This window comes from Rheinheimera texasensis (genome assembly GCF_964031785.1).
Classification (GTDB): Bacteria; Pseudomonadota; Gammaproteobacteria; order Enterobacterales; family Alteromonadaceae; genus Pararheinheimera; species Pararheinheimera texasensis_A.
In genome coordinates, this window is sequence record NZ_CAXIRE010000022.1 from 115343 (window position 1) to 230685 (window position 115343).

Annotated in this window: 87 protein-coding genes, 1 other RNA gene and 1 pseudogene (2 of these 89 running past the window's edge); 61 read left to right on the forward strand and 28 right to left on the reverse strand. The window is 53.5% G+C overall.

Going from position 1 to position 115343, the window contains the following annotated elements; translation table 11 throughout:
• The 6 genes from ABNT34_RS17410 to ABNT34_RS17435 all read left to right on the forward strand — a co-directional run.
• A protein-coding gene (locus ABNT34_RS17410; RefSeq protein WP_348733904.1) for a cytochrome c peroxidase crosses the window boundary here: on the forward strand, nucleotides 1-409 show its end. The gene continues 824 nt to the left of window position 1, outside the view; only the last 409 of its 1233 coding nucleotides appear in the window; its start codon lies off the left edge, out of view; the stop codon is at nucleotides 407-409.
• A 2-nt stretch (nucleotides 410-411) separates the two neighbouring features.
• Nucleotides 412-1899: a parallel beta-helix domain-containing protein gene (locus ABNT34_RS17415; protein WP_348733906.1), complete on the forward strand. Its 1488-nt coding sequence runs from the start codon at nucleotides 412-414 to the stop codon at nucleotides 1897-1899.
• A gap of 507 nt (nucleotides 1900-2406) precedes the next feature.
• Nucleotides 2407-2811 carry a hypothetical protein gene (locus tag ABNT34_RS17420; protein ID WP_348733908.1) on the forward strand — a complete coding sequence of 135 codons (405 nt, stop codon included), beginning with the start codon at nucleotides 2407-2409 and terminating at the stop codon, nucleotides 2809-2811.
• A gap of 137 nt (nucleotides 2812-2948) precedes the next feature.
• Nucleotides 2949-3347 (forward strand): hypothetical protein, encoded by a 399-nt coding sequence (locus ABNT34_RS17425; protein ID WP_348733910.1) that lies wholly within the window; start codon nucleotides 2949-2951, stop codon nucleotides 3345-3347.
• Between the two features lie 85 nt (nucleotides 3348-3432).
• On the forward strand, nucleotides 3433-3651 hold the full coding sequence (locus ABNT34_RS17430; RefSeq protein WP_348733912.1) for a hypothetical protein: 219 nt from the start codon (nucleotides 3433-3435) through the stop codon (nucleotides 3649-3651).
• A 117-nt stretch (nucleotides 3652-3768) separates the two neighbouring features.
• Nucleotides 3769-4035, forward strand: coding sequence for a hypothetical protein (locus ABNT34_RS17435; RefSeq protein WP_348733913.1), 267 nt, complete (start codon nucleotides 3769-3771; stop codon nucleotides 4033-4035).
• A gap of 100 nt (nucleotides 4036-4135) precedes the next feature.
• On the opposite strand, the gene ABNT34_RS17440 is transcribed toward ABNT34_RS17435, so the two are convergent.
• The 5 genes from ABNT34_RS17440 to ABNT34_RS17460 all read right to left on the reverse strand — a co-directional run bounded on the left by ABNT34_RS17440 (nucleotide 4136) and on the right by ABNT34_RS17460 (nucleotide 8779).
• The gene (locus tag ABNT34_RS17440; protein ID WP_348733915.1) at nucleotides 4136-4639 is read right to left on the reverse strand and encodes a MarR family transcriptional regulator; all 504 of its coding nucleotides are present in this window, start codon (nucleotides 4637-4639) and stop codon (nucleotides 4136-4138) included.
• An 82-nt stretch (nucleotides 4640-4721) separates the two neighbouring features.
• A complete protein-coding gene (locus ABNT34_RS17445) occupies nucleotides 4722-5753 on the reverse strand; it encodes an alpha/beta hydrolase (RefSeq protein WP_348733917.1) in 1032 nt (343 codons plus the stop codon).
• A gap of 118 nt (nucleotides 5754-5871) precedes the next feature.
• A complete protein-coding gene (locus ABNT34_RS17450; protein ID WP_031568946.1) occupies nucleotides 5872-6288 on the reverse strand; it encodes an organic hydroperoxide resistance protein in 417 nt (138 codons plus the stop codon).
• A gap of 325 nt (nucleotides 6289-6613) precedes the next feature.
• On the reverse strand, nucleotides 6614-8431 hold the full coding sequence (locus ABNT34_RS17455; protein WP_348733919.1) for a ferrous iron transporter B: 1818 nt from the start codon (nucleotides 8429-8431) through the stop codon (nucleotides 6614-6616).
• A 75-nt stretch (nucleotides 8432-8506) separates the two neighbouring features.
• Nucleotides 8507-8779: a FeoA family protein gene (locus ABNT34_RS17460; protein WP_348733921.1), complete on the reverse strand. Its 273-nt coding sequence runs from the start codon at nucleotides 8777-8779 to the stop codon at nucleotides 8507-8509.
• Nucleotides 8780-9108: 329 nt separating this feature from the next.
• Here ABNT34_RS17460 and ABNT34_RS17465 point away from each other — a divergent pair, with 329 nt between their 5' ends.
• The 3 genes from ABNT34_RS17465 (at nucleotide 9109) to ABNT34_RS17475 (ending at nucleotide 12653) form a co-directional block, all read left to right on the forward strand.
• Complete coding sequence (locus tag ABNT34_RS17465) at nucleotides 9109-9816, forward strand: TorF family putative porin (RefSeq protein ID WP_348733923.1); 708 nt, start codon at nucleotides 9109-9111, stop codon at nucleotides 9814-9816.
• Between the two features lie 27 nt (nucleotides 9817-9843).
• Entirely contained in the window at nucleotides 9844-11958 is a 2115-nt protein-coding gene (locus ABNT34_RS17470; protein ID WP_348733925.1) for a methyl-accepting chemotaxis protein, read from the forward strand.
• A gap of 62 nt (nucleotides 11959-12020) precedes the next feature.
• Complete coding sequence (locus ABNT34_RS17475; protein WP_348733927.1) at nucleotides 12021-12653, forward strand: ABC transporter C-terminal domain-containing protein; 633 nt, start codon at nucleotides 12021-12023, stop codon at nucleotides 12651-12653.
• 78 nt (nucleotides 12654-12731) lie between these two features.
• Here the strand turns inward: ABNT34_RS17475 and ABNT34_RS17480 are convergent, their stop codons facing one another.
• Both ABNT34_RS17480 and ABNT34_RS17485 read right to left on the reverse strand, forming a co-directional pair.
• Entirely contained in the window at nucleotides 12732-13328 is a 597-nt protein-coding gene (locus ABNT34_RS17480) for a hypothetical protein (protein ID WP_348733929.1), read from the reverse strand.
• 27 nt (nucleotides 13329-13355) lie between these two features.
• On the reverse strand, nucleotides 13356-15773 hold the full coding sequence (locus ABNT34_RS17485) for a collagenase (RefSeq protein ID WP_348733931.1): 2418 nt from the start codon (nucleotides 15771-15773) through the stop codon (nucleotides 13356-13358).
• 501 nt (nucleotides 15774-16274) lie between these two features.
• Here ABNT34_RS17485 and ABNT34_RS17490 point away from each other — a divergent pair.
• The 6 genes and pseudogenes from ABNT34_RS17490 to ABNT34_RS17515 all read left to right on the forward strand — a co-directional run bounded on the left by ABNT34_RS17490 (nucleotide 16275) and on the right by ABNT34_RS17515 (nucleotide 19945).
• The gene (locus tag ABNT34_RS17490) at nucleotides 16275-16682 is read left to right on the forward strand and encodes a hypothetical protein (protein WP_348733933.1); all 408 of its coding nucleotides are present in this window, start codon (nucleotides 16275-16277) and stop codon (nucleotides 16680-16682) included.
• A 127-nt stretch (nucleotides 16683-16809) separates the two neighbouring features.
• Nucleotides 16810-17516 (forward strand): annotated as a pseudogene (locus ABNT34_RS17495) (DUF4184 family protein).
• Between the two features lie 26 nt (nucleotides 17517-17542).
• Nucleotides 17543-18019 carry an ASCH domain-containing protein gene (locus ABNT34_RS17500; RefSeq protein WP_348733935.1) on the forward strand — a complete coding sequence of 159 codons (477 nt, stop codon included), beginning with the start codon at nucleotides 17543-17545 and terminating at the stop codon, nucleotides 18017-18019.
• Nucleotides 18020-18140: 121 nt separating this feature from the next.
• Entirely contained in the window at nucleotides 18141-18596 is a 456-nt protein-coding gene (locus ABNT34_RS17505; protein WP_348733937.1) for a hypothetical protein, read from the forward strand.
• 42 nt (nucleotides 18597-18638) lie between these two features.
• The gene (locus ABNT34_RS17510; RefSeq protein WP_348733939.1) at nucleotides 18639-19091 is read left to right on the forward strand and encodes an SRPBCC domain-containing protein; all 453 of its coding nucleotides are present in this window, start codon (nucleotides 18639-18641) and stop codon (nucleotides 19089-19091) included.
• A gap of 110 nt (nucleotides 19092-19201) precedes the next feature.
• The gene (locus ABNT34_RS17515; protein ID WP_348733941.1) at nucleotides 19202-19945 is read left to right on the forward strand and encodes a hypothetical protein; all 744 of its coding nucleotides are present in this window, start codon (nucleotides 19202-19204) and stop codon (nucleotides 19943-19945) included.
• 105 nt (nucleotides 19946-20050) lie between these two features.
• On the opposite strand, the gene ABNT34_RS17520 is transcribed toward ABNT34_RS17515, so the two are convergent.
• Together ABNT34_RS17520 and ABNT34_RS17525 are read right to left on the reverse strand one after the other, a co-directional pair.
• On the reverse strand, nucleotides 20051-27964 hold the full coding sequence (locus ABNT34_RS17520) for an Ig-like domain-containing protein (protein WP_348733943.1): 7914 nt from the start codon (nucleotides 27962-27964) through the stop codon (nucleotides 20051-20053).
• A gap of 34 nt (nucleotides 27965-27998) precedes the next feature.
• Nucleotides 27999-28820 carry a sulfotransferase gene (locus ABNT34_RS17525; protein ID WP_348733945.1) on the reverse strand — a complete coding sequence of 274 codons (822 nt, stop codon included), beginning with the start codon at nucleotides 28818-28820 and terminating at the stop codon, nucleotides 27999-28001.
• A 409-nt stretch (nucleotides 28821-29229) separates the two neighbouring features.
• Between ABNT34_RS17525 and ABNT34_RS17530 the strand changes: the two genes are divergently transcribed.
• The 5 genes from ABNT34_RS17530 to ABNT34_RS17550 all read left to right on the forward strand — a co-directional run bounded on the left by ABNT34_RS17530 (nucleotide 29230) and on the right by ABNT34_RS17550 (nucleotide 32604).
• Nucleotides 29230-29526, forward strand: a complete 297-nt coding sequence (locus ABNT34_RS17530) for a DUF6172 family protein (RefSeq protein ID WP_348733947.1) — start codon at nucleotides 29230-29232, stop codon at nucleotides 29524-29526.
• A 102-nt stretch (nucleotides 29527-29628) separates the two neighbouring features.
• Nucleotides 29629-30963 (forward strand): DEAD/DEAH box helicase, encoded by a 1335-nt coding sequence (locus ABNT34_RS17535; RefSeq protein WP_348733949.1) that lies wholly within the window; start codon nucleotides 29629-29631, stop codon nucleotides 30961-30963.
• A 160-nt stretch (nucleotides 30964-31123) separates the two neighbouring features.
• Nucleotides 31124-31849, forward strand: a complete 726-nt coding sequence (locus ABNT34_RS17540; protein ID WP_348733951.1) for an SIMPL domain-containing protein — start codon at nucleotides 31124-31126, stop codon at nucleotides 31847-31849.
• A gap of 73 nt (nucleotides 31850-31922) precedes the next feature.
• A complete protein-coding gene (locus ABNT34_RS17545; protein WP_348733953.1) occupies nucleotides 31923-32129 on the forward strand; it encodes a DUF4287 domain-containing protein in 207 nt (68 codons plus the stop codon).
• A gap of 52 nt (nucleotides 32130-32181) precedes the next feature.
• Entirely contained in the window at nucleotides 32182-32604 is a 423-nt protein-coding gene (locus tag ABNT34_RS17550; RefSeq protein WP_348733954.1) for a DUF1801 domain-containing protein, read from the forward strand.
• A 114-nt stretch (nucleotides 32605-32718) separates the two neighbouring features.
• Here the strand turns inward: ABNT34_RS17550 and ABNT34_RS17555 are convergent, their stop codons facing one another.
• The 5 genes from ABNT34_RS17555 to ABNT34_RS17575 are packed head-to-tail and all read right to left on the reverse strand — an operon-like array spanning nucleotide 32719 to nucleotide 42413.
• Nucleotides 32719-35025, reverse strand: coding sequence for a GH92 family glycosyl hydrolase (locus ABNT34_RS17555; protein ID WP_348733956.1), 2307 nt, complete (start codon nucleotides 35023-35025; stop codon nucleotides 32719-32721).
• Nucleotides 35026-35075: 50 nt separating this feature from the next.
• Entirely contained in the window at nucleotides 35076-37511 is a 2436-nt protein-coding gene (locus tag ABNT34_RS17560; protein WP_348733958.1) for a GH92 family glycosyl hydrolase, read from the reverse strand.
• A 1-nt stretch (nucleotide 37512) separates the two neighbouring features.
• Nucleotides 37513-38724, reverse strand: coding sequence for an AGE family epimerase/isomerase (locus ABNT34_RS17565; protein ID WP_348733960.1), 1212 nt, complete (start codon nucleotides 38722-38724; stop codon nucleotides 37513-37515).
• 24 nt (nucleotides 38725-38748) lie between these two features.
• The gene (locus tag ABNT34_RS17570) at nucleotides 38749-39981 is read right to left on the reverse strand and encodes a sugar MFS transporter (protein ID WP_348733962.1); all 1233 of its coding nucleotides are present in this window, start codon (nucleotides 39979-39981) and stop codon (nucleotides 38749-38751) included.
• Nucleotides 39981-42413, reverse strand: coding sequence for a GH92 family glycosyl hydrolase (locus ABNT34_RS17575; protein WP_348733964.1), 2433 nt, complete (start codon nucleotides 42411-42413; stop codon nucleotides 39981-39983). Before ABNT34_RS17575 ends, ABNT34_RS17570 begins: the two co-directional genes overlap by 1 nt.
• Nucleotides 42414-42859: 446 nt before the next feature.
• Between ABNT34_RS17575 and ABNT34_RS17580 the strand changes: the two genes are divergently transcribed.
• From ABNT34_RS17580 to ABNT34_RS17640, 13 genes are all read left to right on the forward strand, one after another.
• A complete protein-coding gene (locus ABNT34_RS17580; RefSeq protein ID WP_348733966.1) occupies nucleotides 42860-43867 on the forward strand; it encodes a LacI family DNA-binding transcriptional regulator in 1008 nt (335 codons plus the stop codon).
• 567 nt (nucleotides 43868-44434) lie between these two features.
• Nucleotides 44435-47401: a TonB-dependent receptor gene (locus ABNT34_RS17585; RefSeq protein WP_348733968.1), complete on the forward strand. Its 2967-nt coding sequence runs from the start codon at nucleotides 44435-44437 to the stop codon at nucleotides 47399-47401.
• Between the two features lie 47 nt (nucleotides 47402-47448).
• Nucleotides 47449-50280: a discoidin domain-containing protein gene (locus ABNT34_RS17590; RefSeq protein WP_348733970.1), complete on the forward strand. Its 2832-nt coding sequence runs from the start codon at nucleotides 47449-47451 to the stop codon at nucleotides 50278-50280.
• A gap of 152 nt (nucleotides 50281-50432) precedes the next feature.
• Entirely contained in the window at nucleotides 50433-51347 is a 915-nt protein-coding gene (locus tag ABNT34_RS17595) for a BadF/BadG/BcrA/BcrD ATPase family protein (RefSeq protein ID WP_348733972.1), read from the forward strand.
• Nucleotides 51344-52438, forward strand: coding sequence for a N(4)-(beta-N-acetylglucosaminyl)-L-asparaginase (locus ABNT34_RS17600; protein WP_348733974.1), 1095 nt, complete (start codon nucleotides 51344-51346; stop codon nucleotides 52436-52438). The genes ABNT34_RS17595 and ABNT34_RS17600 overlap by 4 nt, the downstream gene beginning before the upstream one ends.
• Nucleotides 52435-54324, forward strand: a complete 1890-nt coding sequence (locus ABNT34_RS17605; RefSeq protein WP_348733976.1) for an endo-beta-N-acetylglucosaminidase — start codon at nucleotides 52435-52437, stop codon at nucleotides 54322-54324. Before ABNT34_RS17600 ends, ABNT34_RS17605 begins: the two co-directional genes overlap by 4 nt.
• Nucleotides 54321-55028, forward strand: coding sequence for a copper homeostasis protein CutC (locus ABNT34_RS17610; RefSeq protein ID WP_348733978.1), 708 nt, complete (start codon nucleotides 54321-54323; stop codon nucleotides 55026-55028). The genes ABNT34_RS17605 and ABNT34_RS17610 overlap by 4 nt, the downstream gene beginning before the upstream one ends.
• A gap of 84 nt (nucleotides 55029-55112) precedes the next feature.
• A complete protein-coding gene (locus ABNT34_RS17615) occupies nucleotides 55113-57752 on the forward strand; it encodes a glycoside hydrolase family 2 protein (RefSeq protein ID WP_348733980.1) in 2640 nt (879 codons plus the stop codon).
• On the forward strand, nucleotides 57752-59563 hold the full coding sequence (locus ABNT34_RS17620) for a sodium:solute symporter family protein (RefSeq protein WP_348733982.1): 1812 nt from the start codon (nucleotides 57752-57754) through the stop codon (nucleotides 59561-59563). The genes ABNT34_RS17615 and ABNT34_RS17620 overlap by 1 nt, the downstream gene beginning before the upstream one ends.
• Nucleotides 59564-59568: 5 nt before the next feature.
• Nucleotides 59569-61788: a GH92 family glycosyl hydrolase gene (locus tag ABNT34_RS17625; RefSeq protein ID WP_348733984.1), complete on the forward strand. Its 2220-nt coding sequence runs from the start codon at nucleotides 59569-59571 to the stop codon at nucleotides 61786-61788.
• Nucleotides 61789-61840: 52 nt separating this feature from the next.
• The gene (locus ABNT34_RS17630; RefSeq protein ID WP_348733986.1) at nucleotides 61841-62755 is read left to right on the forward strand and encodes an endonuclease/exonuclease/phosphatase family protein; all 915 of its coding nucleotides are present in this window, start codon (nucleotides 61841-61843) and stop codon (nucleotides 62753-62755) included.
• A 944-nt stretch (nucleotides 62756-63699) separates the two neighbouring features.
• Nucleotides 63700-64095, forward strand: a complete 396-nt coding sequence (locus tag ABNT34_RS17635) for a GreA/GreB family elongation factor (protein WP_348733988.1) — start codon at nucleotides 63700-63702, stop codon at nucleotides 64093-64095.
• Nucleotides 64096-64156: 61 nt separating this feature from the next.
• Nucleotides 64157-64627: a GreA/GreB family elongation factor gene (locus ABNT34_RS17640; RefSeq protein WP_348733990.1), complete on the forward strand. Its 471-nt coding sequence runs from the start codon at nucleotides 64157-64159 to the stop codon at nucleotides 64625-64627.
• Between the two features lie 84 nt (nucleotides 64628-64711).
• On the opposite strand, the gene ABNT34_RS17645 is transcribed toward ABNT34_RS17640, so the two are convergent.
• Nucleotides 64712-65782, reverse strand: a complete 1071-nt coding sequence (locus tag ABNT34_RS17645) for a zinc-binding alcohol dehydrogenase family protein (RefSeq protein WP_348733992.1) — start codon at nucleotides 65780-65782, stop codon at nucleotides 64712-64714.
• A 144-nt stretch (nucleotides 65783-65926) separates the two neighbouring features.
• Here ABNT34_RS17645 and ABNT34_RS17650 point away from each other — a divergent pair, with 144 nt between their 5' ends.
• Nucleotides 65927-66835 carry a LysR family transcriptional regulator gene (locus ABNT34_RS17650; protein ID WP_348733994.1) on the forward strand — a complete coding sequence of 303 codons (909 nt, stop codon included), beginning with the start codon at nucleotides 65927-65929 and terminating at the stop codon, nucleotides 66833-66835.
• 14 nt (nucleotides 66836-66849) lie between these two features.
• Here the strand turns inward: ABNT34_RS17650 and ABNT34_RS17655 are convergent, their stop codons facing one another.
• Nucleotides 66850-68832: a tetratricopeptide repeat protein gene (locus ABNT34_RS17655; protein WP_348733996.1), complete on the reverse strand. Its 1983-nt coding sequence runs from the start codon at nucleotides 68830-68832 to the stop codon at nucleotides 66850-66852.
• A gap of 74 nt (nucleotides 68833-68906) precedes the next feature.
• Complete coding sequence (pyrC, locus tag ABNT34_RS17660) at nucleotides 68907-69944, reverse strand: dihydroorotase (protein ID WP_348733998.1); 1038 nt, start codon at nucleotides 69942-69944, stop codon at nucleotides 68907-68909.
• A gap of 134 nt (nucleotides 69945-70078) precedes the next feature.
• On the opposite strand from pyrC, the gene ABNT34_RS17665 reads away from it, so the two are divergent.
• From ABNT34_RS17665 to ABNT34_RS17675, 3 genes are all read left to right on the forward strand, one after another.
• Complete coding sequence (locus ABNT34_RS17665; RefSeq protein ID WP_348734000.1) at nucleotides 70079-72019, forward strand: ATP-binding protein; 1941 nt, start codon at nucleotides 70079-70081, stop codon at nucleotides 72017-72019.
• Complete coding sequence (locus ABNT34_RS17670; RefSeq protein WP_348734002.1) at nucleotides 72016-72705, forward strand: DUF599 domain-containing protein; 690 nt, start codon at nucleotides 72016-72018, stop codon at nucleotides 72703-72705. Before ABNT34_RS17665 ends, ABNT34_RS17670 begins: the two co-directional genes overlap by 4 nt.
• Nucleotides 72706-72775: 70 nt before the next feature.
• Complete coding sequence (locus tag ABNT34_RS17675) at nucleotides 72776-73747, forward strand: DUF4382 domain-containing protein (RefSeq protein ID WP_348734004.1); 972 nt, start codon at nucleotides 72776-72778, stop codon at nucleotides 73745-73747.
• Nucleotides 73748-73829: 82 nt separating this feature from the next.
• On the opposite strand, the gene ABNT34_RS17680 is transcribed toward ABNT34_RS17675, so the two are convergent.
• Genes ABNT34_RS17680 through ABNT34_RS17695 form a run of 4 tightly spaced genes read right to left on the reverse strand, consistent with a single transcriptional unit; the run spans nucleotide 73830 to nucleotide 77214 of the window.
• Nucleotides 73830-74378, reverse strand: coding sequence for a BON domain-containing protein (locus ABNT34_RS17680; protein ID WP_348734006.1), 549 nt, complete (start codon nucleotides 74376-74378; stop codon nucleotides 73830-73832).
• Nucleotides 74379-74389: 11 nt separating this feature from the next.
• Nucleotides 74390-74980 carry an SIS domain-containing protein gene (locus ABNT34_RS17685; RefSeq protein ID WP_031568875.1) on the reverse strand — a complete coding sequence of 197 codons (591 nt, stop codon included), beginning with the start codon at nucleotides 74978-74980 and terminating at the stop codon, nucleotides 74390-74392.
• Nucleotides 74981-74992: 12 nt separating this feature from the next.
• The gene (locus tag ABNT34_RS17690; RefSeq protein ID WP_348734008.1) at nucleotides 74993-75334 is read right to left on the reverse strand and encodes a YraN family protein; all 342 of its coding nucleotides are present in this window, start codon (nucleotides 75332-75334) and stop codon (nucleotides 74993-74995) included.
• Complete coding sequence (locus tag ABNT34_RS17695; RefSeq protein ID WP_348734010.1) at nucleotides 75331-77214, reverse strand: penicillin-binding protein activator; 1884 nt, start codon at nucleotides 77212-77214, stop codon at nucleotides 75331-75333. Before ABNT34_RS17695 ends, ABNT34_RS17690 begins: the two co-directional genes overlap by 4 nt.
• Before the next feature lie 154 nt (nucleotides 77215-77368).
• Between ABNT34_RS17695 and rsmI the strand changes: the two genes are divergently transcribed.
• The 21 genes from rsmI to lpxC all read left to right on the forward strand — a co-directional run bounded on the left by rsmI (nucleotide 77369) and on the right by lpxC (nucleotide 106412).
• Nucleotides 77369-78211 carry a 16S rRNA (cytidine(1402)-2'-O)-methyltransferase gene (gene rsmI, locus ABNT34_RS17700; RefSeq protein ID WP_348734012.1) on the forward strand — a complete coding sequence of 281 codons (843 nt, stop codon included), beginning with the start codon at nucleotides 77369-77371 and terminating at the stop codon, nucleotides 78209-78211.
• 472 nt (nucleotides 78212-78683) lie between these two features.
• Nucleotides 78684-83330 carry a tetratricopeptide repeat protein gene (locus tag ABNT34_RS17705; protein ID WP_348734283.1) on the forward strand — a complete coding sequence of 1549 codons (4647 nt, stop codon included), beginning with the start codon at nucleotides 78684-78686 and terminating at the stop codon, nucleotides 83328-83330.
• A gap of 62 nt (nucleotides 83331-83392) precedes the next feature.
• Nucleotides 83393-83761: RNase P RNA component class A (gene rnpB, locus ABNT34_RS17710), an RNA gene on the forward strand.
• A 261-nt stretch (nucleotides 83762-84022) separates the two neighbouring features.
• A complete protein-coding gene (locus ABNT34_RS17715; RefSeq protein WP_348734014.1) occupies nucleotides 84023-87109 on the forward strand; it encodes an efflux RND transporter permease subunit in 3087 nt (1028 codons plus the stop codon).
• Nucleotides 87096-88202 (forward strand): efflux RND transporter periplasmic adaptor subunit, encoded by a 1107-nt coding sequence (locus ABNT34_RS17720; RefSeq protein ID WP_348734016.1) that lies wholly within the window; start codon nucleotides 87096-87098, stop codon nucleotides 88200-88202. Before ABNT34_RS17715 ends, ABNT34_RS17720 begins: the two co-directional genes overlap by 14 nt.
• Before the next feature lie 468 nt (nucleotides 88203-88670).
• Nucleotides 88671-89141 carry a division/cell wall cluster transcriptional repressor MraZ gene (mraZ, locus tag ABNT34_RS17725; RefSeq protein WP_031568854.1) on the forward strand — a complete coding sequence of 157 codons (471 nt, stop codon included), beginning with the start codon at nucleotides 88671-88673 and terminating at the stop codon, nucleotides 89139-89141.
• Nucleotides 89138-90106, forward strand: coding sequence for a 16S rRNA (cytosine(1402)-N(4))-methyltransferase RsmH (rsmH, locus tag ABNT34_RS17730; protein WP_348734018.1), 969 nt, complete (start codon nucleotides 89138-89140; stop codon nucleotides 90104-90106). Before mraZ ends, rsmH begins: the two co-directional genes overlap by 4 nt.
• Complete coding sequence (gene ftsL / locus ABNT34_RS17735; protein ID WP_348734020.1) at nucleotides 90103-90411, forward strand: cell division protein FtsL; 309 nt, start codon at nucleotides 90103-90105, stop codon at nucleotides 90409-90411. Before rsmH ends, ftsL begins: the two co-directional genes overlap by 4 nt.
• Nucleotides 90408-92153 carry a penicillin-binding transpeptidase domain-containing protein gene (locus ABNT34_RS17740; RefSeq protein WP_348734022.1) on the forward strand — a complete coding sequence of 582 codons (1746 nt, stop codon included), beginning with the start codon at nucleotides 90408-90410 and terminating at the stop codon, nucleotides 92151-92153. Before ftsL ends, ABNT34_RS17740 begins: the two co-directional genes overlap by 4 nt.
• Entirely contained in the window at nucleotides 92143-93654 is a 1512-nt protein-coding gene (locus ABNT34_RS17745; RefSeq protein WP_348734023.1) for a UDP-N-acetylmuramoyl-L-alanyl-D-glutamate--2,6-diaminopimelate ligase, read from the forward strand. Before ABNT34_RS17740 ends, ABNT34_RS17745 begins: the two co-directional genes overlap by 11 nt.
• Entirely contained in the window at nucleotides 93654-95030 is a 1377-nt protein-coding gene (gene murF, locus ABNT34_RS17750) for a UDP-N-acetylmuramoyl-tripeptide--D-alanyl-D-alanine ligase (RefSeq protein WP_348734025.1), read from the forward strand. Before ABNT34_RS17745 ends, murF begins: the two co-directional genes overlap by 1 nt.
• A complete protein-coding gene (gene mraY / locus ABNT34_RS17755) occupies nucleotides 95024-96106 on the forward strand; it encodes a phospho-N-acetylmuramoyl-pentapeptide-transferase (protein WP_348734027.1) in 1083 nt (360 codons plus the stop codon). The genes murF and mraY overlap by 7 nt, the downstream gene beginning before the upstream one ends.
• 19 nt (nucleotides 96107-96125) lie before the next feature.
• Nucleotides 96126-97460: a UDP-N-acetylmuramoyl-L-alanine--D-glutamate ligase gene (gene murD / locus ABNT34_RS17760; protein ID WP_348734029.1), complete on the forward strand. Its 1335-nt coding sequence runs from the start codon at nucleotides 96126-96128 to the stop codon at nucleotides 97458-97460.
• Entirely contained in the window at nucleotides 97457-98656 is a 1200-nt protein-coding gene (gene ftsW / locus ABNT34_RS17765; protein ID WP_348734031.1) for a putative lipid II flippase FtsW, read from the forward strand. Before murD ends, ftsW begins: the two co-directional genes overlap by 4 nt.
• On the forward strand, nucleotides 98649-99758 hold the full coding sequence (murG, locus tag ABNT34_RS17770; protein WP_348734033.1) for an undecaprenyldiphospho-muramoylpentapeptide beta-N-acetylglucosaminyltransferase: 1110 nt from the start codon (nucleotides 98649-98651) through the stop codon (nucleotides 99756-99758). The genes ftsW and murG overlap by 8 nt, the downstream gene beginning before the upstream one ends.
• A 37-nt stretch (nucleotides 99759-99795) precedes the next feature.
• Entirely contained in the window at nucleotides 99796-101217 is a 1422-nt protein-coding gene (murC, locus tag ABNT34_RS17775) for a UDP-N-acetylmuramate--L-alanine ligase (protein WP_348734035.1), read from the forward strand.
• The gene (locus tag ABNT34_RS17780) at nucleotides 101214-102128 is read left to right on the forward strand and encodes a D-alanine--D-alanine ligase (RefSeq protein WP_348734037.1); all 915 of its coding nucleotides are present in this window, start codon (nucleotides 101214-101216) and stop codon (nucleotides 102126-102128) included. Before murC ends, ABNT34_RS17780 begins: the two co-directional genes overlap by 4 nt.
• Entirely contained in the window at nucleotides 102125-102886 is a 762-nt protein-coding gene (locus ABNT34_RS17785) for a cell division protein FtsQ/DivIB (RefSeq protein WP_348734039.1), read from the forward strand. The genes ABNT34_RS17780 and ABNT34_RS17785 overlap by 4 nt, the downstream gene beginning before the upstream one ends.
• Entirely contained in the window at nucleotides 102883-104118 is a 1236-nt protein-coding gene (gene ftsA / locus ABNT34_RS17790; RefSeq protein WP_031568830.1) for a cell division protein FtsA, read from the forward strand. Before ABNT34_RS17785 ends, ftsA begins: the two co-directional genes overlap by 4 nt.
• Before the next feature lie 25 nt (nucleotides 104119-104143).
• Nucleotides 104144-105358 carry a cell division protein FtsZ gene (ftsZ, locus tag ABNT34_RS17795; RefSeq protein ID WP_348734041.1) on the forward strand — a complete coding sequence of 405 codons (1215 nt, stop codon included), beginning with the start codon at nucleotides 104144-104146 and terminating at the stop codon, nucleotides 105356-105358.
• 142 nt (nucleotides 105359-105500) lie between these two features.
• Nucleotides 105501-106412, forward strand: a complete 912-nt coding sequence (gene lpxC / locus ABNT34_RS17800) for a UDP-3-O-acyl-N-acetylglucosamine deacetylase (RefSeq protein WP_348734043.1) — start codon at nucleotides 105501-105503, stop codon at nucleotides 106410-106412.
• Between the two features lie 65 nt (nucleotides 106413-106477).
• On the opposite strand, the gene ABNT34_RS17805 is transcribed toward lpxC, so the two are convergent.
• Nucleotides 106478-106957, reverse strand: a complete 480-nt coding sequence (locus tag ABNT34_RS17805) for a DciA family protein (protein WP_348734045.1) — start codon at nucleotides 106955-106957, stop codon at nucleotides 106478-106480.
• Between the two features lie 26 nt (nucleotides 106958-106983).
• On the opposite strand from ABNT34_RS17805, the gene ABNT34_RS17810 reads away from it, so the two are divergent.
• From ABNT34_RS17810 to mutT, 3 genes are all read left to right on the forward strand, one after another.
• Nucleotides 106984-107937 carry a M23 family metallopeptidase gene (locus ABNT34_RS17810; RefSeq protein ID WP_348734047.1) on the forward strand — a complete coding sequence of 318 codons (954 nt, stop codon included), beginning with the start codon at nucleotides 106984-106986 and terminating at the stop codon, nucleotides 107935-107937.
• Between the two features lie 18 nt (nucleotides 107938-107955).
• The gene (secA, locus tag ABNT34_RS17815; protein WP_348734049.1) at nucleotides 107956-110667 is read left to right on the forward strand and encodes a preprotein translocase subunit SecA; all 2712 of its coding nucleotides are present in this window, start codon (nucleotides 107956-107958) and stop codon (nucleotides 110665-110667) included.
• An 81-nt stretch (nucleotides 110668-110748) separates the two neighbouring features.
• Nucleotides 110749-111153 (forward strand): 8-oxo-dGTP diphosphatase MutT, encoded by a 405-nt coding sequence (mutT, locus tag ABNT34_RS17820; protein WP_348734050.1) that lies wholly within the window; start codon nucleotides 110749-110751, stop codon nucleotides 111151-111153.
• Here mutT and yacG read toward each other — a convergent pair.
• The 6 genes in view from yacG to pilB are tightly spaced (at most 43 nt apart) and all read right to left on the reverse strand, a layout consistent with a single transcriptional unit that may run on beyond the window.
• On the reverse strand, nucleotides 111150-111386 hold the full coding sequence (gene yacG, locus ABNT34_RS17825) for a DNA gyrase inhibitor YacG (RefSeq protein ID WP_031568814.1): 237 nt from the start codon (nucleotides 111384-111386) through the stop codon (nucleotides 111150-111152). The genes mutT and yacG overlap by 4 nt on opposite strands.
• 43 nt (nucleotides 111387-111429) lie before the next feature.
• Entirely contained in the window at nucleotides 111430-112191 is a 762-nt protein-coding gene (zapD, locus tag ABNT34_RS17830; RefSeq protein ID WP_348734052.1) for a cell division protein ZapD, read from the reverse strand.
• A gap of 36 nt (nucleotides 112192-112227) precedes the next feature.
• Complete coding sequence (coaE, locus tag ABNT34_RS17835; RefSeq protein ID WP_348734054.1) at nucleotides 112228-112869, reverse strand: dephospho-CoA kinase; 642 nt, start codon at nucleotides 112867-112869, stop codon at nucleotides 112228-112230.
• On the reverse strand, nucleotides 112870-113757 hold the full coding sequence (locus ABNT34_RS17840) for an A24 family peptidase (protein ID WP_348734285.1): 888 nt from the start codon (nucleotides 113755-113757) through the stop codon (nucleotides 112870-112872).
• 5 nt (nucleotides 113758-113762) lie between these two features.
• The gene (locus ABNT34_RS17845; RefSeq protein ID WP_348734056.1) at nucleotides 113763-114989 is read right to left on the reverse strand and encodes a type II secretion system F family protein; all 1227 of its coding nucleotides are present in this window, start codon (nucleotides 114987-114989) and stop codon (nucleotides 113763-113765) included.
• 25 nt (nucleotides 114990-115014) lie between these two features.
• On the reverse strand, nucleotides 115015-115343 hold the 3' end of the coding sequence (gene pilB, locus ABNT34_RS17850; RefSeq protein WP_348734058.1) for a type IV-A pilus assembly ATPase PilB. The gene runs 1366 nt beyond the window's last position; only the last 329 of its 1695 coding nucleotides appear in the window; its start codon lies beyond the right edge, outside the window — the gene reads right to left on this strand; it ends in the stop codon at nucleotides 115015-115017.

Here is a 115343-nt window from a genome sequence, read left to right on the forward strand (position 1 = left end):
AGCAGGCACTACCGCGGAAACGGCGAAATTACGTGGTGGTTTTAAAGTGCCGACGCTGCGCAACGTTGCGCTGACCGCGCCTTATATGCACTCCGGTCGTTTTGCCACTTTAGAAGAAGCGGCAGAGTTCTACAGTAAAGGCCGTGGTCATGCCGTGCAGAAAGGCGAGAACCTGCTGATCCACTGGCATATTTGGGAGCCGAAACTCACTGCGGAAGAAAATCAGCAAATTGCGGCTTTTTTACAGACCTTAACCGATCAAAGCCTGAGCCCGCAGTTGCCACAGCAGTTGCCATCTGGTTTGCCACTGCCTGCTGAAGTCAGATCCGAAGCGAGCGAAGCGAGGACATCCACAACAAACAACAATATCAGCCAGGCCTCGGCATTGGCGGCGAACGCGGAGAAATAACAATGAAAACAACCTGGATAGTGGCGGCCTTGGTGCCGGTAGCTTTAGCCGGTGGTTACCTGTGGGGGCAAAAACCGCAGGCACCTGCCGCTGTGGTGCAAGAAGCCAGCCTGCAGGTCGCGGGCGCTAATACCAATGCGAAAAAATCGGTGCTACCAGACACAGCGCCTGGCAAAGTGCATCAGGTCAAACCCGGCATGCTGATTATGGATGCTGTGAAAGCAGCCAATCCGGGCGATGTGATCCAGGTCTGGCCCGGCGATTATGTCGAAACTGTGTATATCGATAAAGACGGCATTCGCTTAAGCGGCGTCATTATCGACGGTAAAAGACCGCGGTTATTTGGTGAAGAACGCCTGAACGATGCCATTTTGTATTCCGGCAATAACATCCTGATTGAGAACTTCCTGATCACCAAATACAAAGGCAATGGCATCATGGGCCAGGCCGGTAATAACTTCGAAATTCGCAATAACATCATCGACGACACTGGCGTCTACGGCATTTTCCCGCAACTGGGTGAAAACGGTCTGATTGAACACAATATTGTGTCGGGCATTGAAGATGCGGCGATTTATGTCGGTATGAGCGACCATATTCATGTCGCCAATAACGAAGTATTCGACAGCGTCGCGGGTATTGAAATCGAAAACAGCCGCTTTGCCGTGGTGGAAAATAACTTTGTCCACAACAACACCGGCGGCATTCTGGCCTTTGTCACGCCTGGGTTGCCTATCAAGGACACCCACACGGTGATTATCCGCAATAACTGGATCCGCAATAACAATACCGCCAACTTCGGCGCGCCGGGTTCAATGGTGTCGGGCATTCCAGCTGGTACCGGGGTCCTGATTATGGCGGCGGACAATGTCATCCTCGAAGACAACCTGATTGTTGATAACAAAGTGGCCGGCATCATCATTACCGACCACGAAAATGCGCCAAATGCCCAGCTGGACCCTGAGTCAGACCCGACGCCGGATAAAATTCAGATCTTAAATAACCTGATGTTTCACAACGGTTTTGATACCATTCCTGAAGCCAAAGTGTTGCTCGGTGCTGAGCTGAAACAAGGCGAGCCGGATATTGTCCGCGTTGGCAAAGTCACCGAAAGCTGTATCGCCAATCCGGAGCGTTATGTCACAGCCGGCGTCGGCGATTGGCCGGCTTGTAGCTTCACCAACACAGATACGGTTGCCAGCTATTTACTGGAAACACCAGCCGCACCGCGGAATACCGCAACGGCGGACAAGGGCAAATACGCGTACCTCGGCATCTGCACCGGCTGCCACGCCTACACCGGCCGCCTGATTGGTCCACCGGTACAAGTGATCCAGTCGCTGTACATGGATGATCCGCAAGCCTTAGCCGACTTTATCGCCAACCCGGTGAAAAAACGCGAAGACTATCCAGCCATGCCAAAACAGGATTACCTCGACGCCGAAACCCGGCTGGCAGTGGCGAAATATATGTTGAGTGTAGAGAAGTAGGGTTCATCTGTTTGCTGGAAAGGGCGTGCCTGGCATGCCCTTTTTTATCGGTACAACAGGCTCTGTAGGTAGCGGCAAGCAACGCGCCGCCGTACATGACTGAATGAAAGGCCAAGGCCAAACGGCACAGCCAACAACAACGCAGACACGCCGTGAATACATCCCTGTAGGCTCCTCTGCGGCATCCATGCCGCAGAGGGTCTGCTAACGTTGATGCCCGACCGTTTTGTGAGTTCATTTACGCTGTCGATTTATTACCAAAAACTGTCTTCGACGACTGCAGTAAATCAGGAAGAACTGATTACCGAATGCAATTTTGTGCATTATTCAGGAAAATTGATGCCGCGCACTCTTTCGCAATTGTCAAAGCGAGCAAGCGCGCTAAAAGTTTGATTACAAGTTGTTTTTTGGTTAACGTGAATGGATGTGAAAGGGAAACAAGGCACGGCGTAGGCTTAAAAGCAGGCGTTTTGCATTTGATTAATATGTTAATTTAGGAGAAATGAATTGGATATTGAGCCAGCGATAAGTTTGGCAACAGGCATAATCGGAACTGCCATAGCAATTTATCAGGCTGCGGTTTTGAAGGAACGAAAGAAACGCGACGCTCAGCTTCAATATCTGCTGGCGGGTATAGGTAATTCAGCTTTAACAAAATCGCAAGCATGGATCAACCAAATTAACTTGCTTCCGCAGCCTTCCAATGAATCTGAATTGTCAGTATTTCGTGTACATGCAAGAGCCAGAGATGATCTTTCTGAAATTCATAATTTGGCTACAGCACTGGAGGGTGTCATTGACTCTGAAGGTTCTGCTATCACATCAATGCTCAAAAAAATTGCAGAGCAAGGTGAGTTGAATAACGAAATACAAGAAATTGGGCTTAGGAATCCTTCCAAAGCAAAAAATTAACAAGGCGCTCCAGCACCGCGCACTTCGAGCGCTCGACAGTTCGTAAGTCGCCTTTTTGTGGTTTTGATGCGCAAAAGTTTCCCACAAAAAAAACCAACTTACAAACTGCGGCTGAGCTTAATGTTAGGTGATCGCAGATGTTTTCTCCGTATTTTCTAACTGGTGAAAATTTGGGTTTGTACCCTGAAGTTGATGTACGAACAGATGCAAGTGGTGTTGTTATAAAGCTAATATTCCTCTCGCAGGTAATAGAACTGCTCTTCCGCCATGTGATTGCATTCTATTGTGTTGAAGAAAGTAATTACGAGTTGTCGCCGCTACCGGGTATGCCTAGTGAAGTTGACTTTGTATCGCTGGAAAAGGGGGCAAAAGAATCTCCAATTTGGAAGTCTTCAGCCAATTACAGGCGCAGTTTTTATGCTCATCTTGATTCATATCGTGCAGATGTATCATTAGTCTCCTATATAATTTTTGGTGCCGATTATGTGGTGTTGGTTGAGTCAATCGGTTTGGTAAATGTTAACGTGGCACATTAAGCACATAACAATCAGAGTCTTACGGGGTCTGCGGCCCCAGCGACGCTCACTAGTTCGCGCGCATGCGCGGGGCGTTAAGTAACAAATGAAATACCGCGACGGAACTGAAATAAATTTGAACGATAAGGTCATTTTTGAGGATGGCAGCAGTGGTATCGTTGTGTGCTCAATTGATTTAGAAGAGTATTCGCCAGCATATACAAAAAACGATTGGGCCTATTTGGCATCTGGTGTGATGGTCCAAAATGAAACTAGTGGTTTGATACATTATTCTTCTGAGCCAGTTGATTTCGAACGTATTTAATAGTTAAAAGTTACTTAAGAGGCTGCTTTTGTCGCCGAAAATTCGTCTGGCACGGCTTCTGCTGTGTTTCAGTCACCCCAAAGCTTTTGGTAAAAATCTGAGAGAAATCATAATTTTATGACAGAAGAAAAAATCAAATCTATTGTGAAACGATATCGAAGAATATCAGTGGCTTGGCTGGGCGTATTCCTTGGCCTTTCGCTGTGTGCAAATTGGTTTTTGATTCACTCCAAAATAGAACGTCATGCTGAACTTGGTCTTGAATATATCCTAGGCGATCAAGGGTTTATTTGGGGTACTGTGATTTTGGGATTAAATACTGTGTTAGGACTCTTTTTTTATTCTCTAGAAAAAATTTTGCTTGGTTTATATAAGGAAGATTGAGATAAAAAAGTGCGGATCCAACGTCAGCACGACACTGTTGTTGCCGCTGGACATGCAGTAACTGTTGTTTTTTGCTGACGGGGTACCCCGCTAACAAGCCTCACGCCGTCAAAGTCTGCCGCAGTTTAATCAACTGGTCGCGCAGTGCTTCTACTTCTGCCAGTGAATCGCCGCAACTGAGTGCGATATGTTGGTTGATTTTCAGCGCTTCCTGCTGCATGGCGCGGCCGGCGTCGGTTAAGCGAATTTCCAGCGTGCGTTCGCTGTGTGGGCTGCGGGCGCGAATGAGTAAACCCATCTCCTGCATCCGTTTTAATACCGGGGTTAAAGCGCCGGATTCGGTATGCAGTTTCTCGGCGATGTCGCGCAGGGCGACGCCATCCTGTTGCCACAAAATCAGCATCACCAGATATTGCGGGTAGGTGAGGCCAATATGTTCCAGCAGTGGCTTATAAGTTTTGGTCATGGCGAGCGAGGTGGAATAGAGCGCAAAACACAGCTGATTATCCAGATGCAAAGCGCTGGCGGGCCAGGCACAGCCAGGATCGCTGAGCAGTGGTTTTAACTGCTTTGGCTCGGATTGGGATTTTTTTGCATCTGCCATGTTCATTCTCTTTTGTCTGATTAATTGCTCTGATGAAGCAAGCCGGCAGGGCCGGCTTGCTGTGAGCTGCGTCAAATCTGCCTTATTTCAGGTGCTGTTGCAATGCGCTCGCCGCATGGTCCAGCTGGGCTTGTACTGTGGGTACTGTGCTCAGCGGGTTTAACAGACCAAAGTCATGGATCATACCGTTATATCGCACCGAGGTCACGGTCACACCGGCCTGGTCCAGTTTAATCGCATAAGCTTCACCCTCATCGCGCAGTACGTCCAGCTCAGCGGTTTGCACCAGCGCTGGTGGTAAACCTTGTAATTGCGCGGTCGTGGCGCGCAGTGGCGACGCGTAAATCTCGTTGCGCTCGGCCGGATTGGTGGTGTAGTTGTCCCAGAACCACGTCATCATATTACGGGTCAGGAAGTAACCTTGCTGGAACTGCTGATAAGAGCCGTTCTCAAAGCTGGCGTCTGTCACCGGCCACATCAGCAGCTGGAATTTCAGCGCTGGCGTACCAGCTGCTTTGGCTTTTAATGCGACTACTGCTGCCATATTGCCACCGACACTGTTGCCGGCAACCGCTAAGCGTTTGCCATCGACCTTAATCTCGGCGCCATGTTCAGCGACCCATTTGGTGGCGGCATAAGCCTGGTTAATTGCCGTTGGATATTTGCTTTCCGGTGACGGCGTGTAATCCACATAAACAGCGGCAGCGCCGGAGCGGGCGACTAAGTCGCGGATCAAACGTTCATGGGTTGGGAAATCACCTAATACCCAGCCACCGCCGTGAAAGAACATAAAAGCTGGCAACGTGCCTTTGCTGCCGGCCGGGCGCACAATCACCAGTTTGAGTTTCTGGCCATCGGCGATTATCCATTTTTCACTGACATCGGCTGCCGGTAAGGCTGCACCGGCTTGTGCGCCTGTTAACACAGCTCGGGCGTCTTTTGGGCTTAACTGTTCCAGTGGTTTGCCACCGCCTTGTGCCAGTACATTTAAAAAGGCTTCAGTGTTTTTTTCGACGCCAGGGATCTCCGCGGCGTACAAAGTGTTACTACCAACGGCGCTCAGCAGGCCTAATGCGACAATGCTGTAACCAATAGATTTCTGTAAAGTTTTCATCATCTTGCTCCGGTATTCAGTGTGCGGCCTGTGGCCCGCTTGGGTTCATCTTTGTTAGTTGGTTAAATATTATTGCGATAACTATCTGCTGAAAAAAAACGTCCGGGACGGACGCTGGTTACACCAGCGTCAGACGGACTTGCAGTGAATTACGGGTCGCATTGGAGTACGGACACACCTGATGGGCTTTTTGCACCAGCTCGTTCGCGACATCTGCTGAAACACCTGGCAGGTCGATGAAGAGCTCTACATCCAGACCAAAACCGCCCGGGATTTGCCCGATGCCAACTTCAGCACGAATATTGGCGTCAGCTGGGATGACGATTTTGCTTTGGCCAGCGACATATTTCACGGCGCTTAAGAAACAGGCTGAGTAGCCGGCAGCAAACAGTTGTTCCGGGTTAGTGGCTGCACCACCGGCACCACCCAGTTCACGTGGCGTGCTTAATTTCACATCCAGGTTGTTGTCGCTGGACACTGCGCGTCCGTCACGGCCTGAAGTACTGGTTACAACTGCTTTATAGATAACTTGCATGATTCATCTCCAATGTTTGATTTGTGCTTTTCGCGCTTTGCGTAGTCCGCAAAGTATTATCGCGATAACTAATTACTTAAAAAACAACCTTCGTTTTGTTGCTGCAGGCAGGGTGTTCACCGTACCGCAGTCTGCTCACCAGGTCATTTGTGTTCTGGCTTGGATGTATATTATTGCGATAACCATTATCGCGCAACGTAAATTTTTGAAAAAATACAAAATGCGAGTTATCACATTGATTTCAAAGGAAAGATAATTTTAAAAAGGATGATGATGAAATGAAGGGAGGGCGATTGCCAGTCAGCAATCGCCCATGCGGGAGCATTTACAGCAGATTTGCCGCCAGATAGGCCAGCGCGTAGGCGAGCAGGCCATAACCGACCACCAGCCCTGCGGTGATGCGGTTGCTGCCGGTTTCGGCGCGGATAGTGGCGACTGTGGCGACACATTGCAGCGCCACCACGTAGAACAGCAGCAGGCCAACACCGGCGCCGAGCGCCAGACCGTCAGCCTGAATATTGGCGGCAAGGCCGGCGATGTTCTCGTCCGCGCCATCGATACCAAACAGCGTGCCGAGCGCGCCAACAAAGACTTCACGCGCCAGGAATGACATTAAGATCGCCACGCCATAACGCCAGTCGAGGCCCAGCGGTGCAAACACAGGCTCGATAAAATGGCCGATCTGACCTAAATAAGAGTGCTCCAGACCACCGGCGTCGTGCGGGAAATAGCCGAATAACCAAATCAGCACGGTCACGGCAAAAATCACCGGGCCTGAGCGATAGACAAAGCTTTTTGCTGCACTCATCACCCGTACAATCAATGGTTTCCAGTGCGGCAGCCGGTAGTTTGGCAACTCCAAAATAAACGGCATATCGGATTTTTCGTCGCGGCTTACCACAAAACGCGACAGCATCAGACTGACCAGCAGCGCCACGACAATGCCCATCAGATACAGACCAAAAAACGCTACGCCCTGTAAATTCACCAGGCCACCCAGATAAGCGCGCTCAGGAATAAGCACTGAAATCAACAGCGCATAGACCGGCAAGCGGGCCGAGCAGGCCATCAGCGGAATGGTCATCATGGTTATTAAGCGTTTACGCGGCGACTCGATAGTGCGCGCCGCCATAATGGCCGGAATGGCGCAGGCGTGGCCGGACAGATAAGGGATAAAACTGCGGCCGGATAAACCAAAATAACTCAAAGGCCGGTGGCAAATCAGCGCGGCACGGGCGAGATAACCGCTGTCTTCGAGCAAGCCGATAATCAGCGTCAACATCATAATTTGCGGCACAAACACCAGGAAAGAGCCGACACCGCCAAAAATCGCATCATTGAGAAAATCACTGGTAGCGCCTTCGCCGATAAAACCTGTGACCCAATGCGCGAAGGCGCCAATGCCGGCTTCGACTGCATCCATCAAAGGGGCGGCGAGAGTGAAAATACTCTGGAATAACAGGAACATCACCAGCAAAAAGGCCAGGCCGCCGCTTAAGTTATTCAGCATAAAGCGGTCGATGCGGTTCTGGTTTTTCAGCACCACGCTCGACGCCAGGCCATATGTACGGGCGAGGCTGCGGCTGAACTGACGCAGCGCCTGTTCGTCGCCGTGGTCCAGCGCCGGCACCGCAGGTTCTGCCGCTTGTGCCAGCGCCAGCACGCCCTGACGAAACTCATGGATACCTAATAGGGTTTTGGCAGAAATCGCAAACACCGGGCTGCCCAGTGCCGCACTTAACGCGGCGGTATCGAGCTGATGGCCAAAACGTTGCAGTTCGTCGGCCATATTTAAGGCAAATACCAGCGCTTTTTGGTGGGAACGGGCTAACGCCTGTACCTGCAAACCAAACATCAGGCTACTTTCCAGCCGTGTTGCGTCGAGATTACAAATCACCAGCGCGGTATTTGGGTCTTGCAGGGCTTCTTTGAGTTTATTGACGGCAATTTCTTCGTCGCGCGATAAACTGCTGAGTGAATAAGCGCCCGGATAATCCACCAGTTCAAATTGCTCAAAACGACCGCTTTTCAGCTCAACGGTGACACCGGGATAATTGGCGACTTTCTGTCGTAAACCGGTGAGCTGGTTAAACAACAGGCTCTTACCGGAATTGGGTTTACCTACCAGAACGATTTTTTTCATCAGAAGCCTTTTCTGCAAACGGGGGCCGACTGTCGTGCCGACTCCCGGAGAATGTGAAGGGCGGCGCAGCTGCAGTTACAGCTGCGGCTCGATCAGAATATGTTGGGCGACCTGTTGCTCCAGTGTGTAAACACAATCCTGGATCTGCACCACAACAGGACCGTTAAACGGGCCGCGACCCAAACAGATCAGTGGCTGGCCGGGTTCCAGCCCCATTTCACGCAACCGGTTCAGCACCAGCGGATTTAAGCTGGCTGCCAGCTCAACCACAGACACACAAGCTTTTTTCGGGGCATCCCACAACGTATGGCGGGCAGAAACAGAACCTGCAGGGTTATAAACAGTCATCAGACAACAACTCCCGGCGCGCTAAATGATAATAATTGTCATTGTCGCTAAATTAGCGGGCGAATTCAAATTCAATTTGATCAATGTCGGTGACTGCCACCTGCTGTGAGGCGTATCGCAAGCTTTGATGATCCGGAAAAAGGCTTAGGGTCAAAACACCGGCAATAAACACCTCACCGGCATGGGCGAAAAAACCTGCTATAACTCAATATATTGCCTTCTCTGTGTCGGTGTTTACCGGACCTGAAAACACCTGTTTGCCCTGGACGGCCCACTGGATAAAGCGATGGCGATTACATGTCCGCCGTTGCCCATAAAGAGATGATGTTATGGTTGAATCCAAATCCCCGAAGCGACGCTACGTCGTATTACTCGCCACGTTGATGCTGATGCCCTGCGTATCGCAGGCAGAACTCAGTTCCACAGTGACCCTGACCAGTGATTATTTGTTTAACGGTGTAACCCTGACCGATCATGATCCGGCGCTACAGCCGAGCCTGGACTGGAACAATGGCGCCGGCTTATATGCCGGGTTCTGGGCCTCCAACATTAAGTTTGCCGACGGCACCGATCTGGAAGTAGACGCCACCGTCGGCCACTGGTGGCAACTCAATGCCGACTGGCTGCTGGATGTTGGCATTGCCCAATACACCTACCATGGCTCCGACGGCGCGCAAAGCCGAGGTTTTAATTTCCCGGAAGCCTATCTAAAAATCTCTTATCAAAAAACCAAGTTATCTTATTGGTATGCCTCGGATTATTTCGGCGCTGGCGGTGGCCATTATATCGTCGCGCTCAATCATGCCATCCCGCTCGGCGCGGGTGAGTTGCTGCTGCAGGTCGACCGCTCAACCTCGACTCAAACTGACAAATTTATGCGCGACAATGACGGTACTTATCATCACTGGCGGCTGGGTTATCAGCAATCTGCCTTCGGCCTGAACTGGATTTTGGCCTTTGATGATACCGACCTGGAGTTACCGGTGCTGGGTGATGCCCGGCTGTCGCTCAGTGTCAGTAAAACTTTTCCGTGGTAATGGCGGTTTTTTTTCTCGAGGTCTTTTATGCAGATCGATTCATTACGTTTTAAATTAAGCGCCGGTATGGCGGTGCTGATCACGCTGGTGGTGTCATTGCTGACCGGACTTGGCTGGTTTTCCAGTAAATCCAATAACGAAGCGGCGATCCGGCTGCTGAATCAGTCGTTACAGCAACAGGCCGAAGCGACGCTGAACGATGCCGCCGGTGGTATTGCTGAAGAAACCTCGGCGCTGATTAACCGCAATTTTGATTTGGCCCGCTCGCTGTCAGCTTTGCTCAGCAGTACCGCGCATGGCAGCGGTGACACACCTTACAGCCGCGAGCGGGTGCAGCAGCAGGCCGGTGCTTTGCTGCGCAGCAACGAGGCCATCAGCGCACTCTATGCCCAGTTTGAAGCCAATGGTTATGACCAGCTAGACAGCCAATATGATGGCTCTGTGGTGCACAGCTCAAAACAAGGCACTATGGAAATTTATTGGGTGCGCGACGGCCAGAATGTGAAGTTTGTCCAGGTGCCGGACCCGGCGGTCAAATATATCGAAACCCGCAATCAATACGGCGTGCGTGAAGCAGAATGGTATCTGTGTAGCCGCGACAGCCTGAAACCTTGCCTGATGGAACCTTATTTATGGGAGATAGCGCCGGGCAATTCGGTGCTGTTAACCTCGCTGGTGTATCCGGTGGTGACCGGCGGTACTTTCCGTGGTGTGGCCGGAGTGGATATGAATCTGCCGGTGTTGCAGGAACTGGTGGAGCGACAGGCGGCGCAGCTGTATGGCGGTCAGGTCAAACTGTATCTGCTGAGTAAATATGGCCTGGTGCTGGCCAGTAACGTGCTGGCCAAAGATCTCGGCAAAGCCTTGCCTGATTTAGACAAAGGCCTGCATCAACATTTGCAGCAGCATAAAGGCGAGCTGGCGGTGTATCAGGATGATTTAGTGGTAAGCCGGCCGTTACGGGTCGACGCGGCCAGTGCTGACTGGCAAGTAGTAGTAGCGGTGCCGCGCTCTGTCGCGCTGGCGGCCGCCCGGCAGCTGGAGCAGCAGCTCAATGACGCCGCCGATGTCACTTCCGGCCGCATGCTGATGTTAGGCCTGGCGCTGTTATTTGCCGGTGTGCTGGTCATCGCGCTCTGGTTAAAACGCGCGGTTGCACCCGTGATGCAGATGGGCCAGCTGATGCAGGAGCTGGCGGGTGCCGAAGGTGATTTAACCCGGCAACTGCAAAGCGACAAAGCACTGGAGCTGCGGCTGATGGCGGAAGGTTTTAATGCTTTTACCGCCAAACTGCGGCAGATGATTAGCGCGCTGAAACAATCTTCGGTGGCGCTGCAGGCGCAATCGGCGCAGCTGGTGAATATCGGCGACCAGACCAATAACGCCACCCATTTACAGGCTGCTGAAGTGCAAAGTGTGGCTTCCGCCATGCATGAAATGACGGCTACTGCGCATGAAGTGGCGAATCTGGCAAGCCGCACCGCCGAAGGCGCACAGTCCAGCCTGCAGGCGCTGCAGCAGGCCAATCAGCTGTTCCGTACTACGGTGTCCGCCTTTGAAGCCGTTGCTGGCGAGTTTGAACAAACCCGCCAGGCGGTGCAGTCGGTGTCGCAGAGCAGCCAGCAAATCAATGGCATTATCGAAGTGATCCAGGCCATCGCCGAACAAACCAATTTGCTGGCGCTCAATGCCGCCATCGAAGCGGCGCGGGCTGGCGAGCAGGGCCGTGGTTTTGCTGTGGTGGCCGACGAAGTGCGCTCTTTGGCGGCGCGCACCCACAGCTCGACCGATGAGATCAAAAAACTCATTCATGATTTGCAGCAACAAGTGGCCGGCACCGTCAGCCAAATCACCGCCAATACCAATAAAGTCAGCACCACGCTGCAGGAAGCTGAAACTTCCTACAGCCAACTGTCGGCAGCGACCAGCGGCATTTCGGCCATTGCCGACAACGCCTTTCAGGTCGCAGCGGCCGCGGAACAACAAAATCAGGTCAGCGAAGAGATTAACCGTAATATCACGGCGATTGACGACGCGACCCGGCAACTGGAGCAGCTGTCTGGCGAAAATCTGCAGATCAGCCGGCAAATCGGCAATATCACCGACGATATCAACGGCCAGCTGGGCCGGTTACGTAACTAACAGTTTTTCGGTACGGCTTTTGCAAATTCCGCCTCAGGCACTTTTACCTGAGGCGGGTCATCATGTCACTGCAACTCCAGGCCGCAGCCACGCTGTGGCCATCCACCACCGGGGTTTCCGGCAATCTCAACGCACTGCAACAATCTGCCGGCGACGGGGCAGAAAATGGCAATGACCTTGCCGGTGAATTTGCCGCCGCGATGCAACAATCACAAGCGGTGCAACAGCAACTACGCAGTGCGCCGGCTGAAGCAGAGCAGGCCGAAACCGGTGTCGCGGTGCCGGGGCAGGGTAGCCAAACTGTGGGCGGCAGCAGCCAGACTAATGGTGCCGGCAGCAAAGGCGCAGGCGACGACGCCAAAAATGATCCCAACAGCGAACAAGCGCAAAAATTTCTTGATGGTTTGATGGAACAGTTGCTGGCCAACCGGTTGGGGATCAATAAAAAAGAAATGGACCGGCTGAAGGAGAAAATTGCTGAGCTGGAGTTAAAACGCAAAGAGCTGGCGGATCAGATGAATAAAGGTGGCAATGACCAGAACTTGGGCAGCGCCATCCGGCAAATCGACCAGCAAATCACCGCATTGGAAAAACAACTGCAACAGCTGGTGCGTGAAAATGAGCTGAGTAAAAACAATCCGGACGACGACAAACGCCGGGAATGGTCGGCACAGAGTTTGGGCCAGTCGGTTTAACTTGTCGGATACATGAGCGCATTGACGTCTGAGAGGCAGACTGCAACAGGCGCCGGCCCGTTGCAGTCTGTAGTCAGGTTATTGTGCAGTTGTGCGACGTGGCCGCACCAGCAATAACAAAGCCCCACACATCAGCAACAACGGTGCCGGTGCCGGCACTGTGGCGTTGTCAGTCACGCTGAAACTGCTGCCAATCCAGTCGGCGCCTTCCAGCTCGCCACCGGCGGTCAGGAACCCCAGATACGCCGGGTCCAGATTCAGGCTGAATAAACCAGTGCCGCTGGCTTTAAACTGAATAGTCGCCAGAATAAAACTGCCGTTTTGCTGGGCAGCTAAAGTTGCCAGTGCAGCAGCCCAGTCGGCATATTCTTCCAGCGCCAGCCGGCCTGAGCTGTGGTCCGAGAACTGATAAGACCCCAAACCATCATCAAAGCCGCCGCCAAAGCTGAAGTTTTGCAGCGACAACTGCCCCGGCTGATACTGCAGCGCCAGGAAGAAGCCGGTCAGCACGTCGCTGAACGCACTGGCTTTGAGCGTGGCGGTGATCAGTTCGCCGCTTTGATAGCTGCTTTTATTGGTTTCAATCTGGATCACACCGGCCTGTGCCGTGCTGCACAGGCAACAAGCGCTGGCAGCCAGTAACAGGCCATTTAATAAATTTTTGATTTTATTCATGATATTACTTCTCTTTAATTATTTGTTTTAACCGGCAATAGCACAGCGGGCGCGGTCACAGAGTTTGCTCATGGCCGTGACATCACGCTGGTCGATTTTTTTGTCGCCGTTAAAATCTAAGTCCATGGTTAAGTTGGTTTTGGTCCGCAGGCGCTGGTTAAACAGGTCGATGTCGCGGCTGTCGATGGCGCCGTTTTTATCTAAATCCGCCGGGCGGAATTGGCTGCAGTTACCCTGGCCTGCCACCAGACAATCCAGCCATTGATTGAAACCCGCGTCAAAGCTGGTGCCCCAACGGGTCAGGATGTCCTGATAAGGCGTGTGCGGTGGTAATTCAGGTTCAGCGGTTTTTTGCTGACCACAGGTCCAGACCCAGTAGCCCGAGCCCCAGGCGCTGTCGTCATAGAGCCAGCTCCAGTTGTTAGCAATCGCAATTGGTTTTTCCTGCCAGCCCCATGGCAAAGTGCAAGGTGCGGTGGAAATCACATATTTAGCGGCCCGTAACGACGGCAGCAGCGGGTCGTTGATTTCAGCGCGCTGACGTTCAAACATGTAACGCACGGCCAGATAACCCCAGTGATAAGTGCGGCTGGTGTTGCTGTTGGCGTAAGTGGTCTGGAACAGCTGGCTGAGCTGGTAAGTTTTTTGTGGTGCTGCGGCCAGCGCATTGGCGTTGGTCGGTGGCTGCGACAGATATTCGGCCAGGCCTTCACCCCACCAGACTGAGTTTTCCGGCTGGTCGCTGAAGCTGCCCCACTGATTAAAACGGGCGTCGAGGTAGTGGATATATTCGTGCTCTAAGTTCCACACCACAAAAGCCGGCTGCAGCCAGGTGGCCTGATAGGCGATAAAACGCGCCTGATTGTCCGGGTCGGATGGGGTGCCTTCGAGGTACATACCGCCATTATTGGTATTAATATCAAAGAATTGACCAGCGTAGTTCTGATAGTCGGTGGAGGATTTAAAGATCACCATTTCCAGATCTTCGTTCTGGTCATTTGCTACCGGCTTGTCGCTTTGGGTACCAAAAGTCTGATGGAACAGCTGTTCTTCCGCCCCGAGTTTGCTACAGATCTGGCTTAAATTCGCCGCGCTGATACTGCCCTGATAACGCAATTTTAACGTGTCGCTACACTGATGTTTGCCGGAAAGTACAGTGTCTTCCAGATTAAAAGCACAGGCGTTGCCGTACAAAGCGCAGTTGGCGCTGTCGTAGGCTTTGACCATGCCCTGCGCATTAACCCAGGCCTGCGAGCCGGTGCCGCCATAGCTGTAAGTACTCAGAATCTGCTGCAGCGCCGGACGTACCGTCGCAGCCACAGTGCCACCGAGTTTCAGCAGCCGGCCGAGTTCAGACACCGCATCATTCAGTTGATATTCCCGGGTATGACCGAGCAGCCACTGGCCGTCCGTCAGCACAAAATCACGCAGCCGGGTGACGATTTGCGGCTGCTGCGCCAATAAAGTTTGCAGCTCAGTGCTGCCCTGATTCACCGCATTAAAATAATGCGTCAGCAGCTGGGTCATGCCGTTTTCTTCATAGGCGATGCCCCAGTTATTGGCGCGGTTGACACTGCTGGCATAACCGCTGATGGCTTCGCTGATACGCGGTAAAAACTGCAACGTTTCAGTGCCTGAGCTGTTGATTAAAATCAGCATTTCGTAGCGCAGCATAAAGTTACGCGACGTCATACCGTCAAACTGCACAAAATGCGCGCCGTTGACATATTGGCGCAGCGCCTGTTCTAACTGAGTTTTGTAGGCGCTCTGGAACACCCGGCCAGTGCCGGATTGCGCCCAGTGCATGGCCCGTAAATAAGTCACCAGCTTTTCCAGCACGGCAGCACCTGAGGCGTCTGAACCATCAAAACCGGCCAGTTTGCTGTTGATAGCGCTGGCGACGGTCAAAATTTTCTGGTCGCTGAAATGCGCAGTGCCGACATAAGCCACGTTGTACAGCTGATACAAACAGCTGGTCAGGCTGCTGTTGCTGATGGCGTCGATCAGTGCCTGGTCCTGCAGCGGCAGCAAATCAGCCGGACTGCTGCAGCCAGCGGCTTGCAGAGTGGGTTCGTCCTGGGTCAAAACGTTGCTGGTTTGGCTGTCCACGGAAGGTTTTGCGGCAGTCTGGTCTGCGGTTAAAAACGCCTGCTGCGCCGCGGTTTGCCATTTCGCCGACAAGGTCACGCCATGCTGCTGCGCATAAATCTGCGCCTGGGTTTTCTCAAATTCTGCCGGCGACATCAGCCGTGGCTGTTGCGGCGCCAGCAAAGTGCCGGGGGTTTTGGTAGTCGCAGGCGAGGTTTGTTGTTGTGCCAAACGTTGCTGCAGATGCTGTTGCTGTAAATCCTGATCCAGCTGCCCCGGATGCGACAAATTCACATCCTGCGCCATAACCAGACCACTGCCGAGCAAAAGCGACAGTGCCAGAGGTTGAAGTTTCATTGCTGATGTTCCTGTTTTGTTATGTATCGTTATCTTTGTGTGACCTGCGCAGGCTGATTTAACTTAGCATAAAGGATATTGTATACAATATCCTTTATTGAGTTTATTTTGCGCACAGCTTTGGGTTTTTAAGATGAATTGGTTATAAAAGCAGCGGGGTTGGGGTGTGTGGAAGTCGTGTAGGTACGCGCGAGCGAAGCGTCGCCGTACATGGGCTCACGGCAAACTGTGGAATACGTTCACCGCTGCCGTAAGGAGCCACAAATTAGCCAATCAATCCTGTCGCGGCAGTTTTTTATAACTGCGTAAATGAGAAGTAACCAACGAACTCTGTGTTTTGTTCCCCACTTTGAATCAGCAGTTCAATCAATATCAGGTACAAGCGCTTGAGAGCCTAAGATTTTTACGGTAGCGTGAGGTTATCTAAAGAAAAATCGAGGATGCCCCACGTTTAATAGCGAGGAGCATCCCTTTGATGAAGTTGTGGGCGGCAGGCGAAGCATGGATGAACAAACCAATACAATTGTCGGGCTTATTCTAGCGGTAATTATGGGAATAATTACATGGGTAACTATTTCAAAAAGAGAACGACAGCTCGACGATCCAAATGACGATAGTGTTGTTTACCTCGACCAACTAATAGCAACATCAACACTACAAAGAGGTGGAAAGTATCTTTTGCGGGTGTTTCGGCAAAGTGGCAACTTGCAAAAAGATGACCAAGTATTTGACACATATGAAGCTGCAATCCAGACAGCCATTTCCACTTTTAAACGTGCAAAAATTGAATACGCGTTTATCACAAAGAACACAAATGTAGAGTTCTTTTTTCGTCGTCCTTATCACCATCACGGTGGTAGCGCGGAAGGTAAAAAAGTAGGCAGTGTGGAAATTTATAAAATCGAGTAGCCTGCGGCTAACAAACGCATTAGATCGCTCGCAAGCTCGCTGGGGCTGCGACACTTAGGCTCTATCATTTCGCTTCTAATTTTTGCCTAAATATCATTGTCCTTTATGCGGAAATAAGCAAACAACCATGCCATTTACCCTCTCACACGCCATAGCGGCTTACCCAGTACATTATCTGACCCGCAGAAAAATCCCGGTGATGCCTGTGGTGATTGGCAGTATGTCGCCGGATTTTCCCTATTTGTTGTTTATGACGCCGGTGCATGCGCCAGGGCATTCAATCTCTGGTGTTTGGATTTATTGTTTATTGCCGGCGTTGTTGATGCTTGCCCTGTGGTATCGGTGGCTGGAAAAACCTATTTTGAATTTGCTGGCGCTGCCTCGCACCCAAGTATCGTGGAATATTCGCGAGGCCCTGCTCGTGATCCTCGGCATACTGCTTGGTGCTTATAGCCATGTGCTGTGGGATGCCACCAGTCACAGTTATGGCTTTTTGTGCAAAACAGTAAGTTTTGGCACACCGAGTTGTTTAGCTTGCCGCTGTATAAGCTGAATCAATATGGCAGTGGTCTGTTGGGTCTGGCGGGGCTTATTTTATGGTATGCAAAACTGAAAACAAAAAACCAGCAAGTGGTTGAATCAGCTCACTTAAAACTGGCGTTTCTCATCTACACCTTATGTGTTTTGTTTTTTGTGCTGACGGCGAATTTGCTGCACGATGCTGCCGGCTTGTCGTATGTTGTGGTGCGCTCGGCGATTGGCTTGATAAACGGCATAGCCATTGGCAGTGTGATTTATGCATTCTGCGTGTGTCGGAAGTCGCATACAGTCTGAACACAACTTTACCCGAGGTCACAACCATGCCATCACCAATGGACCCGATAGTACAACAGTTCTGGGACGCATTTAAGGCGACTAGGACCGATGATGTCGACGCACGTTTTTTTGAGGTCTGCGTGTTTGATGACAACGAGCCGAGTGCCAATCATTTAGCTGATTTGGTGGTGCGCGGCATCAAGCGTGCCACGGCCGGACTGGTCTGGTCGTTTGAGGCGGCCAATCAAGCGGTGCCAAAACCGGGCGACCTCAGTGTGGTCACCACCTGGGATGGTCAGCCGGTCTGTGTGATTGAAACCACGCAGGTGGATATCACGCCATTTGGCGAGGTCACAGCGGAATTTGCCGCCGCCGAAGGCGAAGGGGATGGTTCGCTGCAGTACTGGCGTGAGGTGCACACGGCGTATTACGCCAGAGAGTGCGCCCGCATCGGCCGGGTCGCCGGCCCCACAATGCCGGTTGCCTGTGAGCGGTTTAAAGTGGTTTATGCTCTTTCCTGAGCGGGCTGCCTGAGCAGGTTGAATCAGTGCGCTATCCTGCGCATAGCGCCCTGACCAACAGCATCAATCAAAACACCGTTCGGTGCTTAGCCACAACGGTAGAATGGAAAAGGAAAGCTCCATGCAAACCAAGCCGAATAAATACCTGCTCGCGGCAGCCTTTTGCTGTGGCCTCGCGGCTTTAGCACACGCCGGTTGTATGCTGTTTGGTGCGGCTTGGTACCGGTTTTTGGGTGCTGGTGAGCAGATGGCGCAGCTGGCTGAACAGGGGCACTGGTATCCAATCGTTGTGACTGGTGCTATCACCTTCATCTTGTTGCTGTGGGCTTGTTATGCGCTGTCTGCTGCCGGTGTGATGCGGCGCTTAGCGCTGACGCGGTTGGCGTTAGTGCTCATTAGCAGTATCTTGTTGCTGCGGGGTCTGGCCTTTGCCTGGTTGATGCCGCTGTTTCCTGAGAATAGCCTGTTGTTCTGGCTGGTCAGCTCCGGTATTTGCCTGTTGATGGGCGCGTTGTTTGCGGTCGGTAGCTGGCAACAGTGGCCGAAACTTAGCGCCAAACCAGCAGCGCTAGCCTGAATTTTTAAGCTAAGGCCTGAACCATCATCACGGAGCCTGACCATGCCTAAAACCAACACTAATGAAGCCAACACTTTCACTACCAGCCGCAGGTTGCCATTTCCGGCGTCGGCGATATACAGCGCTTTTGCCCGTGCGGAACAACTGGCCACCTGGTGGGGGCCGGCCGGTTTCATTAACCACTTTGAGCTGTTTGAATTTACCGCCGGCGGGCGCTGGCATTTTGTCATGCAGGGGCCCGATGGCCAGCAGTATCCGAATCAGAGTTTTTTTGCTGAACTTGAAGCCAACCGCAAAATCGTTATTCGCCATGACTGCGCGCCGTTTTTCACCCTAACAGTCGAACTGACACCGCTGGAAGCAGACACTGTGCTGCGCTGGCAGCAGGTGTTTGATGATGCTGATATTGCGCAGGCGGTACGACATATTGTGGAGCCTGCCAATGAGCAGAATCTGGACCGGCTGATGCAGCTGCTGAGTGCCGCGGGCGGATAAGCCATCATCACAGTGACGCGTTTAAACCCGCATCAGCAGCGCAATAATCTGCCGAAATGCGCTACTTAATCTGTTAAGCTCGGATTTTCTCCGGACAAACTCCTGAACCTATGCCAGCCGACATTTATCAGCAGTTGTGGCAACAATTCTGTGCCGCCTTATCGACGCAACAACTGGAAACCGACGCTTTAACGAACGACCCGGCCGACGATCGGCGCGGTGTCACGGCGCTGGCGTTTTTGCAAAAAAACAGTCCGGCGGCTTGTCTGGAAGTGCAGCACTTCCAGCAGCAACTGGCGGTGTTAGAGCCTGACCAATATCTGCAGCCGGCCGCAGAGCTGCATCTGACGGTGCTGTCGATCATTTCCTGTATCAGCGGTTTTACCCTGCAGCAGATAGACGCAGCGGCTTATATTCAGGTGTTTCAGCAGGTGCTGGCGGAGCTTCACCAGGAGATCCGGCAGCAAAAAGTAGCGCCAATCCACATTGAACTGCGCGGTGTTACCGCATCCGCGTCCTGTATTTTGCTGCAGGGTTTTGCCCAAGGCGAGGGGCTCAGCCGCTTGCGCGATAAACTACGTTTGGCTTTTGCCGAAAGTGGCCTGCGGCAGAGCATCGACAGCCGTTACCGTCAGCAAAGCGCGCATCTGACGTTATGTCGCTTCACCCAGCCGCTGCAGCAGCCGCAAGCCGTGCTGGCGCTGTGCCAGCAATATCGCGATTATCATTTTGGCATGCTGCCACTGCAGCAAATAGAACTGGTGTTTAACAACTGGTATCTGCACGGTGCCATCACCCGGCCGTTAGCAGTGGCACAGTCGCCGGCTTCGCCACAGAGCCCGGCGCCAGAGTAGTACTTCCTCCGCTAATCTCCACTAACGTCGGCCAATCACTGAGTATGTTCCGGCAGAAAAAAAGGGCGGTTTACACCGCCCTTTGTTTTTTCAAATGATTACCGATTAAAAATCGTATCGCGCACTCATTAACCAGCTGCTGATGTTATTCGCATCCAGCCATTGTTGCTGATACCCAAGGCCCGCTTGCCAGTTGGTGCTCAGGCGATAGTTCAGCTGCATGCCGGCAAACCAGTCGGTGCCATCCTGTTTCGAGGTTAAGCTGGTACTGCCCATAGTGCTGCTGACTTCATGCTCCCAGTTGATGATGCCAACCGGTACGTCCAGGCTCCACTGGTCGTGTTGCCACGGCATAAAACGCGCCGCGACAGTCCAGCCTTCGGTTAAGACCGGGCTCACGGTCTTCACCAGTGCGTGATATTGCTGCGGTGTCAGGCTGTCAGCGCGGATTTGGCTGCTGGCTTCGCCGGAATCCTGATATCCCAGTTCCAGCGCCGCATAGCTATTGAGCTGATAACCGAGGCTCAGGCCAAAAGCCTGGTCGCTGTCATCAAAAGCGCTAATGCTGCCACTCGGTAACTGCGCTGCCAACTGGTGCTGTTTTGCGTCGGTACTGCTAAATCCGGCGAACGCTTGCAGGTACCAGTTTGTACTGTTGTTGGCCGCACTGTTGCTGTCAGCGCTATGACTGGCTGCGCTGTACGACAATAACAGCAGCGCTGTGGCGGCAACGGCTGAACGCCGGCGCGTCAGCAGCACTGCGCCGAGCGCCAGCAGCATCCAGCCTGTCATGCTACCGCCGCTGGACTTGTTATCGACCACTACGCTCTGATACGCCGTCACTGTTACCGTCACGGCAGATGTTGCGGTATCGCCGGTGTTGTCCCTGACTGTATAGCTGATGGTGTCGACACCACTAAAGCCAGCTTTGGGGGTGTAGCGCAGGCGTTGATCGGCTTCGATAGTGACTGTCCCTTGCTGTGCACTGGCAGCACTGACTTTCAGCGCATCGCCATCGGCATCGGTGTCGTTTTTCAACACATCGATGAGGATTGGGCTTCTGTCGTCAGTAGCAGCGCTGTCCTGCACCGCTATTGGCGCAGTATTGCTGAACACTGTGACTATCAGTTCGCTGCTCGCCGTGCCGCCTTTGCCGTCGGTAATACTGTAAATCACGGTATCAATGCCGACGAAATCAGCGTTCGGTTTGTAGCTTAATTTCTGGTCGGCCAGGATGGTGACAGTGCCAAAGCTGCTGGTGGCCTGAGATACTGTCAACTTATCGCCGTCCGCATCAGTATCATTCACCAGAACGTTGACATCGATACTGCTGTCTTTTCTGACCGATGCCTGATCTTTAACCGCCACCGGTAATTTATTCCCGTTCAGTGCTACCGCGACACCACCCGGGTCGACAATCGCACTGTTGGCAATACCGTCAGCATCGTTCGGGCCACCGTCTTCAACCCGGACCTGCACACACCAATGGCCTTCAGTTAAGCCGGCGCTCCATTCTGTGCCACCTGGCGGCGGACAGAAGCCACGCTCACCGGCCGCGCTGGACACTGAGTTGCGTTCATTGCTGACAAAATCGACCCAGCGCGTCAGGTCATTGTACTTGCGATAGACCGCATTGGCAGGCACTGGCAGGCGCTGTGGGATCACCAGACTATAGCTCTTGCCTTGTTCCGGTAAGCCATAGGCGATGAAGTCGTAGATCCCGCCGATATTGACGGCAGCTTTATCGGTTTCTACCGCATCTTTCGCAATCTGCAAGCCACCTGCATCGGTGGATGCCGCGACAGTGCCAAGCCGTAAACAGACACCTGGATCCCCTTCGGCGACAAACTGAGTTTGCCCCAGTAACTCGGTTGGCATCACGTTACATTCGTTGATGGCATCCTGATAATCCGGAATACCATCACTGTCTGAGTCGGCAAAACCTTCCTGATTATCCGGAATTAAATCACCGTCGCTGTCGGTGGTGCCGAGTGCCGGCAGGGCAGGCCGGACCACGACAAAGACCTGTGAGGTCGCCGACAGGTTTGGTGTACCGGTGTCCGTTGCCGTATAGCTGATTTGATACAGCCCCGGACTTTGTTGGGCCGGGTCAAAACTGAATTGGCTTGAGTCTGCGCTGGTATTTTGCAGGGTTCCGCCATTCCAGATACCGCTCAGCTGGTCTTGCGGATTGCTGTCGGTCACAGTCGCAGTCACAGTCACCACGCCGTCGGCGGCACTGACAGTCAGACGGTTTTCGGCTTTTTGCTGCACATTGAGTGACACCACAGGGGCGACATTGGTTTCACTCAGCACGATCCGGGTGCTGCGCTTACTGCCACGGTTGACACTGCTGTCCAGCGTTATCACGATGTCTTCAGACGCATCCGCCACGCCGTCTTCCAGCACATTAAAGCGAATGGTTGTGGACAGTCCGGCACTGATTTCCGCCACACCTGATATCAGCGTGTGATCGTTGCCACCAGCGCTGCCGCTGACGTTATAAGGCACTGTCACCGGATAAACCGGCGCCGGGCCGTTTAAAATCAGCTGGATTTCGACTTCATTGCCTTCGGTCACCAGCTGATCTTTGCTCAGCGACACCAATGGATTGACCCGCACTTTTTGCGCTTTGGTAGCGGTATTGCCATCGGCATCCGTTGCTTGCCAGTAAACGATATGCTCGCCCGGGGCAAAGAACAGACTGCCGTTGACCAGGGACACCCGCAAACGCCGGCCGTTGCGGTCAACCGCAGTGGCTGTACCAAGCTGAACGCGGGTATACAGCGCTGTTGCATTGATGCTGATATCGGCCGGCACTGTAATGACCGGCAGATTGTTGGCATCGCCGCCGACGATGGTCAGGCTGACATCGGCAGTACCACGACCACCTTTGCCGTCTGTTGCTGTGTAGCGCAGGCTGACAGGGCCCGAGTACAGTTCTGGCACAGTCAGAGTTACGCCTTGGGCATTAAAGCTGACAGTACCGACTGAGCTTGAGGCACCGTCGATACTTAAGGTGTCACCGTCTAGGTCGGTGTCATTGGCTAACACTGCCAGTTGGTATTGGTTATTGGCCGTGCGTTGCAGGTTAAAGCTGTCAGCAACAACCACTGGGTTATCGTTGACTGCTGTCACGGTCAGGCTGATGGTCGCCGGGTTTGAACTTAAGGCGGCATCTTTTGCCACAAAGCCGATTTTATCGGTGCCGTTGAAGTTTTCTGCCGGTGTGTAGGTCAGTGTTGCGCCTTGCAACGTCACACTGCCGTGCGCCGGTTGCGACACGATTTCATAAGTCAACGGGTCCTGATTAGCATCCTGTGCAGTCAGCGTCAGCGTCAATGTTGTGTCTTCTTCCAGCGTCGCTGCGCTGTCAGAAGCGACAGGTGCGACATTTTTGGCTTTCACCGTCAGATTAAACGCCGGCAGACTGGCACTCGCTTTGCCATCGGTCACGCTGATGACGATGCCAGAGGTCACGCCAATGTCAGTTGTTGCCGGTGTACCGCTTAGCTGGCCTGTGGCAGTGTTGAAGCTGGCCCAGGCCGGTTTATTGCTGATGCTAAAGCTTAGGGTATCTGCAGTATCCGCATCACTTGCCAGAGGCGTAAAGCTGTAGAGGGCGTCTGTATCCACTGTGCTTGCCGGTGTGCCACTGATGACTGGCAGCTGATTCGCTTGCAGGACTGTCAAATTAAACGCAGACAGACTGGCACTGACCACGCCGTCACTGACACTAATGACGATACCGTTGGTCGTGCCAATGTCCGTTGCGCCTGGTGTGCCGGATAAAGCCCCTGTACTGGTTGAGAAGCTGGCCCAGGCCGGTTTGTTGCTGATACTAAAGGTCAGCGTGTCGCCATCGACATCATTGGCGCTTGGCACAAAGCTATAGCCTGAGCCCTCGATGACTGTGGTCTCTGGTGAGCCGCCGATGGTCGGTGCTGAGTTTGGCACTTCGGGCGTGACAGCATTTGATGCTGCTGACGCAGTACTGGTACCGGCCGAGTTGGTCGCCGTCACTGTGAAGGTATAAGCAGTCCCATTGGTGAGTCCGTTGACTGTCAATGGTGAAGCGCTCCCTGTCGCAGTTGCGCCACCAGGGCTTGCGGTCACGGTGTATGCGGTAATAGCCGCGCCACCGCTGCTGGCTGGTGCAGTGAAGCTGACCGTTGCTGAGGCATTTCCGGCCGTTGCAGTACCAATAGCCGGCGCGCCAGGGATCACCGCATTGACGGCGAAGCTGCGGCTGACCTGAGTCGCAGCTAAATAGCTGGCATTGCCCGCCTGGTCGGCATTGATGGTACAAGTGCCTGCAGTGACAAAAGTCAGAGCCCCACCCGAAGTGACGGTACAGACTGAAGTGGTCGACGAGGTAAAGGTCACGGTCAGGCCTGTGGCATCCGTGGTTGCCGTTAACGTCGGTGTAGTGCCGAAGTTTTGCGCACCAGGATTAGCAAAGGTAATGGTCTGGGCGGCAGCTGGTGTAACTGAATTAGATGAACTCGATGCCGGGCCAGTTCCTGCGGAGTTATCCGCAGTCACGCTAAAGGTATACGGCTGACCATTGGTTAAGCCCGTGATGACGATTGGCGACCCGGCACCATTGACCGGCGCGACGTCTGCCGGACTCACAGTGACGGTATAACCGGTAATAGTAGTGCCGCCGGTATTGGTTGGTGCGACAAAAGCCACACTCGCCTGTGTATCGCCGGCAGTGGCGACAACACCGGTCGGAGCGCCAGCAACTATGGCATTGACCGTGAAGCTACGGCTGATTTGAGTCGCCGCCAGATAACTGCTGTCGCCGGCCTGATCGGCATTGATGGTACAAGTCCCGACTGTGATAAAGGTCAGCACCCCTTGGCTGGTGACGGTACAGACGCCGGTGGTCGAGGATGTAAAGGTTACATCAAGCCCCGATGTTGCTGAGGCGCCACCATTGACGACCCGTAAATCCGGTGAAGTGCCAAAGTTCTGTGACCCGGGATTGGCAAAAGTAATAGTTTGTGGAGCTGCCGGTGTCACTGCATTGGATGCGGTGGATGCGCCGCTGGTACCGGCGGTGTTGGCTGCGGTCACGGTAAAGGTGTAGGAAACACCATTAGTCAGGCCTGTGACTGTAATAGGGGAGCCCGCTCCGGTTCCGGTTGCACCACCGGGGTTGGCGGTCACTGTGTAGCCGCTGATATTGGCCCCGCCATTGCTGGCTGATGCAGTAAATGTGACCGTTGCCTGCTGGTCGCCAGCCGTTGCACTGCCAATAACCGGCGTATCCGGCACTATTGCATTGACGCTAAAACTACGCGTTATAGTCGTCGCCGCATTGGTTGCCGCATCACCGGCCTGGTCTGCATCAATAGTACAAGTTCCGGCCGTGACGAAGCTCAGGGCGCCACCAGAGGTGATAGTACAAACGCCTGTTGTTGACGAGCTGAAACTGACGGTAAGGCCTGAGTCTGACGTTGCGGTCAGTGTTGGCGTCGCGCCAAAGTTATAGCTGCTGGGTTGCGCAAAGGTAATGGCCTGATCAGCCTTGGGCGTGACCGAATTAGAAGCGCCGGATGCAGAACCTGTGCCTATCGCATTGGCCGCCGTCACACTGAAGGTATAGGCGGTGCCATTGGTCAAAGAACCCACAGTAATAGTACAAGCGGTTGGCCCGGCACAATTGCCGGTTGCACCGCCAGGGCTTGCTGTTGCCGTGTAAGTGGTAATAGCTGAGCCGCCGTTATTGCCAGGGGCAGTAAAGGTGACTGAAGCCTGCGCATTGCCTGCGGTTGCGGTGCCGATAGTCGGCGCGTCCGGCGCCGTTGGTACTGCTACTGTATGAGTTGCTCCGATGTTATAAGACGGAATGCTGTTACCGGCATCATCCGTCACATTGGTTGAGCCATTGAGATTTACTTTGATGGTGCCATTGCCGCTGATACTGGCGATATTCACATCAACACTGGAGCCGGATGAGCCAGATACACTGGCAATACTCCCGGTCGCACTGCCCGTTCCGGCTAAAGTGAAATCGTCGGTCGAGAGATTGCCGACTGCTTCATCGAAGGTGACCGTAAACGCCATACTGGTGTCGCTGGCGGCTGGCGAGCCGCTGACTAAGATGCTGCTGACGCCTGGAGCATTATTGTCCACAGTCGCATTGCTGGAGTCCGCAGTGCTGGTTGTGTTGCCAGCATTGTCGGTCGCACTGACCGTCACGTTGCGGTTTGTGGCGTCGATGGCACCCGAGACAATGGTATAAGAGGCTGTCCAGGTACCACTACTGTTGGTCGCAGCTACGGCTGCACCGCCACCGAAGTCGGTGAAGTTTACAGTGACTGCACTGATGGTATCGGAATTGTTATCGCCGCCTGCGGTATTGTTCCAGGTCGCCGTCACAGTGTCGCCAATCTTGTAGGCCCCAGACAGACCAGTCGCACCGCTGATATTGATCTGACCGTCTGTCACGGTCGGCGCAATACTGTCGACCGTCGCATTGGTCGTATCTGCAACTGTGGTGCTGCCGGCGGAATTTGTTGCCGTTACACTGACATTGCGGCTGGTGGTATCGATAGCTCCGGCGGTGATGGTGTATGTTGCCGTCCAGGTATTACTGCTGTTAGTGGCGACAACTGCCGAGCCACCGCCAAATTGGGAGAAATCAACTGTTGCCCCGGTGATCCCGGAGTTATTGTCCCCACCGGCTGTATTATTCCAGGTTGCAGTCACGGTATCGCCAATTTTGTAGGCGCCACCGGTTCCGGAAGCTCCGGAAATACTGATGCGGGAATCCGACACAATAGGTACTGGTGCCAGCGCACCAGTGATCGTAAAGTTGCGGAATTCAAGATACGGTTTGGTGTTAAAACTACCTGAGATATCAAAAATCAGCTTGAAGGCTTTGATCTTTACACCGGAAAAATTAGTTAACTGCCCGGCACCAAAGCTAAAAGTTTCATTGGCAGCGCCAGTCCCATTGATGGTGCTGGAGGTAATAGTGCTGTTGTCGGGTTTGATGCCCACGATGCGTACATTCGTGAATTCGCCTGTCAGATATTCACCTGCCACCAGACCAGTTAATTCAAAAGAACCTGTGTTAGTCCCGTCGGCGGCAACATGGAAGTAAGTACCTGTTACCGAATTGTCGTATCCGTTTTGCAGATAGGCCGCAAAAGGTGGTGCTGCATAAATACTGAGATTGGTGATGGGGCTACCACCACTATCAAAACCTTTCACGACAAAATCGGTTGATGTCAGACTAATGTTGTTATCAACCCAACCACTCTGAAATGTTTTTGTGCCATTTGAGGCCACCAGCACCGCCGAATAATCTTTCAGAGCTTTGGCCGAAAACGCCAGTTCAGAATTGATGTGGCCGCGCTGGATTTCTAAATCCCAGTCTGCGCCTTGTGCCAGATTACCGGTTAAATCGTCCGATGCCGCCACATCCAGGTGGGTGTTGTGCTGGATAATATCCAGCAGTTCTTCACCCGCGTCATTCGCTGCTAAATCGCAGCCGTACAACAGTAAATCACCGCCTTGACGCACAGCGCCATTGAGTGCGGCAAACATTTCCACTTCAGTTTTTAGCGTTTCTGCAGCGATAGCTGAGTTGCCAAGTTGCAACTGGCCAGCTTGCGCGTGCGACACAATATGCACCGCCGCCAGGTTTTTATAATTGGCTAAAATGGCTTTGAGTTGGCTGAGTCCCGCAGCAGAAGATGAGATTTCAACAATATCCACACCGGGTTTTAGCGCGCGGTAAAATTGTTGTTTATCCGGGACTGCCGCATCTAGAACAACTAATTCGTGTGTCACTGTGGCTGACAGAATGTCCAGCTCACCTGCGCTTGCGACTGCAACATCACGCTCGATCTTTTTGCTGGCAGTTGGTTTTTCCAACGTTCCCGCACTATTGAGATTGGCACTGAGATAAGAACGTGTGTAACCCGATGATTGGGCGGGACCACAATACAGTCCCAGCGGCATCAGCAGAGATGACAGCCCTAGCAGTATTTTGTTAGCCATAATGGTTTAATGTCCTTCAGTGAGACAGCAGTCGTTAGGTCTTTTTGCTGGCAATAATATGAGCGGCCGTTCCGGTAGCATCCTGCCAAAAATCCATGTCCTGGTACTTCACAAATAAGTCGGGCGGCAAAATGCTGCGCCGGGCTTTAAACTCTACTTTTTTCCTGACCTGGTGCAGGCCTTTAACCCCAAGCTGTTGATCAAACTCGCTTTCGTTGTAGTCCACCTGGTCAAAATCATGGGCAAACAAAGGCTCGCCTATAAACTGATAAATCAGTTCAATGGTGCGGGCCGGTTTTTGCGTCAGCAGGTCGTAATCAACCAGCAATAAACGGTCGGAAAACTCACCGTAGTAGGCTTCTTTTAATGCGGTCCAGGCACTGCCGACAGCGCCGTTGGTGTTGATTAAGGATTCGCAGCGGCTGTACACGGTTTGCCGGGTGGCGGGATTGAACATCCGGCTGTAGTCAAAAGGATTTTTCCGGTAAATTTTTTCGAAACTATCCATCACCCAGGCCGGGTTGCGTACACAGCAGATCACTTTAAAATCATCGAATAATTCCACCAGCTGATGCAGCCGTGCAGTCCAGTTGCGGTTGGTGTCAAAAATGACCGGCTGCGGTGTATCGCTGTAATAAGCCTGAATTAGCGCTTTGGAAATGGCTTTGCGTTTATGTTCGTCAAAGAAGGTATAGGATTCGCTGTTTGCGCCCATCTGCTCCAGCGCGCCATTAACCAGCGCGGCCACCGGACTACTGATCGAGGCATGAAACTTTGGATTCTGCCGCAGAATGCCAGACAACAATGTTGAACCAGAGCGGGGTAATCCTGAAATAAAGTGGTACTTCTGCGTCACATCCAAATCCCTTGACAGCTTATGTAATGGAGCTTTTGAAGCCTGGTTCGTCGTAAAAATCTAAGCTGCAAACAACATCCCGCAATCTAGACAAAAATAAGCTCTGACCCATTTTAGGTGCAAAGTGAAGTATTCGCCTTATTTATGGAGGTATGACTGATGATTAATGTTTTTTCAATCTCTTTAAGATGTTTGTACGCGAGATGACGGCAAACGGCAGATGGAGTCTATCTCAGCCAAACACCACAGAAACAACAGCAGGGATTGTGGCTATACGGGTTGGATAGTCAAAATGCTGCGCTTATGCCGGCCAACGCAGATTTAGGCGGCCAAGGTACGCCCTTGCGTGTACAATAGGAGGTTCAGGCTTTGCGCCTTTATTATTGATTGCCCCTCTGTAGGAACTCCGATGAAAAAAAATTTCTCCTTCACGCACCCAAAAATTCAACCGGCCCGTGTAGCTGACGCCGTCAAACACGAAATCAAAAAATACTTAAACCGCGAACGGCGTAAACAATTGCCGGCCGGCATGGATTACTGGACTTTTGATTGCCGCTTTGGCGCGACTGAAGATGCTGCAGAAAAAATCTTCACTTCGGAAATTAACAAGCGTATTGATGCGGCGCTGGAACAGCAACTGGCTGGTTTTTATGTCGAAATTCTGGCGCGGGCTTGCCAGCATCAACCGCGTGACGCGGCTGAATAACGCAGCCAAATTGGACAAAATGCAAACAATGCTCTGCGTCGGGGCGAAAATGCTGTATATTCCGCCGCTCTTTTTTGACTGTCGCTTTCCACCGAGGTTTTTATGCAATTTTCATCTTTAGATTTGGCTGTCGACTTACATCGGGGCCTGGTGGACTGTGGTTACAGCGAAATGACGCCGGTACAGGCGCAGGCCATAGTGCCGGCGCGTCGTGGTAAAGACTTACAGGTCACAGCCCAGACCGGCACCGGCAAAACCGCCGCTTTTGCCGTGCCTGTGCTGCAGCGTATGCTTGATACGCCAAAAGCCACCGCAGAAAAACGCCCGCGCACGTTAATTCTGACGCCAACGCGCGAGCTGGCCGAACAAATCGCCGACAACATTCAGGCTTATGCCAAATATCTGCCATTTAAAGCCACAGCGCTGTACGGCGGTGTCAAACTGGGTGGCCAGGCCGCCAAACTCAATGCCGGCGTCGATATCGTGATCAGTACCCCAGGCCGCCTGTTAGAGCATCTGACGCTTGGCAATGTAATTTTATCTGACGTCGAATTTGTTGTGCTGGACGAAGCCGACCGCATGCTCGATATGGGTTTTAGCGCCGACGTGCTGAAATTACTGCAACTGACGGCAAACAAACGCCAGACCATGTTGTTTTCTGCCACCACGTCACCGGCGGTGAACGAGTTGTCGCACAAAATCCTGCGTAACCACCAGCAAATCAAAGTAACTAAGGTCAACAGCACCGCCGACACTGTGCACCATGTGGTGTATGAAGTGGAAGAAAGCCGCAAAATCGAATTGTTTGAACAGCTGCTCGAAGAGCAAAACTGGTTCCAGGTGCTGGTGTTCACCAGTACCAAAGAGCAGGCTGACAAGCTGCTGGCGGGATTGCAGCAACGCAGCATTAATGCCGCGGTTTGCCACGGCGATAAAAGTCAGGGCGCCCGCCGCCGTGCTATCGCTGATTTTAAATCGGCCAAACTGCAGGTGTTAATTGCCACAGAAGTGGCGGCGCGGGGCCTCGATATTCAGGGCCTGGATTATGTGGTCAACTTTAATTTGCCGTATTTGCCAGAAGATTATGTTCACCGCATTGGCCGCACCGGCCGCGCCGGCGCTGCGGGTAACGCCATCTCTTTTGTCAGCCGCGAAGAAGAGCTGACCTTAGAGCGCATCCAAAAGCTCATCGGCAGCAAAATCAGCCGCATCGTCAAACCAGGCTTTGAAGTCAGCAACCGCGGCTCTTTGCTGAAGAGTATTTCGAAGAAAGTGGTGACAGGCCGCGCCAACAAAGCCAGCGAAACCGTGATTGCGCTGGGACATGCCGAGAAACCAAAAGCGCCACGTCGCGCCAAACCTGCACCAACAGCACCTATCGGTGGGAAAAAGCCTTCGGCAAAACCGCAAGTGGGCAGAAAGCAGGGTTCGCGTTAAGTCTTTACTATGTTTTGTATGCTTTGAGCAAGGCCGCCATTGGGCGGCTTTGTTTTTTCTCCGCGGCTCATGGCTTTTAAAATCAGAGTTGCAACTTTGTAAGCCGGGCCTTGTCAGTGCATAAGGCCAGACTGGCCAGATTTTTACAGGACTTTATTTTATGAAATTTTATTTTGCGTTAGTCATGGCGCTGTGCGCATTTTTTAGCAGCGCTTCGACCTTACCGGATTTCCCTTTTGTCGCCGTCACAGGTCAAAGCAGCAAACAAGTGGCACCGGATAGTGCCAAGCTGAGTTTCCGGGTTACTACCTTTCATCAAAGCAGTGAAGTGGCCAATGCACAGCTGACGCAGTCCGCCAATAAAGTGTTGGCGCTGTTAAAAGCTAGTGGTATTGCTGACAAACAAATCACTGCATTTGAGCTGGATAAGTCTGAAAAGCGTAAGCGTGATGACAATTACAATGAGCTGGAGATTTTGGGTTATGACCTGAACCGGCGTTTTGAGGTCGAAATCAGCGATTTAACCAAGTATCCGGCGCTGATGCAGCAGCTGTACGCCACAGATTATGTGCATGAACTCAGTACCAGCTTTGATACCAGCACGCGTGACGAAGTCGAAACTGCACTGATTGGTGCAGCGGCCGCTCAGGCGAAGAAAAAAGCCGAACAAATGGCCGAAGGCCTGGGCGTAAAAATCCACAGTGTTTTTGCCTTTAACGACAACGGCTCTTTTGACCGGTTTTTTGCTACTTTTGCTGCCGGCGAGAGTGGCATGGTCAGCAGCGCTATGATGGCTGACCGGTCGGCTGGAGTGCAGCAGGTGTTTATCCCGCAATCCATCGAAATCTCCAAAACCGTTAATGTGATTTATAAAATTACGCCTTGAGTTGTGGAGCAAGGCGCTATCATCGTTTGTCAGCTGACATTGATATGAGTCTGGAGCAGGAGTGCAATTGATCATGAACGAAAAAGTAAAAGGACCAGCGTCGTATTTTCCATCGATTGAACAAAAATATGGCCAGCCGATCAGTCATTGGCTGACGCTGGTGGCCGGTTTATCGCCGATGAAGCATATGGAAATCGTCGCATTGCTCAAAACCGAACATGGTTTGGGCCACGGTCACGCCAATGCGATTGTGGCTTATGTGCTGGCAGGCAAAGCATAATCAGAGTGCTGGCGGCCGTGTGTTGATGCTGTTTTAAGCCGGAGATGTAGCAATGTCAGAAGCGCACAACGCAAAACCCAGCCGCCTGATGTTATTCCCGGATGCGCTGCCGCATCAACCAGCCATCGACGACTGGTTTGCGGCAAAGCCGGCGCTGCTTGGTGACATAGCCCGGCATTGGTTTGTCGTGCTGCGCCAATGTGGGCCTGATGTGCAGGAGCTGCTGCATGACGGTCATCCGACTGTTTGTGTGGGCACAGCCGCTTTTGCTGAAGTCAATGTGTTCACTGCCCACGTCAATGTCGGGTTTTTCCGCGGCGCTTTATTACCAGACCCGCAGGGGCTGCTGCAGGGCAAAGGCAAGTTTATGCGGCATGTGAAGTTAAAGCCTGGGGAGCCGGTGGATACCGTAGCTTTGTTGCAATTGATCCACACAGCCTATTCCGATATGAAAGTTCGGGTGCAAGCCAATTAGCTAAGCCTGCTTTGCACGGCGTGTGACGCCCAGCGGGCTGGCGCTTGCCGTTACCTACTTGTAGATGCTTTACAAATCCGCCACCGAACAATAGTCCACCAGCATGTTGGTCAATTAATCCTTTGCACTTAACTCCAGCACACCGCCTTGCACCAGCGCCTGATGCGAAACAAAAGGCGTGGGTAGTGTTTGTTGGTTCCATAGCAGCTTGCCGCTGGTTTTCTGTTTGATTTCAATCACTTTTCCCGGATAAAACGCAGGGTCTAAGGCGATGCGGGCGGCTTTTACCCGTGGTTGAAACAGTGTGTAATTTGGGGTGCCTGGTTCGGTCGGGTACAGGCCGAGCATGCTGAACACCAGCCAGGCCGACAGCGTGCCGGCGTCGTCATTGCCGGGTAGCCCAGCGGCGCTGAGGCCATAGTGCTGCTGAATAAGTTCATGCACTCTTTGGCTGGTAGCGGCGCGGCTGCCGGGGCGTTCTGCTTCTAAGTAGTTGTATAAAAACGGATAACTGATGTCCGGCTCATTCGCCATATCAAACTTTTTCAAGTTGAAAGTCTGGTCAAGCGCTGTGCGAAAGGTGTCAGGGCCGCCGGTGAGCGTAATCAGCTGCGGTATTGCATGCGGCAGGTAAAAGCGGTAATTCCAGGCGGTGCCTTCGATGTAGCCCGGCGTGGGTTCAAAATTGCGTCCACCATCCGGGTTAAAGCTACTGAGCCACTGACCATTTTTTTGTTTGGGTCTGAACATGCCGCTGTCTGTATCAAATAACCGGGTAAACAGCTGCGACTGCGCGGCAAACCGCGCCGCATCGGCGTCGTGGCCTAAGGCTTTGGCAAAGCCGGCGAGGTTAAAGTCGGCGAGATAATATTCCAGGCTGGTCGAGACCGAACCATCAAAGGGGCCTTCATCATCGACCGGCACATAACCCAGTTGCAGATAGTCGCTGTTCTCTGGCCGGATCGGGTTTTTCGCCTGCATCCGCGCGGCTTGTTGCTGGCCCGGTTTGGCGCTGAAATCTGGTTTGTTGACACTGGACGGCGTCAGCGCAGCGCGGCGCATCGACTGATAAGCGGCGATGGTGTCAAAATCGGTCAGGCCACGCTGATAGCTGTCGTTCACCATCACAGTCGCCGGGTCGCCGACCATCACGGCTTTTTCCATGCCGGCCAGTTCCCATTTCGGCAGATAACCGGCTTCTGTGCCCATAGCAACGACTGAGCGCAGCATTTGGGTCTGAATGGCCGGATACACCAGGCTTAACAGCGGGTGCAGGTTGCGGTGGGTGTCCCATAACGAAAATACGCTGTAACGCGGGCTGCTGCTATTGCCAGTGCTACTGCCGGCCGGGCCAAATTTAGGGTAGTCGCCGTTGACGTCACTGATCACCGACGGGTGAATCAGGCTATGGTACAGCGCAGTGTAAAAACGGATTTTGTCTTCAGTCGTCGCGTCGATATCGATGCGGCTTAATAGCTGGTCCCAGGCGGCACGGGCTTGCTGGTGCGTTGCATCAAAGGCAAACTTTGCTTGTTCGCGTTCTAAATTTTGCCGGGCATTGGCGATGGAGACAAAAGAAATCGCCAGCTGCAGTTCCAGCTGTTCGTTTTGCTTCAGGTCATAGCTGAAATAAGCGCCGATATCATCGCCGGCCAGTTCCTGCCGGTAATTCGGATAGGGCTTGTAGCTTTGATTGTGTGAGCTCCAGTCGGCTTCGACGGCGCGTACCGCCGGCATTTTTTTGTAAAGGCCTGCGACTTTTGGCGTTTTGTTGACCCTTGCAACAAAATACACCGGCCGCGCCTGCTCGCTGTGATAACAGAAAGTGCCGATTTGGCGGTAACCTTCCACTTCAGTGTCCGACACCAGCCTAGCCATAGCGCCGCTTTCATTACTGAGGCCAAGGCCTAAATTCAACAGAATATGCGCTTGCCCGGCCGGAAAAGTGTAACGGCTGATGCCACTGCGCAGTGTGCTGGTCATCTCAGCCCGGGTCTGATATTTGCTTAACGTCGTGGCAAAGTAGCCAGCGCTCGCGCGCTCTTGCTGATAAGTGCTGCCGTACAGCGCCGGGTCGAGTTGCAGCGCACCGGTGGTTGGCATCGCCAGCAACACACCTAAATCGGGGCAGCCGACACCGCTTAAATTGACATGGCTAAAGCCGGTTAAAAACTGGTTTTCTTTGATATAAACCCGTGAATTCCACGCAGCGTCTTTATCAAAGGTGTTGAGTTTGCCGCCAAAGGCGACATTAAAAGGCGCCACCGATAACAGCGCATGCGGATACTGCGCGCCGGGGTGGGTGGCACCAAAGTTGGCGGTGCCGATCATCGGGTCGACATATTGTGATGGCGCCGGGCTGTATGGCGCAGCGCTATGTGATACCGCTGTTTGCGCCGCTGCGACGGACGGAAGCAGCACGGACGGAAGCAGCAAGGCGGTCCATACAATAATCAGCGAGTTCCGCATTTCTAATGATCCTTTATCTGTTCGGTTGCCGTCGCACTCATCTCAAATTCCAGCAGTCCGCCTCGCATCAACGCCTGATGTGACAGCAAGGCGCCTCTCAGTGGCTTGCCATTGAGCCGCACTGCTTTAACATACGGATGCTGTTCGCTTTGATTATTCGCGATAATTTTCAGCACTTTACCATTACCAAGCCGAAGCGTCGCCTGGCTGACCAGCGGCGAGCCCAGCACATAATCACCCGACACCGGGTCGACCGGATAAAAGCCCAAAGCGCTGAACAAATACCAAGCCGACATCTGGCCGGCGTCTTCATTACCGGCCAGACCATCCGGAATAGGCTGATATAAAGTGCGCATAATCTGCCGCACTAAAGTCTGGGTTTTGTCGGGCCGGCCGGCGAGGGCGTACAAATAAGGCACATGGTGACTCGGTTCGTTGCCATGCACATATTGACCAATAAACCCGGAGATCCATTCCGGCAGGCCGTGGTTATCGCCAAGTGAGTTGACGCTATGCACCGGATCTGCGACACCTTTTTTCTGCTGACCGGTTAAAAACATCGCATCCAGTTTGGCGACAAACGCCTGCTGGCCGCCATGCAATTTAATAAGCCCGCTGACATCATGCGGCACAAAAAAGCTGTATTGCCAGGCGTTGGCTTCGCAATAATCTTCCGGGTGATAAGCCTCGGGGTTAAACGGCAGGCGGAACTGGCTTTGCTGGTCTTTGGCGCGCATAAAGCCACTGGCGGCATCAAAATGCTGGCGGTAGTTTTGCGCGCGGCGGTCAAATTCTGCAGCGATATCAGGCTTGCCAAGCTTGTGGGCGAGGCGGGCGACGGCCGAGTCGTCAAAGGCATATTCCAGCGTCAAAGCCACGTTCCAGGGCCGCTCGCTAAAAGGCACATAACCAAGCTGACGATAACTCTGGATGCCAAACTTCTCGTGATTTTGCTCGTCGTTGGCGCTAGTAAGTGCCGCCTGCAAAATCAACGCACCGAGGTTGCCGTCCGGGTCCGGCAACAGGCCTTTGAGGTAACTGTCGACCAGCACCGGCACGGCGTGATATCCCAGCATCATGTCGGTTTCATTGCCCTGAAAATTCCACACCGGCAGCCGGCCGGCGTGTTGATAATGCTCCAAAAGACTAAACATCATCGCCTGATGGCGTGGGGTATCAAACAAGGTTTTCCATGGATGCAAAGCGCGAAAAGTGTCCCACAAGCTGAAAAAATCATAGTGCTGATTGCTGCTAAGGGACTGGTTTGCCGCCGCAGTGTTGCTGCGCTGCAGTGAGTGCACTTTACCATCCGGGCCGCGATACTGGCCGTCGGCGTCGCTATAGACCCGCGGTGCTAAAGCACTGTGATACAGCGCGGTATAAAACTGGGTTTTGGTTTGGGCGTCGGCTTCAATTTGCACTTGCGACAGTTCCGTACGCCAGGCCGCTTGGGCCTGTTGCATTGTGATGGCGAAGTTGCCGGTCTGCTGTGCGGGTGTCGAGGTTTGTGTAGCAAGATCAGCGGTTAAATTAGCCGCAGCACCGGCGACACTGACAGAACTCAGTGCAGTGCGTAGCAGCAATTCGCGTGGGGCGCCTGCGCTATGATTGGATAGGGGGCCAGTAAACTGCGCCGTAAATAGCGTAGGGCCGCTTTGGGCACATTGGCTTAAATCCGCTGGCAGCGCCTGTGACAAAGATTTTACCGGCACCAGCGGCACCGAGCTTTTACTATAGAAAAATACCTTTTGATCTTTAGCCCAGCCGCTGGAAAAGCGGTAACCAGCCAGCGTGTAAGCATCAGGCTGATATAAACAAGTGGCCGTGGTGCTGTCCCAGTTGCGGCTGTAAGTTAAATCCAGCTGCAGCATCGCCGGCGCACCGGCTTTTAAATAACGGTATCTCTGCAGGCCGGAGCGCAAAGCGGCGGTTAATTCCACCTCAATCTGGCTGTCTTCCAGCAGCACCCGGTAATAACCCGGGCTGGCAGTTTCAGTGGCGTGGCTGAAGTGCTCGCTGCGCACCAAAGCGTCTTTGCCACCCGCTGCCGGCAGGGTTTGAAAATATTCGCCGCTAAAGGGTAAAAACGAGATGTCGTATAAATCACCGGCGCCAGTGCCGGATAAATGCAGGTGGCTGAAACCGGCGATTTGGCGGTCCGGGTAAAAATAACCGCTGATCCAGTCCCAGCCACTGCGGCCATTGTCGGGGCTTAATTGCACCATGCCATAAGGCACTGTCGCGCCGGGGTAGGTTTTGCCTTTGCCGTCGGTGCCAATCAACGGATTGACCCAATGCAGCGGGTCGGAGCTTTCTGTTGCGGCTGGCGTTGCCGGCTCTGAGGCAGAGTGTTGCTGCTGACAAGCACTTAGCAGCAACCCTGAGACTGCTAAACCCGGAACAAGCCAGACCAACTGCAACTTCTGACCCCGGCCCATCTTAAACTCCGCTATTTGTGACAGACGTGACGCCCATACCGCGCAGCACTTCAATCACGGCGCACAGCGTGTGGTAATCACACTTGGCACCGGCGGCGGATTTTTCATTGCTGAGCTTGTGGTTCGCGCGCGTTAACAAGCGGAACCAGGCGCCATATTGGTGATCGACCATGTGTTCCCAGCTGTATTGCCACAGCGCCTGATACGCCGCCATGTAGCTGATATTGTTAGTGGCCTGATACAGCAGCGCTGCGGCTGCCATCGATTCGGCCTGCACCCAGAAGTATTTGTCGTCGTCACACCAACGGCCATCCGGTGCAAAGCCATAAATCAGACCGCCGTGCTCGTGGTCCCAGGCTTGTTCATAAGCGCGGTCAAACAAGGCGCGGGCGCGGTTTAACATCCAGTCTTCTGGCTGGTGGCGGTGCAGAATTAACAGCAGCTTGGCCCATTCGGTCTGATGGCCGGGCTGGAAACCCCAGGGCCGGTACAGGTTTTTCGGGTCGTCTTTGTTGTATTCGACATCGATTTTAAACTCAGGCGTGTAATGCTCCCACACCAGACCGTCGGTTAAATCGGCCTGACGCACGGCAATATTGGTCGCCAGCGTATAAGCGCGGTCTAAAAATAACGGCTCACCACAGGCTTCAAACGCCGCCAGCATGGCTTCACACAGATGCATATTGGCATTTTGGCCGCGATAATTGCTGAGCACACCTTGTTGGCTCAGCTCGTCGGCGTACAGGCCATAATCAGCCTGCCAGAACCGTTCTTCCAGCAGCTGATAGACGCGGTGCAGCGTGGTTTTGTCGCGAAGGCCGGCTTTCACCGCAGCGGCATACGCCAGCATCACAAAGGCATAACCATAAGCCTGCTGCGTGTTATCAAGCGGCTGATGGTCCTGCAAAGTCCAGGCGTAACCGCCACTGCCATCGGCCATTAGCTGCTCGCGCCAGTGCACCTGCTCCAGATACTGCAGGCCATGCTCGGCGATGGCTTTATAGTCGTCACGGCTAAATAACAGTGCGGCGCTGACATAGTTGACGATAATGCGTGTGCTGCTGACCAGCTGGCGAAAACCCGGCGCAAACAAAGTACCGTCATCCAGATAGTTATGAAAATAACCGCCAGACGGGTCGACCACTTTGTCGTCGTAAAATTTCAGGATGTCCTGGCAATGCTGCAATAAAAACTCAGAGCTGTAAAAATTCATCAAATCACCTTTTTCGAAATCAGATCAAACGGATACGCGGCTTTGCCGCCAGTGCCACCACGCAAAGCCGGCGATGTAAACATAAGCCAGCAGCGGCACGATAAAACTGTGTTGCACACCAATGTTGTCGGCGGCGACGCCCTGCAGCAAAGGCACTAAAGCACCGCCGACAATGGCCTGACAAAGCAAGCCTGAACCCCGGCTGGTTAGGTTGCCTAAGCCGGCAATGCCATGGGTGAAAATAGTCGGGAACATAATCGAATTAAAAAAGCCGATGCTAATTACGGCCACGGCGGCCAGCATGCCGGTCTGGCTCATTGTCAGCAATAACAGCGCGATAGCCACAACGGCATACAGGGCTAATACCAATAAAGCATTGATATACCGGGTGATCACGGCACCGGCAAAGCGGCCCAACATGGCGCCGCCCCAATAATAACTAACCCATGTACTCGCGGTTTGTTCGTCGAAAGCACCGAGTTCCGGCAACGCCAGATAATTAATCAGAAAACTGCCAATCGACACTTCGGCGCCGACATACAAAAAAATCGCTGCAACTGCGCCATAAAACGGCAGTGGCAGGCGTGCCGGCGTGTCAGTCACCGGTGTTGCTGCTTCAGTGTTTGATTCTAAAGCTGGCAGTTTTAGTCTTGCAAAAATCACCGCCACCAGCAGACAAAAACCAGCGAGCAATAAATAAGGCAGCTGCACTGCTTTGGCATCATTTTGCGCCGCGGCAAAAATCAGTGCCGCGCCAAACAATGGCGCCAGCGTATGCCCCAGTGAATTGACCGCCTGCGCCAGACTGAGCCGGCTTGCCGCCGTGCGCGCACTGCCCAGTGCCGCCACATAAGGGTTAGCCGACACCTGCAGCAGAGTGACACCGCCGGCCAGTACAAAGAGCGCAGTCAGAAACAGCGGGTAAGTCGCCAGTTCCGCCGCCGGATAAAACAGCAGACAGCCACTGGCTAAGGTCACCAGTCCGGCCAGAATGCCGCCCAAAAAACCAATGCGTTCAATTAACCGGCCGGCCAGCGGCGACAGTAAAAAATAAGCGCCAAAAAAGCACAGCTGCACCAGCATAGCCTGGGTATAGCTGAGCGAAAATGCCGCTTTGAGGTGCGGGATCAGGATGTCGTTCAGTGCTGTGACAAAACCCCAGATAAAAAACAACGAGGTCATCGCCAGAAACGCAAAGTGACTGCGGCCAGAGTCGGCCGTCGTGGTGGTGGAAGCAGCCGCCGGGATAAATGCCATTAGTGGGTGTCCTTGTTTGAATGGGTGTCCTTGGACGGATCTTCCTTGTTTAAATGGGTGTCCTTGGACGGATCTGTACCAGGCGCAGCCGACACGGAAAAGGGCCGGCTTTGCTCTGTCACACCGCGGGTGGTATTCGGCTCGGAGCTCATGTCAAATCGCAGCTCGCCGCCTTGCAGCAGCGCGTCATGGCGCAGGAAATTCTGCTCAACGGCCTTGCCGTTCCACTGCAGCGCCTGTACATAAGGCCGGTCTTGTTGATTGTTGAGTGCATTGATTTGCAGCACTTTGTCGTTTGGCAGCGTCACAGTGACCGCATTAAACAGCGGGCTGCCGATGACATACTCCGGCACACCAGGCGTTACCGGATAAAAACCCAGCGCGGAGAACACATACCAGGCTGAAGTCTGGCCATTGTCTTCATCGCCGGCATAACCATCCGGCGCTGCGCTGTACAGCTGCTGCATAATGCGGCGCACTGCGGCCTGGGTGCGCCAGGGTTTGCCGGCATAGTTGTACAGGTAGGGCATATGTTGAATAGGCTGATTGCCATGGGCGTAATTGCCAAAATCGACGATTTGCATCTCGCGGATTTCGTGGATAGTAAAGCCGTAGTAAGAATCATCAAAAGCTGGCGGCATGTTAAACACGGTATCGAGTTTGGCGCTAAACGCCTCGTCGCCGCCCATCAGTTGCTTCAGGCCGGCAATATCATGAAACACCGACCAGCTGTAATGCAGGCTGTTGCCTTCGGTAAAAGCATCGCCCCATTTCAGCGCATTAAAAGGCCGTTGAAAGGCACCATCTTTGTTACGGCCGCGCATCCAGCCGCTGTCGGCGTCAAATAAGTTGCGATAGTTCTGCGCCTGCGCGCTAAAACGCTTGGCATCGTCGGTTTTGTCCAGCGCTGTGGCGAGGCGCGCCAGGTTAAAGTCGGCAAAGGCGTATTCCAGCGTGCGGGCGGCGTTTTCGTGAATGCCCACATCATAAGGCACATAACCGAGCTGATTGTAGAGCTGGAGGCCTTCACGACCGACCGATTTGGCTGGGCGGCCCGCTTCAACCTGAGTATTTTTCAGCGCGGCCTGATACAACGTGTCGACATCAAAACCGCGAATGCCTTTGGCATAAGCGTCGGCGATGATCACGGCGGAATTGGAGCCAATCATCACGTCGCGATGGCCTGGACTGGCCCATTCCGGCAGCCAGCCCGATTCTTTGTAGGTGTTGACCAGGCCTTGCATGATGTCGCTGGCAAGCTCGGGGTACATCAGATGGAAAAACGGAAATACGGCGCGGAAAGTGTCCCAAAACCCGTTATCGGTGAACATCTTACCGGGTAAAACCTTACCGTTGTAAGGGCTGTAATGCACGGTTTGGCCGCTGGCGTCAGTTTCATAAAAGCGGCGTGGGAATAACAACACGCGGTACAACGCCGAATAAAAGGTTTTGATGTCGTCCGGATAACCTTGTTGCACCCGGATGCGGCCCAGCTGTTGTTGCCACTCAGTGCCGGCTTTGGCCAACGTCTGGGTAAAGTTATCAGCGCCAATTTCCTGCTGCAGGTTCAGCTCGGCCTGTTCGGCGCTGATAAAAGACGACGCCACTTTGACTTCAATCTGCTCACCTTTGGCAGTATCAAAACCCAAAATAGCGCCAACATGCTGGCCTTTTTGTTCAAGGCTGCCGGCCTTCAGCTGATAACCGTCGGCAAAAGTGTGAGTCAGCTTAAAGGCTTTACTGAATTCCAGTACAAAGTAGTTATGGAAATTGCCCGGTACACCACCGTGGTTGTTGCGGGCGTAACCGATGATTTTGCGCTGCGCTGGCAGGATCTTCACCATAGAGCCTTTATCAAAGGCATCCAGCACTATGTACGAAGCTTTGTTTTCCGGAAAGGTAAAACGGAACTGCGCAGCGCGGGCGGTGGGGGTCACTTCTGCTGTGACGTCATAATCGGCCAGATAAACTTTGTAATGATGCGGTTTGGCGGTTTCGGTTTTATGCGAATACCAGGAGACACGTTCATCCTGATTAAACTTCAAAGCACCTGTCACGGCCATCAGCGCAAAAGCGCCGTAATCATTGAGCCAGGGGCTTGGCTGATGGGTTTGTTTGATGCCACGGATTTTGTGCTGGTCGTACTGATAGGTCCAGCCGTCGCCGATTTTTGCCGTCATCGGCGTCCAGAAATGCATACCCCATGGCATGGCCACCGCCGGGTAGGTATTGCCGTGCGACAGTTCAAAGCTGGAATCTGTACCCATCCGGGTGTCGACATAAGCCAATAAGTTTGGCTGCGGCCTGATCTGATCAGCTGGCAGCGACTGCGATGCAGCAGTGGCTGTGGCAGCTGAAGTGGCCGGTTGCTGCTGGCAGGCGAGTAAGGGGGTTAAGCCAGCGCATAGGATTAAAGCTCTGATTTTAAACATGAAGTTTCAGCCTCATTCAAAGTCCTTTTGCCAGTTTTTTGCCAGAACGCAGCCAGAAGTCAGCCGGCAAACCTCAGCCAAAACAGCGGTGGACGGATAAAATTTGCCCGACTGTAATCGATTACATTTAAAATTGTCCAGCGCATTTTCGGCTGGTACAGCCAGTGTCAGAGCAAAGCCTTGAACTACTTCACTGTTTGTTTTGCTGCTAAGCTGAGTTTTGTTTCAATGTTACCGTTTACATTGTCTGATGCAACAACACTTGCGGATTGTGCACAGCAGTGGTTATATACCTGTTGCGCTGTTTGAATTCGCGCTAAGATAGTGAAGTAAGCTGCTGATCTTAAATAAGATGATCTTGTTACAGCTGTTACTGAAACAGCTGTAACTGTTTAACAAAATCAGTGAAACCAGATGATAAAGCTCTGCTGTGGGAAGTTTGTGCGATGACCAATATTAAAAAAGTCAGTGAACTGGCCGGTGTCTCGACTGCCACAGTGTCCCGCACACTGAAATCACCGGACCAGGTGTCACAAGCGACACGGGAAAAAGTGCTGGAAGCGGTCAAAGCGGCCGGTTACAGACCCAACTGGCTGGCCAGCAGCGTTAAATCCGGTCGTTCCAATACCATAGTGGTGCTGGTGCCCAACCTGGTAAACCCGTTTTTTATGCGCATTATTGGTGGTATCGAACAAGCGGCACAGGAAAAAGGCTTTTCGGTGCTGCTGGGCGATACTCAGGGTTCTCCTGAGCGGGAACACGAATACGCCAGTATGGTGCTGACCAACCGCGCCGATGGCTTAATTCAGCTTGACCATTCGTTTCCATTTTCGGCGGCAGATGCCGATTTGGCCGAAGATTTGCCGATGGTCAGTGTCTGTGAGCGCATCGCGACAGAGAAAAAATATCCGGTGATTGAGCTGGATAACTATGCTGCAAGCCGGGCCTTAGCACATCATTTACTCGGTTATGGCCACAAACATTTTGCTGCCATTGTTGGCCAGATCAGCAGTCAGATTTATCGCGAACGTTTGGCTGGCATCCGCAGTGTGCTGCAGGAAGAACAGATCCCATTTGAACAGGCGCAAATCACCGGTGGCGCTTATACCATCGAAGCCGGCATCGCCGGTGTGGAGCATCTGCTGAGTTTGCCGCAACGGCCGACAGCGATTTTCTGTTTTAACGACGATATTGCGATTGGAGCTGTGCACGCCATCAAAAAAGCCGGCCTGCGTGTGCCTGAAGATATCTCAGTGGTTGGTTTTGATAACATCAAAGTCTCAGCTTTTATCGACCCGCCGTTAACCACAGTCGACCAGCCGGCTTATGACATGGGCCGCCGTGCGGTGGAAGTGCTGGTCAGCCAAATCCGCGGTGAACCTCTGGTTCGCAGCAAAGAAGTCCTGCCATTTCAATTGATTGAACGCGAAAGCAGCGGCCCGGCGCCGTTGTGAATGCCGGTCGGGTAACCACCATCGTGTGACGACCAGAGTCGGGTAACCGCAATCGTGTGACGACCAGAGTGCCCTACGCTTGCTATCTATCTTCCGTTAACGACCATCGTGTGACGAGCAAAGTGCCCACAAGCCAAACATCCAGACGTCTGTTACCGATTACACCCGCCGTTAAACCATCCAAAATACTGGTCTGAACAGCCCGCTCACGGGCGTTTTTCTGCACTCACTGCACCATTCTGGCGCGGTGGAACCAAGTTAACCTACTGAAATTAAACAAATTATACTGTATTGCACTTTGTTTGCACTGATTTGAACTTTTCGCGATTGTACAGATTGACAGCAATTTGTTGCTTCGCTAGTATCAATGGCGTCATGTAATCGATTACATTTAATCGGCAACGACAAAACACAACAGACCGATTTTTTGATGGCGTTGCAGGGGAGACGGATGAGCCGGGCAGTAACTTTGGTAAATCTCAATCCAACACCATGAAAATTAAATAAAAAATAAAGGGACAAACCGGGCTCACCGGTGCGTTTTCACATTTCACTGTGGAGAAGACCATGGTTAACAGGATAGACAGGGCAATTCGGCAACAACACTGGCAGCAAGGCTTAAAAATGTCTGTGCTGTCGCTGGCGGTGATCGCCAGCCTGAACCCGGCTTTTGCCGCCCAGACTGCAGAACAACAAGCTGCAGCGCAAAACGAATCAACCAAGGCTGCAGCCACTGCCGCCGCGAAGAAAAAAGCCGCTGCCGGCGAAAAAATCGAAGTCATTGAAGTGCGCGGTATTTTGTCCAGTATGAGCGAAAACTTACTGAACAAACGTGCTTCTGACAGTGTGGTCGACGTGATCACTGCTGAAGATATCGGTAAATTCCCAGACAAAAACGTCGCCGACTCGCTGCAACGCGTGCCGGGCGTGGTGATCCAGCGTGACGGCGGTGAAGGTGCCACCGTCAGTATCCGTGGTCTGTCATCCGACTTAACCTTAAGCCAGCTCAATGGCAATTTTATTGCGTCTTCGCCGGGTGAACCGAGCCGCTCATTCTCTTACGCCTTATTGCCGTCAACGATGATTGAACGCTTAGAAGTGTTTAAATCTTCCGAAGCACGCCTCGATGAAGGTGGCATCGGCGGTACTGTCATCATGCACAGCCGCAAACCACTGTCGATGGAGCAAAGCTCAGGTGTGCTGAACGTTGAATACAGCAACGCCGACATCACCGATAAAAACGAACCGCAATACAGCGGTATTTATTCGTGGAAAAACGACGCCGAGACCTTTGGTATGCTGGTCGGTTATACCCGTCAGGACCGCACCAACCGCTCGCAGAGTTCACGCGTTAATATCATGAACAAAAACTTCCTGTATCAGGAGCGCAAGGACAACCAGCTGGTGGCAAATGGCGCCAAAGGGTATGCCGCGCAAAGTATGGTGCAGGAAGTGCTGGAAGAAGAACGGAACCGCGAAGGTTTCCAGTTCACCAGCCAGTGGCGTCTGACCGACAAACTGGAAGTCGGCATGAACTATTTCCGCTTCACGCTGGGGCAGAACTCGATTCTGAATCAGTTGGAATACCCAGAGTGGAACAACAACGACAACTACTGGACTGATGTGCGGGTCGATGCAGAAGCTGAGTTTGTCACCGGCATCGATTACTCGACCGGCGTGTCTGGTGCACAGAAGTTATCTGCCATTCCACGCATTAACGGCGAATACAAAATCGAAGAAGCAACCTCTGATACTTTTGATTTTTATGCCACTTACGAAGGCGATGACTTTAAGTCAAAAATGACCTTTGGTCGCACTGAAGCTGAAGGCGGCCCGTCGGAGAAATACCGCGCCGCTTATTATGCCAACGAAGCCTCAGGTTATTATGGCTACGACTTGTCCGGCAAAAAAATGACCACCTACATGGACCCGAACATGATCAATAACCTGGTGGCAGGTATTGGTGGTCAGGCCGACGTCGGTGCGACAGATTCCAGTTTTATTACCGGTACCCAGGAAGAAAAATACGCAAGTTTGGATGTGGATTATTTTGCCGACTGGGGCATCGTCGATACGCTGCGGTTTGGCGTGAAATACCGCGATGGCAAAATCCACCGCGACTCACGTAACACCTTCTATTTAGCCAAAGATTTTGATGTCGCAGCAGCCGAGGCTGCCGGTGGTATTGACCTCGACGATGACTATTCACGCAACGGCGGCATTCCGCCTATTACCAGCGTGGTGTTGCCACATTCGCTCGGCAATTTGTCCAGCGTGATCAATACCAACCTGTTCCCGGCCGTCAACTGGCACAAATATCAGCAGCATCTGGTGGATAACTTCCAGAAATACACGCGGATTGAGCCGAACTACGTCTATGGCGTACAGGAAGAGATCAGCGCGGCTTATGCCCAGGCGGATTACAAATACGAAAACCTGCGCGGTAACATTGGTCTGCGGTTTGTCCGCACCACTACCACTTCAGGTTCGTCAGACAAAATTCTGTATCGCTTAGACTGGAAAGATGCCAACGGCAATCTGTTACCGGAAGCGCAGCAACGGGTGGAGAATTTCGTTTATATCGAAAAAGAAAACACCGAAAACAAAGTGCTGCCAAGCGCTAACTTAGTCTGGGATATCGATGATAACTGGGTCTGGCGTTTTGCCGCGGCCAAAGTGATTGCCCGGCCGGGTTATGACGACATCGGTCAGTTCCAGACGCTGCGTTACACCTCAAACGAATATTCCGCCGACCGCTCAGCGGCCGACGATTTTGACCCGATTTACGACGGCGAAGGCTGGGTCGGTTCAGGTGGTAACAGCGCGCTGAAACCACTGGAATCCACCCAGTTCGACAGCTCGTTAGAATATTACTACGGCAAAGGCTCAGGCTTTGGTGTCGCGGTATTTAAGAAAGACGTCGACAACTTCGTGGTGCCGTTGATTATTGATACGGTGCGTGATTTACCAGTAGTGAATTTCACCCTGCCAAACGCCGGTGGCAAACAAGTCACGGCCGGTGGTGATGGTCTGACCGTGCGGAACTTCAGCACTGTCGCCAACGGCACTAACGCCACATCTAAAGGTGCCGAAGTGTTCTGGCAACATTTCTTCGGCGGCGGTTTTGGTGTTTATGCCAACTACACACGCAACAATACCAACCAGGCTAATGTCGAGCTGGACGGGCAGAAAGTCGGTGAGTCGCCATTAATCGGCAGCTCGAAATACCAGCTGAACTTCTCGGCGTTTTATGAAGACGACCTGTTTAACTTACGGGCTTCTTACAACAAACGTGGCCCCAGTGTTGGCGGTTATAACGCGTCGTGGGAAACCAACTACTACAGCGCGGCTTATGATCAGGTCGACCTGAATGCCAACTACAACCTGACCGAAATGCTGGTGTTATCAGCCTCTGTCATCAACCTGACCAAGTCAGAAACCTATGTCCACCTCGGTAACGACACCGACAAGCGTTTTATCCAGAACGCCTACGGCGGCCGTCGTTATTACATGGGCGCGACTTACCGGTTCTAAGGCTGCGCGTTTCGCGCCGGTTAGGAAAAAATACAGAGGATTAAATGATGAAACAGTTCAAAATCAACATGATGTATGGGGTTGTCGCACTGGCGCTGACCTCGCTGTATGGCTGCGGTGGTGCTGGTGAAGCAGATCCGGCCAATATTCCGGTGACTTTAGACACCACAGCGGCCGATATCAGCGGCTCGGCGGTCAAGGGCACTTTACGTAATGCCAAAGTCACAGTGTCACAGTTAAACGGTTCTGCCATCAGCATTGGCAGTGGCGACCGCACCGGTACCAACGGCAAAGTGGCGTTTTCGGTCACGGCGAAAGAAGGCTTTGGCCTTAACAGCATGCTCAAAGTCGACGTGGCGGCGGATGCCCAGTCCAGCATGGTTTGTGACGCGGTCAAATGTGGCCCTGTGGCTTTAGGCGAAGTGTTAAGCGGTGCGCCATTAACCGGCACCACTTTCTCGACTTTAACCTGGGTGCAGATGCCGTATGCGTCGAAATCTGACGGCGTGGTTGATGCACGCTTCCAGGCCAACGCGCTGACAACTATTGCCAGCAAGCTGGTGGCGGCTGACGTGGCAGCTGGCCGTAATGTATCCGTGCGGCCATTGTATGAAATGGCGCTGGCGGATGGCTCTGCAGTGCTGCTGAAAGCGCTCGGCGTGGCCAGTAAAGCCAACGTTTTCACCACGGATTTAGTCAGTGCCGAGGCCTATACAAATATGGTCACCGGCGAGACCTGCGAAAAAGATGTCTGTAAAGACACTTTAATCGCGCCTGATGCCATCAAGCTGTCTTTATTAAATGCCGCTTTTGCTGCCATCGGTGAAGGCGAGACTTTTAACCAGCTGATGAACGATGTTGCCGCTGCCATTCCATTGGCGCAAGAAGGTGATGTCACCGTCTTAACGCCACTGCGTGAGCGCATGCTGGCGGCGGTAAGCGGCTTGCCTTATCTGGCCAAAGTCGGCCTCAAAGCTGAAGACGTGGTTGATGTGAAGCTGGCCTTTATTGATGCAGCAGTCAGTTCTGGCCCGGTGCGTGAAATTACCACAGATGCGGCAGTGGCGAGCGCTGTGATCACCGGCAGTAACCGCATCAGTGCGGCCGAAGCTGAAACCATGGCCTTTGATGGCAACAACAGCACCAAATGGCTGGACCACCATGACTGGAAAGGTGCGCCAAGTGTCGCCAGCCCAAGCTGGGTGCAGGTGAAGTTTACCGAGCCACAAGCGGTCAATGCGCTGGTGATGACCAGTGCCAACGACGCACCGGCACGTGACCCGGAAAACTTCCAGGTATTAGCATCCAACGACGGCACCAACTGGGTGACGCTGGCCGAGTTTATCGGCGAGAGCTTTGACAAACGCTTGGAGCGCAAACAGTTCCGCTTCGTCAACGGCCTGGAGTTCAGCTACTACAAAGTCAACATCACCAAAAACAAAGGTGATGACACGCTGATGCAAGTAGCGGAGATTGAGTTTGTTGGCCCGGTGTACACCAGCGCCGACCATACCGATCCGGTTGGCACCGGCATTATCACGGCACGCAACCGCATCGGTGCCGGCGAAGCTGAAAGCAAAGCTTTTGATAACGACGTCAACACCAAGTGGCTCGACCACAACGACTGGAAAGGCGCGCCAACAGCGGCCAACCCTTCCTGGGTGCAGATTGACCTGCCGGAAGCCAAAGCGGTCGATACGCTGGTGCTGACCAGTGCCAACGACTCACCAGCACGTGACCCGGAAAACTTTAACCTGCAGGGCAGTAACGACGGCGGTAAAACCTGGACCACGTTGTCGGCATACCTTGGCGAGAGTTTTGACAAACGCTTTGAACGTAAACAGTTCAGCGTCGCCAATAGCCTGGCCTTTAGCAGCTACAAGTTTAATATCAGCAAAAACAAAGGCGATGACACGTTGATGCAAATCGCTGAGATTGGTTTAGTCGGGCCAAAACTGCCGGACTTAAACCATGCGCTGATGGCCGGCGTGACAGTGACAGCCCGTAACGCCATTGGTGATGCAGAAGCAGGCAGTAAAGCCTTTGACGGTCGCACTGATACCAAGTGGCTGGACCATAACAACTGGAAAGGCGCGCCAACCGAAGCCGCACCAAGCTGGGTACAAGTGCAGTTCCCAACACCGGTAGCGGTGAACAAACTCGGCTTAATCAGTGCCAACGACGCGCCAGCGCGTGATCCGGAGAACTTCAATATTGAAGCGTCATTGGATGGCAAAAACTGGGTGAAACTGGGCAGCTGGATTGGCGAAAGCTTCGACCAGCGTTTTGAACGCAAAGTGTTTAACTTCAGTAACGACCTGGGCTTTAGCTACTACCGCTTTAATATCACCAAAAACAAAGGTGATGACACCCTGATGCAAATCGCCGAAATTGAACTGATTGGCCCGCAATATCAGTCGGTGGACCACTCGGCCGCGGCCGGTGTGACCTTCACGGCCCGCAACCGCATCGGTGCCGGCGAAGCCGAAAGCAAAGCCTTTGATAATGATATCAACACCAAGTGGCTGGACCATAATGACTGGAAAGGCGCGCCGACTGAAGCCAATCCGTCCTGGGTGCGGATTGATTTACCAAAAGCGCAAATTGTTTCAAGCCTGGCCATTACCAGTGCTAACGACTCAGCTGGCCGCGACCCGGAGAACTTCAACGTCGAAGGTTCGAACGATGGCGGCGTGACCTGGGTACGTTTAGGCAGCTGGATTGGCGAAAGCTTTGACAAACGCTTTGAACGTAAACTGTTTGAAATGGGTAACGGCTTCGCGTTCAGCAGCTATCGTATCAACATCAGCAAAAACAAAGGCGATGATACCTTGATGCAAGTAGCTGAATTTGAACTGATTGGACCGGTTCTGCCTTAAGTGTGACCCGTGTGCACGGAAGGAGGGGCCAATGCTGGCCCCAAATTCCAGTCCTGACCGGCCAGCTTCTGGCCTGGTGTTTCCCCCGGTGCAGTTTATTGCACCGGTTTTTTTACCCGGTGTTTGGCCCGGTGTGTAGCTCAAGGACCTTTATGAATTCAATCGCAACTGCCTTCAACCCCGGATCTGCAGCTGAGTTGGCGCTGCCGGTCGGTATTGGTATTGATGGTGGCGGCAGTCATTGCCGCGCCTGGGTGTTTAATGCCAAAGGGCAGGTGCTGGGGCAGGGCCAGAGTGGCCCGGCCAACCCGGTCGGTGGTTTAACCGAAAGTTTTGCCGCTATCACTGAAGCGGCGATGAAAGCTTTGCTGGACGCGGCTTTACCGCAACATTTAATGGCACAGCTGCCGCTGGCGGCTGGCTTGGCCGGTTTGCATTTACCGCAGTTTTATCAGCAATTTCAGCAGTGGCAACACCCGTTTGCCAGTTTGCATCTGACCACAGATTTACAAATCGCCGCTTACGGTGTGCATCAGCAGCAGGATGGTGCAGTGTTGATTTTAGGCACAGGTTTCAGCGCACTGGCGAGCGTGGGTAGCGATCGCACTGAACTCGGTGGTTATGGTTTTCCGATTAACTGCAATGCCAGCGGTTCCTGGTTTGGTTTAGAAGCGGTCAAAGCGGTGTTGCTGGCGCGCGACGGTCTGGCGCCGGCGACTGTGTTGACCCAGCTGCTGCCGGATGCTGAGACTTCAGCCAGTCTCGCCAATCAGTATCTTGGCCAGGGCCCGGCGGTGTACGCCCGGCTGGCGCCGCTGGTGCTGAAGGCTGCCTTTGATGGCGACGCAGTGGCGCTGCGTATCCGCGCTGAAGCCGTGCAGTTTGTTGAAACTGTGGTGCGGCGGTTACTACAGGTCGGCGCGCCAAAGGTTGGGCTGGTCGGCGGTATCGCTGGTCAGCTGGTACCGCTGTTAGACCCAAGCTTGCCTTGTAGTTTTGTCAGCAACGCCGGCGAGCGCGGCAGCTGGTGTTTTTTAAGTCAACAATTGACGGAGCTGCCGGCATGACCAAGTCAACGAAGACCCAGTCTACCACGTCAAAGCAAAACAAATCTTTGTTACAAGGCCGGCGCGATTTATTAAAACTGGCGGCGGCTTTGCCACTGGCGGGCGGTCTGGCAGCTTGTGCCAGCACGGCAGCGACTGCGCCTGCGTCAGAGAAATCAGTCACATCAGCGACTGCTGCGGCAACGTCCAAGCCAAAACCATCTGCTGTGAGAAAGCCAATCGTTGTCTCGACCTGGGAACATGGCATGCCTGCCAACGCGGCGGCCTGGCAGGTGTTAAGTCGCGGCGGCAGCGCGCTTGATGCAGTTGAACAGGGTGTGCGGGTGCCGGAAGCCGATCCTGCGGTGCGCACAGTCGGGTATGGCGGTTATCCGGATGCGTCCGGTGAAGTGACTTTAGATGCGTGTATCATGGACCATCAGCTCAATTGTGGTTCGGTCGCTGGGCTGAAGCGTATCAAACATCCGATTTCTGTGGCGCGCGCTGTGATGGAAAAAACGCCGCACGTGATGCTGGTCGGCGAAGGCGCACTGGAGTTTGCCAAAGCGCAGGGTTTTGTTGAAGAGAACCTGTTAACCGAACAAAGTAAACAAGACTGGCTGCTTTGGCGCGAGCAAGGCAAAGCCAAGTCACAGATTAACCTCGAGAATCACGACACCATCGGCATGCTGGCGCTCGACAGCGACGGCCACCTGGCTGGTGCCTGCACTACCAGCGGCGCGGCCTATAAATTACCGGGCCGGGTTGGGGATTCACCGCTGATTGGCGCAGGTTTATATGTCGATCAGGATGTCGGCGCGGCGACGGCGACTGGTCTTGGTGAGCTGATGATTAAAACCGTCGGTTGCCATCTGGTGGTCGAATTAATGCGGCAGGGTTTAAATCCGCAGCAGGCATGCCAGCGCGCGGTCGAACGCATCGCGGCAAAAATCCCTAATGCCGCAGAAGCGCAGGTCGGTTTTCTGGCGTTAAGTGTCAACGGTGAAGTCGGCGCTTATTGTCTGCATGGTGGTTTTAACTATGCGGTGCAGGATGCCAGCGGCGCAACGCTGACCGATGCCATTCACCTGCTGCCCGGAGTGGTGGCATGAAGGCAGTGGTATTTATGCTTGGGCTGCTGCTGGTTGCTGATGTCCAGGCCCAGTCTCAGATCCAGCCACAAAGGTCTGGCCTGACCCCGGACCAACCGCCGTTTGCGCTGACCCTGGCACAGGCCAAAGCCTGGACACCGCATGGCGCCACAGCCAGTAAAGCCAATATCAGTCAGGTACCGCTGGCGGCGCGGCTACCGGCAGCGCTGACTGCCGCGCAAGCTAAAAATCAGCCGGCGCAGCTGCTCTATGCGCCGGATGGCATGAATAACTTTGGCAATTATTTACAAGCGCAGCCGAAGGCCAATTTATATAGCTTCAGTAACTGGTCGCAGATCGACATCCTGAACTGGTTTGCCGGCACCGCCGATTTAACAGTGCAAATTCCGGCGCGGCCCTGGGTTGAGACCGCGCATAAAAATGGCGTCAAAGTGCTGGGTTCGGTATTTTTGGGCATAGCCCAATGGGGCGGCAGCGCGGAAACCGTTGAAAAGCTGCTGGAACAAGACGCGGCTGGTAATTTTATCGTCGCCGATCAATTACTGCGCATCGCCGCTTATTACGGTTTTGACGGTTGGCTGGTGAATCAGGAAACCGATTTAACCGTCGTCAAAGACACACAAAATCAGCTGGTGCTGGCGGCAAATGGCAAGCCAAAACGCGACAAAGTTCGTGGTCAACAGCTGGCGGCGAAAATGCTGGCTTTTATGCAGTATTTGACCGCCAAAGCGCCGGCCGGTATCGACATTCACTGGTACGACGCGATGACTGCCGACGGCACAGTGCGCTGGCAAAACGAGCTGAACACCAAAAATCAGGCTTATTTGCAGGGGGAAGCCGCGCCTGCCGGTTCGCACGCCATGTTCCTCAATTACTGGTGGAATGGCGCTATGGTCAGGCAGTCAGTGGCACGGGCCAAAGCCGCCGGGTTATCACCTTATCAGCTGTTTTTTGGTGTTGATTTATGGCCGGAGCGCGATGCGCAGCAGGCTTTTGTTGAGACGCGGTGGCTGCAGGATTTACGCGCGGATTCAGGCGCAGCAAAAGGCGTGATGCAAACCTCCATCGCGCTGTTTGCACCCAATGTGAATTTTAACTTCAGCGGCAATAAAACCACGCCAGCCTACAGCACTTTTGCCCAAGACCCGCAGGATATTCAGCGCTTTTATCAGACTGAGCAGCGGCTGTTTAGCGGCGATGACCTGAATCAGGCCGTGACAGATAACGGCAAAGCCTGGCCAGGGGTTGGCGCTTATTTACCGGCCAAAACCGTGTTAACCAGCCTGCCGTTTGTGACCAACTTTAATACCGGGCAAGGGCTGTATTGGTTTGAGCAAGGTCAGCGCCAGCGCGCGCCGTTTTTGCCGGACAGCCCTGCAGGTTTAGCCAAAGACAGCACTGCGCCCGCAAACACCGACAGCGGCTGGACCGATATCAGTCAGCAAGACATGCTGCCGACCTGGCAATTTGCGTTGCAAGGCAAAGCTGCTGCGGCCTCGACCCTGCAGTATGATTTCCAGCAAGGCTGGTTGGGCGGCAGCAGTTTGTTGCTGCAGGTACAAAAAGCCGGCGACCTGACAGTGCCGCTGTATCAGTTTGCGCTGCTGCTGCCGGCAAAACCGCAGCTGCAACTACAACTGCAAACCGATGCGCCGGGTGCTGTGGCGCTGCTGCTGAGTACGGATCAAGGTGAGTATCGTTATCCGCTTGGGACTAATACCAAAGCTTCGCAATGGCAGGCTCAGGCGATTGATCTTTCCGCGCTCAAAGGTCAGCAACTGCAGCGGTTGAGTTTGGAACTGAGTGCTACACGCCCGGCGAAATTGCAGCTGCGGCTAGGGCAAATCGCGCTGACTGACACTGCTTCGTCAGGAGCCAAGCCATGATCAAGCTGGAACTTTGCCTGCAAACTGAAACCCATCTGGCGGCTAATGTCGCACTTGCGCGCGAGTTTGGTGTGGCCCGGCTAGAGCTGTGCAGCCGGATGGATCAGGACGGCCTGACACCAACCCCGGCGCAGGTGGCGCTGGCGCGACAGCACTGGGGCGACGGCCCGGGACTGGTGGCGATGTTGCGCCCGCGCGGCGGCAATTTTTGTTATCAACTGAGCGAACTGCGCCAGATGCAAAGCGAGCTGGTACAACTGGCAGCGGCCGGTGCTGATGCGGTGGTGCTGGGGGCATTAACGCCGGCGCAGCAGCTTGACTTGACGGCGCTGACCGAACTCTGTGGTTTTGCCACTGATTTGGGCCTCACAGTGGCGGTGCACCGCGCCATTGACGCCTGCGCCGAGCCAATGCTGAGCTGGTTGCAATTAACCCGGCTGCCGGTAGCGCGGGTGCTGAGCGCCGGCACGCGCTGGGACAGCAAACTACCGGCGACGCAGGGCATCGCACAATTACAGGCATTTCTCGCCGCCGGAGGGCCTGAGCTGGTGATTGGCGGTGGCGTTAATGCCGGCAATATCGCCGCTATTCGCCACCAATTGGCACCAGACGCTGCTTATTCCTTCCACCTGCATTCTGCGGTGCAGCGCCAGGGTGTGGTCGCGGCTGACTTACTGCAGGCAGTGCAGGCGCAGCTATGTTAACCGCCGCGCAGCTCTTCGAATTATCGCCCGTCGGGTTGAATCTTATATGGCCAGTCAGGCTGAGTTTTTTCTGAGGATTATCGTTTGAATACAAATACTTCTGCTGGTGCTTTGGTGTCAGCGACTACCCCGGTTCTGTCTGCCGTTAACTCAGAACGCCCACTGACTGGCTGGCAATTACGTCAGCTGCCAACGGCGGCCACGCCGTTTTTACGCATCAAAGAAGCCATCCCCGCCACTGTGCCGGGTTGTAACTTCACCGATTTATTTGCCGTCGGCGCTATTCCAGACCCGTTTTTTGGCGCCAATGAAACACAGCTGCAGGATATTGAACTGAGTGACTGGTTGTATCAGTGTCAGTTTGACTTCAGCGCCGCCGAGCTCAACCAAGGCCAATGGTTGTTGCAGGCCGATGGCCTCGATACCTTCTGTGAAGTGCGCTTAAACGGCGTGTTGCTGGGCGAAACCAACAATATGTTTGTGCCCTGGTCTTTTGTGCTGAATGACGCCTTACAAGTCGGCAGCAATCAGCTTGAGCTGACGTTTCGCTCGCCGATTCTGCGCGCCAGGCCTTTGCAGCAGGCGGCCGGGCTGATTTATCCGGCCGAAAACGATAAATCCGACGACAAACTGTCGGTGTTTGTGCGCAAAGCGCCTTGTCATTTTGGCTGGGACTGGGGCCCGCGTTTTGTCACCAGCGGCATCTGGCGGCCGATTGCGTTGCAATGTGTGCCGCTGGGCCAGATTGTCGACAGTCACGCCACAGTGGTGTCGGTTAGCGAAACAAAGGCAGAGCTTTTGATCGAAGCCGGGCTTGAGCTTGGCACTGCTGCGGAGCTGCAACTAGCAGAGCTGCAGCTTGAATTGAATTGTGACTTACTGCACTGCAGCCAAATCGTCGCGGTCAAGCCGAAAGCCGGCAGTCAGACGCTGCAGTTTAAGGTTCAGGTCGACAACCCGCAGTTATGGTGGCCAGCCGGTTTTGGCGAAGCGTTTTTATATCCATTTGTGCTGCGACTGCAAGTTGGCGGTGCGACTGTTGCCCAGCAGGATTTGCCGGTTGGTATTCGCCAGATTGAAGTGATCAACGAACCAGACGCTGACGGTGTGTGTTTTTACCTGAAAGTGAACGGCGTACCGCTGTTTTGCAAAGGCGCGAATTATATTCCGGCCGATGCCTTCCCGGCGCAAATCAGCAAAGCGCGGCTTGAAACCGAATTTGCTGCGGTCACCAGCGCTGGCATGAATATGCTGCGCGTCTGGGGCGGCGGTTATTATCAGGACGAGTATTTTTATCAGCTGGCCGACCGACACGGCGTGTTGATTTGGCAGGACTTTATGTTCGCCTGCAGTCTCTATCCTGCCACGCCGGACTTCCTGGCCAATGTTGAAGTTGAGGCACGCGCCAATGTGCGGCGTCTGCGCCGCCATCCGTCCGTCGCGCTCTGGTGTGGCAATAACGAAGTAGATATGGGCATTGCCTGGTGGGACTGGCCGGCCAAATTTGGCTATAGCGACACGCAGTGGCAGCAGCTGAAACAGGATTATCACGCACTTTTTGGTGAGTTATTGCCTAAGGTGCTGAAAGATCTGGACCCCAGCAGCTTTTATCTGCGCTCCAGCCCGCAGGGCTTTTGGGAAGACAATGCTGACCATATCGGCAACCAGCATTATTGGGGCGTTTGGCATGGTGAAGCGCCCTTTAGCGAATTCGCCCGCCGCGTGCCGCGTTTTATGACCGAATATGGTTTTCAGTCGTTTCCGCTGCCGCAGAGTTTCGAGCGGTTTCTGGCACCTGCCGATTGGGATTTACAGGCCAGCGCTTTTAAAGTGCACCAGAAACACCCGCGTGGTAATCAACTGATCCAGAGTTATATGTTGGGTGAATATACGCCGCCGGCGGATTTCACTGCGCTGACTTATTTAAGCCAGGTGCAGCAGGCGCAGGGCATGCGTCAGGCCTTTGAAGCGCACCGCAAAGCCATGCCGTTTTGTATGGGCACTTTGTACTGGCAACTGAACGACACCTGGCCGGCCGCCAGTTGGTCCGGCATCGATTATTATGGCCAGTGGAAAGCGCTGCATTATCAGGCCAAACGCTCCTTTGCACCGCAATTGCTGGTTTTTAGTGAATTAGACAGTGCAGCGGATAAAGGCGCTTTAGCCTTGCAGCTGGTGTCGGACAGCCGCGACGCGCTTGCGGCGACGCTCGAACTGCAGTTGCTGGATTTCTCCGGTGCAGTGCTGTGGCAGCAACAACAGCAGTTGCAAGTCCCGGCGCTCAGCAGCACCCAAGTGTGGCAAGGCCTGCCATCAGTCGATGTGCCAGCGCGCACTGTGCTGCAGGCCCGGTTAGTTGGTGCAGAACAGAATCTGCTGGCGGAACAACTGTGGTACTTTGTGCCGCCACTGGCACAGGATTTAAAGGCAAGCACGCCAACGCTGCATTGGCAGCGGCAAGGTGAACAGCTGCAGCTGACGCTCAGCAGCGACTGGGTCCTGCGTCAGCTTTGGTTGTCAGTGGCTTTGGCAGAAGCTCCGGGACGGGTGTGGAATTTCTCCGACAACTTCTTTGATTTGCTGCCGGGCCAGCCTCGCACTGTGACGCTGGATGTGACAGGCCTCAGTGATACCGCCTGTCAGCAGCTGATGGCATCCCTGCGCTGCTACTCTATCGCCGACACGATTGCCAATACAGCAGCAGAAAACACAGGAACACATTGATGGATAACGGACAAACCGTGATGCACCTGGGCTGGCTCGACGGCGCCGTCATTGTCGCTTATCTGCTTGGCACTTTGTGGCTCGGCCTTTGGGTGTCGCGCCGCGCCGGTGCCAATTTGCAGGAATATTTCCTCGCCGGTAAAACCATGCCCTGGTGGCTGTTAGGTATTTCCAACGCGTCAGGTATGTTTGATATAGCCGGCACTATGTGGCTGGTGACTGTGTGTTTCCTCTATGGCCTGAAAAGCGCATGGTTGCCCTGGGTCTGGCCGATCTTTAATCAGGTGTTCCTGATGGTCTATCTGTCGGCCTGGCTGCGCCGCTCCAACGCTTTAACCGGTGCCGACTGGTTAAAAAGCCGCTTTGGCGATGGCCCCGGCAGTTTGTGGTGTCAGGGTGTGGTGGTGTTATTTGCCGTGGTCAGCGCCATTGGGTTTGTCGCTTATGGTTTTCAGGGCATCGGTAAATTCGCTGCGGTGTTCCTGCCGTGGGATTTATCGTCCGACACTTATGCGCTGATTATTTTCGCCCTGACCACGCTGTATGTGATTAAAGGCGGCATGTACGGCGTGGTGATGACTGAGCTGCTGCAATTTATTCTGATGACCTTTGCCGCTGTGGCGGTGGGTGTCATTGCGATGCAGCAGGTAAGCCCTGAGCAACTCGCAGCCGTGATCCCGGCCGGCTGGGATTCGTTGTGGTTTGGCTGGAATTTAGAGCTGGACTGGTCGGCGCAATTGCCGGCAGCCGCGGCACAGATTGAAAAAGACGGCATGCAGCTCTTTGGCATCATGATCATGCTGATGTTGTGTAAAGGCGTATTGTTCAGCATGGCGGGCCCGGTGCCGAACTACGACATGCAACGCATTCTGGCAGCGAAATCGCCGAGTGAAGCGGCCAAAATGAGCGCCGTGGTGTCCTTGGTGATGTTTATTCCGCGTTACCTGATGGTGGCCGGTTTTGCCGTGCTGGCGCTGGTGTATTTGCGCCCGGAAATCGCCGCCGCCGGCAGCAATTTTGATTTTGAGCGCTTGTTGCCGGTCGCGATTGAACGTTTTGTGCCGGCAGGTTTGGCCGGGTTGTTGATCGCCGGTTTGCTGGCAGCCTTTATGTCGACGTTCTCGGCGTCCCTCAATGCTGCACCTGTGTATCTGGTGCATGACGTCTATCGCAAGTTTATTAACCCGAACAAATCTGAGCAGTTTTATGTCAGCCTGAGCCGTTATGTCGCCGTCGCGCTGGTGCTGGTCGGCACGGCTTTGGGCCTGATGCTGAGCAGCATCAACGACATTATGCAATGGATTTTTGGTGCGCTGTTTGGCGGTTATGCCGCCGCCAATTTACTGAAATGGCACTGGTGGCGTTTTAATGCCTGGGGTTATGCCGCAGGCATGCTGACCGGTTTGATTGCGTCGCTGGCACTGCCGTTGTTGTACCCGGAATTACCGCCGCTGCAGGCCTTCCCATATCTGCTGCTGGCTGGTCTGATGGGTTCTGTCGCAGGTACTTTGCTGACCAAACCTGAACCCGACGCTGTGCTTTGCCAGTTTTATAAACAAGTGCGGCCCTGGGGTGTGTGGGGGCCGATCGCCGCCAAAGTGCAGGCAGCCGATCCGGGTTTTGTGCCGGACCAGACGCCGGGGCGCGATGCGCTGAATATCCTCGTTGGCATGGCCTGGCAACTCTGCCTGGTAGTGTGGCCAATTTGCCTGGTGATCCGCCAGTGGTCTGGCTTTTGGGCGGCAACTGCGCTCTTTGCGTTGACCAGCCTGTGGCTGTACCGCTTCTGGTATAAAACCCTGAAGGATTAATTGATATGCTGAAAATTTCATCAACAGCGCTCGGCTTTGCCGCAGCGCTGACGCTCGGGGCTTGCTCATCGCCGGCTGAAACACCTGCCAACCCTGCTGTCATTGCCAGTGCTGACGTGCTGCAATACGTCGACCCTTTTATCGCCACAGGCGGTCACGGCCATGCTTTTCCGGGCGCGGTCGTGCCTTTTGGTATGGTGCAGTTAAGCCCGGACAATAAATCCAAAGGCTGGGACTGGACCTCGGGTTATCACTATTCTGACACCGAGCTGCTGGGTTTTAGCCATACCCATTTGTCCGGCACCGGCGTCGGTGACCTGCTGGATATTTTAGTGCTGCCGTTTCACGGTGATTATGCTGCCAGCTTAAAAAGCCCGGCCGGCCGCCCGGTCGCAACTTATAGCCACGCTGATGAACAAGCTCGCCCTGGTTATTATGCGGTCCAGCTGAAAGAGCAGGGCATCAGCGCCGAGCTGACCACCACCGAGCGGGTTGGCGTACATCGTTATCAGTTCAGTCAGGCCAAAGATGCCCAGCTGCTGATTGATTTAGGTTATGCGCAGAATTACGACAAAGCGGTGGTCGGTTTTATCCGGCAGCTCGATGCACAGACGCTGGTTGGTTATCGTGTCTCGACCGGCTGGGCCAAACTGCAGCCGCTGTATTTTGTCGCGCGTTTTAACCAGCCGTTTCAGGCAACCCTTTATCAGGACGGCGCTGCGGTAAAAGGCACGCTGCTGCAAACCGAAAAAGCTGCCGCTGTGCTCAATTTTGCTGATTTGCGGCAAAAACCGCTGGAAGTGGCAGTGGCGCTGTCTTACGTCAGTATCGAAGGCGCGCAGAAGAACCTCGCCGCTGAACTGCCAGTGTTGGATTTTGCCACAGTGAAACAACAAGCCGCCGCCAAATGGCAGGCGCAGCTGGGCCGCTTTCAGGTCGATGCCGGCACCGACGCGCAAGGCGCCACCAATAAAACCAAGTTTTATACCGCGCTTTATCACAGCTATTTAGCACCGCAGTTATTCAGTGACGTTGATGGCCGTTATTTTGGTGCTGACGGCGCCGTGCATGCCGGCCAACACAAAGCGCCGCGTTATACGCTGTTTTCGCTGTGGGATACCTTCCGTGGTTTGCACCCGCTTTTGACCATCACAGATCCGGGCCGTGTCGATGGCATGATGCATTCGTTATACGGCTTTTATCAGGAACAAGGCCTGCTGCCGACCTGGGATTTAATGTCGAATGAAACCGATGTGATGATTGGTTATCACGCCGTGCCGGTGTTGGCCGACGCTTATTTTAAAGGCCTGACGAGCTTAAGCGTACAACAACTGCTGGACGCATCTTTGGCCTCAGCGCGCCAGTCGCGTTTTGGTATCGATTTGTTCGGCAAATATGGGTATGTGCCGTCGGACTTGGACGTCGAAGCAGTGTCAAAAACGCTGGAATACGCCTTTGACGACCATGCCATCGCCCGTTTAGCCACAGCCGCCGGTGATGCAAAAACGGCAGCAGAGTTCAGCCAAAGAGCCGCGGCCTGGCAGCAACTTTTTGATAAATCGACCGGTTTTATGCGCGGCAAAACCGCCAAAGGCGCTTGGGTCAGCCCGTTTAACCCGATTTATGTCGCGCACCGCACCACCGATTACACCGAAGCCAACGCCTGGCAATACAGCTTTTTTGTGCCGCATCAGGTCGATGCGATGATCAAGAGCTACGGCGGCGCCGAGGCTTTTGTCGCGCGGCTGGACCAGATGTTTGACATGAGCTCACACATGGACGGCGATGTGTCGCCGGATATCACCGGCCTGATTGGCCAGTACGCGCACGGCAACGAGCCGGTGCATCATGTGCCTTATCTGTATGCCTTAGCCGGCGCGCCGGCCAAAGGCGAAGCGCGCATCCGCCATATCCGCGACAGCATGTACCACGCCAAACCGGATGGCCTCGCCGGCAACGACGATTTGGGCCAGATGTCGGCCTGGTATGTGCTGAGTAGCCTCGGTTTTTATCCGGTGAACCCAGTGGATGCCGGTTATGTGCGCGGCACACCACAATTTCAGACTGTCACTTTACAGCTGGATAATGGCAAACAGCTGCGCATTCTGGCCAAAGGCGACCGGCTTAAACCAGTCAAACGCTGGACCCTGAATGGGGTTGAACTGCCAATCAGTGTCGATTATCGTCAGCTGATGCAAGGTGGTGAGCTCGTATTTGAGTTCTGAGTTTTAATTCAGGGTTTTAACATCGAGGTGAAGGATGCAGCAGGGACCTTTAATGAGTTGGTATGCGGTGCTGGCGTTGTTGCTGTTCAGCAGCGCTGCGCTGGCTGATACTTTTAAAGCGCTGAGCTGGAATATCCGCCTCGACACACCCAACGACGCAGAGCTCGCCTGGCCACATCGCGCCGGTAAGGTGATCAGCCAACTGCAGCAGCAAGCGCCCGATATCATTGGCCTGCAGGAAGTGATGTTCCATCAGCTGGTGCGGCTCGAGAGTGCACTGCCGGGCTATCAGCGGATTGGCGTTGGCCGTGACGATGGCAAAAACGCCGGCGAATTCAGCCCTTTGCTTATTCGCCGCAACCGTTTTGTCATAGAGGACAGCGGTACTTTTTGGTTTCATCCGAGCTGGTTGCCTGATGCACCGACGCAAAAGGGCGCTGAACAAATCGGCACTGAATTAATAGGCCATGGATTAATAGGCCATGGATTAATAGGCAAACCAGGCTGGGACGCCGCCTTGCCACGCATTTGCAGCTGGGCTTTGCTAAAGGATAAACACAGCGGCAAAGCGCTTCGGGTGTTAAACCTGCATCTGGACCATCAGGGTGCTGAGGCGAGGCGCGAATCCGTCAAGCTGCTCGCCGCGAAAATCCGCGACTGGCAACAAAGCTCCGGCGCACCGGTGATAGTGATGGGCGATTTTAATCCAGCAGCCGGCGACGGTCTGCTGGCACAATTCCAAACCTCATTGCCGCAATATCAGGACGTGCTTGCACTAACCAAAACCCCACAAGGCCCCAGCTACAGCTTTATCCCGTGGCGCGGCAACGAAGCCGACGCCGTGCGGCTCGACTATATGCTGCTGCGCGCAGACCAATTCAAAGTACCAGCCGCCGGCATCCTCACCGACGGCCCACCGACACAATATTCCGACCACCTGGCTTTGTGGGCCGAGCTGGAGTTTTAAGCTGCTGCGGCTTAGCTCTGTCTTAAATTCTTAGGGGGGATAGCTGATTTGACCGGTAGTTGTGCGCGGATTGCCGGGAATCTGCTTATCGTGGCAAAGCCAACATCGCCACCACTGCGTTCGCCCGTTCGCGCCTCCCGCGCTCACTCTTGATCGCTCACTCCGCGGCAGCCGACGCTGGCTTTGTTGGGGTTTGGGAACAACAGCTTTGAGCGAAAGGCAGTCATCGAACATGGGTATTGTACGGCGGCGCTTCGCTTGCCGGTACCTACGATCTCAATTAGCCGGTACGTGCAAGCGAAGCGCCGCCGTACATGATGTTTAAAAATGTCCGCTATTAAGACAACGCGACGATTCAAACGAACTCTCAAAACGGCCGGATGATTACTAAAGCAGACCGTCAGCCGCAGGGATAGCGGCTGACGAGCCTACAGGTCTGCGAGACCCGGGAGTATTCACGGCGTGTCTGCTGTGTAATCGTCTGTGCCGTTTACAGAGGCGGTTTAGCTTTCCCCCGAATATCGAAGTTTTCTAAGGCTCTGTAATTTGCACCAAATGACGATCAGGGAACGACTCCGCTATCCTGCCTTACCGCCACCCATCGCATCCCCAGTTGCTTTTCCTGCGAAATGGCGTATGGTGCGGTTTCATCTGGTTTTCAGGCATAGCGGGCTTCACCGCGGGTTGCTGGCCAGTTTCCTTTTTTTCCATTTGATTCAGAGGTTTTAGTGTCACTGTTTATCGCGCTGATGCTGTTATCTGTGTTTACTGCCTGCCTTTCTTAAGCCGGTTCCGCGCTGCGGGGCCGGCGCTGTCTGATTTTCCCTGATTTTTCTGACTGAACATTGCTGAATTAGTGCTTGCTGAGCTTTGGCCTCAGCCATTGTGCCGGATTTAAACCGGCCTTTGGGCTTTGGCGCAGCTGCAGCGGGCGGACGGAATTTATGAACAAGTTTTTTGCGTTACCGGCCCTGGCTGGTGCTTCGGCTGCGCGCTGGTTAGCGCTGCGGTCTGTCTGGCCATTGCGCGTGGCGGCGCTGTGGCGGTTGCAACAGTGTTTACCGGCTGATACTTCGGCGAATACTGCAGCTGGCGCGACACCTGGCCATTGGTTGTTATTAAAAGACAGCCACAGTGGCCGGCAACATTGGCTGCAATTGGTCTGGCCGGCGGATGCCCGGCCGGCGCATGGGCGTATATCGGTGTTATCGCCGCTCGGGCAGGCGCTGCTGGGTCAGTTACCGGGGGCAACCATTCAACTGCGTGTGCTTGGCGTGCAGTTTCAATTTCAGTTGCAGGACATGTTGCTGGTGCGGCGTAAGCCGCGCAGCACGACCTGACTGATCCACTCGCTGGTCAGAATATGCATGGCTGGCGGATTTTATCGATGAAGGAGTGTGTATGAGAGAAAAACTAACGGAGATTACTTTGTCGCTGAGCGACTTCAACAAGCTGGAGGCGGTGCTGGACAGCCTGCCGCCAACCGATGCGGCCCGACAGGAAAAAGCCGGCAGCTTAAGCCATGCGCTGGCGCGGGCCATGCTGTGTCATGCCAGCGAAATGCCGCCCGATGTGGTCACTTTACATTCCACCATCACAGTCCGGCTCGGGCAGCGCGAGAGTAAAACCCTGACGCTGGTGCTGCCGGATGAACTGCAGGCCGGCCGCTCGGATTTGTTGTCGGTGCTGGCGCCGGTAGGGACTGCGGTGTTAGGGCTGACTGTTGGCACGCCGGTGTTGTGGCCAATGCCCAACGGCATTTTGCAGCAGATTGAAGTGCTGACGCTGCATTATCAGCCGGAACGGGACCTGCATCAGCACCAGGCGGCGCGCCAGGATAGTCAGGGCAAGATGCGGCTGTTACCGCAGTAAAAGTTCATAAAACTAAAGATACAAAAAGCACTGAGCGTGCGCAGCATTGCTGATCGGGGGGTCGGCAATGCTGCAATTTGCGGTTTAGTTTTGAGAAAAACCAGCCAGTACCAGCTTACCAATCACTTTACCTTGTTCCAGCATGGCGTGCGCCTGACGCAGGTTCGAGGCGTTAATCAGCCCCAAATGCTGACCAGCGGTGCTTTTTAATAAACCGGCGTCAACCAGCGCCGCCACTTCGCGCAGCAGTTGTTGCTGGGCAATCTGGTCCGGCGTCTGAAACAAAGAACGGGTGAACATCAGCTCCCAATGCAGGCTTAAACTTTTTACTTTCAGCGGGCGGATATCCAGCGCTTCTATCGGGTCATCAATCAGCGCCAGCTTGCCTTGCGGCGCTAAGGCGTCAATAAATTGCTGATAATAAGCGGCAGTATCCACCAGACTAACGACATGGCTGACGGCATCGAGGCCAATGCGTTTCAGCTCATCGGCCAGTGGCAACTGGTGATTAATCACCGCGTCGGCACCTAAACCACTGACCCAGGCCTGCGATTCTGGCCGGGACGCGGTCGCGATAACAAAAGCATCGGTTTTTAATTTTGCCAGTTGCACCAGCACAGAACCAACACCACCGGCGGCGCCGCTGACCAGCAGCACTTTGCGGCTAAATTGCGGCGCTGGCTTATCCAGCTGCAGCCGGTCAAATAACAATTCCCAGGCGGTGATGGCGGTCAAAGGCAAGGCGGCGGCATCAGCAAAAGACAGGCTCTGTGGCTTCGGGCCGACCAAACGTTCGTCAACCAGATGATAAGCACTGTTGGCGCCGGGACGGTTCAAAGCGCCGGCATAAAACACCGCATCACCGACTTTGTAATGTTGCACTGCAGCACCAGTCGCGACCACCACACCAGCTGCGTCCCAACCCAGCACTTCTGGTGTGACGACGCCGTCGTTACTTTGCGGCGCACGGCGCTGGCGGATCTTGTAATCCACCGGGTTGGCGGCTATGGCTTCGACTTTGACCAGCAGGTCATAAGGCCCAGGCGTTGGTACCGGTAAGGTTAAATCAACCAGCGCCTGCTCGTCGCTGATCGGCAACGATTGCAGGTAACCAACAGCCGGCATAGTGGTTGGAATTAAATGAGTGGCGGACATAACAAACTCCTGATATTTCAATAGAAAATGGCGCTTCGCAATCGCGATTCAGCGTAACGTTTAACAGATGCTGTGCATTGTGCCGGATTGACATCTATTGAAAAACCGCTTAATTAAGCATTCTTTATCAAATGAAATTTGAAAATGCTGCAAGTTCAGGATCTCCGGTTATTCCAGCAGATTGTCCGTAGCGGCAATATCAGTGCGGCGGCGCGGCAGTTTGACTTCACACCGGCCGCGGCTTCGGCGGCGCTGAAACGGTTGGAACAACACCTTGGCGCGGCGTTATTGCTGCGCAGTACCCGCAGTTTAAAGCTGACGCCGGCCGGTGAGGTGTTTCTGCAACATTGCCAGAACGCGCTGGAAGCGTTGGAGCAGGGCGAACAGGCGCTGAAAAATCTGGCAGTCGATATCGGTGGTGAGCTGCGACTTGCTGCGCCCAGTGATTTGGGTCGCAACTGGTTATTGCCCAAGCTTGATACGTTATTGGCACGCTTTCCACAGCTGAAACTGCGGCTGGAGCTCGGTGACCGGGTGGCAGGGTTACAGCGCGAACCGGTTGATGTCGCGCTGCGTTATGGCGCTTTAACGGACCCGGCCTTGGTGGCATTTTTTATCGCCGAAGTGCCGCGTATTGTTTGTGCCGCGCCAGACTATCTGGCTCGCGCTGGTACTCCGACACAGCCGTTGCAGCTGCAGCAGCACAATTGCCTGCTGTACATGATTGAAGAGCGTACTTTTGACCGCTGGCGTTTTAGCGGGCCACAAGGGCTGTTGCAGGTCAATGTAGCCGGCAACCGCAGCAGCAATGATGCTGAACTGGTGCGGCGCTGGGCGGTGGCTGGTCACGGTATTGCACTGAAATCCGCGCTGGATATGGCGGCGGACTTACGTGCTGGTCATGTGGTGCCGCTGCTGCAAGATTATCCGGCGCCGAAATTACAGCTGCATTTGGTCTGTGCCAGCCGCCATCAGGTCACACCGGCGGTGCTGGTGCTGCGTGACGAATTGCGGGCCTGGGTCAGTGCAGAACTGGCGACATTGCCGTTGTGAAGGCGGCTTTATGACTAAAGCGCTGGTAAACGGATGAGGAAACAACAGCCGCTTGGCTGTGGCAGGTGTTCGAGACAACCACCAATCGCCTGCAGCTGGTTGTAGGCGATGTTGAGGCCCAGGCCCAGATTACCCTGGCCCAGTTTAGTGGTAAAAAACGGGTCAAAAATTTTGTCCAAAAGTTCAGGCTTGATGCCTCCGCCATTGTCCGAAAAGTACAGCAGCAGCTGAGTGCCGGCAGATTCTGTGGCCAGCTGCAGACAGATTTGCAGCGCGCCTGTGGTGGGTTCAGCATGCTGCAATGCGTTATCCAGTAGTGCTGATAGCACCTTGCCCAGCACTGTGGTGTCAAAGCGCCACTGGACGTCAGCACCGTCCAGCTTCAGCGTCACTTCTCGTGGCTGTAACGCCAGATGGCTGTGCAGCCACTGGCCGGCAAACTGCAGCACTAACTGGGTTTCCACGCCGGATTGTGGTGATGTGGCCGAGATCAGCTTAAAGCGTTCGACCAGGCCGGCGGTGCGCTCAGCACTTTGCTCAGTCAGTAGCATCAGCTGTTGTTGTTCGTCGATAAACTGCTGTAGCTCCTGCAGGTTGAGTTTTTTGTCGGTCAGCTTTTGCCGCAATAGCTGCAGCTGCTCACGACTGCAGGATACTGCTGTCAGAATAGTACCCAGTGGCGTATTGAGCTGATGTGCCATGCCACTGACCAGCTGGGTCAGCGCCGCCAGTTTGCGCTGTTCCACCAACTGCTGCCGGGTGCGCTCCAGAGTCTCCAGACTTTGTGCTAAGGCGCGGTTTTTGCGGCGGATTTGCCAGCTAAAGCCGAGGCTGACCAGCAATATCAGTAAGACGGCAGCGATCCCGCCATATAACTGTTGCTGGCGGGACTGACTGATTTGTTGTTGCTGTTGTAGTCGCTGAATTTCAATTTCGCGGGTAGTCACGCCCATTTCCGCACTCTGCTGCGCCACTGTTAAGCTAAAGCGTTGATCGGCAAGCTGTTGCTGCGCCTGTAATGCTTGCTGCATCGCCACCACAGCCTGGGCATATTTCTGTTGGCGCAGAGCAAGGTCGGCCTGTAACTGCCAGCCCTGCAGCAGCAAAGTGTGTGCGCGCTGCTCAGTCGCTTGTTGCAGGCTTTGTTGCAGCTGTTGGTCGGCTGTTGTTAAATCGCCGGTCAGCAGCAAAGCCTGCACCAATAACAAACCGGCTTCGGCCTGCTCGCGGGCGTGCCGGCCCTGGCGCAGCTGCAGACTGTGCCGCGCCAGCAGCACCGCACGCGGACCATCCTGTTGCGCTAACGCCACCCGCGCCAAATTCAGAAAAGACCAGGACGATTCCAGTTTGTGCAAACCACGCAGCGCCAGTGCTTGTTGGTGATAATGCTCCGCGTCGCTGACTGCACCACTTTGCAATGCGGCTTCACCGAGATTATTCAGCGCCACCGCCTGCACGCTGGGGTCGTTATCGTGTTGGCCTTGTTGATAAAAACGCTGAAAATAGCTGGTTGCTTCGCGGGTCTGACCGAGTTTCAGCAACACCAGCGCCAGATTGTTTTCGGTCTGGCTGATAAAAAATGGTTTGGCCAATAAGGTCGCAAGCGGCAAGGCCTGCTGATAGTGGGTGAGCGCCTGCTGATACAAGCCCTGATCGCTGAAGATCCCGGCGAGAATATTGTGATAGCTGTACAAAATGCTGCGATCTGTTGATTCCAGACTCATGCTTTTGCACCAAGCCAAAGTCTGCAGTGCGGCTTCAGTCTGGTTGCTGCGTTGCTGAAAAATAGCTTTGTGATAATGCAGCCGGATTTGTTGTTCCAGCGTCAGGTTGAGTTGGTGTTGTTGCAGCAGCTGGTCGGTGTCCCGCACGGCCTGGCTGTAATTGGCGGCTGCGCCTTTGAGCAAAGGGCCACGCAGTTTTTCAAAATCGGCTTCCGGCATAGCTGTGACGGACAGGCTCAGCAATGCCAGCAGTCCGTAGCAGCAATATTTCATCCGGTGACTTCAGTCAGGTGTTTTTGCCAGTATAGCGGTCTGGTTGCAGACCGCCATCGGGGCAAGGTTTTGTGTTACTCCGCCTGTAATTTCCAGTGCAGAGTCTGGCCAGCGTAAAACGGCACTATCGGGCTGCCGTCCGGCAGGGTGATTTCTTCCGGTACTGTCCAGGATTGTTTCACCAGTGTGATCTGGCCGCTGTTGCGTGGCAGGCGGTAAAAATCGGCGCCATAGTGGCTGGCAAAACCTTCTAGTTTTTCAATCACACCGAGTTCTTCAAACACCTGGGCATAGAGTTCAATCGCACTCCAGGCGCTGTAACAGCCGGCGCAGCCGCAGGCGGTTTCTTTGCGGTGTTTGGCGTGTGGGGCTGAATCTGTGCCTAAGAAAAACTTCGGATTGCCGCTCGCGACAATAGCGCGCAGCGCTTCCTGATGGGTGCGGCGTTTCAGTACCGGCAAGCAGTAGTTATGCGGCCGGATGCCGCCGACTAACATGTCGTTGCGGTTCAGCAGCAAATGCTGTGGTGTGATGGTCGCGGCGACATTAGGCCCGGCGTTTTTAACAAATTCGACGGCGTCGGCGGTGGTGATGTGTTCCAGCACGATACGTAAATTCGGGAAACTGGCGACGATTTGGCGCAGGTGCTGCTCGATAAACACTGCTTCGCGGTCAAAGATGTCGACATGGTTGTCGGTGACTTCGCCATGCACCAGGAACAACATGTCGTGTTCGACCATGGCTTCGAGCACCGGATACAACTTGCTTAAACTCGACACGCCGGAATGCGAATTGGTGGTGGCGCCGGCCGGATACAGTTTGGCGGCTAATACGCCGGCCGCTTTGGCATCAGAGATATCCTGCGCTGTGGTGGTATCGGTCAGGTAAATCGTCATCACAGGTTCGAAGTTGCTGCCGGCCGGGCGGGCGGCCAGGATGCGCTCGCGGTAGGCGCTGGCCAAAGCACCGGTGGTGACCGGTGGTACCAGGTTGGGCATCACCACAGCACGGCGGAAACAACGGGCGGTCGCCGGGACTGTTTCCTGCAGCATATCGCCATCACGGAAATGTAAATGCCAGTCATCTGGGGTGGTCAGCTGTAATACGGTCACGGGGCTCTCCTGGGCTGAAAAATTAACTGTCGGAAAAGATGGCCGAGTGTATCATTAAACGGTTTGGGGCTCTATGTCCTCAGGCAGCGCTCAGGCTGCCTGATTGAATGAAATTTAACACAGCGGGTGCAAATTTGCGGGCAGGGTTTTTAGGCTTGGAGCGGCTACAAAGCGCCTTATTGGTGCTGCTTATCCTGCTATTTGGCGCTGTTGCTGAATACCTGGCGCTGCAGGAACAACGCCGCACAGACGCGCAGCAAGTCCGTGACACTGTTGAAAGCGCCGCTCAATTACGCTCTTTGCTGGAAATGGAGCTGAATGCGCCGCTGCAGCTCAGTCAGGGCCTGGTGGCACATGTGCAGGCGCTGGAAGGCAACACCAGTGCGCAGGATTTTCAGATGTTGCTGCCCAATCTGGTGCGCCAGGGTAAACATATCCGCAATATGGGCGTCGCGCCCGGTAATCGCCTGACTTATCTCTATCCGCTGGCCGGCAATGAAGCCGCAGTTGGCTTGTATTATCCCGATCTGACCGGCCAGTGGCCCGATATTGAACTGACTATCCGTAGCCGCAAAGCCAGGCTGAGTGGTCCGCTGCAGCTGGCCCAAGGTGGCCGTGGTTTTGTTTACCGGATCCCGGTGTATCTGTCTGACGGCCGGTACTGGGGTATTGTCAGTACTGTGTTAAATGTCGACGATATCTGGCGGCTGCTGAAGCAAAAAGCACAAGAGCTGGATGTTGGTGTTGCCGTGCGCCACCTCAATGAAGGACAACAAGGGCAAGACGGGCAAGGTGGTGAAGTCTTATTGGGTGAACTGCAGCACTTTGGGCCACCGGCCGCGCTGCTGGCACTAAATGTCGCCGGTTCTGACTGGCAACTGGCGGTCTGGCCATTGCAACCGGCGGTGAGTCTGGCGGTCTGGTTCCGCTTAGTCGGCTGGTGCACGGCGCTGCTGTTGGTGTTGTTGCTGACCAATGTGTTTCGTGCCAACCGGCGCTGGCAGCAAACCAGCCGGGCCTTTGAGCAAAGCGAACAGTACTACCGGACAGTGCTCGACAATGTGGATGACGCTATCGTGGTGCTGAATCCGGCCGGCCAAATCCATACTTTTAACCAGGCCGCAGAACAGATGTTTGGTTATCAGGCCCGGCAACTGCGCGGGCTGCCGTTTCAGATTTTATTTCCACAGCCGCCGGCGCTGGAGCCGGGGCAAGGCCCGCAGGAATTAACGGCGCAGCGTTTACACGGCGAGACGCTGCAGGTCGAGCTGCTGCATACCCGTATCGAGCTGCAGGATCAGCCGCTGCAGGTATTGTTGTTTCGCGACATCACGGCGCGTAAACGCATGGACCGGTTGAAAGCAGAGTTTGTCTCCACCGTCAGTCATGAGTTACGCACGCCTTTGACCGCAATTAACGGCGCATTGGCGCTGGTCACCGCCGGCGCTGTCGGCGCGTTATTACCGGCACAGCAGCAAATGCTCGACATTGCCCGCAGCAATGCCGATCAGCTGATGCGTCTGGTCAGTGACATTTTGGATATGGAAAAACTGCAAGCCGGCAAACTGTCGCTGCAGCTGGAGCAACAGCAGGTGCTGCCGCTGTTGCAGCAGGCGGTTCAGCGTCACAGTGCGCTGGCGTTGTCCTGTAAAGTGCAGCTGGAATTGTCAGCCGCGATCCCACCGGATTTACAGTTGACGCTCGATGGCGGGCGTTTGTTGCAGGTGCTCGGTAATCTGCTGAGCAATGCCATTCGTTTTTCGCCACCACACAGCACAGTTGAGCTGCGGGCTGTGCTGAGCGGCCAGATGCTGCAGCTGATGGTCAGTGACCAGGGCCCTGGTGTGCCGCCGGATTTCGTGCCGCATTTGTTTGATAAGTTCTCTCAGGCCGACAGTTCGGACAGCCGGCAACAAGGCGGCAGCGGGCTGGGCCTCGCGATCTGTAAAGAACTGCTGGAGCGGATGGGCGGCCATATTTATTACCAGCAGCCAGTGCAGGGCGGCGCTTGTTTTTATTGTGAAATTCCTTTGCAAAGCTCTGCGTGGGCAGAAAAACAACAGGAGAATATGTGAGCTGGCAGCAGTTTCCGTGGCTGGATTTAATCGCCGTATGTTGGTTTGTTGGGGTCTGGGTTGGTTATACGCTGTTTGCCAAACGCCGGGCGCGGGAGGTCAGTTGTTTGTCCTACGAGTTGCGGCGTAAACGCACCGCCTGGATGGAACAAATGATCGTGCGCGAAAATAAAATGGCCGATGTGGCGCTGATTTCAACGCTGGAGCGCAACGTCAGTTTTTTCGCTTCCAGTTCAATGTTAATCCTGGCCGGTTTGCTGACGGCGCTGGCGTCGAGCGACAAAATCGCCACAGTGCTGATGCAGGTGATGCCCTGGCTCGACCATGTCGACGGCTTGCTGCAGTTTAAAATTCTGTGTCTGGTGCTGATTTATGTCTTTACCTTTTTTCAGTTCACCTGGTCGCTGCGTCAATATGGCTTTGGTGGGGTGCTGATAGGTGCGGCACCGGACGGCCGCGAGTTACCGCAGGCCGAACGCAGCCAATACGCCAATAAAGCCGCCAAAGTGATAGATCAGGCGGCGCATTCGTTTAATTACGGCCTGCGCGCCATTTATTTTTCGCTGGCAACGCTCGCCTGGTTTATCAATGTCTGGTTATTTATGGCGGCAACTGTGGTGGTGCTGCTGGTGATGAAGCATCGCGAGTTTCATTCCAAGGCGCTGAAAGCCTTGCAGGATGTCTGATCCTGTTCAGTATATCTTCATGTTCTAATGTATATAACGCTGAAGTTACATCATGAACCGGAGATCAATTATGAAACTTGCAGTACTACCTTTGATGATGTTTTGTGGTGTCGGACTCAGCGCCTGCGGCGGTGGCTCCGGCGAAACTACTGCCCCGCCAACGCCGACAACCGCGACCTTTAATTTCCAGATCAGTGATGCCCCGGTCGATGGCGCGACGGCTGTCGTGGTGTGTTTTAACAGTATCGAGCTGACTGGCAATGGTCTGGGGACGCAGAAATATCTGATTGGCTCAGATGCAGTGGCGGCAGCGCCTAATACCGAATGTAAAAATGCGCAGGGCCAGGTCATCGCCAATACACGTGGTGTCGACTTAATGAAACTGCCGGGCAGCTTAGCTGAAGCGCTGGTCAGCGGTGCCACAGTGCCGGCCGGCAACTATGGCCAGCTGCGGCTGGTGCTGACGGACGGTTCTTATATTCAGCTTAAAGACGGCAGCCGCGCTGCGCTGACGGTGCCATCGAACGAGCTGAAACTGAATGGCCCGGTATTATCGGCTGGTGGCACTTTCAGTTACACCCTGGAATTTGACCTGCGTAAAGCTGTGGTCGCGACCAGCGGCAACCGCGGTTATCAGTTAAAACCGACCGGCCTGCGGCTGGTTGATACCAGCCAGATTGGTCATTTAAAAGGGAATGTCAGCGAAACCTTGCTGCTCAATGCGGCCTGTCCGTTAGCGCCGCGGGAAAACCGGTTGCCGGTCGCAGCTGTGTATCTGTATAAAGGCGGTAACCTTGCTGTTGATACGCTGGGCGACAATGGCGGTGTAGCGCCAAATCTGCCTTATGCCAGTGCGCCGGTCAAATACGATGGTGCCAGCCTGTATCAGTATGAAATTGGTTTTGTTGATGCCGGCACTTACACTGCGGCGGTGACCTGTCAGTTAACTGATGAGCCGGAACAAGCCGACCCGCTGACTTTCCTGCAAAGCAAAACTGTGACAGTGACCGTTGGCAAACAGCCGCAGCAATTAGATTTTTAAACGGTGTTTAGCCGGCAGTGCCGGCTGAAAAAAAACGGGCGTCCTGTGTCGGGACGCCCGTTTTTTTTGCCGTGAACAGCGACTAGTTATATTGGGTTTCGAAGGCTTTAATCACCCGCGATACACCATTGACATGGCGGGCAATTTCGACCGCTTTGTCGCCTTCCTGTTCTGTCACTATGCCCATCAGAAACACTTCGCCGTTTTCGGTGATGACGCGGATATTCAGTGCGCTGATTTCTTTATCGGCCAGCAGTAACGACTTGACGCGGGTGGTGATCCAGCTGTCGCGGCTGCGGGTGGTAAATGAGGTTGGGTTGCCGACGCGGATTTGGTTTTGCACATCCTTCGCGCCTTGTACCGGCCGTACCAGTTCACCGGCTTCGTCGACCATGCTCTGGCTAGGCGCCTGGCCGGTCAGCAGAATAATGCCGTTGTAGCTATAGACGTTAATATTGGCTTTTTCATCCAGCGTTTTGTTCGCTTCAATCGCATTGCCGGCTTTAATCACGATGCTGTTGTCATCGATTTGTGAGCCCAGCGTCCGGCGGTCTTTGGCGGCGCAGCCATTTAACATCACAGCGACTGTGGCGATGGCGGCCAGTTGCAGCAGATCACGCAGCTTAAACATCAGATTCTCCTTTAGATGAGGTCAACATCTTGTTGTGGAAACAATGTGTTATCGATGAGTTCGACCACACAGTGTAATAAAAACGCATAACATTCATAGACACGTGCCGGCCGGTGGGCCGGTACCCGCAGTTCAACATCGGTATTGCCGAGCAGGCCGGACAATTCACCGTTGTTATCGACGGTGAGCGCGATGACGGTCATATCTTTGGTCAGCGCGGCTTCGACGGCACGGATCAGGCTGGTTTCATCGCCGCTTAACGACAGCACCAGCAGAATATCGCCTTCCTGACCCAGCGCGCGTACTTGCCGTGCCAGATAATCCTGTTGCTGAGAAGCCTGCACCAGGCCGGAATTGTCGTTATTCAGCGCACAGGCCGGCAAACAAGGCCGTTCGGTTTCAAACTGATCGAGTAACAAGCGGGCAAAATGGCCAGACAACGCCGTGGCGGCGCCTTCGCCGGCACACAACACTTTACGGTCGTTAATCAGCGCCTGCACTATGGTCAGCGCCGCGCTTTCAATCGGGCCAGCCAGCGCTTCGCCGGTGGCGATCATGGTCTGAATATTTTCGGAGAACAGCTGCCGGATATGTTCCTGCATTAATACGGATCCTTAAAATGCATTTTTCAGCCAGCTGAACTGATAAGGCGCATCGCCTTCAATCGCCAGCACATCAAATCTCGCGGCGCCGCGCCACTGTTTTTGCTGCAGATACCAGCTGGCGCTTAAGCGTAACTTTTGTTGTTTCGCCGTGGTCACCATCGCTGCGGCGCTGCCAAAAGCACTGGATTGGCGGTATTTCACTTCAACAAACACCAGACAATCCCGGTCTTTGCAGATTAAATCCAGCTCACCGAAGCGGCAACTGACATTGCTGGCCAACAGTTGTAAACCCTGCTGACGCAAATAATCCGCGGCAATGGTTTCAAACTGTTGACCGCGCTCGCGGCTCACGGCGCTTTTTTATCCACCAGCTGCAGTTTGCCTTGACGGTACTGCGCCAGCGTTAACTGCCGCTGAACACTGTGGCCATCAGAGAGGCGTAAACTGCCGGTCAGGCCATGATAGGCCATCGCCGGGAACTGTTGTTGTTGCTTCAGGTGACCCACCAGCATCAGCGCGTCGTGGCCCATCGCGAACAAACGTTGCAGCTGTTCTTCCTGTTCGGCAAACAAGTTGTCAAATTCCTGCCGCAGCGGCGTGGCGGTTGCGGCCTGCGGCAATAACCACGGCATTTCGGTCATGGTCAGGCCGGCCAAATCGCGTTGGTCAGTTTTGTCGACTTTCAGACTGTGACTGCGCGAACTGGTAAATATCGGCAGCCGGCGTGCGGTCGGGCTGACAGTGACGTCAATAAAGGGTTTAAAAAAGCGCGTCTGCACCGGATCGGCGATCAGATAAATCGCATCGATGTCCTGGCGGCTGTGTAATTCGGCTTTGATCGACTGGCCAATTAAGCGGTTGATTTCCTTGGCTCTCTCTTCGCTGGCTTCGGCTTCGAGGAATTTATTAATCAGCGCCTGCAGCTGTTCCTGCGAGCCATAACTGTAAGTTTCTACCGGGCTGCCGCCGCTTTCAGTCCAGCGGCTCTGGAAATGCTGCGCCATGCGCTGGCCAATCGGATTGACCGCATAAATCAGTACCGGATGCTGATACTGGCGTTGACGGAACACTTGCACCATCTGGGAGGCTTCATCTTCCCAGGCCAGTGCAAAGAAATATTGCTCCGCTTTGGCCGGCAAATCGCCTTTGCCGTTTAAAAACAACGTCGGCCATTGCCAGTCCGGCAGTTGCTGAATTTTGTCGATGTCTTCGCGAAGCAGCGGGCCAATGACAAATTGCACCTGAGCGGCCGCCACTTCAGCCTGCAGTTCGGCGGCCGGCTTGGCGGAATCGATGAAAACTAAGGTGCGTTTTTGTTTGGCTGCTGCAGCGGCCAGACCATATTGCACGGCGTCGCCGAGGCTTTTCAGCGGGCCGGACAGTGGCAGCAACACGGCAATACGTTCAGGGTTATAAGCCGGGGTTTGACTGAGTAACTGCACGTCTTTAGGTAATTTATCCAGCGCCGGTAACATCGGATGGCGTTGTTGCCAGTCAGTCAGCGCCTGTTGAATGGCGAGCTGATCACCGGCAAAACCCTGGGTTAATTGCAGTAATTCCAGCCAGGCCTGCGCCCGCGGATGTTGTTGTGTGCCTAGTTCCTGCAGTTCCGCGCCGGATAATTTCACCAGCTGCTGCCAGAGTAAATCCTGTGCTGTGCTGTCGGCGCTGTTGCCAAGCCAGGCGTCCAGCGCCAGCAAAGTCTGAGTGGCACGCACGTTGTCGTCCTGCTGGCGATAATGGCCGGCCAAAGCCAGCGCGAAGGCCTGGCGGTCGGCTTCGGGCACGTCAGTCAGGTTAACCTGTGCGGCCAGCTGCTCGGTCAGCGCCTGCTGTTTGTCAGCGATCGCGGCCTGTAGCAGCGGTAAAAGGTTCTGCGCACGGATTTGGCTATACAGCGATTGTTGTAACTGATAACAAATCGCCAGCGCGCGTTTGGGGTCGGTGGCGAGTGCTGCTTTGGCCTGTGTTAGCAGTTCGCGTTGCAGCTGTTCGTCCTGATCCTGCGCCACCGGCACGGGTTCACTGTCGACCTGCTGATAGCTGACTTCCGCCTGGTCAGTCGACAGCGGCTCAGCGACCGCTTCTGGTTCTTCCGGTGCGGTTTGCACCGGTTGCACTGGAGCTGTGACGACCGTTTGTACCGGCGCCGGTGTGCTGCCACAGCCGGACAACAGACCAAGGCCGAGCAGCAAGGATGTTAAACGAAGCGGGAATTTGCTGGATTTCACAATGCGCAGGTACAATAGCTGATTGAATGGCCGTTAGTTTATACCATTTGTCCGGACCGGTCATCCTGAGCGCGCGCCCGGATGAATGCAGCACAGTTGTGCTGGCTGCCCGATTTATCTCGTCTTATCAACCTTTAAACCGCAGGAATGCCTGATGTCTGTCTCTGAAGCCGTTTTATATATTGTTGCCACACCGATAGGCCATCTGGATGACATCAGTCAGCGTGCGGTAGCCGTGCTGCGCGAGGTCGCCTGGGTCGCGGCCGAAGATACCCGTCATAGCGGCAAGTTATTGAGTCATCTGGGGATTTCGGCGCGGTTTTTATCTTTACACGACCACAATGAAAAACAACGTGCCGCCAGTCTGGTGGAAAAAATCAAAGCCGGCGACAACGTCGCGCTGATTAGCGATGCCGGCACACCGTTGATTTCCGATCCGGGTTACAGCCTGGTGCGGTTGTGCCGCGACGCCGGCGTCAGAGTGGTGCCGATTCCCGGCCCTTGTGCTTTGATTGCCGCCTTATGCTGCGCCGGTTTACCCACAGATAAATTTCATTTTATCGGTTTTTTACCGGCCAAATCCGGCCAGCGTCAGCAGGTGCTGAAAGACATTCCGTCAGGTGTCGGCACTGTGATTTGTTACGAAGCAGCGCGCCGGGTAATTGATACTTTGCAAGATGTGATAGCCGTTTACGGCGCTGAGCGCGAGCTGGTGCTGGCCAAAGAGCTGACCAAAACCTTTGAGCATTTTGAGCACGGTACAGCAGCGCAAATTATCGGCTGGCTGGAAGAAGACCCACAGCGCTGTCAGGGCGAAATGGTGCTGATGATAGCGCCACCCGCTGAAAAAGCTGCTGACGATATCAACCCGGTCGCCCAGCAGACGTTACGGCTGCTGATGGCAGAATTACCGCTGAAAAAAGCCGCCGCGCTGACTGCTGAAATTCATGGCGAAAAGAAAAATGCGTTGTATAAGCTGGGTTTGAGTTGGGAATAAATGGTTTGCAGAGTAGTCGAATACGCCTGCTTGAGTGGTAAATATATTTTCAATCAAATGTGTTAAATAATAGTTAATAAAAGTGCTTATTGTTGTCTGTATTGACGTTGTTCGGCTAAGACTCCTTTGTTAGTGTTCGACAAGCACCACAACAAAAAATCATGAAAAGCAGGAAATTGTCATGGATTTGACGCTATCGACCCAAAATGTTGATCTTTTAATCGACATCAAAGAACTGATTAAAAAAGACCAATATCTCAGCGCTTTAGAACTGGCTGAGTTGCACTTTGGCCCTTGGCAACAATGGCTTGGATCTGAGCAGATTAAAATTGCTATTCGTGTTTTAAGCCATTTGGGAAACGATCGTGCGAGTACTGCGCTGCAGTTAAAAGGCTGGCGACGTTTTCCACAAGATGCAGAATTCTGCCAGCACTATCTGTTTCATCTGCTGAGTTCTCATGGTCCTATCGTGATGGAGCGACAACTTCAGCGTTATCGCCTCTTGCATGGGCAGGGCGAGCAAGGGGAATTCGACAATATTCTGACCGATGCAATTTTGCTGTTGGAACGAAAGGATGTTGATGGCGCCGAGCTGCTGATAGATGAAGTGTTACAGCAGCAACCGGATTATCTGTGGGCACGTCGTCTTAAGGCGAGTTTGTTTGATACCCGTGATGATAGAACTGCATATTTAGCAGCTGCCGAGGCCTTGTTTGCAGAGCGTCCGGTGCTTTCAACACTGAATATGTGGGTATCGGCGCTGCGAAAAAATCAGCAGTTAGAGCAGGCCCGTGAATTGCTTTGGACGCACGCATCGCGGTTTCAATCAGTTCGCCCATACCGCCAACTCATTACCCTTTGCCAAAAGCTAAATGACTTTACCGGAATGGCAAAGGCGCTTGACTGTTATCAAGCCTTATTGCGGCATCCTGACCGCGACGAAGCCACTATTCTTGCGGCTGCAAAAGCCAGGCTTGCGCTGCACCAGGGTGATTTACCGCGTGCGCGCGAGCAGATGGCTCACACTCAGGGCAGCCATTACCAGTTATTGCATCACCACCTTCAAACGGCGACTGCTGACGATATCTATCCTGTGGTCTTGCCGGTACCGCATGAGCAACAGGGGCATCTGACTTGTGCGCCTGCGACCATGACAGCGTTGTGTCGCTATTTTGGTTCTCACGTTTCACAACAAGATATTATCCAGGCGATTTGTTATGACGGTACACCGGATGTTCTGGAACGGCGCTGGTTAACTCAGCATGGTTTTTGTTTCATTGAACGCTCGCTCACTTCTGAGCTTTGTTATCAACTGATTGATGCGCAGCTGCCTTTTGCTTTTGTAACCACCAGCGGCAGCACCTCGCATTTACAAGCTGTTATTGGCTATCACAAGGCGCTCGGTGTGGCGCTGTTGATGGACCCTGGGCTTGATACACCAGTGGAATATCTATTGGCAGAAGGTTTGGCGGATGAGCAATCGGCAGGTGCTCGCGCTTTAATTTTCGTGCCACAAGAGCAAGCCAATCGTTTGTCACCATTTTATTGCGATGAGGTGCAGCTGTTTGGGTTGTATGCTGAGTATCAGCAAGCAGCCATGGTGCAGGATATAGTGCTGATGAAGCAAAGCATTGCCAGCATGGATGCACAGTTCCCAACCCATTTGCTAACCACCATGGCGCGACGCTCACTAGCGATTGAACTTGAAGATGAACGTGCGATTTCTGAGTTAACCTTGCAACTGCTGGCAATGTTCCCTGACTCGGTGCCATGGCGTTTGTCTTATGTGCAGAGTGTCCTTACGCAAGGGCGCAACACGCAAGCGATCGATTACTTACAAAACGAACTTGCTGTTCGTCCCCATAATGATTTGCGTTTACGCCTGTTTCGCTTGATTTATAGTTTGCAGCCATATCAATGGTTAACGTTAAAAATCCGGCAACAACTGGAACGCTTTGGTAGCTACAACGCCCGTGTCTACGACGCTTTAGCGGACTATGCATGGCAACAAAAGAACTATGAAGATGCGACACGACACTATTATTTCGTCTGCTGCCTAGACGACACTTACATCGACTATTTTGAGTCGTATTTTAAAGCCTGCCGGTTTTTAAATCGCCCAGATGTTGGGCTTTCGTTAGCGCAGCGCCAGTTCAATAAATACGCAATGCGTTCAGTGCAGCCTGCTAAGTTGTTGTATCGACTGTATGATCAACAAAAACAATACCGGCAAGCGCTGCAAATACTGGAGCAGGCAAGACAATTACGGCCTGACGATCCTGCAGTGTATGAATTCGCTTTAGGCGAGTTGTTGAATCAAGCGCAGGTGGAAACCTATGACCAATGGGTCGATGCGGCGTCTGCACTATTGCCTGATAGTCGAATGCAATATTGGTATGGTCGACGTGCTGAGTGGCATGGCGATTTGAGCCAGGCCGCTGAGCATTATCAGGTGCTTTTTGTGCAGAGCCCCCTTAGCTACCAGTTGGCATCCCCTTATCTTCGCACGTTGAAGGCCGCAGGGGTACAAGACACCTTATTGGTACAGTTGGGAAGCCTGGCGCTGCAAGCCGAACATTATCCGGTGGTGCTGGATTATCAGGCAAATTTCCATCCGGAACCTGCAGTGCGTAACCAGGCTGTTGCAGCCTTGGCTGCGTTGTATCCTTATCATGTTGGTCGTCAACGAGAGTACATCCGTTGTTGCATAGATGAATTACGGTTAGACGATGCATTGATGCGCGCTGAGCAGCTGGTTGCGCATCAGCCGGATCATATTGAATTTAAAGTACTCTTGGCTCGTGTTCTCAAAGCAATGCAGCGGCTGGATCAAGCCGAAGTGTTGCTGCGGGAAGTATTGGCTGAGGATCCCGATCACGATGACGCCAGTACCTTGTTATTGCGATTACGTGTCAGTACCGAGTGGAAACAGCAACAGATCGACTTTTTGCTGGACCAACTCATCAGTCACACTCTTTATGGCAATGGCATCTTTGATTGTTGGTTCGAAGGGCAACAAGTGATGACGCAGGCCCAGCGAACTCGTTTGATTGACCAAGTAGTCAAACCCAATTTGCATTTGTGGCAAAGTCGGTTGGTGTGGGCTTGGTCACTACAAGCCACTGATTTGGCGGCAGCTATCGCTCAGTTAGAACAAAGCTGTCGGGATTTCCCATTAATGCCGCGTCCTTTTGTTGAGCTTGCCCAACTGTATCGTCTTAACCAGCAAGTGGATGATGCTATTTCGGCGTTTGAAACAGCGTTGACGTTAAATCCATCCTGGTCCTTTGCCTCGCGTTTATTAGCAGAATGTTTGGCTGCTCAAGGCCGTTACGCTGAGGAAGTTGAGGTGGTGCAGCAGGCTTTGCGGCATGACAGCGCTGACGCTGTTTTGCATGGCTTTCTGGCCGATGCCCATAAGCGCAATCAGCAACCAGAGCTGGCAGTTTTGTGCCTACAGCATGCGGTGGCGCTCGATCCTGATTATATCTGGGCCTGGCGGTTTTGGTTTGAGCTTGTCAAACAGGATGCGGAATCTCTGCAATCGCTGCAGAACGCAGCCTCCAGAACGGCAGAGTCTCATCCCTTTGCTGTGGGTCCTTTGCGCATCTTAGCGGAGTATGTTGATGACCCTGAGCAAGCGCTGGATATTTTACGGAAGGCGATCGCACGCCAACCGCAGAACGACAGTGTGCATCATGAGTTCCTGATGCAGCAGTTAACACTCGCACACTACAGCGAAGTATTCGCGCATTTAGCGCACTATTACCCAACCGAGCGGCCACTACTGATTTTGGAATTGCAGGCACGGGCACATGTCGAAATTGGGCAGGTTCAAGCCGCCGCAGAGCTGTTAGTCAATTACCTTCGTCATGCTCACGCCGACGTTTGGTATTACGGCAAACTATTTGGGTTGTTAGAGCAACTTGCCGACAAAAAGCAGTCGGCTGAATTTGCATTGTTATTGATCGAGCGGGAGCCTCATGATGCTGCCGCTTTGTGCCGCGCCGGCGAAGCGCTCGAGGGGCTCAAACTAGTCGAGTATCAGCGTCAAATTACTGATAGTTATCAGCGTGCGTTTGCGCTAAGGCCTGCCGATCAATATATAGGTTTAACGTTGATTGATTGGCTGCATCAGCAAAAAGATTGGACTGGGGCGGAAGAAGCGCTGACACAATTATGGCAATATTCCCAGGATGGTTGGGTACTATCGCGCCGGGTAATCAGCGCCGCAGCTCAACAGCATTCGAATTTGTCAGAGTTGTGGCAACAATTACTACAGTTCAACCTTGATAACCACTGGGTGTACAACACCCCGCTCAATGCTGCGGGGCAAGCGAAAGCGGCAATGTTGGACTTGTTGCAGCAACATTTAGCGCAAGGCTCGGATGCGATGGGGCGGGTCTACGCCGAGCATATGCTGTCTTCACAGCAAGTGAGACTGGAGCAATTTTTGTTATCAGCACCTCTCTCGGCAGGTGTCGCTGGTGCCTGGATTGGTTATTTGTGGCATTTCCACGCTATTGAAAAACGCCCGATACACGCCATGTTTGAGCAGCAGTTTAATGCCTGGCAATTCTGGCCGGATATTTTGCTGGTCGCGGCGGAAATTTGTAATGCCCATGCACATTGGTGGACGACGTTACAACTATTGCAAGCTGTGCCTGCTGAGAAGCAAAGTATGCAGCTGAATTATAAACAGTTGATGGCATGTCTTGCTTTAGGGCGTATCGATCAGGCCAGGCAGCTTGCCGCTCATGCAGCTGAGCTGGAGCGTGATGACTTTTTCCACAATATTTTGTTGTGGGATTTGGCGCTGCAAGGCTCAATAGCTCTACCCGACTTTGATTTAGCTACGCAATTAAATCCGGCCGAATTGACTGAGATTGAGCAATGGGTATGTCAATTGTTGGTGCACTTGCATGATATTCAGCAGCAGCAACTCACCGGCAAAGCAGCACTGGTAAGAATCAGCCAATGGCGCCGAAATAGACCACCATCGGCGCGTTATCTACATCTTGCATGGTTGAAAAACGTGCTTTTGTCACAGAAAGTGAATGGTTTAGGTCATGGCTGGTGGTCGAGAATTCAACTTACAGTGTGGTTTGCCCGATTGTGATGAATGGACTGGGGACGTTTTAAGACTGGTTGTGCGCCAAATTTTGCGTATAATGCGCGCCGTGAGTTGGCCAAGGCAATCGCTGCCTGCGCAAGCAGGGGGAGGAAAGTCCGGGCTCCACAGGGCAGGGTGCCAGGTAACGCCTGGGGGGCGTGAGCCTACGACCAGTGCAACAGAGAGCAAACCGCCGATGGCTCACGCAAGTGGGATCAGGTAAGGGTGAAAGGGTGCGGTAAGAGCGCACCGCGCGACTGGTAACAGTTCGTGGCACGGTAAACTCCACCCGGAGCAAGACCAAATAGGCCCCCTTTGGCGCGGCCCGCGTTGGGGGCGGGTAGGTTGCTTGAGGCTTACGGCGACGTAAGTCCTAGAGGAATGATTGCCACTCTGGCAACAGAGCACAGAACCCGGCTTAACGGCTGACTCACACCTCATTCCAACACAAGGCACTGCAGGTAACTGCGGTGCCTTGTTGTTTTTAATGCCCGGTTCAAGACCTGACCCCAAGCCAACATTTTTTTATGGGGGTGCCGCTATTTTGCGACCAAATCCCCAAGTCTTACGACCAATCACCCAACTAAATATTTTGTTGCATTTAATCCCTCGTCCGTCCCAGATTTGACTGGGAATTTCATCATTGCCTCATATACTCGCCCGATAAACCTGGTGAACATCGCTGTGGAACTGATGCCATGAATCTGACCCGTGCTGCCTGCAAAAACCCTGCAGCGACCTTTGTGCTGGTGTGCCTGATTTTATTATTTGGCTTGCTGGCTTTATATAAATTACCCATCCAATTGCTGCCGGATTTAGACCGGCCGCAGATTTTTATCAATAACGGCTGGCGGGCGGCCGCACCGCAGGAGATGGAAGCAACCATCATTGAGCCGCAGGAAAACACGCTGCGCAATGTGCCGGGTGTGGTCGAAATTCAAAGTAATGTCGGTCAGGGTTTTGGCTCTATTTCGCTGACTTTTGAAGTGGGTCAGGACATGCAGCGCGCCATGCTGGATGTGATTAATGCGCTGAATCAGGCGCCGCCACGGCCACGCGAAGCGCAGGAGCCGCAGATCAACGTTGGCAGCGGGCGCGGTAATGTCGCGTCGATTCTGATTAAACAAATGAACCCGGCGGCTGGTGATGATTTTGGTCCTTATCTGAAACTGATTCGTGACAACGTCGGGCCACGGCTGCGGGCTATTGCCGGTGTCAGCAATGTGCAGCTGGCGTCGGATTTGCCGCGTGAGCTGCATATCACCTTCGACCCTTACAAAATGGCTGCGCTTGGCATTGGTATTGAGCAGCTGCAAAGCAGCATCAGCCGCTCGGTCAACATGTCGGGTGGTTTTGCTGAAGTCGGCCGCCGTCAATATACAGTGCGCTTTGAAGGCCAGTTTGAGCCGGCGGATTATGCCCGGATGATAGTGTCTTATAACCAGGGCCGGCCGGTGTATTTGCAGGAAATTGCCGAAGTGGAGCTGGGTTATCCGGAAATTAACGGTTTCACCAAACGCAACGGCCTGCCGGCGTATTATCTGACGCTGGAGCGTGGTGAAAACTCCAATACGGTGGCTATTTTAGATGAAGTGAATAAAGCCATTGTGGAACTGAACCGCGACATTCTGGCGCCAAAACAGCTGGAGATGGAACTGAGTTTTGACGCTTCCATCCATATCCGCCGTGCGATTGCGCTGGTTAATTCCAACTTGTGGCTCGGTGTCGCGCTCAGTCTCGGCATTTTGTATATCTTCCTGCGCGGCTGGAAAGCCACAGCGTTAATTGGCCTGACCATTCCGGTTTGTCTGCTGATTGCCTTTGTCGTGCTGCAGGCGTTTGGCCGCAGCCTCAATGTGATCTCGCTGGCTGGTCTGGCTTTTGCCGTCGGGATGGTGCTGGATGCGGCCATTGTGGTGCAGGAAAACATAGTCCGGCTGATGCAGCAGGGGCTGGCGCTTGGCGCGGCGATTAAACTGGGCTGCCGGCAGGTTGGTGGCGCTTTATTAGCCTCAACCGCCACCACAGTGGCGATTTTCCTGCCAGTGCTTTATATGCAAGGCGTGGAAGGGCAGCTGTTTTACGATTTAGCCTTGACGCTGGCAGTGTCAATTTCCGCCTCGATGCTGGTCGCACTGACCTTATTGCCAGTTTGCACCATGCTGTGGTTTAAACCGAGCGACATCAAACCAGATCCGCTGGCGGCAAAATGGACGCAGCTGAGCCGTGGTGTGATGCGGCTGACCCAAGGCAGAACCCGTGCTATCGGCTGGTCTGTGGCGTTAGTGCCGGGCGCTTTGCTGCTGATGCTGCTGTTATTACCCAAAGCGGACTTTTTGCCGCAAGCCAATGGCGACGGCATTTTCACCGGTTTTACCCTGCCACCGGGTGGTAATATCAAAGTAATGGAGCAGGAAATTGGCCAGTTACTGGTTAAGCGCCTGAAGCCTTATTACGAAGATAAAAAGTATCCGGCGATCAAAGGCTACAACCTGTCGATGTTCTCGGCTTTTAATGTGCTGTTTGTTTATCCGGAGGACCCGCGTTCGGTCAACGATATGCTGACCTTGCTGCGAACTGAGATTTTAAAAGACCTGCCTGATACCGAATCTTTTAGTTTCCGCGCCAGTTTACTCAATTTTGGTTTTAACTCCGGCCGGGAAATGTTTGTTGATTTTCAGGGGCCAGATACGGATTTCCTGATGGCGCAGGCTGCAGCGGCCAAAACCATCATCGAACAAAAACTGCCGGGCGCTAATGTGCAGGCGGAACCAGGGCTGCAGCAGAACCAGCCGGAGCTGCGTGTCCTGCCGGATGAACACAATATTGCTCAGGCCGGTGTCGACCGCTTTTCGGTGGCGACCGCCATCCGGGCAGTGACCGACGGCATTTATGTCGGCGAGCAATTCGACGGCAACGAACGGATGGACATTATTCTGCGCGCGCCGGCCTGGGACAACCCGGAACAGTTACAGGCCACACCGATTTTCACCCAACAGGCTGGGGTACAAACTTTGGGGCAGCTGACGCAGATGCAGCGCACTGTGGGCCCCACAACCTTATTACGCGTCAATGGCCTGCGTACTGTCAGTCTGCAGGTGTCGCCGCCGGCGACGATGGCGCTGGAAGATGTGGTCAATGTGCTGCAACAGGACATAGTACAGCCGCTGCGTAACAAACATGGCAACGACATGACGGTGCAATTTCGTGGCAGCGCCGACCGACTGGAAAAAGCCATACAGGCGATGCTGACCAACTTTGTGGTGGCGGTGCTGATCCTGTTTTTACTGATGGCGGCGTTATTTAAGTCCGCACGGGACAGTTTGCTGGTGTTGCTGACGATGCCCATGGCGCTGGCCGGCGGTGTGCTTGGGCTGAAATTGCTGAATCTGTTTGTATTCCAGTCGCTGGATTTACTGACGATGATTGGTTTTATCATTTTGCTTGGCTTAGTCGTCAACAACGCTATTTTGCTGGTCGAGCAATATCGCCAGTCGCTGTTGCTGGGGATGGCGCAGCTGGAGGCCATTGAATTTGCAGTGCAAATTCGGGCCCGGCCGATTTTTATGAGTACCTTAACCAGTATTTTTGGCATGTTACCGCTGGCGCTGATCCCGGGCGTTGGCACTGAGATTTATCGTGGTCTGGCCATCGTTATTGTCGGTGGTATGACATTTAGTATGTTGTTCAGTCTGATTTTAGTGCCTGCGATGTTGCAGGCGTTACCGGCCAAACGCCGGGAAAAACCTGTTTATGTTGCCGAGGTCTCCCATGAAATTGCCTGAGAAAAAATTCCTGCTAAGCCTGCTGTTTGGTGCTGTAGTGACAGCGCCTGGCCTTGTCACCTTCGGTGCGTACGCCCAGGAGCAAACCCCGGCACGGGTAGTCAGCACAGCGCCGGTGCGGACTATGTCCATCGCGCCGACGATGATGGTATCCGGCCAGGTACAGAGTAAATATCAGTCAAATTTAAGCACTGGGGTCGACGGCCGGCTGGATTGGATCGCCGAACCCGGCCAGCAAGTGCAGGCCGGTGAAGTGCTGGCGCGGCTGGATTTAAAACCTTTACAGCTTCGCGCCGCAGAACTGCAGGCACAGCTGAAACGGGCGCAAATTCAGTCGCTGCGGCTGGACAAAGAACTGGTGCGCCAGCGCAGTTTGCTCAGCAAAGCGCTGGTGTCGCAGACTTTGGTCGATCAAACCCAGGCTGAGGCTGATCTGGCGCGCGCCGACATCGAATTGAGCCAGGCATCTTTAGCGCAACTGCAGGATCAGCTCAGTCGCGCTGAGTTAAAAGCACCTTTTGCCGGGGTGGTCAGTCAGCGTTTTCATCAACTGGGCGAAGAGATCAGCCGCAGTGCACCTTTGTTACAGCTGGTGAATCTGGAACAACTGGAAGTGCGGATCTACGCGCCGCTGCAATATGCGCCTTTTATGCAGCCGGGCCAGCAGGTGTCGGTGTTTGATCAACAAGGGCAACGTTCGCTGAAGGTAGTGTCGATTATTCCGGTGTCTGACAGCCGCTCGCAGACCTTTGAAGTGCGGCTGCAGGCGAAAGACAATGGTTTTCAGGTCGGTCAGCTGGTCAGTGTCGGTATTCCGACGGCCGTGGCGAAGGAAAGCCTGGTGATCCATCGCGATGCGCTGGTGCTGGCGCAACAACAACATTCAGTATTCCGCGTTGCCGCCAATAAAGCGCAGCAGGTTAAAGTGGCATTAGGTCAGGGCCAGGGCGAATGGTTGCAGGTGGAAGCTGAACTGCACAATGGTGACCAACTGGTGGTGCGTGGTGCCGATACGCTGACCGACGGCGCTGCAGTGCGGGTGCTTAGTGCTGAAGAGTTTAAACTGACTGGCAGCCGTGCCGGCGTGCAATAACAGCAAATGAGATTATAAATGGGGTCAGATCTGACCCCATTAAAACAAATCGTAGCTAGTGACAAGCGCAGCAGCTGCCACCACGTGGCGTACATCATTCAATGCCTGTCTCGCATCTCCGGCGGTGAGTAGCAACCTCCATCCCACAAGTGATCACCACACTCTTCATCAATAACAACAGATGGCTGGATAGCCAACTCGCCCTATATTGCGCTCGGTTTCATTTCAGTTGGTTACGCGACACTTTTTATCCCTTGATCTGCCGATCAGTGGATTTTTCTCCCACTTTTTACCCCTTTTTCCCCACCTAAGCCGCAAGCCGCATTTTTATTGGATCTTATTCGATCGATACCTTGGGGTTTCGCCTTGACAATGCTGAATTTTCAGCCCTAAACTGTGACATTGTGGAAGATTGTGGGTCAATGTGGATCTTTCACGGATCAAATAATAACCAAGTGGGATCAATTCATGTTTCGTGGGTCATTTGCTCTGAGCCTGGACGACAAGGGACGGTTAACGCTGCCAACGCGTTACCGTGACCTGTTGTTGTCTGAAGCCAGTGGCCAATTGATCTGCACCATCGACCATAAAGATCCCTGCTTGCTGCTGTATCCGTTGTCCGAATGGGAAGAAATCGAAGAGAAGCTGAAACGGCTGTCGAGTTTTAATCCGCAGGAACAACGCTTAAAACGCTTGTTATTGGGCCATGCCACCGATTGTGAAATGGACAAAAACGGCCGCATTTTGTTACCCGCCACGCTGCGCTCGCATGCGCATTTAAGCAAAGGCCTGCGTTTAGTCGGGCAACTCAACAAATTTGAGATCTGGGACGAAGAGACCTGGCATCAACGTGTGGCCGAAGATATGGCCGCGGAACAGGAACTTGCTCAGGCCGGTGATGCCGAGCTGTCAGAACGTTTAATGGACTTGTCGTTATGAGCCAGCCCGCCGCCACCAGTGCACACATTTCTGTGTTGTTAACCGAGACCATCGAAGGCCTTGCCATTCGGCCGGACGGTATTTACGTCGACGGTACTTTTGGCAGGGGAGGGCATAGCCGTGTGGTGTTAAGCCAACTCGGTCCACAAGGCCGGTTGTTTGCCATTGACCGCGACCCGTCAGCTATTGCTGCGGCTGCTGCCGATGAATTTGCCAAAGACGCCCGTTTTCATATCAGCCACTGCGCTTTTGCTGCGCTTGCCACTGTGGCGGCGGACCAGCAAATTACCGGTCAGGTTGACGGCATTTTACTGGATTTAGGCGTGTCGTCGCCGCAGCTGGATGACGCCGAACGTGGTTTTAGTTTTATGCGTGACGGTCCACTTGATATGCGGATGGACCCAACCTCCGGCATCTCTGCCGAGGACTGGCTGGCCAAAGCCGACGTTGAAGACATCACATTTGTGCTGCGCGAATACGGCGAAGAGAAATTCGCCTGGAAAATCGCCAACGCCATTGTTGAAGCGCGTGCTACCGAACCTTTTACCCGCACTGCGCAACTGGCGGCACTGATTGCCCGCGTGGTGCCAAAAAGTTTTAAAGAGAAAAAACATCCGGCCACCCGCAGTTTTCAGGGTATCCGCATTTATATCAACAGCGAGCTTGAACAAGTGAATCAGGCGCTGGAAGCGGCTTTAACAGTATTAAAACCGGGCGGCCGCCTCGCGGTGATTAGTTTCCACTCGCTGGAAGACCGGCTGGTGAAGCAGTTTATGCGCAAACACAGTAAGCCAGCGCAACTGCCCAAAGGCATTGTGCTGACCGAAGCGCAAATGCGACAGGATTTAGCCCTGAAGTTGATTGGCAAAGCCATGATGCCATCCGACGCTGAACTTGCCGCTAATCCGCGTTCCCGCAGCGCTGTGCTGCGGGTTGCCGAGCGGATGGGGAGTAGCAAGGTATGAGTGCTATTCGGCTGAACCAGTTGATTTTACAGGATTTAGGCCAGCACAAGCTGGTGATCTTGTTGCTGATTGGCGCTATGGGCTCAGCACTGGCGGTGATTGAGCTGACGCATATGAACCGGCAGCTGACCATCAGTCAGGACAAATTATTTCAACAAAGAGATGCGCTGGATATGGAATGGCGCAATTTATTGGTCGAACAGCGAGCTTTGTCTGAGCACAGCCGCGTTGAAGAGCTGGCAAAGAAACAGCTGCTGATGGTTCGTCCGCTGGGACAGCAAGATATAGTGGTGGATGAACCATGAGAAAAGGCGCAGCTCGTCAGGCTAAAGCCCGCAAACAACCAATGTTAATCAGCTGGCGTTTTGCCTTTGTTGTGTTGTCGTTGTCCACTATTTTTGTTGGCCTGATTGCCCGTGCCGCCTATTTACAGGTCATTGAGCCGGACAAATTAATTGAACAGGGTGATTTACGCTCGCTGCGTGTTAAATCAGACGAAGTGCTGCGTGGCATGATCACCGACCGTCATGGTGAAGAGCTGGCCGTCAGTGTGCCGGTTGAATCTATTTACGCCGATTCCAAAATGGTGATTGAAGCCGGTGCGAACAAAGACCAGCGTCGTTGGCATGCCTTAGCCGAAATGCTGCAAATCACGCCGGAAGAGCTGACCAAAAAAATCGCCACAGACAAGAAAAAACGTTACGTCTATCTGCAGCGCCAGGCGAGTCCAGCCACTGTGGACTATATCCGCAAGTTAAAAGTGCCAGGGCTGTATTTCAAACAGGAATCCAAACGTTATTACCCATCGGGTGAAGTGACGGCGCATATTCTTGGTTTTACCAACGTCGATGACCACGGGGTCGAAGGTGTTGAACGCCAATACGACAGCATTTTAAAAGGTACACCAGGGCGTAAACTGGTACGTAAAGACGCCAAAGGCCGTGAAATTGAAGTGCTGGAAGAAGAGCAATCGACGGCTTCCCGCAATTTGCAGTTATCGATTGACCAGCGTATTCAGGCGGTGGCCTATCGCGAGCTGAAAAAAGCGGTGCTGACTTACGGTGCAGCGTCCGGCTCACTGGTGATGGTTGACGTACACACCGGCGAAGTATTGGCGATGGTCAACAGTCCGTCGTTTAATCCAAACAACCGGAAAAATACCCCAATTCACCGTTATCGCAATCGGGCTATTACCGACACTTTTGAACCAGGTTCAACGATTAAACCATTACCGGTGCTGGCAGCGCTGGAAAATGGCACGGCCAATATGAACACAGTGATTGCCACAGGCCATGGTGCTATTGCCGTCGGCGGTGGCCGGGTGCGGGATACTAATGGCTATGGTGACCTGGACCTGACCGGCATTATGCGCAAATCGTCCAATATCGGTGTGACCAGACTAGCGCTTGGTATGCCGCACGAAGATTTACTGGATATGTATTACCAGATGGGACTGGGCTCAGAAACCGGTCTGGGCTTGATTGGTGAAAGTGCCGGCATGCTGCGTGAACAGGCGCGTTGGTCGGACTTCGAGCGGGCGACTTTGTCCTTTGGTTATGGGTTGTCCGTGACGACAGTGCAGATGGCCAGAATGTATTCGGCCATTGCCAACGGTGGTGTGGTCCGGCCGCTGACATTATTAAAAACTGAACAGCCGCCGGCTGGCAAACAAGTGGTGTCAGAGCAATATGCTGATGCCATGGTTGAAATGCTGGAGCAGGTCACTGAAAAAGGTGGTACTGCGACGAAAGCGAAAGTACCAGGCTATCGTGTTGGCGGTAAAACCGGTACCGCGAAAAAAGCCGTGGCTGGTGGTTATGGCAATGACTACATCGGCTCTTTTGCCGGCATAGGCCCGATTTCAAGTCCGCGCCTGGCTTGTGTTGTGATCATCAACGAACCCAGTGGCGATTATTATTACGGCGGTGAAGTGGCCGCACCTGTATTCAGCACCGTGATGGGCGCTGCAATGCAGTTGCTGAATTTACCACCGGACGGCAATGACAGCCGTATTACTAAGGTGACCGGAGGTCCCGATGCAGGTTAACCGACTTCAGCGCTGGTTGACTCCGTTCAAAGCGACTGCCGCAGGGCAGTCGCTTTGTGCGTTAGAGAAGCTGCCAGAATTAAGCAATACTGCCGAATTGCAGTACAACACTAAGCAATTGAAAGCTGGTGATATTTTTCTGGCATTGCCCGGCGTCGGCGGTCATGGCAACCGCTTTATCCGTCAGGCGCTGCTGCAGGGCGCAGCCTTTATTCTGACCGACAGTTTGCCAGACGCCGAAGCGCAACTGGCGCTGGAACCGCAGGTGTGTGTCTGGCCGGAACTGCTTAGTGTGCTGCCACAACTGCTCAGCGGTTTTTATCAGGACGCTGCCAAACGGCAGGAATTGATTGGTATTACCGGGACTAACGGCAAATCCAGCACGGCGATTTTTGTCAATCAGCTATCGGATTTGCTCGGTAAACCAGCCGGAGTCGTCGGGACTTTGGGTTATGGTTCTTACCGCAATCTGACGCCTTTGCAAAATACCACGCCACACCTGGCCGATTTACACCGGATTTTTTATCGTGCCTGCGAGCAAGGCCAACTGCGCACCGCAATGGAAGTGTCGTCGCATGCGCTGGTGCAGCAACGCGTCGCTGGTTTGCAGTTTAAAGTGGCGGTTTTTACCAACTTAAGCCGCGACCACCTGGATTATCACGGCACTATGGAAGCTTACGGCGCCGCTAAAGCACTGCTGTTCAGCCCTGAGCTGTGCCAGACCGCTGTGATTAATGTGTCTGATGAATTTGGTAAAACGCTGGCGCAACAATGTCAGGTGCCGCTGTTGGTGTATGGTCGCAGCAGTGACTGTAACGGTTACAGCCAATACTTAAGCTACGACCAGCTGCGCTCCGACGGCAAAGGTTTTCAACTGCGTTTGCACAGCCATCTGGGCGATTACGATGTCCAGATCCCGCTGTTAGCTGAATTTAACGTGCAGAATGTGCTGGCCGCCATTGGCGCCTTAGTGCAATGCGGCCACAAGTTATCCGCCATTCTGGATGCCGTGAAAAAACTCAAAGCTGTGGCGGGCCGGATGGAAATGTGGCAGTTCCCGGATGATGTTGCGCTGGTGGTTGATTACGCGCATACCCCGGATGCACTGATGCAAAGCCTGCAGGCGCTGCGGCAGCAATGCAGGGGCCGGATCTGGTGTGTATTTGGCTGTGGTGGCGACCGCGATAAAGGCAAACGGCCTTTAATGGGACAAATCGCCGAACAGCACGCAGATCATGTTATCATTACCGCCGACAACCCCCGCACTGAAGCTGTACTCGATATCTGTAAAGACATTGCTGCCGGAATGCAAACCGGTGCCAACTGCCAGATCGAACCTGATCGGGAATCTGCCATTAAACTGGCCCTGATCGAAGCCCACGCGCACGACATGATCCTGGTGGCCGGTAAAGGCCACGAGACTTATCAGATATTGGGAAATGTGGTGCGGGACTATGACGAACGTAAATATATCAATGATTTATTGGCGGAGATGAGCTGATGATCACCTTAATGACCAGTGATATTGCCAAGGCATTGTCGGCCCGGCTGATTGGCGCAGATATCGCGGTAAACAGCGTCAGTACCGACAGCCGGAATATTCAGCCCGGCGATTTGTTTATTGCCTTGCAAGGTCCAAATTTTGACGGCCATAAGTTTGCCGAAGAAGTCGTGAATAAAGGAGCCTGTGCGCTGGTGGTGACCCGGCACCTGGATGTGCCGGTCCCACAATTAATAGTGGCAGATACCCGTCTGGCGCTCGGTCAGCTCGGCGCACTGGTTAAAAGCCGGTTAAAAGTCAAAACGGTTGCCGTAACCGGCAGCGTTGGCAAAACCACAGTCAAAGAAATGATGGCGGCGATTTTATCGCGTATTGGCAATGTGCTGGCCACCGCCGGCAATTTTAATAACGAAATCGGCGTGCCGCTGACGTTATTAAGGCTCAACGAAAGCCATGACTTTGCCGTGATGGAGCTTGGCGCCAATCATTTAGGCGAAATTGCTTATACCAGCTCGCTGGTCAAACCCGATGTGGCGATGATCACCATAGTAGCGCCGGCGCATATTGAAGGCTTTGGCGACATTTTTGGTGTGGCCCGGGCTAAAGGTGAAATTTACAGCGGCTTATCCGCTGGTGGTACTGCGATTCTGCCACTGGATTCTGAATACCACAGCTATTGGTTACCCAAGGTGCAGCACCTGCAAGTGCAGAGTTTCAGTGCCAGCCAACATGCTGATGTCTATGCCGACAATATTGAACTGGACGCTGAAGGTTGTGCCGGTTTTGAACTGCACACGCCAAAAGGCCATTGTTTTGTCCAGCTGACCATTCCGGGCAAACACAATGTGCATAACGCCTTAGCGGCGACTGCCGGCGTACTGGCACTGGGTGCCAGCCTGACTGACGTGCAGCTGGGTCTTGCAGCCATGCAACCGGTCAAAGGCCGCATTAATGTCTATCAGCCAAAACCTGGTGTACGCATTATCGACGACACCTATAACGCTAATGTGGAATCAGCCAAAGCTGCCATCGATTTGCTGGCTGCATACGGCGGTCAGCGTTATCTGGTGCTGGGTGATATGGGTGAATTAGGGCCAGACGCGCGTATTTACCACGAAGAAGTAGGTATCTACGCCAAACAGGCAGGGATTAACGGCCTGTTCACTTTGGGCGTGTTATCTCAGAATGCCAGCGAACAGTTCCATCAGCACGGCGCGCATTTCAGTTCGCGTGACCACCTGTTGCCTAAATTGCATGGCTTGTTACAGAGCAAAGAAGATGTATCCATTCTGGTCAAAGGCTCGCGCAGCGCCAAGATGGAATTAGTAGTACAAGACTTGCTAGAAAGATGTCAGCAGGAGAAAAACCCATGTTAGTCTGGTTGGCCGAGTTTCTGACTCAATATATCAATGCTTTTAACGTCTTCAGCTATCTGACGTTCCGCGCCATTCTTGGCGTGCTGACGGCTTTATTCCTGAGCCTGTATTTTGGTCCGAAACTGATTGCCGCGCTGCAACGCCTGCAAATCGGCCAGACGGTGCGCAATGACGGTCCGGAAAGTCATTTCTCGAAAAAAGGCACGCCGACTATGGGTGGCTTGCTGATCCTGGGTTCTATCGCCATCAGCACTTTGCTCTGGGCGGACCTCAGCAACAAATATGTCTGGGTGGTGCTGTTTGTGCTGCTGGCTTATGGCTGGATTGGTTTTATCGACGATTACCGTAAAGTGATTCGCAAAGACCCCAAAGGTCTCATCGCGCGCTGGAAGTACTTCTGGCAGTCGGTGTTTGCCATCGCTACAGCATTTTTCCTGTACGCCACCGCTGAGCGGCCGGCAGAAACCAGTCTGGTCATTCCATTTTTAAAAGACGTATTGCCGCAGCTTGGGTTGTTCTTTTTGGTCACCACCTATTTTGTCATGGTCGGGTTTTCCAATGCGGTGAATCTGACCGATGGCTTAGATGGCCTTGCGATTGTGCCGACCGTGATGGTCGCGGCGGCTTTTGCCATCATCGCTTATGTCAGCGGCAACGCTGTATTCGCCAATTATCTGCATATCCCGCATTTACCGCTGACTTCCGAACTGGTAGTGGTCTGTACCAGTATCGTTGGCGCCGGCCTTGGCTTTTTGTGGTTCAACACTTATCCGGCCCAGGTGTTTATGGGGGATGTCGGCTCACTCGCTTTAGGCGCTTTATTGGGCGTGATTGCCGTGCTGGTGCGCCAGGAAATCGTGTTGATTGTGATGGGCGGCATTTTTGTCATCGAAACCCTGTCGGTCATTTTACAGGTTGGTTCTTACAAACTGCGTGGCCAGCGTATCTTCCGCATGGCACCCATTCACCATCACTATGAATTAAAAGGCTGGCCTGAGCCGCGCGTGATTGTCCGGTTTTGGATCTTATCGATTATTTTTGTATTGATTGGTCTGGCAACGCTGAAACTGCGTTGATCTGAAAGGAAATAAAGGCATGACAAAGCTGTTTCAGGGTAAAAGAGTGGCAGTGATAGGCCTCGGGGTGACCGGGCTTGCGACTGTGCGTTTTTTGCTGAAACAAGGCGTGAAGCCGGTGCTGATGGATACCCGACTGAAAGTTGCTGGCTTAGATGCTATTGCGGCGGAAAAAGTCGACGGTATTTATCTCGGTGAACTCGACGCCAACCGGTTGGCCCGGATGGACGTGCTGCTGGTAAGCCCTGGCCTCGATACCAGTCATCCGGCCATTCGTTTTGCCACGGCGCAGGGCGCGCAGCTGATGGGTGATGTCGAGCTGTTTGCGCTCTGCAATGAAAAACCTGTGGTCGCTGTCACCGGTTCGAACGGCAAGTCGACGGTCACCACGCTGACTGAGTTTATGCTGAACTGCAGTGGTATTCCGGCGCTCGCTGCCGGCAATATTGGCCTGGCGGTGCTCGACGCGCTGGAGCGCAGCGACGCCAGAGTTTATGTGCTGGAGCTGTCGAGTTTTCAGCTTGAAACCACGCATAGTCTGAAATTACGCGCTGCCGCCAATCTGAATGTCACTGAAGACCACCTTGACCGGCACGGCACTATGGCGGCTTATGCCGCAGCCAAACAACGCATTTATCTGCACACCGACCTCGCGGTGTTTAACGCAGAAGACAATCTGACCCGACCGCTTGGTTGCGCCGCACCGCAGATTGGCCTGAACCTGCAACAGCCGCAGGATGGTTATGGTCTGGTGCAACATCAGGGCGAAAGCTGGTTGCTGGTTGATGGAGAGCCGCTATTGCCGGTTCGTCAGATGTCGATGGTCGGCCGGCATAATCAGTTTAATGCGCTGGCCTCTTGTGCCTTAGCACTGGCTGTGGGTTGCAGCCGCGACGCGCTGAAACAGGCGCTGCAAACTTATCAGCCACTGCCACATCGCTGCACCTTAGTGGTGGATCATCAGGGCATTCGTTGGGTCAATGATTCCAAAGCCACTAATGTTGGCGCGACGCTGGCGGCTATCGCGGGTCTGCGCGCGGACGTACCAGGCAAACTGATTCTGATCGCCGGTGGCGATGGTAAAGGCGTCGATTTCACTGAGCTTGCTGCTGTATTGCAGCAACAGGTTGATCAGGTCATTACTTTAGGCCGCGACGGTCCGGCTATTGCCGCTTTGGTGCCAGGCGCTATTGAAGTTGCGGATTTAACGGCTGCGGTAAAACAAGCGGCGGCCATCGCCAGAGCTGGTGATATGGTGTTGTTATCACCGGCCTGCGCCAGCCTGGATATGTTTAAAAACTATGAAGAACGTGGTCGTCTGTTTGCTGAAGCTGTGTTACAGGTGCTGAAATGAAAGTATGGCTGGCGCAGCAATCTGAACAATTTGTTGAGCATTGGGTCGACTGGTGGCGGGCCGAAGACGGCGTCAGTTATGACCGGTTTTTCTTTACGCTGATGGTGTTGCTGCTCGGCATTGGTTTTATCATGGTGACAAGTGCCTCAGTGCCGGTCGCTGAACGGTTGTTCGGCGATCCACTGCATTACAGCATTCGTCATCTGGTTTATATCCTGATTGGTGTCGGTTTTGCCTATCTGGCGCTGAATGTGCCGATCGACCGCTGGCTACAAGGCAGTATGGTGCTGCTGGTATTGGGTATTCTCGGTCTGATTGCGGTTTTGGCCTTTGGCCGGAACGTCAACGGCAGTACGCGCTGGTTGTATGTCGGCCCTATCGGTATTCAGGCGGCAGAGCCGGCTAAGTTGTTTTTCTTTATCTATTTATCCAGTTATCTGGTGCGCCGCCACGAAGAGGTCATTGAAAACTTTAAAGGCTTTTTAAAGCCGCTGCTGGTGCTGTTTGTATTTGCCGTCTTGCTGCTGATGCAACCAGACCTTGGCACTGTGATCGTGATGTTTGGCACCAGTGTGGTGTTATTGTTTTTGGCCGGCGCCAAGCTCTGGCAGTTTTTTGGTTTGATACTGACCGGTCTTGCATCTATGGCGGTGCTGATTGTGTACAGCGAATACCGCTGGCGTCGCGTCACGGCTTTCCTAGACCCCTGGGCTGATCCCTTTGGCAGTGGTTATCAGCTGACACAATCGCTGATGGCGTTTGGCCGGGGCGGTTTATCCGGCCAGGGCCTCGGCAACTCAGTACAAAAGCTCGAGTATCTGCCTGAGGCGCATACCGACTTTATCCTCGCCATTATCGCCGAAGAAACCGGTTTGCTCGGCGTGCTGGCTGTCGCCAGTTTACTGTTTCTGATGATGGTGCGCGCCTTGTGGATCGGCAAAAGAGCTGTACAAAAAGGCCTGAGTTTCCATGGCTTTTTGGCTTATTCCATCGCGATTTGGATTGGTTGTCAGACCTTCGTTAATATCGGTGTGGCGACAGGGGCTTTACCGACTAAAGGTCTGACGTTGCCTTTTGTCAGCTCCGGTGGCAGTAGTCTCATCATTATGTTGGTGGCTGCGGCCATAGTGTTGCGCATTGATTTTGAAGTCCGGCTGAAAGGCCGCCACGCAATTAGCGGAGGCGCCCATGCATGACATGACTGAACGCGCGCTGGGATCTCCACGCCCGACTGTGCTGATTATGGCCGGCGGCACCGGTGGCCATATTTTTCCTGCCCGCGCTGTGGCAGATGTACTGGCGGCAGAAGGCTGGATTGTGCACTGGCTTGGTACCGCGGATCGGATGGAAGCGCGTTTGGTGCCGCAGTTTGGTTACCCGCTGCATACCATCAGCGTGGCCGGACTGCGTGGTAAAGGCTGGCGTTCGATGCTGCAGGCTCCATTTATGCTGCTGCGCTCTTTGTTGCAGGCGCGTGCGCTGGTGAAGCAGTTAAAACCCGATCTGGTGCTAGGTTTTGGTGGTTATGCCAGTGGCCCGGGTGGCCTGGCTGCCTGGACTGACGGCGTGCCGCTGGTTATTCACGAGCAAAATGCCGTCGCCGGCACGACCAACAAACTGTTGGCCCGCATCGCTGATCAGGTGCTGGTGGCGTTCCCGCAGGCCTTTTCTCAGCTGCAAAGCCGGCTGGTGTTGGGAAATCCGGTACGCAGCGAACTGATTGGGCAAAATCCGCAGAATTATTTGCAGAAAAGCTTAAATATTTTGATCGTCGGTGGTAGTTTAGGAGCCAGGATTTTTAATCAGGCGCTGCCACCGATCCTGAAGCAGGCCGCGGCCTGCGGCCAGATCCGGGTCCGTCATCAGACCGGGCAACATGAGCTGGCACAAACCGAAATGGCTTATGCAGATAAGCCCGAAAATCTGGATGTGCAAGTCACTGCTTTTATTGATGATATGGCTGAGGCTTACCGCTGGGCCGACCTGGTGATTTGCCGTGCCGGTGCTCTGACGGTCAGTGAAGTGGCTTGTGTTGGTGTGGCTGCTTTGTTTGTGCCTTTGCCGACTGCGATCGATGATCACCAGACCGCAAACGCCAATGTGCTGGTCAGCAAGCAGGCTGCATTGTTATTGCCACAGGCAAAATTAAATCCCGAACATTTAGTGCCGCTGTTGCAGAGCTGGTTGTCTGACAAGACGCCGCTGGTACACATGGCACAACAGGCACGATCTTGTGCCATCGACGATGCCGCCGAACAGGTGGCAGCAGTTTGTCGACGTATAACAGGTGTAAATTAAGATGATAACAAAAACCATGCACCCGGAAAAAACAGCAATGCGTCGTGTTGAACGCATTCATTTTGTCGGGATTGGTGGTGCAGGCATGGGCGGTATCGCCGAAGTCCTGCTCAACGAAGGCTATAAAATTTCCGGCTCAGATCTGGGTCCCAATCCGGTGGTCGAGCGTCTGACGGCGTTAGGCGCCGACATCCAGTTCGGCCACAAAGCCGAAAATATTCAGGGCGCCAGCGTTGTGGTGGTCTCCAGCGCCATTAAAACCGATAACCCGGAAGTGAATGCCGCGCTGGAACAACGCATCCCGGTGGTGCGCCGCGCCCAGATGTTGGCCGAGCTGATGCGCTTTCGCCACGGCATCGCCATCGCCGGCACACACGGCAAAACCACCACCACCAGTCTGGTGTCGTCGATTTTTGCTGAAGCCGGTGCAGATCCGACTTTTGTCATCGGTGGTTTACTCAATTCAGCCGGCACCAACGCGCGTTTAGGTGCAGGCCGTTATCTGATTGCTGAAGCCGACGAAAGCGACGCGTCATTCCTGCATTTGCAGCCAATGGCCGCCATCATCACCAATATCGAACCAGACCATATGGAAACCTACCAGGGTGATTTCGACAAAATGAAATCTACTTACCTGGAGTTTTGCCATAACCTGCCATTTTACGGCGCTGTGGTGCTTTGCATCGATGACCCGGTGTTACGCGAACTGATGCCTCGCATTGGCCGCACCATTATTACTTATGGCTTTAGCGCTGACGCGGACTACCGCATCAGTGAATTCAGTCAGGCTGGCACCAGAACACATTTTATCGTGACAGACCCAAGCGGCCACAGCCGCACTATTGAATTAAATCTGCCGGGCCGCCACAACGCATTAAATGCCACTGCGGCTTTTGCCCTGGCGCAGGACGAAGGAGTGCCCGAAGTGGCAATTCTGGCAGCCTTCAGCAAATTTGAAGGTATTGGCCGGCGCTTCCAGCAATATGGTGAGTTCGACACTGGCCGTGGCAAAGTGCTGCTGGTCGACGACTACGGTCATCACCCCAGTGAAGTGGCGGCCACTGTTGCTGCAGCACGCAATGCCTGGCCAGAGCGCCGGCTGGTGATGGCGTATCAGCCACATCGTTACACCCGCACCCGGGATTTATACGAAGATTTTGCCAAAGTGCTGTCCACTGTTGACAGCCTGTTGCTGCTGGAAGTCTACAGCGCCGGTGAAGCAGCGATTGCCGGTGCGGACAGCCGCAGTTTATGCCGCAGCATCCGCGCCCGCGGTCAGCTCGACCCGATTTATGTCGCAACGCCGGCCGATTTACCGGCGGCCTTAGCGGATGTGCTGCAAGACGGCGACGTGCTGATGACGCAGGGCGCCGGCAACATCGGTGCACTGGCCAAACAACTGGCTGCACAAAAACTTCATATCGAAACGATGAAACAATCCACAGGGAGCCAGTCATGAGCAGTAAATTTGGCAAAGTGGCCGTGATGTTCGGTGGTACCTCCGCCGAGCGTGAAGTGTCGTTAAAATCAGGCGCTGCGGTATTAAAAGCATTGCAGGCGCAAGGCATTGACGCCCATGCATTTGACCCAAAAGACCAACCGCTGAGCGACCTGGAAACTCAGGCCTTTGACCGGGTCTTTATCGTATTACACGGCCGTGGCGGCGAAGACGGCACTATGCAGGGCGCGCTGCAATTGCACGGCATGCCTTATACCGGTTCGGGTGTGCTCGGCTCGGCACTGGCGATGGATAAAATCCGCTGTAAGTTTCTGTTCAGCGCCCATGGTTTACCGACAGCACCGTTTCGGGTGGCACAAAAAGGTGAAACCATTGATTACGCCGCGATGCTGGCACAGCTTAATGGCAAAGTGATGGTCAAACCGGCCAATGAAGGCTCCAGTATCGGCATGTCAGCGGCCACGACCGCTGCAGAGCTGGAACAGGCTTTAGCACTGGCGTTTGACTATGACGACGCGGTGTTGGTGGAGCAGTGGATCAACGGTCGCGAATTCACTGTGTCGATGTTAGATGGTCAGGCGTTGCCGGTCATTGAAATGCGCACCCCGCGCGCTTTTTACGATTACGAAGCCAAATACCAGTCCAACAGCACTGAATATTTGTGTCCGGCGCCCATCAGCGCAGAACAAACGGCCAGTTTACAACAAGCGGCAATGGCGGCATTTAAAGCCGTTGGCGCCAAAGGCTGGGGCCGCGTCGATGCGATGCTCGACAGCGACGGTGAGTTCCGCCTGCTGGAAGTCAATACAGTGCCTGGCATGACCGAAAAATCGCTGGTGCCGATGGCGGCGCGGGCGGCGGGTTACAGCTTTGAGCAGCTGGTGGCAAAAATATTAGAGCAGGCGCTATGAGTGCATTGCGTCAGAGCCAAAAAACACCGTTCACTCCGGCTTTTGTCGGCGGAGTGGTGTTTTTCCTCTGCGCAGTCGCGTTAGTGCTGTGGTTTGGCATCAAAGTCAGCCAATGGGTGGCGCATCAGCAGACCGCTCCGATTAAACAGGTGAAGCTATATGGTGATTTTGGCCATATCAAGCCGCAGACGTTATACAGCAAACTGCAGCAACATCTGGTCGGCAATTATTTTAAGCTGGACGTCGATGAAGTCGCTGCGTTTTTACAGCAGCAGCCCTGGGTGCATCAGGTGGCAGTGCGTAAACAGTGGCCCGGCACCTTGGTTGTGGTTGTCACAGAGCACAGCCCGGTCGCCATCTGGAACAAAGAGTATTTGCTGAATAAACGCGGTGAAGTGTTCCGCGCGCCACTGGAGCAGCTGCAGGCAGCCTTGCCAAAACTGAACGGGCCTGAAGGTGCCGAGCAAGATGCGCTTAGCATGTACGGCAAAGTACAGGCACTGTTGGCATTGCATCAGTTTGAAGCGGAAGGCTTGTCGGTCACAGAACGCTTCGCCTGGGAAGTGCAGCTCAGCAATGGCATCGCGCTGAAGCTTGGGCGCGAAGATACCTTAAAACGGGTGCAGCGATTTATCGACCTGTACCCGGTCGTAGTGAAACATAAACCGGAAGCGATAGTACAAGTCGATTTACGGTATGACACAGGATTAGCGGTGCAATATGCGCCGCCGGTGATAACGGAAAAGAGAAAAGCATGACCAAGTCGTTAGATCGGGATCTGATCGTCGGGCTAGATATCGGCACCTCGCAAATTAAAGCCGTGGTCGGTGAGATCACCGCAGATAACCAGCTGGCGATCGTCGGCGTCGGTACGCATATTGCCCGCGGTATGGATAAAGGTGGTGTTAACGATCTGAATCTGGTGGTGCAGTCGGTGCAACGCGCCATTGATGAAGCCGAGCTGATGGCGGATTGCCGCGTGTCTTCAGTGTATTTAGGCATTACCGGTAAACATATCCGCTGCCAGAACGAAAGCGGCATGGTGCCGATTAATGACACTGAAGTGACCGCAGACGATGTGGCCAACGTGATCCATGCTGCGAAATCAGTGCCGATCTCCGCTGAACGCCGGTTATTACACGTGTTACCGCAGGAGTTTTCTGTCGACATGCAAGAAGGCATCAAAAGCCCGATTGGCATGTCCGGTGTGCGGATGGAAGCCAAAGCGCACATCATCACTTGTGCCAACGACATGGCGAAGAACATTGAGAAATGTGTCGAACGCTGCAGTTTACATGTTGATCAGCTGATATTCAGCTCGCTGGCGTCAAGCTTTGCCATCCTGACTGAAGATGAAAAAGAGTTAGGCGTCTGTGTGGTTGATATGGGCGGCGGTACTATCGACATTTCGATTTATACCAACGGTGCGCTGCGGCATACCGCGGTGATCCCGGTGGCCGGCAATCAGGTCACCAGCGACATCGCCAAAATCTTCCGCACGCCGATTGGCCATGCCGAAGAGATTAAAATTCAGTACGCCTGTGCGCTCAGAAGCATGGTCGGCAAAGAAGAAAGTATTGAAGTGCCAAGCGTCGGCGGTCGTCCGGCCCGTAGCATGTCGCGGCACACGCTGGCTGAAGTGGTCGAGCCGCGTTATCAGGAATTGTTTGAACTGGTGGTGGAAGAAATCCGTGCCAGTGGTCTGGAAGAGCAAATCGCCGCCGGCGTGGTGTTAACCGGCGGCACCGCCAAAATGGAAGGTGCCGTTGAGTTTGCCGAAGATATCTTCCAGATGCCGGTGCGGCTGGGCTATCCGGCCCACATCACCGGTTTAACCGAATATGTAAACGACCCGGCTTATGCCAGTGTGGTCGGTCTGTTATTGTATGGCAAAGATGCGCGTGCCCAGCAGAAAAAAGCAGTGGCGGCACGGGAGTCGGTTGGTGGTTTTGTGAAAAAACTGACCAGCTGGTTTAAAGGCGAGTTTTGAGTAAGCGTAAAACGGAGAGAGCAACATGTTTGAGTTAATGGAAAACCACAGCGAAGAAGCTGTCATCAAAGTGGTTGGCGTCGGTGGCGGTGGCGGTAACGCTGTCGAATACATGGTCGCCAGCAACATTGAAGGGGTGGAATTTATTGCCGCCAATACCGACGCGCAGGCGCTGCGTAATTCGTCGGCTAACGTCACTCTGCAATTGGGTGCTAACGTGACCAAGGGTTTAGGCGCTGGCGCTAACCCGGATGTCGGTCGTCGTTCTGCGGAAGAAGACCGCGACACCATTAAAAAGACCATTATGGGCGCGGATATGGTGTTTATCGCGGCCGGTATGGGCGGTGGTACTGGTACCGGTGCGGCACCAATCGTCGCACAAGTGGCTAAAGAGCTGGGTATTCTGACTGTTGCTGTCGTGACCAAACCATTCCCGTTTGAAGGCAAAAAGCGCTCAAGCTACGCTGACGAAGGCATCAATGAACTGGCGAAACACGTCGATTCTCTGATCACCATTCCAAACGACAAGTTATTAAAAGTCCTTGGTAAAGGCACCAGCCTGCTCGACGCATTCAAAGCCGCCAATAATGTACTGCTGGGTGCTGTGCAGGGTATTGCTGAACTGATCACCCGCCCGGGTCTGATTAACGTCGACTTCGCTGACGTGCGCACTGTGATGTCAGAAATGGGTACGGCGATGATGGGTACCGGCCGCGCCACAGGTCCGGACCGTGCTGAAGAAGCGGCCGAGCAGGCGATCTCCAGCCCGCTGCTGGAAGACATCGACCTGTCAGGTGCCAAAGGCATTCTGGTGAATATCACGGCCGGTTTAGACCTGACCATCGAAGAGTTTGAAATCGTCGGTAACGCAGTCAAAGCCTTCGCTTCTGAAAACGCCACTGTGGTGGTCGGTGCTGTGATTGACCCGGAAATGTCAGACGAACTGCGTGTAACTGTCGTTGCAACCGGTATTGGCGCAGAACGCCGTCCAGACATCAGCCTGGTACATGGCCATCACCGTGCAGAGCCTGTGCGTGGTGGTTACCACAGTGCGCCGGCAGCAGCTTTTGGCCATGGTGGCAGCGTGTACGGTCATGCTGGTAACACAGCGCGTGAAATGCGTGAAGCTCAGCCAGCAATGGCGGCAGTGGAAGCACCGCAAAGCAAGCCGCAGGCCGATAACAAAGCCAATATTGATATTTTCGACATCCCGGCGTTCCTGCGTAAGCAAGCCGACTAATCGAAAAAATCGCTGGATTTAAGCTGAATTTTTCAGCCATAAAGCCAGTCTGAAGTCGGACCTGTAGCATTGGCATTGTTGTTAACATATGCTATGCTGCGCCGCCGTTTGGGATTGTTCAGTTTTTGAACAGGAAAAAATGATGATTAAACAACGCACTATCACGAAGACCATCAGCTCCATCGGAGTGGGTTTACACAAAGGCGAAAAGGTTACGCTTACTCTCCGGCCTGCGCCCGACAACACAGGAATTGTGTTCCGTCGTGTAGATCTGAACCCGGTTGTTGACTTTAAAGTCGCACCAGAACTGGTGGGTGACACAGTGATGTGTACCTGTCTGATTAATCCTCAGGGCGTCCGGTTATCGACCACTGAACACCTGATGGCGGCTGTCGCCGGCCTCGGCATCGACAATCTGATTGTCGAAGTTGACTCCGCCGAAATTCCAATCATGGACGGCAGCGCCAATCCATTTGTTTATTTGTTACTTGAAGCCGGTGTCTCTGAGCAGAAACTGGCGAAAAAATTCATCCGCATCAAAAAAGCAGTGCGGGTCGAAGACGGTGACAAATGGGCCGAATTTAAGCCGCATCACGGTTTTCGCATCGACTTCGCCATCGACTTTGACCATCCGGTCATTGCCGAAACGCGTCAGCACATGAAAGTCGATTTCTCTGCCGCCGGTTTTATCAAAGACATCAGCCGCGCCCGCACTTTTGGTTTCCTGCAGGATATTGAATATCTGCGGGCCAATAACCTGGCGTTAGGTGGCAGTTTTGACAATGCCGTTGTGCTCGATGAATTCCGCGTGCTGAACCAGGACGGCCTGCGTTATGACGACGAATTTATCAAACACAAAATTCTGGATGCTATTGGCGACTTATATATGGCCGGTTACAGCATCCTCGGTGAGTTCAAAGCCTATAAAACTGGTCATGCGCTGAATAACCAGCTGTTGTGCGCGGTACTGGCGGATCAGGAAAACTGGGAATTTGTCACTTTCGACAAACCAGCGCAGCTGCCGATTTCTTATCTGGCGCCGCAACTGGCCTGATTGAACAGACCGAAATGAAAAAGGTGGCTTAGGCCACCTTTTGCTTTTTTGACACGTGCTATCGCTTATTCAACTTTTTTCCGTTGCTGCGCCAGTGCCGCCAGTTTGCGGAGTTTTTCGGCTAGCACCGGATCGGCATGTTCGGCACTCGCCAGCAGATAATTTGCCGCCTGTTCACTGATTTGCCGTGCCTGCGGCTGTGTGGCGCTGGCAGGTTCCTGCGTCTGATAACGTAAATCCAGGTTTGGATTGACCTCAATATCAATACCCATACATTCGGGCAGGACATTCTGACGGAATTTCGTTAGAATGTCGGCGTTCTGCATTTTCAGCCGCGTTGCCCAGCTGGCAGAGCTGCACATTATCTGTACCCGACCGGCTTGAACCCGGTTCACCTTACAGAAAGTCAGCTTTTCCAGTTGCAAGATCTGCATTAATTCGGTATTAAGATGTCGCACTATGTCTGCTTGCTGTTGCCCCTGATACACAGGGTTTTGTTGCAACAGCGTCATCAGGTCGACCGGTTTGCGCGAATAGCGGGCCATAACAAAAACACAGAAACTGAGGTCCCATGAGTCTAACAGTTTTTCCGGATGACCGACATCAACACGGTCGTTTTGGGACAACCGCCAGTCAGCGGTTAGTCAGTGCGGCTTTGCTGTTCTGTATTGCGGTTGGCGCCGGCGTGGCATTGGGCCGCATCTGGACAGATCCACAGTCCTATCCGTTGAACCCACTGCCACAGAGCACTGAAACTGCCGAAATTGATGCCATCCGTTTACAGGCTGAACATCAAATTGCGGCGCTGACTGCTAAAGTCGCCTCATTGCAGGCGCAGGTTAACCGGCTGAATATGGTCGGTGAACGCCTGATTGACGCCGCAGATTTGCCGGCAGACCAATTTAATCTGCGCCAGGAACCCCCGATGGGGGGGCCCGCTCAGACTTCAGTAGAAGACAGTTTATTTGCTGTGTCGGAAGTCCTGAGCAGAATGTCGGAACTTGAACAAGATCTGCAACATGAACAATCCCGCTTCAGCCTGCTTGAATCTCTCGATTTGAATCACCATATCGGTTTAAACAGTCAGTTGTCCGGCCGGCCTGTGGTCGCAGGATATCTGTCATCGGCTTTTGGTGTCCGTACTGACCCTTTCACCGGCGAACCTGCCATCCATCAGGGGGTTGATTTTGCCGGCGAAGAAGGCAGTGCAGTAATAGCGACCGCTGGTGGCATTGTCACCTGGGCCGGTGAACGTTTTGGTTATGGCCGGATGGTGGAAATTGAGCATGCGGGCGGTTATCGCACCCGTTATGCGCATGCGAAAGCAGTCAGTGTGCAGATTGGGCAGTTAGTGGACAAAGGCCAGCAGGTCGCCACTCTCGGTAATACCGGCCGTTCGACCGGGCCGCATGTGCATTACGAAGTACTGAAAAACGGTAAACAAATGAACCCGCAGGCTTTTATCGGCCCGCTCAATAACAGCTTATATGGCTCTGCCAGGACCGCGCTGCGGTCTCAACATTAAAATAGTGGTACCAGGACAATGTTAGGAAAGCTTTTTACCAAATTAATTGGTAGCCGGAACGACCGTTATCTGAAAAAACTGCGCAAAACGGTCGACCAGATCAATGCGATGGAAAGCCAGTATGTGGCGTTGTCAGATGCAGAGCTGCAGCAGAAAACTGCTGAGTTCAAGCAACGTTATGCTGATGGTACCTCGCTGGATGACCTGTTGCCTGAAGCTTTCGCGACCGTCCGCGAAGCCAGTAAACGTATTTTTGGCATGCGCCATTTTGATGTGCAGCTGATTGGTGGCATGGTGCTGCATCAGGGTAAAATCTCTGAAATGCGTACCGGTGAAGGTAAAACCCTGACCGCGACGCTGCCGGCGTACCTGAACGCCTTAAGCGGTCGTGCCGTGCACGTCATCACGGTCAACGATTACCTCGCCAAGCGGGATGCCGCAACAAACGAACCATTGTTTAATTTCCTCGGACTGACGGTTGGCGTTAACGTACCCGGCATGCAGCACATGGAAAAACAGCAGGCTTACAACGCCGATATCACATACGGCACTAATAACGAATTCGGTTTTGACTATTTACGCGACAACATGGCGTTTAGCATGCCGGACCGTGTACAGCGCGACTTAGCCTTTGCCATTATCGATGAAGTCGACTCCATTCTGATTGACGAAGCCCGTACCCCGCTGATTATCTCTGGCCAGGCTGAAGACAGCTCAGAGCTGTATCGTCAAATTGACCAGGTGGTGCCACAGCTGCAACGCCAGGAAAAAGAAGACGAAGAAGGTGAAATGGGCGATGGTCATTACACCATCGACGAAAAAGCCAAACAGATTTATCTGACTGAACGTGGCCAAATCCGCGTCGAAGAAATTCTGGTTGAACGCGGTCTGATGCAGCCGGGTGATTCGCTGTATTCAGCGACTAACATTACCTTGTTACACCACGTCTACGCCGGTTTGCGCGCGCACAACCTGTTTAAGAAAGATGTGGATTATGTGGTTAAAGACGACCAGATCGTCATCGTCGATGAGCATACCGGCCGGACTATGGAAGGCCGTCGTTGGTCTGAAGGTTTACACCAGGCCATTGAAGCCAAAGAAGGTGTGCGCATTCAGAACGAAAACCAGACGCTGGCGTCTATCACTTTCCAGAACTACTTCCGTTTGTACGACAAACTGGCGGGTATGACCGGGACTGCAGATACCGAAGCTTTTGAATTCCAGACTATTTATGGCCTGGAGACTATCGTTGTCCCTACCAACAGGCCTATGGTGCGTAAGGATATGCCAGATCTGGTGTATTTGACCGCGGAAGAAAAATATCAGGCGATTATCAAAGATATCGAAGCGACCCGTGCGTTGATGCGACCAATTCTGGTTGGTACTGCATCGATTGAAAGCTCTGAGTATTTATCTTCATTGCTGCATAAAGCGAAAATCCCGCATCAGGTATTAAACGCCAAGTTCCACGCCAACGAAGCACAAATTATTGCAGAAGCCGGCCGTCCGGGCACTGTCACTATCGCTACTAACATGGCCGGTCGTGGTACCGATATCGTGTTAGGCGGCAACTGGCAGTCGGATGTCGCTAAGCTTGATAATCCAAGCGATGAACAAATTGCCACGTTAAAAGCCGAGTGGCAACAACGCCATGATGCCGTTATTGCTGCCGGTGGTTTACATATTATCGGTACTGAACGCCATGAATCCCGCCGGATTGACAACCAGCTGCGTGGTCGTGCCGGTCGTCAGGGCGATGCGGGTTCCAGCCGTTTTTATCTGGCGCTGGATGATGCGTTAATGCGCATTTTCGCCTCAGACCGCATGGCCGGTATGATGCGTAAACTGGGGATGGAGCCGGGCGAAGCCATTGAACATCCACTGGTGAGCCGCGCTATCGAAAATGCGCAGCGTAAAGTGGAAGCGCGCAACTTCGATATCCGTAAGCAATTACTTGAATTTGATGATGTAGCCAACGATCAGCGTAAAGTGGTGTACGAGCAGCGTAATGAATTGCTGGCTGCAGAAGATATCACTGAAACTATCGCCGCAGTGCGTCAGGACGTGGTCGAATCTGTGATTAACCAGTATATCCCGCCACAGTCGCTGGACGAAATGTGGGATATCCCTGGCCTTGAAGCCCGTTTCCGTGCTGATTTTGCTATCGACATGCCAATCGCCAAATGGCTGGCTGACGATAACAAACTGTTCGAAGAAAAACTGCGCGAGCGTATTCAGGACGTCGTTGAGAAAACTTACCAGCTCAAAGAAGAGATGGTGGGCGCCCCAGTGTTGCGTCAGTTTGAAAAAGCCGTGATGCTGCAAAGCCTGGATACACACTGGAAAGAGCATCTGGCAGCGATGGATCACCTGCGTCAGGGCATTAACCTGCGCGGTTATGCGCAGAAGAACCCGAAACAGGAATACAAGCGCGAAGCCTTTGAGCTGTTCTCCAATATGCTGGACCAGCTGAAACTGGATGTGATTGGTGTGCTGAGCCGTGTACAGATCCGGGCGCCGGAAGATGTGGAAGCCGTCGAGGAACAGCGTCGTAAAGCCGATCAGGTCGAAATGGCGTATCAGCATGAAGAAGCTGAACATATCGGCGGTGAAGTGCCGGCTACGCCGCCAGGACCGGTATTCCGCGATGCGGAGAAAATCGGCCGTAATGACGCTTGCCCATGTGGCTCGGGTAAAAAGTACAAACAGTGTCACGGTAAGCTGAGTTAAGCAGCGACCGAGGAACAGCTAAAAAGCAGAGCTCGCTCTGCTTTTTGCATTTTCAGGCATAACCAACAGGGAAAAAACAAAGTGAAATCAATTCATGTTGCCGTCGGCGTGATCACCAGGGGCGAACAGGTCTTTATCAGCAAAAGACCAGATCAGCTGCATCAGGGCGGTCGTTGGGAATTTCCTGGCGGCAAAGTCGAACAAGGTGAAACCGTGTCTGAAGCCTTGCAGCGGGAATTATGGGAAGAAGTGGGCTTAACTGTGACTGAGGCAGTACCGCTGATGCAGCTGGAATATGATTACCCGGAAAAACGGGTATTACTGGATGTCTGGCATGTGGTCAATCCACAGGGCGAGGGTGAGGGGCGCGAAGGCCAGCAAGTGGCCTGGGTGCATCACAGCGAACTGGCGGGCTATCAGTTTCCGGATGCGAATGCGCCAATCCTGAGCGCAGTCGCGACCTTGTTTCAGTCAGCGGGCAACTAGTCTTTAAAAAACTGGTTGTCCTGCTGCATCAGTTCATCTTCCAGTGCCAGTAAATCTGCATCGCCAATGCCGGCTTCAATCGGGCTTTTATCGGCAATGCGGCGGGATTCACTGGCCCATTCCCCTAAATCAATCAGGCGGCAGCGGTCGCTGCAAAAAGGCCGGAAACGGGATTCAGGCTGCCAAATCACATCGGTCTGGCAGGTGGGGCATTTAACAATAGTTGGCGACATCAGAATTACTCAGCAGAGCTCAAAACAGGCAGTATTATACGGCTTAACAGCAGGCCAGCTCAAAGCCAATATGCTGATCCGTGGTCGCGCGGCCCTGGGTATCACACAGCTGCATAAAACGAATGGCATAACGATATTTATTGCCGCTAATAGTCGGGTAACAGCCGTAACTTAACGGATAACGCAAGCGCAGTAACTCAAACTGTTCGGTGTTGCTCTGGAAAAAACCATTTTCGGCGGTGACATGCTGGAATTGGCCACGTTCGCGGATAAACGTCAGCACAAAACTAATCGCCTGCTCCACCAGCGTCAGCTGTGTTATCCAGTCTTGTGCTTGTTTTTGTCGCGCTGACAGTTCCAGCGTATACCAGTACTGCAATTGCGGCAGGTCAAAATAACAAGTGCCACCCGGGATAAAAAACCGCTGTCGCAACGGTCCTAGAAATTTATCGTCTTTCAGTACGTTGGCAAACTTAGCACCACGCAGCAGTTCGCTTTGCAACCGCACAGATTTTTGCAGCATGCTGCTGAGCAGGTCATCGGAAATATGCGGATGGCGCGACCAATTAACTAACGCGCCTTCACAGCGCTCGACGTCTTTAATCAGGTCCGGTCGGATGTCATTGCGGTCCAACACTTCAATTAAGGCAAACAACGACGTGAAAAAGCCCAGCTGCTGCGATTCGTTGGCCAAAGCCAGCTGATGATGGACTTGTTGAAATAAGTATTCGACGCGCAGATAAGTACGGACTTTTTCGTTCAGCGGATGTTCGTAGACCAGGCAGCTGTCAGTCAAAAGTTCCATACTCCGTTTTAGGCAGACAATCAGTTTAAAATAAACCTAAGTCAACGATTTGGCTAGTTTTTCTTCAGCTAACTGCAGAAAGATCCGGTGCAGTTTCGCCACTTCGCCAGCCAGCATTGCCGGCGGCGCTTCGTTGTCTATCACATAATGTGCCGCAGCCAGACGTTCGGCCCGGCTGCACTGCGCGGCCATAATAGACTGTACCAGTTCGGCGCTGTTCTGGTCGCGCTGCATAGTGCGGCTTAACTGCGTTTCCGGCGACACGTCGACCACTAATACGATATCAACCAGCAGATTTAACTGATTTTCCAACAGCAGTGGCGCAACCAGAACGCTGTAGGGCGAGATGGCACTGTCCAGTTGTGCCAGCATGTGCTGGCGGATCCGTGGATGCAGCAGCTGATTCAGCCAGCTTTTAGCATCGGTATCCGCAAAGACAATTTCTCTTAATCGGGCTCTGTCCAGCTGGCCGTCAGCGCTCAGCACCTGCGGGCCAAAAAACGCGCTGATTTGCGCCAGCGCATCAGAGCCTGGCGCGACCACAGCTCTGGCGACAATGTCGGCATCAACTACTGTGATACCAAGCGCGGCAAAAGCCGCTGCCACTGTCGATTTACCACTGCCTATACCACCAGTGAGGCCAACGCGAAAATGGCTGCCGGTCTGCTTTGCGTGCATTTAAAGCCCGATACTGCGTAAATAGGCGTCGCTGATTTGACTACCCCATAACATTGCAATCCAGCCGGCCGCGGCGATATAAGGTCCAAATGGAATAGCCGTATTTTGGCCCTTTTTTTGTACCGCGAGCATCACACTGCCAATCACGGCGCCGACCACGGATGACAGCAGAATAATCAGCGGCAACTGTTGCCAGCCGAGCAGCGCTCCAAAAATCGCCATTAATTTAAAATCACCGTAGCCCATGCCTTCTTTGCCGGTCAGCAATTTAAAGCCCCAATACACCGACCATAACGACAGATAACCACAGGCAGCACCAATAATGGCTTGCTGCGGTGCGATGCCAATTCCGGCGGCTGAGGCCGCGAGCACCAACCAAAGCAACGGTAAAGTAATCTGATCCGGCAGCAGCATTTTGTCGATATCGATAAAAGTCAGCGCGACCAGACACCAGGTCAACACCAGCAGCAACATGCCGTAAGCCGTCGCGCCGGTTTGCCAGATCACCAGGCCTGACAGCACCGCCGTCAGCAGTTCTACCGCAGGATAACGTGGGCTGATTGGCGCTTTACAATAACGGCATTTACCGCCAAGACTCAGCCAGCTCAGCAGCGGAATATTATCCAACGCGCTCAGTTGAGTTTGGCAATTTTGGCAACGGGAGCGCGGTGTGGCCAGATTAAAAGTCTCAGCAGGTAGCGCCGGCTCGTCCGGCTGAAAATATTCGCGATATTCCTGCTGCCAGCTTTTTTCCATCATCACCGGCAAGCGGTAGATCACCACATTTAAAAAACTACCGACACACAAGCTGAACAACACGACAGTGCTAATCAGCCAGATCGGATTTTGCTGTAAAAAACTGACGATAAGTGAGAGTTGTTCCGGCATAGACATTATTTGATCACCGCACCCATTTGGAAAATTGGTAAATACATCGCAATGATCAGACCGCCGATCAATACACCCAGCACTGCCATAATCAGCGGCTCCAGCAGCGCCGTCAGACCGTCAACCGCATCGTCGACTTCCTGCTCGTAAATATTGGCAACCCGCGCCAGCATGTCATCCAGCGAGCCGGATTCTTCGCCAATCGACACCATCTGAATGACCATTTCCGGGAAGCGGTTGGTGGTTTTCATTGAGCTAAACATCTGGCCACCGGCTGAAACGTCAGCCCGCACTTCCATAATGGCGTTTTTGTAGATTTCATTGCCAGCAGCACCAGCGGCGGATTCCAGCGCTTCAATCAGCGGCACACCGGCAGCAAAAGTGGTCGATAAGGTGCGGGCATAACGGGCCACTGCGGCTTTATTCAGAATGTCGCCCACCACTGGTGCTTTGAGGATCATCGCATCAGCAGCGGTGCGAAAATTCAGGCTGGTTTTGTACATTTGGCCTATGACTTTAAAAGCAATGACAATAGCGCCGAGCACCACCCACCAATAGGCCTGCATCAGCTCCGACAACTTCACCACAAACAAGGTAAAAGCCGGCAATTCAGCGCCAAAACCGGCAAAGATTTCGGCAAATTGCGGTACGACAAAAATCAGCAAAATTGAGGTCACAATGAGTGCGACGATAATGACCGCCACCGGATAAAACATGGCTTTTTTGATTTTTGATTTCAGCGCTTCGGCTTTTTCTTTATAAATCGCGATGCGGTCGAAAATGCGGTCCAGCGCACCGGATTGTTCACCGGACTTGACCAGGTCGCAGTACAGGTCGTCGAAATACTTAGGTTGTTCGCGCAGCACCTCAGACAAGGGCAGACCGCCCTGAACTTTTAACGAAATTTTTTGCATCAGCACGCGCAGGTTCTTTTTTTCCGAGCCGGAGGCAATCAGATCAATCGACTGCACCAGCGGTACACCAGCTGCCAGCATAGTGGCAATCTGCCGGGTGACGATAGCGATATCGACCGGCACAATTTTCGGATCGCCGCCAAACAACGGCTTGGCTTGTTTGCGCACCAGCGATGGCGTGATGCCTTGCTGACGTAACAAGGCCTTGGCTTCCATCACGGAGCTGGCTTTGATTTCACCTTGAGTCTTTTTGCCGCGTCTGTTGATACCTTTCCAGTCGTAGACATCTAACTCTTTGATTTTTGGAGCCGCCGCCATAAAGTTTCCTTCCTGCTACGTCTGGTCAGACGTTGGTCACCCGGTTGATTTCGGCCAGGCTGGTGAGGCCAGCCGCCGCTTTCAGCAAGCCTGATTGCCGCAGGTTATTGACGCCTTCACGCTGCGCCTGTTGGGCGATTTCCAGTGAATTGGCACCCGCCATAATCTTTTCTGCGATCACACCGGAAATTGGCATGACTTCGTAAATACCGACCCGGCCTTTGTAACCACCGGTGCAATATTCACAGCCAATTGGTTTAAACAATTTCATCGTCGGTAATTGTTCAGCGCTAAAGCCCTGTTTCAGCAATTCCTGCTCAGGCAAATGCTCAGGCGCCTTACAGTGGTTGCATA

Excerpts from the sequence above, each read along its gene's own strand:
- ABNT34_RS17560 (WP_348733958.1), bottom strand. The coding sequence starts at position 37,511 with ATGGGCCGGGGTCAGAAGTTGCAGTTGGTCTGGCTTGTTCCGGGTTTA.
- murD (WP_348734029.1), top strand. The coding sequence starts at position 96,126 with ATGACAAAGCTGTTTCAGGGTAAAAGAGTGGCAGTGATAGGCCTCGGG.
- ABNT34_RS17515 (WP_348733941.1), top strand. The coding sequence starts at position 19,202 with ATGCCAGCCGACATTTATCAGCAGTTGTGGCAACAATTCTGTGCCGCC.
- ABNT34_RS17545 (WP_348733953.1), top strand. The coding sequence starts at position 31,923 with ATGAACGAAAAAGTAAAAGGACCAGCGTCGTATTTTCCATCGATTGAA.
- ABNT34_RS17590 (WP_348733970.1), top strand. The coding sequence starts at position 47,449 with ATGAAACAGTTCAAAATCAACATGATGTATGGGGTTGTCGCACTGGCG.
- ABNT34_RS17680 (WP_348734006.1), bottom strand. The coding sequence starts at position 74,378 with ATGTTTAAGCTGCGTGATCTGCTGCAACTGGCCGCCATCGCCACAGTC.
- ABNT34_RS17505 (WP_348733937.1), top strand. The coding sequence starts at position 18,141 with ATGCAAACCAAGCCGAATAAATACCTGCTCGCGGCAGCCTTTTGCTGT.
- ABNT34_RS17465 (WP_348733923.1), top strand. The coding sequence starts at position 9,109 with ATGGTTGAATCCAAATCCCCGAAGCGACGCTACGTCGTATTACTCGCC.
- ABNT34_RS17780 (WP_348734037.1), top strand. The coding sequence starts at position 101,214 with ATGAGCAGTAAATTTGGCAAAGTGGCCGTGATGTTCGGTGGTACCTCC.
- coaE (WP_348734054.1), bottom strand. The coding sequence starts at position 112,869 with ATGCACGCAAAGCAGACCGGCAGCCATTTTCGCGTTGGCCTCACTGGT.
- secA (WP_348734049.1), top strand. The coding sequence starts at position 107,956 with ATGTTAGGAAAGCTTTTTACCAAATTAATTGGTAGCCGGAACGACCGT.
- ABNT34_RS17620 (WP_348733982.1), top strand. The coding sequence starts at position 57,752 with ATGGATAACGGACAAACCGTGATGCACCTGGGCTGGCTCGACGGCGCC.
- yacG (WP_031568814.1), bottom strand. The coding sequence starts at position 111,386 with ATGTCGCCAACTATTGTTAAATGCCCCACCTGCCAGACCGATGTGATT.
- ABNT34_RS17510 (WP_348733939.1), top strand. The coding sequence starts at position 18,639 with ATGCCTAAAACCAACACTAATGAAGCCAACACTTTCACTACCAGCCGC.
- mraY (WP_348734027.1), top strand. The coding sequence starts at position 95,024 with ATGTTAGTCTGGTTGGCCGAGTTTCTGACTCAATATATCAATGCTTTT.
- murC (WP_348734035.1), top strand. The coding sequence starts at position 99,796 with ATGCGTCGTGTTGAACGCATTCATTTTGTCGGGATTGGTGGTGCAGGC.
- ABNT34_RS17745 (WP_348734023.1), top strand. The coding sequence starts at position 92,143 with ATGCAGGTTAACCGACTTCAGCGCTGGTTGACTCCGTTCAAAGCGACT.
- ftsZ (WP_348734041.1), top strand. The coding sequence starts at position 104,144 with ATGTTTGAGTTAATGGAAAACCACAGCGAAGAAGCTGTCATCAAAGTG.
- ABNT34_RS17580 (WP_348733966.1), top strand. The coding sequence starts at position 42,860 with ATGACCAATATTAAAAAAGTCAGTGAACTGGCCGGTGTCTCGACTGCC.
- ABNT34_RS17440 (WP_348733915.1), bottom strand. The coding sequence starts at position 4,639 with ATGGCAGATGCAAAAAAATCCCAATCCGAGCCAAAGCAGTTAAAACCA.
- ABNT34_RS17530 (WP_348733947.1), top strand. The coding sequence starts at position 29,230 with ATGAAAAAAAATTTCTCCTTCACGCACCCAAAAATTCAACCGGCCCGT.
- ABNT34_RS17500 (WP_348733935.1), top strand. The coding sequence starts at position 17,543 with ATGCCATCACCAATGGACCCGATAGTACAACAGTTCTGGGACGCATTT.
- ABNT34_RS17415 (WP_348733906.1), top strand. The coding sequence starts at position 412 with ATGAAAACAACCTGGATAGTGGCGGCCTTGGTGCCGGTAGCTTTAGCC.
- ABNT34_RS17785 (WP_348734039.1), top strand. The coding sequence starts at position 102,125 with ATGAGTGCATTGCGTCAGAGCCAAAAAACACCGTTCACTCCGGCTTTT.
- ABNT34_RS17445 (WP_348733917.1), bottom strand. The coding sequence starts at position 5,753 with ATGAAAACTTTACAGAAATCTATTGGTTACAGCATTGTCGCATTAGGC.
- ABNT34_RS17595 (WP_348733972.1), top strand. The coding sequence starts at position 50,433 with ATGAATTCAATCGCAACTGCCTTCAACCCCGGATCTGCAGCTGAGTTG.
- ABNT34_RS17435 (WP_348733913.1), top strand. The coding sequence starts at position 3,769 with ATGACAGAAGAAAAAATCAAATCTATTGTGAAACGATATCGAAGAATA.
- rsmI (WP_348734012.1), top strand. The coding sequence starts at position 77,369 with ATGTCTGTCTCTGAAGCCGTTTTATATATTGTTGCCACACCGATAGGC.
- ABNT34_RS17610 (WP_348733978.1), top strand. The coding sequence starts at position 54,321 with ATGATCAAGCTGGAACTTTGCCTGCAAACTGAAACCCATCTGGCGGCT.
- ABNT34_RS17430 (WP_348733912.1), top strand. The coding sequence starts at position 3,433 with ATGAAATACCGCGACGGAACTGAAATAAATTTGAACGATAAGGTCATT.
- ABNT34_RS17625 (WP_348733984.1), top strand. The coding sequence starts at position 59,569 with ATGCTGAAAATTTCATCAACAGCGCTCGGCTTTGCCGCAGCGCTGACG.
- ABNT34_RS17720 (WP_348734016.1), top strand. The coding sequence starts at position 87,096 with ATGAAATTGCCTGAGAAAAAATTCCTGCTAAGCCTGCTGTTTGGTGCT.
- ABNT34_RS17520 (WP_348733943.1), bottom strand. The coding sequence starts at position 27,964 with ATGGCTAACAAAATACTGCTAGGGCTGTCATCTCTGCTGATGCCGCTG.
- ABNT34_RS17675 (WP_348734004.1), top strand. The coding sequence starts at position 72,776 with ATGAAACTTGCAGTACTACCTTTGATGATGTTTTGTGGTGTCGGACTC.
- ABNT34_RS17600 (WP_348733974.1), top strand. The coding sequence starts at position 51,344 with ATGACCAAGTCAACGAAGACCCAGTCTACCACGTCAAAGCAAAACAAA.
- ftsA (WP_031568830.1), top strand. The coding sequence starts at position 102,883 with ATGACCAAGTCGTTAGATCGGGATCTGATCGTCGGGCTAGATATCGGC.
- ABNT34_RS17455 (WP_348733919.1), bottom strand. The coding sequence starts at position 8,431 with ATGAAAAAAATCGTTCTGGTAGGTAAACCCAATTCCGGTAAGAGCCTG.
- ABNT34_RS17535 (WP_348733949.1), top strand. The coding sequence starts at position 29,629 with ATGCAATTTTCATCTTTAGATTTGGCTGTCGACTTACATCGGGGCCTG.
- ABNT34_RS17635 (WP_348733988.1), top strand. The coding sequence starts at position 63,700 with ATGAACAAGTTTTTTGCGTTACCGGCCCTGGCTGGTGCTTCGGCTGCG.
- ABNT34_RS17480 (WP_348733929.1), bottom strand. The coding sequence starts at position 13,328 with ATGAATAAAATCAAAAATTTATTAAATGGCCTGTTACTGGCTGCCAGC.
- ABNT34_RS17450 (WP_031568946.1), bottom strand. The coding sequence starts at position 6,288 with ATGCAAGTTATCTATAAAGCAGTTGTAACCAGTACTTCAGGCCGTGAC.
- ABNT34_RS17640 (WP_348733990.1), top strand. The coding sequence starts at position 64,157 with ATGAGAGAAAAACTAACGGAGATTACTTTGTCGCTGAGCGACTTCAAC.
- ABNT34_RS17715 (WP_348734014.1), top strand. The coding sequence starts at position 84,023 with ATGAATCTGACCCGTGCTGCCTGCAAAAACCCTGCAGCGACCTTTGTG.
- murF (WP_348734025.1), top strand. The coding sequence starts at position 93,654 with ATGATCACCTTAATGACCAGTGATATTGCCAAGGCATTGTCGGCCCGG.
- ABNT34_RS17475 (WP_348733927.1), top strand. The coding sequence starts at position 12,021 with ATGTCACTGCAACTCCAGGCCGCAGCCACGCTGTGGCCATCCACCACC.
- murG (WP_348734033.1), top strand. The coding sequence starts at position 98,649 with ATGCATGACATGACTGAACGCGCGCTGGGATCTCCACGCCCGACTGTG.
- ABNT34_RS17845 (WP_348734056.1), bottom strand. The coding sequence starts at position 114,989 with ATGGCGGCGGCTCCAAAAATCAAAGAGTTAGATGTCTACGACTGGAAA.
- ABNT34_RS17425 (WP_348733910.1), top strand. The coding sequence starts at position 2,949 with ATGTTTTCTCCGTATTTTCTAACTGGTGAAAATTTGGGTTTGTACCCT.
- ABNT34_RS17540 (WP_348733951.1), top strand. The coding sequence starts at position 31,124 with ATGAAATTTTATTTTGCGTTAGTCATGGCGCTGTGCGCATTTTTTAGC.
- ftsL (WP_348734020.1), top strand. The coding sequence starts at position 90,103 with ATGAGTGCTATTCGGCTGAACCAGTTGATTTTACAGGATTTAGGCCAG.
- ABNT34_RS17575 (WP_348733964.1), bottom strand. The coding sequence starts at position 42,413 with ATGTTTAAAATCAGAGCTTTAATCCTATGCGCTGGCTTAACCCCCTTA.
- ABNT34_RS17805 (WP_348734045.1), bottom strand. The coding sequence starts at position 106,957 with ATGGCCCGCTATTCGCGCAAACCGGTCGACCTGATGACGCTGTTGCAA.
- ABNT34_RS17460 (WP_348733921.1), bottom strand. The coding sequence starts at position 8,779 with ATGACTGTTTATAACCCTGCAGGTTCTGTTTCTGCCCGCCATACGTTG.
- zapD (WP_348734052.1), bottom strand. The coding sequence starts at position 112,191 with ATGGAACTTTTGACTGACAGCTGCCTGGTCTACGAACATCCGCTGAAC.
- ABNT34_RS17585 (WP_348733968.1), top strand. The coding sequence starts at position 44,435 with ATGGTTAACAGGATAGACAGGGCAATTCGGCAACAACACTGGCAGCAA.
- ftsW (WP_348734031.1), top strand. The coding sequence starts at position 97,457 with ATGAAAGTATGGCTGGCGCAGCAATCTGAACAATTTGTTGAGCATTGG.
- mraZ (WP_031568854.1), top strand. The coding sequence starts at position 88,671 with ATGTTTCGTGGGTCATTTGCTCTGAGCCTGGACGACAAGGGACGGTTA.
- ABNT34_RS17810 (WP_348734047.1), top strand. The coding sequence starts at position 106,984 with ATGAGTCTAACAGTTTTTCCGGATGACCGACATCAACACGGTCGTTTT.
- ABNT34_RS17655 (WP_348733996.1), bottom strand. The coding sequence starts at position 68,832 with ATGAAATATTGCTGCTACGGACTGCTGGCATTGCTGAGCCTGTCCGTC.
- ABNT34_RS17705 (WP_348734283.1), top strand. The coding sequence starts at position 78,684 with ATGGAGCGACAACTTCAGCGTTATCGCCTCTTGCATGGGCAGGGCGAG.
- ABNT34_RS17630 (WP_348733986.1), top strand. The coding sequence starts at position 61,841 with ATGAGTTGGTATGCGGTGCTGGCGTTGTTGCTGTTCAGCAGCGCTGCG.
- ABNT34_RS17740 (WP_348734022.1), top strand. The coding sequence starts at position 90,408 with ATGAGAAAAGGCGCAGCTCGTCAGGCTAAAGCCCGCAAACAACCAATG.
- ABNT34_RS17565 (WP_348733960.1), bottom strand. The coding sequence starts at position 38,724 with ATGAATTTTTACAGCTCTGAGTTTTTATTGCAGCATTGCCAGGACATC.
- ABNT34_RS17645 (WP_348733992.1), bottom strand. The coding sequence starts at position 65,782 with ATGTCCGCCACTCATTTAATTCCAACCACTATGCCGGCTGTTGGTTAC.
- rsmH (WP_348734018.1), top strand. The coding sequence starts at position 89,138 with ATGAGCCAGCCCGCCGCCACCAGTGCACACATTTCTGTGTTGTTAACC.
- ABNT34_RS17685 (WP_031568875.1), bottom strand. The coding sequence starts at position 74,980 with ATGCAGGAACATATCCGGCAGCTGTTCTCCGAAAATATTCAGACCATG.
- ABNT34_RS17550 (WP_348733954.1), top strand. The coding sequence starts at position 32,182 with ATGTCAGAAGCGCACAACGCAAAACCCAGCCGCCTGATGTTATTCCCG.
- ABNT34_RS17605 (WP_348733976.1), top strand. The coding sequence starts at position 52,435 with ATGAAGGCAGTGGTATTTATGCTTGGGCTGCTGCTGGTTGCTGATGTC.
- ABNT34_RS17490 (WP_348733933.1), top strand. The coding sequence starts at position 16,275 with ATGGATGAACAAACCAATACAATTGTCGGGCTTATTCTAGCGGTAATT.
- ABNT34_RS17570 (WP_348733962.1), bottom strand. The coding sequence starts at position 39,981 with ATGGCATTTATCCCGGCGGCTGCTTCCACCACCACGACGGCCGACTCT.
- ABNT34_RS17840 (WP_348734285.1), bottom strand. The coding sequence starts at position 113,757 with ATGCCGGAACAACTCTCACTTATCGTCAGTTTTTTACAGCAAAATCCG.
- ABNT34_RS17470 (WP_348733925.1), top strand. The coding sequence starts at position 9,844 with ATGCAGATCGATTCATTACGTTTTAAATTAAGCGCCGGTATGGCGGTG.
- ABNT34_RS17485 (WP_348733931.1), bottom strand. The coding sequence starts at position 15,773 with ATGAAACTTCAACCTCTGGCACTGTCGCTTTTGCTCGGCAGTGGTCTG.
- lpxC (WP_348734043.1), top strand. The coding sequence starts at position 105,501 with ATGATTAAACAACGCACTATCACGAAGACCATCAGCTCCATCGGAGTG.
- ABNT34_RS17650 (WP_348733994.1), top strand. The coding sequence starts at position 65,927 with ATGCTGCAAGTTCAGGATCTCCGGTTATTCCAGCAGATTGTCCGTAGC.